This window comes from Kitasatospora sp. NPDC029367 (assembly GCF_055569135.1).
Genome location: NZ_JBVHYH010000029.1, coordinates 1 through 84,043, shown reverse-complemented (window position 1 = coordinate 84,043; position 84,043 = coordinate 1). Strand labels below are relative to the sequence as shown.

Here is an 84,043-nt window from a genome sequence, read left to right as displayed (position 1 = left end):
GGGGGGGATTTGTGGAGGGGAAAAGAAAAAAAAGAAGGGAACGGGTGGGGGAGCCGGGGGGAAAAGAACCCCCGGGGGGAGGGGGGGAAACCACCCCCCCCCCCCGGAACCGCATGCGATTCGCGCGAAAGCCGACCGGACCGTCCACCCCGGGCGTCAGCCCTGAGGACCGGGAAGTGCCGGGTAGGGGACGAAGGTGCTGCTGTGCTCGTCGACGGCCAGCGGGCGGCCGATGGGCGGCGCGGAGCGCTGGGGGCAGGCGGGGCGGTCGCAGACCTTGCAGCCGAGGCCGATCGGGGTGGCGGCGGCCTCGTCGGCCAGGTCCAGTCCCGCCGAGTACACCAGCCGTCCGGCGTGGCGGAGCTCGCAGCCTAGGCCGATGGCGAAGGTCTTGGTGGGGCGGGCCCAGCCGCCGGGTGAGCGGGTGACGGCGCGGGCCGTCCAGAGGTAGCGGCGGCCGTCGGGCATGGCGGCGACCTGGACGTGGACGCGGCCGGGCGTGGCGAAGGCCTCGTAGACGTTCCAGAGCGGGCAGGTGCCGCCGGTGCGGGAGAAGTGGAAGTCGGTGGCGGACTGCCGTTTGGAGACGTTGCCGGCTCGGTCGACCCGGACGAAGGAGAACGGCACGCCGCGCAGCCGGGGCCGCTGGAGGGTGCTGAGGCGGTGGCAGACGGTCTCGTAGCCGACGCCGAAGTGGTCGGCGAGGTGCTCGATGTCGTACCGGGCCGACTCCGCCTCGGCGTGGAACGCGGCGTACGGCAGGACCAGCGCGGCGGCGAAGTAGTTGGCCAGGCCGATCCGGGTGAGCGACCAGGAGGTGGAGGCCTCCGGGCTGTCCTGTGTGGCGAGTTCGGACAGCAGTGGATCGTGTTCCAGGTAGGCCAGCTGGATGGCCATCCGGAACGCCTGCTGGCCCGGGCGCAGCCGGTCCGACAGCCGCAGCACCCCGGTGCTCGGGTCGTACCGATGGAGCTGCTCGCCCCCGGTGGTGATCTGCACCCCGTGCCCGGTGGTCAGCCGCTCGGCGAGCGCCTCCCGCACCCCGCCCCGCCTGAGCCGGATCTCCGCCGCCAACTCCTCGGCTGCGGTGTCGAGTTCGTCGACGTAGTTCCGGCGGCGGTAGAAGAACTCGCGGACCTGCTCGTGCGGGGTGAGGGTGTCGGGCGCCGGGCCGCGGTCGCCGGCGAGGACGGCGAGCTGTTCGGCGACGGCCCGGCGGTCGCGGCCGAGGTCCATGAGCAGGCGCGCCACGGCGGGCAGTCGGGCGGCCACCTCGTCGAGGTCCCCGGTGGTGACCCGTCCGGCGGCGATCTCCTCGCCGAGTGCGTCGCGCAGTTCGGCGGTGAGCCGGGCGCTGTCCGGCGGGGCGAAGTAGCCGGCCTCGACGCCGAAGGCCTCGGTGAGGCGTAGCAGGACGGGCACGGTGAGCGGGCGGGCGTCGTGCTCCAGCTGGTTGAGGTAGCTGGGGGAGAGGTCGATCAGCCGGGCGAGGGCGGCCTGGGTGAGGCCGCGTTCCTCGCGCAGGCGGCGCAGCCTGGCGCCGGCGAAGGCCTTCCCCATGACGTTCTCCCCACTACGCACCTGAGCCGACCGGGTGCGGGCAGCCTAGCCGGAAGATCCACCGTCCGGTCGTCGCAAGCTTCGCGGATTCGCCGGGGATCCTTCGCGGAAGTTGGCAGCGGTCCACCGGTGACGCCGGGTTCGCGAGCTGCCAGAGTCGGTGGTGCGGCCGGGAGGTGCGCAGGACAGCAGCAAGAACTCCAGCCCGGCCGCGGCCCGGAGTGCTGTCCGGGCGTCCACGTCCTGCGGTGTTCCACCGCCGCCCGGCGCCACCCGGCCGCCCACTCGCCCTCGCGGTGAGGTGCGTCACATCCTTCGCAAACATCCTTCGCAAACATCCTTCGCAAACATCCTTCGCAACGAGCACCCCTGGGGAGCAGACCCATGACTCAGCCGGTTCGGCAGCAGCAGGAGCAGCGCGCGGCGGAGCTCGCCGCCCGGTGGGCCTCCGACCCCCGCTGGGCGGGCGTCGAGCGCACGTACACGGCGGCCGACGTCGCCCGGCTGTCCGGTACCGTCCGCGAGGAGCACACGCTGGCCCGGCGCGGCGCCGAGCGGCTCTGGCGGCAGCTGCACGAGCAGGACTACATCCACGCCCTCGGCGCCCTCACCGGTGGGCAGGCCGTGCAGATGGTGAAGGCCGGGCTGCAGGCGATCTACCTGTCCGGCTGGCAGGTCGCGGCCGACGCCAACCAGGCCGGTCAGACCTACCCGGACCAGAGCCTGTACCCCGCCAACTCGGTTCCGCAGGTGGTGCGTCGGATCAACAACGCGCTGCTGCGGGCGGACGGGATCGACGCCGCCGAGGGCAACGACGGCCCGGACTGGCTGGTGCCGATCGTGGCCGACGCCGAGGCGGGCTTCGGCGGCCCGCTGAACGCCTTCGAGCTCACCAAGGGCATGATCGCGGCCGGCGCGGCGGGCATCCACTACGAGGACCAGCTGGCTTCCGAGAAGAAGTGCGGCCACCTCGGCGGCAAGGTGCTCGTCCCCACCGCCCAGCACATCCGCACCCTCAACTCCGCCCGGCTGGCCGCCGACATCGCCGACGTGCCGACGCTCGTCGTGGCCCGCACCGACGCGCTCGCCGCCAACCTGCTGACCAGTGACGTGGACGAGCGCGACGCCCGGTTCTGCACCGGTGAGCGCACCGCCGAGGGCTTCTACCGGGTCGAGCCCGGCATGGCGCCGGTGATCTCCCGCGGCCTCGCCTTCGCCCCGTACGCGGACCTGATCTGGGTGGAGACCGGCACCCCGGACCTCGCCCAGGCCCGGGAGTTCGCCGAGGCACTCAAGGCCGAGTACCCGGACAAGATGCTCGCCTACAACTGCTCGCCGTCCTTCAACTGGAAGGCCGCGCTGGACGATGACCAGATCGCCAAGTTCCAGCGGGAGTTGGGCGCGATGGGCTACCGCTTCCAGTTCATCACGCTGGCCGGCTTCCACGCGCTGAACCACTCGATGTTCCAGCTGGCGCGCGGCTACGCCGAGCACGGCATGACCGCCTACGTCGACCTGCAGGAGGCCGAGTTCGCGGCCGTGCCGGACGGCTACACCGCGGTGAAGCACCAGCGCGAGGTCGGCACCGGCTACTTCGACCTGGTCTCCACCGCGCTCAACCCGAACGCCGAGACCCTCGCGCTGACCGGCTCCACCGAGGCCGAGCAGTTCCACTGAGCCACCGCCAGGCCGGGACCTGAACCACCACCGAGCCACCCCGGCGGTCTCGTTGGGGACGAGCCCGCCTTCCACCCCGCCGCCCGGGGCCTCGTTGAGGGACGAGGCCCCGGGCGCCTTCCACCCGCCTCCTGGAGAACCGGATGAGCCAGCCCAGCCGTATCGAGGTCCTCGGCGAGCACGAGGACCGCTTCGACGAGATCCTCACCCCCGAGGCACTCGCCTTCCTCGCCCGTCTGCACGACCGGTTCGCCGGGCGCCGCGCCGAGCTGCTCGCCGAGCGCGAGCGCCGTACCGCCGTGCTGTCGGCCGGCGGCAGCCTGGACTTCCTCCCGGAGACCCGCGCCGTCCGCGAGGACCCCAGCTGGCGGGTGGCCGGCGCCGGGCCGGGCCTGCACGACCGCCGGGTGGAGATCACCGGCCCGCCCGAGCGCCGGATGACCGTCAACGCCCTCAACTCCGGCGCGAAGGTGTGGCTGGCCGACTTCGAGGACGCCACCTCGCCGACCTGGCACAACCTCGTCTCCGGCCAGCTCAACCTGGTCGACGCGATCGAGCGCCGGATCGACGACACCACCCCGGAGGGCAGGCGGTACCGCATCGGGGACGCCCCGGCCACCATCGTGGTCCGCCCGCGCGGCTGGCACCTCGACGAGCAGCACCTCGCGATCGACGGCCGCCCGGCCGTCGGCGCGCTGGTCGACTTCGGCCTGTACCTCTTCCACTGCGGCCGCCGGCAGATCGCGGCCGGCTCCGGCCCGTACTTCTACCTGCCCAAACTGGAGAACCACCGCGAAGCCCGGCTGTGGAACGAGGTCTTCACCTTCGCCCAGCACGAGTTGGGCATCCCGCACGGGACGATCCGCGCCACCGTCCTGATCGAGACCATCACCGCCGCGTTCGAGATGGACGAAATCCTCTACGAGCTGCGCGAGCACGCGGCCGGCCTCAACGCGGGCCGCTGGGACTACCTGTTCAGCCTGATCAAGAGCTTCGCCCAGCACGGCCCGCGCTTCGTCCTGCCGGACCGCGCCACGCTGACCATGACCCAGCCGTTCATGCGCGCCTACACCGACCTGCTGGTGCGCACCTGCCACCGGCGCGGCGCCCACGCCATCGGCGGCATGGCCGCCGCCATTCCGCAGCGCGACCCGGCGGCCAACGAAGTGGCGCTGACGAGGGTCCGGGCCGACAAGGAGCGCGAGGCCGGCGACGGCTTCGACGGCTCCTGGGTCGCCCACCCCGGCCTGGTCGACACCTGCCGCACCGCCTTCGACGCCGTCCTCGGCGAGCGCCCCAACCAGCTCGACCGCACCCGCGAGGACGTCGAGGTCACCGCCGCCGACCTGCTGGGCGTCCAGCGGCTCACCGCCGGCCTGCCCACCGAGCAGGGCCTGCGCTCCAACGTCGCCATCGCCCTTCGCTACCTCACCGCCTGGCTCGGCGGCTCCGGGGCCGTCGCCGTGTTCGGGCTGATGGAGGACGTCGCCACCGCCGAGATCGCCCGCTGCCAGCTCTGGCAGTGGCAGCACCACTGCACCCGCCTCACCGGCGGCTCGCTCGCCACCCCCGACCTGGTGCACCGGCTGATCGACCGCGAGCGGACCGTGCTGCTCGCCGAGGGATCCGACCCCGCACTGGTCGACCACGCCGTGCGGATCCTCACGGAGACCTCCCTCGGGGAGGACCTTCCCGCCTTCCTCACCACCGAGGCCTACGCCCGTCACCTCGTCCGCGTCCGCACCACGGCCTGAACCGCCCGCCCACCACGGAGGCAGCCAATGAACGCGATCCGACGGGTCGCCGTCGTCGGTGCCGGGCAGATGGGCTCCGGCATCGCCGAGGTCTTCGCCCGCGCCGGCCTGGACACCATCGTCTGCGAGAAGGACCCCGCCGCGCTGCGGGCCGCCCGCGGCCGCATCGACCGTTCCCTGCACCGCGCCGTCGACCGCGGCCGCATCGACCCGACCGACCGTGAGGACATCTGGGCGCACCTGCTGTTCGCCGACGACCTGGAGGCGCTCGCGGACCGCCAGCTCGTGGTCGAGGCCGTCGTCGAGGAGGAGGCGGTGAAGACCGACGTGCTCACGACCCTGGACAAGGTCCTCGTCGCCGAGGACGCCGTCCTGGCCACCAACACCTCCGCCATCCCCGTCACCCGGCTGGGCATCGCCACCACCCGCGCCTCGCACGTCCTCGGCCTGCACTTCTTCAACCCCGCCCCGGTGATGCCGCTGGTGGAGCTGGTCTCCTCGCTGCACACCGACCGGACCGTGCTGGAGCGGGTGGAGGCCTTCACCCGGGACACCCTCGGCAAACGCGTCATCCGCTCCCGCGACCGGGCCGGCTTCGTCGTCAACTCCCTGCTCGTGCCCTACCTGCTCTCCGCGATCCGGATGGCCGAGGCCGGCCACGCCACCCCGGAGGACATCGACGCCGGCATGGTCCACGGCTGCGCCCACCCCATGGGCCCGCTCCAACTCGCCGACCTCATCGGCCTGGACACCGTCGAGGCCATCGCCCGCTCCCTGTACGACGAGTACAAGGAGCCGCTGTACGCCCCGCCACCGCTGCTCTCCCGCATGGTCGAGGCCGGCCTGCTCGGCCGCAAGAGCGGCCGCGGGTTCCACGTCCACCAAGCGGCCTGACGACCCATCCGCCGGGCCGGCGTCACCGGCGAGCACGATGGTGGACCTTTCGGAATCAGGAGGGCGCCGCTCCGGCCGGCCGTGCGGCGTGTGCTCGGGCGGGTGGGGCGGCGGAGTCGTCCGCGGCCTCGAAACGCACCGTGGGCTCGAAGTTGGCGCGCCGGGCCGCGCGGCGGAAGACGGTCAGCACGGCCGGTCCGACGACGAGCACGGCGGTGAAGGTGGTGACGGCGCGGCCGGTGTCCCAGCCGAGCGAGGTGGCGAGGTCGAAGAGCAGGTAGCGGTGCCACTGCTCGGTGAAGGGCAGGCCGGGGAGGTAGGCGATGGAGCTGTTCGGGTCGGTCGAGAACGGCCAGAAGGAGAGGTTGAGCAGGAACCCGAAGAGGTAGCCGGAGAAGGCCCCGTAGGCGGCCAGCATCGGCACCTCCCAGCGGCGCCGGGCCGGCGGGAGCAGCCCGGCGAGCAGGCCGACGAAGGCGCAGCCGAACATCTGGTAGGGCATCCAGGGGCCGACTCCGCCGGTGAGCAGGGCGGAGGCGAAGAGCGAGGTGCACCCGAGGGTGAAGCCGAAGCCGGGGCCGAAGACGCGGCCGGCGAGGACGAGGATGAAGAAGACGGTCTCCACCCCGGCGGTGCCGGCGCCGAGCGGCCGGAGTCCGGCGTTGACCGCCGAGAGGACACCGAGCATGGCGAGGGCCTTGGCGTCGATGCCGCCGGCCGAGATCTCGGCGATGACGACGGCGAGGACCAGGACGAGCAGCGCACCGAAGATCAGGGGCGGGGCGTAGGAGGAGCCGAACGTCCCCGGGACGACGACGAACGGCCAGGTGAAGGCGACCAGGCCGATGAAGGCGGCCAGGGCGAAGACGACGCGGGCCCGGCCGGGGATGCGGACAGCGGTCATCGGGCGGCCTCCGCCGCCGCGAGGGCCTCGGCCACCTGCCGGATCGTCAGGTAGTCCAGTGGGGCGAGGATCTTGGCGGTCTGCGGGGCGAAGGTGGGCGAGGCGACGATGACCTCGGCGGTGGGGCCGTCCGCGACGACCTCGCCCTCGGCCATGACGACCACGCGGTCGGCGGCGGAGGCCACGAACTCGACGTCGTGGGTGGAGACGACGACCGTACGGCCTTCGGCGGCGAGGGCGTCCACGATGCCGGTGAGCGCTTCCTTCGCGTGGTAGTCGAGCCCCCGGGTGGGTTCGTCCAGCAGCACGACCCTTGGCGCGGCGGCCAGTTGGATCGCCAGGACGAGCGCCAGCTGCTGCCCCTCGGAGAGGTCCCGGGGGTGGGTGCCGTCGGGGATCCCGGGGGCGAGGCGGTCGAGGATCTGCCGTGCGGTCGGCCCGGGGGTGTGGCGTGCCTCCAGGTCGCTCTGGGCGAGCTCCTGGGCGACCGTCTCCAGGTACAGCAGGTCGGTGGGGGTCTGCGGGACGAGCCCGACCAGGTGCCGGGCCTGAGCCGCGGACAGGCGCTTGGGGTCCTTGGCCGGGCCGCCGTCGGAGCCGGTGACCTGCACGCTGCCGCCCTGGCGGGGGCCGGAGCCCTGGAGGGCCCACAGCAGCGAGGACTTGCCGGAGCCGTTGCGGCCCATCAGCGCGGTGACCTCGCCCGCCCGCAGCTCCAGCCCGACCTCACGGACGGCGGCCACCTGCCCGTAGCGCACCACGACCCGCTCGGCGGACAGGACGGTCTCCCCGGCCGCCGGTGCGTGACGCGCTGCCGGTGCGTGACGCGGAGCCGGTACGCGACGCGCTGCCGGTGCCGGGTGTGCGGCCAGGCGTTCCCGCAGCGGTGCGGCGGCTCGGCGGGCGTCGCGGACGGACAGCGGCAGGGGCTCCCAGCCGGCCAGGCGGCCGAGGTCGACGACGGGCGGCGCGATAGAGGTGGTCCGGAAGACCTCGGCGGGTTGCCCGTGCACGACGGTGCCGTCGCCGGGCAGGTAGGCGACCCGGTCGGCGTACTGGACGACGCGTTCCAGGCGGTGCTCGGCCAGCAGGACGGTGACGCCGAGGTCGTGGACGAGCCGGGTGATCGCGGCGAGCACCTCCTCGGCGGCGGTCGGGTCGAGCGCGGAGGTCGGCTCGTCCAGGACCAGGACGCGGGGGTGCGCGGTGAGCACCGAACCGATGGCGACGCGCTGCTGCAGGCCGCCGGAGAGCTCGTACAGGGCCCGGTGGCGCAGGTCGGCCAGGCCGAGCAGGTCGAGGGTCTCCTCGACGCGCTTGCGCATGACCTCCGGCGGGATCGCCAACTGCTCCATGACGTAAGCCAGTTCCTCCTCCACCGTGTCGGTGGTGAAGCCGGCCAGCGGGTCCTGGCCCACCACGCCGACCACGTCGGCGAGTTCGCGCGGCGGGTGGTGGGCGGTGTCACGGCCGTCCACGGTGACCCGGCCGCGCAGGGTGCCGCCGGTGAAGTGCGGCACCAGGCCGTTGACGGCGCCGAGCAGGGTGGACTTGCCGACGCCGGTGCGGCCGACCACGAGGCAGAGCTCGCCCTCCGGGATGTGCAGGTCGACGTCGCGCAGGACGGGCGTGGTCTCGCCGTCGTACACCACGCTGACCCGGTCGAATCGGATCACGTGCTCACCTCGGAGGTCGTGCGGTCGGTGCTGACGCCACTGCTGACGCCGGTACTGCTTCGGCGGGCGTCGGTGGCGGTGTCGGTGGCCCGTTCGGGCGTACGGCCGGGCGGCGGGGAGGCGATCCCGGCGGCGCCCGCCAGCAGCAGGGCGAGCACCGGGACGAGCGGCAGCGCCGGCCAGGTCAGCGGGTAGAGCGAGGGGTTGAGGTCGGTGGCGTCGTAGCCCACCGTGGCGAACAGCAGGACGGCGGCGGTCACCCCGCAGCCGGCGACCGCCCATTCGGCGGCCCGCCAGCGGTCCGGCCGGTAGGTGGTGCGCCGCACCCGCCGCCCGCCGAGGACGAGCCCCGCCACGCAGAGGACGGCACCCGCGAGGAAGGCCGGCAGGCCGAGCGCGGCGGGGGCCGTACCGTCCAGCAGCCCGTACACCCCGGCGCACAGGCCGCACATGCCGAGCAGCATCAGTGCGCCGGTGAGCCGGCGGGAACGCCGGGACGCGGTGCCGGAGCGCCCGTAGCCGCGCGAGTCCATCGCGGCGGCCAGGCTGAGCGAGCGTTCCAGCGCGTCCTCCAGGACCGGCACCACGATGCCGCGCAACGCGCGGACGCCCTTGCGCTGCCCGGCGCGCAACCGCCGTGCCCGGGCGACGCGTTGGACGCTCTGCACCAGCTGCGGCGCGACGCTCAGCGACACCGTGACGGCGACGCCGAGCTCGTACAGCGCCCCGGGCAGCACCCGCAGGGCACGCTTGGGGTTGGCCAGGGTGTTCGCCGCGCCGATGCAGCAGATCAGGCACGCCAGCCGCAGCCCGTCGAAGGCCGCCGAGAGCGTGGCCTCCAGCGAGACCGGGCCGCCCAGCTGAATGCCCGCGTACCAGGCCGGGGTGGGGATGTGCGGCAGGGAGAAGAGCAGGTGGTCGTGCGAGGTGATGCCGGTGGCGAAGACGCACCGGAACAGCACCCGGATCGCCACCACGGTCAGGGCCACCCACAGGTAGTAGGTGAACCCGCGCGCCCACGGGGCTTCGCTGCGCCGGGCGGTGACCACGTAGCCGAGCACGGCGAGGACGAGCAGGAGCAGCAGCGGGTTGGTGGTGCGGCTGGCCGCGGTCGCCAGCGCCAGCGCCCACGTCCACCAGGCCAGCGGATGCAGGTTCCGCGGACTGCGCCGGCCCCCCGCACCCAGGCCGGGGACGCGGGGCGGGGAGGCCGTGTCGCGCTTGTCGAGCATGGTCACCGGATCACTCCGCCCGGCGCCGGCGGCGGCGCGCGACGACCACGGTGGCCACACCGAGCAGCACGACGAGGACGGCTCCGAGTACGGCGGGGAGCATCGAGCCGGAGTCCTGCGGTGCGTCCGCCACCGGGTCGGCGTTCACCACTCCGCCCGGTACGGCGGGGGTGGCCGTCGGCGCGGCCGCGGCCTCCGCCGGCTGTGGGGTCGGCTGACCGGTCGGGGTGTCCGTCGGCGCCGCGCTGGGCGGGTCGACCGGCACCGGTGTGCCGGGCACCGGTGTGGGCTCGGCCGCGCCCGGCGGGGTGGCGCCGTCCTGGGGGGTGCCGGCGGTGCCGGCCCCCGGCGGTTTGGCGGGCACCGGGGCCCGCCCAGTTCCGGCGCCACCGCTCGTGCCGCTACCGCCGGTCGTACGCGCCCCTCCCGTACCGCCGGTGCTGCCGTTGGAGCCGCTGCCGCCGGTCGTGCCGGTGGCACCCGTCGAACTGCCGCCGGAGCCTCCCGAGGCACCACCGGTGCCGCCGGAGCCACCGGAGCCTCCTGAGGCGCCGCCGGAGCCGCCCGTGGCGCCCTGGCCGCCGGGGTCGGCCGGCTGCCCACCGGGACTGGAGTTGTGTGCCCGGACGCTGTCCGGCGAGAAGGCCGGGCGCCCCTCGGTGCCCTCGATGTTCGTACCGCCGAAGATCCACAGGTCCACGCTGCCGGGCTTCGGCTGGTACAGCATCGCGCCGAGCTGGCTGAACGACCACGTGTTCTGGCCCGGATCGGCGTGCCAGTACGACCAGTAGGCGGTGGTCGGGGGTGTCTGGACGCACTTCTCCTGGTCCGGCGTCGGGTACTGCTTGCCGCCCTGGAAACCGCTGTAGCCGATCCGGCAGATGAACGCCGGACCGTCGTGCCCGGTGCCGGTGGTCTTCCAGCCGCCCTGGTTGAGCAGGGCGTAGCCAGTGGTCGGGGTGGTGCCGCAGGAGCGCAGCAGCGGGCCGCCCCACTTCCCGAAGTCCACCGCGAGTACGGCCCCGGAGGTCGTGGTGCACTGATCCATCGGCAACGGCGTCGCAGCAGCCGGGGCCGCGCCCACGGCGACGCCGCCGAAGGCGAGCGCGAAGGTCAGCGCCGCCGCCCCGAGCAGCCGGGGGAGCCGCTCACGGAGTCCCCGGCTCACCGGTGACGCCCCGGAGCGGCCGCGTTGCGGCGGCGGGCGAGGATGACGGCCGCGGCGCCCAAGGCGGTCAGCAGACCGGCGCCCGCGGTCAGGGCCAAGGCCGGGGTGCCGGTGCTGGCCAGGCTGCCGGAACCGGTCCGCGCCGCCACGCCCTCGGCGGGGGCACCGCCGCCTCCGGCCGGCGCATCGACGCCGTCGGCGGGCCAGTTGGTCGGCGAGTTGGTCAGCGAGTTGGTCAGCGAGTTGGTCGGGCCGCCGCTGGTGGCGGGAGCGGCGGTGGGCGAAGCGGACTCGGTGGAGGTGGGCGAGCCCGTCGGGCTCGGCGTGCCGGTGGGTGTGCCAGGCGGTGTGCCAGGCGGTGTGCCAGTGGGCGTGCCGGTCGGCGTGCCGGTGGGCGTGCCAGTGGGTGTGCCGGTGGGCGTCCTGGTCGGAGTCCCCGTCGGCGTGCCGGTCGGAGTCGGCGTCGGAGTGGGCGTCGGAGTCGGCGTGCCCCCGAGGTTCCTGGACAGCGTGCCGAAGGAGATCCCGGTGGCACCGCCCACCACCTGGGTGGACGCGCGGACGTTCGAGCCCCGCTGCCCGGCGGACGCGACGTTGAACCCGCCGTCGCCGTTCTGCTGGCCGGCGAGGAAGTCGAGCGCCTTCGCGATCTGCCCGCCGTAGCCGGCCTTGCGCAGCGTCATGCCCTGGACGGCGAGGGCGGCCGAGTTGGTGGAGTCGCCGGCTGCGCCGGGGAAGCCGCCGTCGGGCAACTGCTGGGCGGCGAGCCAGGTGAGCCCCTTGTCGACGGCCTGGGCCGCCTCGTCGCCGGGGACGAGGGCGAGGGCCATGACGGCCATCGCGGTGCTGTCCACGTTGGAGTCGCCGGTGGCGGGGATCAGGCTCGGCCAGGAGCCGTCCGGGTGCTGGAGGCCCCTGAGGTAGGCGATCGCGGGCGCGGCGTTGGTGGCGTCCCCGGCCCGGACCTGGGCGATGACGCCCAGCGACTGGGAGAACACCGAGGCCGCGTAGGTGTAGTTGCCGGGTGCCGCGCAGCCGGTGTTCTGGTCGGCCTTGGCGCAGAGGGCCTGGTCCAGGGCGGCGATCAGGTCGTGGCCGCCGAAGGCCCGCGGGTCGCGGCCGACGATCTCGGCGAGCAGCGCCGCCTTGCCGATCGAGCCGCCGTCCGCGTACTCGGTGCCGACGGCGGTCCAGTCGTTGACGGTCCGCTCGTTGGGGTCCTTGCCCTGCTGGTCCAGGAAGTCGACGATCCTGCGCAGCGCGGCGTCATCGGTACCGGTCGCCGCGAGGGCGTAGGCCCCGTCGATGGTGAGGCCGAAGTCGGCGAAGGTCGGGAAGGCCTCGTAGTAGTGACCGTCGATCAGCTGGGCCGGACCGGTGAGGTAGGCGCTGCCCCTGCCCAGGTCGGGGGTGCGCCCGGCGGCCGGGGCCGGTGCCGTGGTGGCGCCGTCGGGGCGGGTTCCGGCGGCGGCCTGCGGCCGGGTCGGCGACGGGATCGGGTCGGCGGCGGCGGTGCCGGGGTGTCCGAGCAGGACCGTTCCGCAGGCGGCGGCCGCGACGGTTCCGGCGACCACCAGGGAGGCGAGGTCCCGGCTTGTGTGACGTGTGCGACTGCTGCTGACCCTCACGACGACTCCCTCGTCGGTCGACGCAGGAGACCATGGCGCAGCCGACGGCCGCCTTGGGACACGGGCCGTCAAGAGCTGCGTCGTAGTCCGCGACGACGCAAGTGCTGTGTGTACAGGCCCCCGGTCCAGGCATTCCGGCTCACCCACCGAGGTGGGCCTACGGTTGCGGGTCAGCGCCGGAGTCGGACCGGCTTCCCCTGAACGCCGAGGGCTAAAAACCGGTTCATCAGACCACGCCGGTCAACAGGGAGTCAACGGATCGTCAGATAGCTCACACCACCTCGTCGGCCGGTCCTCGCGGTGGTGCACGGGCGGGCGGACGCCCGGAACTCCGGGCAGGGCGGCCGACCCTGAGCACCGGCGCCCGGCCCTTCCGCATGGAGGACGGGCGCCGGTTCGCTCACGTGTCAGGGCGCCGTGATGCCCGGCTGGGCACCGGCACCGAAGGACCAGCCCTCGACGTCGCCGGGGGCCGGGTCGTAGCTGCCCGCGCCCAGGTTGCTGTACGACCAGGGCCCGCCGTGCTGGGCGTGCCAGTACGACCAGTAGGCGCTGCCGGTCGGGTTGGTGCAGGTGGCGGGCAGCGCGTTGATCTTGCAGACGAAGCCCGGGAAGCGCGGGTGGAAGGCGTACGAGAACCCGGCGCCGGTGAGCGCGGCGAGCCCGTTGGCGGGGTCGCCGGGGGCGCAGCCGGTCTCGATGCCGCCGCCGACGGCGGTGAAGTCGACCACGACGGTGACGCCGGTGGTTCCCCTGCAGGCCGCCGCCCGGGCCTGCGGGGCCTGGACGGCGGAGACGCCGAGCAGGCCGGCGGTGAGGGCCGCCGCGGCGGCGATCGACCCGAGCATCCGGCGGACGGGGCGGGCCGGGGTGAGGGTTTCGGTCATCGGAACTCTCCTCGTGGGATCAGGGGTTCGGAGACTCAGCGGGCGGCCGGGGTCGGGCAGGCCAGGGCGGGGGCGTCGGGGCGGGCCCCGGCGGCGGAGAGGGTGGCCAGCGGGGCGCCCGCCAGGCCGAGGACGGCCTGCGCGGTGGCCCGGGCGCCGCTGCCCGCGTTGAAGCCCGTCGCGTCGTAGGCGACCGCGCCGCGCACCGCCGGGTCGGCGGAGCAGCCCTGCTGGAACTTCACCAGCCGGCTCCAGCCCTTGAGGCCCGCGCCGAGGCGCCCACCGGCGAGCAGTGCCTCGGTGGCCAGGCCCGTGGTGTTGGCGTTGGAGGTGGTCGCCCCGGCGGCCGCGAAGCCGCCGTCGGCGTTCTGGTGGGCGGCGAGCCAGGTGAGGCCGGCGTCCGCCTTGGCGGTACGGCCGGTGGCGGCGAGGGCCTGGGCGGCGAGCGCGGTGGCGTCGGGGTCACTGGTGCAGGTGGGCTGGCCGAAGGAGACCGGGTAACCGCCGTCCGCGCACTGGCTGTTCGCCAGGAAGTCGACGGCCGCGGCGGGGGCGCCGCCGGGGGAGCGGTGCAGGGCGATCAGGGCGAGGGACTGGCCGAAGGCGTTGCTGTAGTCGCCCCACTGCGAGCGGTCGGAGAACCGTCCTTCGGCGGTCTGCAGCGAGCGCAGCCGGGCCGGCAGGTCGACGCCGCCGAAGGACGCCGGGTCCGCTCCGCGTACCTCGGCGGCGAGCAGCAGCTTCGCGGTGGCGCCCGCGTAGGCCTCGGTGGTCCCGTCGCCGAGGTAGCCGGAGACGATCTCGGGCTTCGCCAGCCAGGCGGTGGCCTTCGCGGCGGCCTCGTCGGAGCTGTGCGAGGCGGCGAAGGCCAGCACGGCGTCGACGGTCAGGCCCTGGTCGGGGTAGGCGGTGCCGTTGAAGACGGACTCGAAGTGGTCGCCGTCCACGAGCTGGCGGGCCAGCCAGCCGCCCGCGGCGGCGTCGGGACGAACGGTCCGGGAGGACGTGGTGTCGGCGTGGGCGGCGGTGGCCGCCGGGAGCGCGGTGGCGAGCGCCAGGGCGGGTATCGCGAGCAGACCGAGGGTGCGGCGGAGCGCGGGCATGGGTGCCTTTCCGGGCCTGGACGCAGGGGCCCGGGGGACGTCGGCACCACGCCGGGCAGCCCTCGGAGCTCCGGCCCGCAGACCACGACGGGAGGAGGGACGACACATCCCCGCCGACGGGTACTCGGGCTCGCCACCGACATTGCCGTCGGCGGCCTACCGTTGCGGGTCAGCGCCGGATTCGGACCGGACTTCCCCCGTCGACGGAGTCACAACGTGACGGCTCATCATGGCGAAACGGAAAAGACCGGGTCAAGAGATCGTGCGTCACATCACGGCGGCACCAGCGACGGGCGGAGCGCCGCCCCGGGCGGGGGCGGCGCACCGCGAGTGCCGTCAGCGGTGATGGAACTCCGGCGGGCGCTTCTCCGCGAAGGCCGCCATGCCCTCCTTCTGATCAGCCGTCGCGAAGACGGCGTGGAAGAGACGGCGTTCGAAGCGGACGCCCTCGGCGAGGGTGGTCTCGTACGACCGGTTGACGGCCTCCTTGAGCATGATCGCCGCCGGGGTGGACATCGCCGCGACGGTCTCGGCGGTGGTCAGGGCCTCGGCCGGCAGTCGGTCGGCGGGGACGATGCGGGAGACCAGTCCGGCCCGCTCGGCCTCCTCGGCGCCCATCGTCCGGCCGGTCAGGCACAGCTCCATGGCCTTCGCCTTGCCGATCGCACGGGTGAGCCGCTGCGAGCCGCCGATGCCCGGGATGACGCCGAGCTTGATCTCCGGCTGCCCGAACTTCGCGGTGTCCGCCGCCAGCAGGATGTCGCACATCATCGCCAACTCGCAGCCCCCGCCCAGCGCGTAGCCGGCGACGGCGGCCACCACCGGCTTGCGCAGGGCGGCGAAGCGGTCCCAGGCGGCGAACCAGTCGCCGAGGTAGGCGTCGACGAACTCGAGGGGCTGCATCTCCTTGATGTCGGCGCCGGCCGCGAAGGCCTTCTCCGAGCCGGTGACCAGCAGGCAGCCGATGTCCGGGTCCCGGTCGAAGTCCGTTGCGGCCGCGACGACTTCGTTCATCAGGAGCGTGTTGAGCGCGTTGAGCGCCTTCGGCCGGTCGAGCGTGATCAGCCCCACCCGTCCCCTGCGCTCGACCAGGATCGTCTCGTAGGTCTCGGTCACTTGCCGCCCTCCCGCAGAGTGGTGATGATCGCCGAGAAGTCCAGGCCCGCACCCTCGGCCGCCGCGAAGTCCGCGTACAGCTGCGCCGCCCTGCGTCCGAGTTCGGTCGGCAGGCCCGCTGCCTCGGCGGCCCCGGCGGCCAGCCCGAGGTCCTTGGCCATCAGCGCGGCGGCGAACCCGGCCGGGTACCCGCGGTTCGCCGGACTGGCCGGCACCGGCCCGGGGACCGGACAGTTGCTGGTGAGTGCCCAGCACTGGCCGGAGGCCGTCGAGGCGACGTCGAACAGCGCCTGGTGGCTGAGCCCCAGGCTCTCCCCGAGCACGAACGCCTCGCTGACCGCGATCATCGAGATGCCGAGGATCATGTTGTTGCAGATCTTCGCCGCTTGCCCCGCACCGGGGGCGCCGCAGTGCACCACCTTGCGGCCCATCGCCTCCAGCACCGGGCGGGCGCTCTCGAAGTGCTCCTTCTCCGCGCCGACCATGAAGGTGAGGCTCGCGGCCGTCGCACCGACCACTCCGCCGGAGACCGGCGCGTCCACCGCGCGGTGCCCGGCGTTCACCGCGAGCTCGTGCGCCGCCCTGGCGTCCGCGACGTCGATCGTGGAGCAGTCGACGAAGAGTGTTCCCGGGCCGGCGGCGGGCAGCAGCTCCGCGTAGGCGGCCAGGACGTGGCGGCCGGCCGGCAGCATGCTGATGACGACGTCGGCCCCGCGGACGGCCTCGGCCGCGGACCGCGCCGGGCGGACGCCCGCCTCCTCCGCCTGCCGCAGCGCCTCCGGCACCAGGTCGTAGCCGGTCACCCGGTGCCCGGCCCTGACCAGGTTGGCGGCCATCGGGCCGCCCATGTTGCCCAGTCCGATGAATCCGATGTCGTGGGTCACCAGCGCTCCAGGGGGGTGGTGGCGGCGAGGCCGAGTTCGCGCTCGCCGAGCGGGGCGAAGTAGCGGGCCACGGCGGCGGGTTCGACGGCGCTCAGGGTGTCCGGGCTCCACCGCGGCGAACGGTCCTTGTCGATCACCTGGGCCCGGATGCCCTCCGCGAGGTCCCGGGTGGCGAGCGCCGCGCAGGAGGTGCGGTACTCCTGGTCGAGCACGGCCTCCAGGGGGCCCAGCGCCCGGGCCCGGCGCAGCGCCGCCAGCGTCGCCTTCACGGCGGTGGGCGAGTTGGCGGTGATCCGGTCCACGGCCTTCTTCGCCTCGGGTTCACCGCTGTCCCGCAGCCGGTCGAGGATCTCCTCGACGGTGCCGGCCGCGTAGCAGCTGTCGATCCATCCGCGCTGCCCGTCCAGCCGGCCGGGCGGTGCGGGTTCGACGTGCCGTTCGAGGGCGTCGTGCACGGGCAGCTCGGCCAGGTCGTCGAGCAGGGCCGGGAGGCGCTCGGCCGGCACGAAGTGGTCGGCGAGCCCGCAGAGCAGCGCGTCCGCGGCGCCGACCGAACCCGCGGTCAGGGCGAGGTGGGTACCCAGCTCGCCCGGGGCGAGGGCGAGCAGGTAGGTGCCGCCCACGTCGGGCACGAAGCCTATCCCCGTCTCCGGCATGGCCACCCGGGTGGTCTCGGTGACGATCCGGACGCTGCCGTGGGCGGAGACCCCGACCCCGCCGCCCATCACGATGCCGCTCATGACGGCGACGTAGGGCTTGGAGTACCGGGCGATCCGGGCGTTGAGGCGGTACTCGTCGCGCCAGAACTCCTCGACGGCGCCTTGGTCGCCGCCGGTGGCGGCGCGGTGGATGGCGACGATGTCGCCGCCGGCGCAGAAGGCCCGGTCGCCGGCGCCGGTGACGACGACGGTGTCGACCCGCTCGTCCTGCTCCCACGCGTCCAGGGCCGCCGAGACCGTCCGCACCATGCCGTGGGTGAGGGCGTTCAGGGCGGCGGGCCGGTTGAGGACGATCAGCCCGGCCCGGCCCTCCCGCTGGACGAGGACCTCCTCGGTGTCGTTCCCGGTCATCAGGCGGCCCCGGTCAGGCCGCGGGCGACGATGACGCGCATGATCTCGTTGGTCCCTTCCAGGATCTGGTGCACCCGCAGGTCGCGGACGATCTTCTCGATGCCGTACTCGGCGAGGTAGCCGTAGCCACCGTGCAGTTGGAGCGCCTGGTTGGCGACCTCGAAGCCGGTGTCGGTGGCGTGCCGCTTGGCCATCGCGCACAGCTGCGGTGCCCGCCGGTCGCCCCGGTCCAGGGCGGTCGCCGCGCGCCACACCAGCGCCCTCGCCGCCTCCAACTCCGTCGCCATGTCGGCGAGTCGGAACTGCAGCGCCTGGGCGTGCAGCAGTCGGGCCCCGAACGCCTCACGGTCGGCGAGGTAGGCCACCGCACGTTCCAACGCACTCTGGGCGCCGCCCAGCGAGCAGGCCGCGATGCCCAGCCGGCCGCCGTTGAGGCCGGCCATGGCGATGCGGAAACCCTCGCCCTCCGCCCCGAGCAGGCGGTCGGCGGGCAGCCGGACGCCGTCCAGCAGCACCTGCCGGGTCGGCTGGGCGTTCCAGCCCATCTTGTGCTCGTTCGGACCGAAGGACAGCCCCCGGTCGTCCCGGTCCACGAGGAACGCGGAGACGCCGCCCGGCCCCGGGCCGCCGGTGCGCGCCATCACCACGTACACCTGGGACGTGCCCGCCCCGGAGATGAACTGCTTGACGCCGTCCAGCACCCACTGGTCGCCGTCGCGCACGGCCCGGGTGGTGAGCGCGGCGGCGTCGGAGCCGGCGCCGGGCTCGGTGAGGCAGTAACTGCCCAACTGCTCGGCCGTGCAGAGCGCCGGCAGCCAGCGGGCACGCTGCGCCTCGGTCCCGTAGCGGTCCACCATCCAGCCGACCATGTTGTGGATGGACAGGTAGGCGGCGATCGACGGGCAGCCGGTCGCGAGCGCCTCGAAGGCGACCACCCCGTCCAGTCGGGAGAGCTCCGATCCGCCGACGTCCTCGCGCACGTACACACCGGCCAGGCCCACGTCCGCCGCCTTGCGCAGCACGTCGACCGGGAAGTGCTCGTCCCGGTCCCAGGCCACCGCGTGCGGGGCGAGGTGCTCGTCGGCGAAGGCCCGGGTCGCCTCCGCGACGGCGCGCTGGTCGTCCGTCAGGTCACTTGCGTGCACCGTGCTCATCCCATCGTCGGCATGGTGAAGCTCGCGCCCTCCTTGACCCCGGAGGGCCAGCGCGAGGTGACGGTGCGGGTGCGGGTGTAGAAGCGGATCGAGTCCGGGCCGTGCTGGTTGAGGTCGCCGAAGCCGGAGCGCTTCCAGCCGCCGAAGGTGTGGTAGGCGATTGGCACCGGGATCGGCACGTTGACCCCGACCATGCCGGTGTTCACCCGGCGGGCGAAGTCCCGGGCGGTGTCGCCGTCCCGGGTGTAGATGGCCACGCCGTTGCCGAACTCGTGCTCGCTCGGCAGCCGCAGCGCCTCCTCGTAGTCAGCGGCGCGGACCACGGTCAGGACCGGGCCGAAGATCTCCTCCCGATAGATCCGCATGCCGGGGGTGACCCGGTCGAACAGCGAGGCGCCGAGGAAGTAGCCGTCCTCGTGGCCGGGAAGGCGGAAGTCCCGTCCGTCCACGACGAGTTCGGCTCCCTCCCGGACCCCGAGGTCCAGGTAGCCGCGGACCCGCTCCAGGGCGTCGCGGCCGACCAGCGGACCGAAGTCGGCCGCCGGGTCGTCCGAGCGGCCGACCTTCAAGGCGGCGATCCGCTCGACCAGCTTCGCCACCAGCGCGTCCGCGGTCTCCTCCCCGACCGGGACGGCGACCGAGATCGCCATGCAGCGTTCGCCGGCCGAGCCGTAGCCGGCGCCGACGAGGGCGTCGGCGGCCTGGTCGAGATCGGCATCCGGCATCACGATCATGTGGTTCTTCGCGCCGCCGAAGCACTGTGCGCGCTTGCCGTGCGCCGCCGCGGTCGCGTAGACGTACTGGGCGATCGGGGTCGAACCGACGAAGCCGAGCGCCTCGACCCGGGGGTCCTCCAGCAGCGTGTCCACGGCCTCCTTGTCGCCGTTGACGACGTTGAGCACGCCCGGGGGAAGCCCCGCTTCGAGGAAGAGCTCGGCCAGGCGCAGCGGCACCGAAGGGTCGCGCTCGGAGGGCTTGAGGACGAAGGCGTTGCCGCAGGCCAGCGCGGGCGCGGCCTTCCAGAGCGGGATCATCGCCGGGAAGTTGAACGGCGTGATGCCCGCGACCACGCCGAGTGGCTGGCGCATCGAGTAGACGTCGATGCCGGTGCCGGCGTTGTCGCTGAACTCGCCCTTCAACAGGTGCGGGATCCCGGCGGCGAACTCCACCACCTCCAGGCCGCGCTGGATGTCGCCGTGGGCGTCGGCCACGGTCTTGCCGTGCTCGGCGGAGAGCAGCCGGGCCAGGTCCTCCTTCTCCTGCTCGACCAGGTGCAGGAAGCGCAGCAGCACCCGCGCCCGCCGCTGCGGGTTCCAGGCGGCCCACTCGGGCTGGGCCTGCGCGGCGTCGGCGATCACCGCCTCGACCTCGGCCCGGTCGGCCAGCGGCACCCGGGCCTGCACCCGGCCGGTGTTGGGGTCGTACACGTCGCCGAACCGGCCGGACGTCCCGGCGACGCGCTTGCCGCCGACGAAATGGGTCAGTTCACGGACCATCGGTTCCTTCTCTCATCGTGGATGGGGAGAGGAGGAATGGAGAGACCACCGCCACCGTCCGGGCGCACGGTCGTGCGCGCCTACGGCGGTCCGGCGGTTGACGTCAGCGTCGGGGGAGCAGGTGTGCCCCGACGGTCAGCACGGCAGGGCAAGGGGCAGCGGAACGGGAAAGGCAGCCCGGAGTCATGCGTGTCGTCTCCATCCTCGTGGAAAACACGGACCACCCGCGGCCGGTATCCTGACTCCCGGATCCACGCCCGCCCCCAGGCCTTCCCGGCTGGCTGCCAGTGGCCGTCATCCACGAGGACGAACTCCCCGGTCACAGTGGCGGGACCGTGCCGGACTCACACCGGCTTCCCTGACACCGCGGACCTGGCATCGACCATATAGTCGGACGTCCTAGTAAGTCCAGAGGTCCGGGGTCCGAGGCCCGCGGCGCGCCCTGCTGTCGTGACCTCCCCCGCGTCCCCCCCCCGGGTCGTGCGTCAGGCCTGGTCGGAGGCGTCGCCGTAGACGTTGTCGGGGCTGACCACCCGGGTGATGGCCCGGCCGAGCAGGGTGCTGGGGTTCTCGCCGTTCGAGGGGATGTCCGTGTTGAGCAGGATCACCATCGTCGCCTTCTGGGCGGGCAGGTAGACCGTCAGACTCTGGTAGCCGGGCAGGGAGCCCGCGTGGCCGATCCACCCGTGGTTGATGTCGATGCCCAGTCCGTAGGCGTCACCCGGCGCGCCGGTGGGGTGCGCGTCGAGGCGCTCCGCCTGGGTCTTCGGGGACAGCAGGCCGCCGGTCGCGACGTTCTCCGCCCAGGAGCGCATGTCGTCGAGGTCCGAGATCATCGCGCCGGCTGCCCAGCCCCAGCTCGGGTTGAAGTCCGTGGCATCCGCCACCGTGCCGTCCGGCGTCATGTCGGTGTAGCCGTGGGCGTGCGGCAGCGGGAACTCCGCCGCCACCGGCAGGAAGGTGCGGTCCAGGCCGCTCGGCCGCGTGATCAGGTCCCGGATCGCGTCCCGCAAGGGGCGGTGGGTGACCTTCTCGACGACCAGGCCGAGCAGCACGGTGTTGGTGTTGGAGTAGTCGAACTGCGTGCCGGGCGGGAACTGGTTGGGATGCTCGAAAGCGATGTCGAGCAGCTCGTTCGGCGACCACTGGCGATGCGGCTCGGTCGTCAGCAGGTGCTGGAAGCCCGGGTCCTTGCTGTAGGCGAACAGGCCGCTGCGCATGTCCGCGAGCTGACGCAGCGTGATGTGCTCTCCGTCGGGCACCCCGTCGACGTATGCGGAGATCGGGTCGTCCAGGCCGACCTCGCCGCGGTCGACGAGCTGGAGCAGCGCGGTGACGGTGAAGGTCTTGGTCTCGCTGCCGATCCGCATGTTCAGGTCGGTTCGCATCGGGGCGCAGTCGCTCGTGTCCGCGACGCCGAAAGCCCGTACGTAGCGCGGCTGTCCGGGCTTCCAGACGCCCACGATCACGCCGGGGACACCGGCGTCGGCGGCCGTCTGCCGGATCACCCGGTCCAGCTTGGCCGCGGTCGCTTCCCAGGACTGCGACGCGGCGGCCGGTTCCCTGGGGACCGGTACGGCCGCCGCGGGCGCGGCGATCCCGGGCAGGGAGGCTGCCAGGCAGGCAGAGATGGTCGTCACGGTGCGCAGCAGGGCAGATCGGCCCGTTCGGATAGGCATACGCCCCTGGATAGGTCGTTCCAGGCTTCTGCCCGCGGCACCGCACCGGCCCCCCTACGGACATTCATCCGAATGCCTCCGGGATCGCCGCGCATCGGGATCGCGGTGCAGCGGACCCCGACGGCGTCAGCGCGTGATGCGGTCGATCACCAGGCGCTCGAAGAGGTCCTCGGGCAGGTCGTCCTGGTACCGCTCGACCGAGCGATGCGCCGCGGCCGGGTCGCCGTGCCAGCGGCTGATGACGTCCTCGTTGAAGTCGATCAGCCGGCGCACGTCGTCCGGGGTCAGCTCGGGGTGGAACTGGCATCCGAAGACCCGCTCGCCGTAGCTCAGCGCCTGGACGGAGGTGTGCTCGTTGCGGTACTCGATCCGCACGCCGTCCACTTCCTCGATCTGCGGACTGATCGCCTGGTAGTGGAACGACGGCACGACGCCGACGCCCCGGCGGTCGCCGACCCGGTTCACCTCGGTCAGGCCGACCTCGATGCCCGAGGTGTCGATGATCGAGCCCGGACGCAACGCCTCGGCGATCAGCTGCGAGCCCAGGCACACGCCGACCACCGCGGGGCCGGTGTCGCCGTCACGCCCGTTCGCGTCGGCGACGAGTTCCCCCATCAGCTTGATGGTCGCGCGCATCCACGCGGCGTCGGAGTGCACAGACGTCTGGCCTCCGGTGAACACGTACGCCAAGGCCGGCTGTTGCCGTCGCGCGGTCAGCTCGGCCGCCTCGGTCACCAGGTCCAGGCGGCCGCAGCTCAGGCCGGCTCGGGTCAGCCGCTGCTCGATCCGGTCGGCGTAGTCGAGACTGTCGTAGATCAGCCCGTCCGCGACGCAGATCTGCACGTCCACCGGCACGATCCCCACCCCTCTTACTCGAAGAACCTCGACCACAGGTTGAGGGCCGAGTCGACGCACTGGACGAAGCTCAGGATAGCCACGATCGTCACTGCGAGGTTGACCTTCGTCACCCGGCGCAGCTGGTCGTGCTCCAGTTTGCGTTCCACCGCGCGCCGCGCCATGTCGAGCAGGGTGTCGGTGCGCTCGCGCACCTTCTCGGTCTCCCACGCCTCCAGGACACTGTCGCGCAGCTTGAGCACGTGGAAGTCGTAGCTGAACGTGGGCCGCACCAGCGCCTGGTAGTCGGCGCGCAGCCGTCGTTCCAGCGAGATGAGCAGTTCGGGGTCCTCGTTCAGTGCCATTTCGCGGACGATCCGTTCCGCGGCACTGGCGGAGCGTTCGAGTCGGGCGTAGTGCACGTTCAACTGACCGAGAAGGTGTTCGAGTTGGTCGAGCGTCTCGCCGGGGCCGTCCCGGGAGGCCAGCAGGAAGAAGGCGTATCCGGGGTAGAAGAACTCCTGCGGCCACGTCGACTCGGAGGGGATCGGTGCGGCGGAGCGGGGGTAGATCAGGTGCCGCAGCGCATCGGAGAGGGTCGCCCGGCCGGGTGCCGGGTGGGTGGTCCAGCCCGCGTAGGTGAGGTTGAAGTACGGCAGGACCGTGGGACACGGCGGCCCCTGTCGGCACCGGTCGGACATCGCGGTGAGGGCCGGCAGCAGCTCGTCCCTGATGCGCGTGGTCAGGTCGTCGCGGCCCTTCGGCCCGAAGCCGTCGATGAGCTGCTCCCGCTGCCTCCCGGTCCACCCCTCGACGACGCGCATGTGCACGGCCACCGACCCGTAGCCGTCCGGGAACAGGATGCCGGTGACGTGCAGCTCCACCGGTAGCGCCGTCGTCTCCCGCACGATCGCCGTCAGCCGCGCGTCGAACTCCTCCGACCCGGCGAAGTGGGTGAGCAGGTCGACCGGCGGATTGCCGAAGGTGAGCGAGCCGCGCAGGAACTGGTCCAGGGACCGGTGCACCAGCGTGAGGCGCCCCTGCGGATCGAGTCGGCCGTCCGCCGGAACGGCGAAGCCCGGAGAGTCCGCGAGCGAGACCGGCCCGGGGAAGAAGGGCCCGGTCAGCAGGAGCAGGGCGTCGCCGCAGAAGTCGACGCCCGGCTCCGCAGGCGGCGGCGCAGCAGGCTCACGCGGATGCGGTATCAGCACTCCGCCCGGTAGTCCGGCCTTGTCCGGGACAGGTCCAGCGCCGTCCATGCGACCGCCCCCCAACGAATCCGGCATCTCCGGCCTTTGCCGACTTCCGAGCTCCCCGTGACAGGCGTCCGGCGCGCCGTCCTGTTCGGAGCTCCGCTTCCGATTCACCCTGGCAGGCTGCCCCCGACGGCGAACACGCACATCAGTCTGCGCGGGGAGTTCTGACAGCGCATCCGGCTCGACGCAAGAAGGCGCCGGGATTCCGGTTCGCGGGTCGGAACCCCTCCGCGCCGCTCCGGGCGCCCTTCCCCCCGCGAGCGCCCCGGCGCATGCTGATGCCGGGCCGGACAACGGCGTCCCGCCCGCGGAGGGGGGCCGGCATGGACTACGAGGACCTGTTCGCACGCATCAACGAAGCGGTTCGCCCCGTCCTGGCCGAGGGAACCGTCGCCCAGTACATCCCGGCCCTCGCCGCCGTCGACCCCCACCGGTTCGGCCTCGCGATCGCGGACACCCACACCCGCAAACCGCCGCGCGGTACCGGGGACTGGCAGGTCCCGTTCTCCATCCAGTCCATCTCCAAGGTGTTCACCCTCGCCCTGGTCCTGGCCGGCGACGGCGACTCGCTCTGGACCCGGGTGGGGAAGGAACCCTCCGGGTCACCCTTCAACTCCCTTGCCCAGCTTGAGCGGGAGAACGCGATCCCGCGCAACCCGTTCGTCAACGCCGGCGCGCTGGTGACCACCGACCGGCTGCTCACCCTCACCGGGGACTCCCGGGGCACCCTGCGCGAGTTCCTCCGCACCGAGAGCGGCAATCCCCGCATCGACTTCGACGCCCAGGTCGCCTGGAGCGAGAGCCAGCACGGACACCGCAACGCCGCGCTCGCCCACCTGCTGGCCGACCACGGCCGCCTCGACAACCCCGTCCCGGACGTCCTCGACCACTACTTCTGGCAGTGCGCCCTCACCATGAGCTGCCGCGACCTCGCCCTCGCCGCAGGGTTCCTGGCCCGGCACGGCCTCCGGGCCGACGGCACCCGGCTGCTCACCCGCAGCGAGGCCAAGCGCATCAACGCCGTCATGCTGATCGGCGGCACCTACGACGCCGCGGGCGAGTTCGCGCACCGCGTCGGCCTGCCCGCCAAGAGCGGGATCGGCGGCGGCATACTGGCCGTCATCCCGGGGCGCGGAACGCTCTGCACCTGGGGGCCGGCCCTCGACACCCACGGCAACTCGATCGCGGGCATCACCGCGCTCGACGCCCTCACCACCCACACCGGCTGGTCCATCTTCTGACCGGCGGTGCCCGGACCGGCCGGGGGGCCACCGGGCGGTCTCCGGTCCGAGCAGCCTCACGCCTCTTCCGCGGGGAGGGCCTGCCGTGTTGCGTAGCGGCTGCGCATCGCGTCGCTCGCCGCGGGACCTGCGGCGAAGACATACGTGGACGACGGCAACACCTACCAGGGCACCGAGGAGATCGAGGGGTGGCTCGGTCGATCCGCCACCCAGTTCAGCTACACCATCCAGCTCACGGGCGCCGAGCAGACCGACGCGACCCACTACATCGCCACCCACCATCTCGAAGGCGACTTCCCCGGCGGCACCGTCGATCTGCGCTACCGGTTCACCCTCCGCGACGACCTCATCGAACGCCTCGTCATCGAGCCCTGAGTCCGCTCACCTGCTGCCACCGGCCGTGCCGCTCGCTCTCCGTGCCGCTCGCTGTCCGCGCCGCGTCAGACCTGGTTGTTCCACATCCGGAACATCGCGCAGCTGCCCTGGTCGTCGAAGGTCACCGTCCAGAGGTTGGCGAAGGTGCCGAGCTCCTTGTAGACGCCGGTGCCCCTGATCGCGGCCGTGTCCCCGTTGATCAGGAGAATCGACCACTCGAAGTCCCAGCCGCCCCGCTGCCACACCTCCCGGGACTGCCAGCCCTGCACGATCTCCGCGCGGCCGATCCAGTCGGTCTCGTACGGCCACTCGTGGTACTCCGCGTCGGCGCAGAACAGGGCCGCGATGTCCTCGGGCGCATTGCTGCGCCAGGCCCGCACGTACGCCTTGACCCAGTCGTTGACCTGCTGTTCGGTCGGCATCGCCGGCCTCCTTCGATGTCGTCGGTTCACGCCCGGGTCTCAGGCCGAGGCTGAGGCTGCGGGGGAGGGGGCGGTGGCGCGGCGGAGGGTGACGGTCTGGGGCGCGGTGTATTCGAGCAGCCCCTCGGCGCCGCTCTCCGAGCCGAGCCCGGACTGCTTGTGGCCCGCGAAGGTGACGAGCGGGGTGAGGTGCTGGACCTCGTTGATCCACACCGTGCCGGCCCGTAGGCGCCGCCCGACGGCCAGGGCCGCCTCCGGGTCGGACGACCAGACGGAGGCGCCGAGCCCGTACTCGCTCGCGTTCGCCCGGGCGACGGCGTCCTCGACGTCGTCGAAGCGGAGCACCGGCAGGACCGGCCCGAACTGCTCCTCCTGGACGATCCGCGAGGACTCCGGGGGATCGTCCACGAGCGTCGGCGCCACGAAGTAGCCCGGCCCCTCCCCGGCCCGGCCGCCGGTGGCGAAGCGGTGGCCCTGGGCGTGGGAGTCCCGGAGGAGGTCGAGGACCCGCTCGTACTGCGGGCGGTTCTGCACCGGGCCGAGCCGCACGCCCGGCTCGGTGCCGCGGCCGACCCGTACCGTGGCGGCGTAGGCGGCCAGCGCCCGCAGGAGCGGCTGGTGGATGTCGCGGTGGACGTACAGCCGCTTGATCGCCAGGCACACCTGGCCGCTGTTGGCGAAGGCGCCCCAGAACAGCTTCTCCGCCACGGCGGGCACATCGACGTCCGGCAGGACGACGGCCGCATCGTTGCCGCCCAGTTCCAGGGTCACCCGGGTCAGCGTGGGCGCCGCGCCGGCCATCACCTGGCGGCCGGTCCGGGTGGAGCCGGTGTAGCTGATCATGTCGATGCCGGGGTGCGCGGTCATCCACGGCCCCAGCTCGGCGCCGCCCGAGACGACGTTCAGCACACCGGGCGGCAGCACCTCGCGCAGCAGCTCGCCGACCTTCAACGTGACCAGCGGGGTGAACGGGGAAGGCTTCCACACCACGGTGTTGCCCGCCAGCAGCGCCGGGGCGAGCTTGAACCCCGCGTTGCCCAGCGGGTAGTTCCACGGCACGATCGCGCCGACCACCCCCAGCGGCACCCGGCGGGTCACCGAGAGCCGCTCCGCGCTGTCCTCGTTCACCGTCTCCGGCAGCGACAGCGCCGCCGTCCCGCGCAGCCAGTACCCGAACCCGAGGATCTCCGCAGCGGCGTCGTCCAAGGACTTGCCCTGCTCCCGGGTGAGGAGCCGCTTGAGCGGTTCGAGCTGCGCCTCGACGGCGTCGGCGACCGCCAGGACGAGCTTGCGCCGGTCCTCCCACGGTGTCGCCGACCAGCCGGGCAGGGCCGCCCGGGCCGCCGCCACCGCCTGGTCGAGCTGCTCGGGCGAGCAGACCGGCGCCCTGGCCACGACCGTCTCGTCGGCCGGGTCGAGGACCTCGTAGGACGCCGCACCCGCCACCGCCCGGCCGGCGACGGTCATGGTGAAGTCGGTGAAGGAACTGGTGTCCATGGTGGTTCTCCTGGCACGACGATCGGTGGGTGTGTGCCCGCATTCGGGGCGGACGTCCGGCCCGGTGTCCCCATGGCCGCGGACCGGCACACCACCGACTATCGGCACCGGGCCGCCCGCCAGGAAGGCCGGGCCTGCCTAGGAGTGCCACACCCAGGAACAGCCGTCCGAACCACACCACGACCGTGCGAGCCGCCCCCGGCGAACCGGTGGCCTCGGCGACGGGCACCCGCCCGAGGCCATGGGCGCACCCGCCCGAGGCCACTGGCGCACCGGCCGTCGGGCCCCTCGCGCACCACCGCGGACAGCCCGGGCAGCGGCGTACGATGCGAAGCATGAGTGGCCACGAGCTGGGCGCGTTCCTGCGGGCACGCCGCTCCCAGGTGACGCCCGCCGACGTGGGCCTGCCCACCTCCGGCTCCCGCCGGGTCGCGGGCCTGCGACGCGAGGAGGTCGCCGTCCTGGCCGGCGTCAGCGCCGACTACTACGCCCGCCTGGAACAGGGCCGCGAGACCAACCCCTCCGGCCAGGTGATCGACGCCATCGCCGGCGCCCTGCGCCTGGGCACCGACGCCCGCTGGCACGCCTACCGCCTGGCCGGGCTGCTGCCCAAGTCGGCACCCGCCCACCCCCACGACCGGGTGCACCCGGCCCTCCTCCAGCTCATGGACGCCTTCCCCACCGCCGTGGCCTACGTCATCAACCGCCGCCTGGACGTCCTCGCCTCCAACTCCCTTGCCGACGCCCTGCTCTCACCCCTGGCCGACCCCCACCGCATGGTGCGCTCCCTCTTCCACGACCCCGCCGCCCGCGAACTCTTCGCCGACTGGCACAGCGTCGCCCGCGACACCGTCGAAGCACTGCGCCTGGCCGCCGGACACGACCGCCACGACCCCGAACTCGCCGCGACAGTGCGCGAACTGATCGCCGACAGCCCGGAGTTCGCCGCCCTGTGGCGAGACCACAGCGTCAGCGGACTGGGCCGCAAGACCAAGGTCTTCAACCACCCCGACGTCGGCCGCATCACCCTCACCTACCAGGCGTTCGACGTGCAGGCCGCCGACGGCCAGTACCTGCTGGTCGGCACCGCCGAGCCGGGCAGCACCGACGCCGACTCCCTCGCACTCCTCGGGTCCCTCCACGCGGCCGGACGCCGGGACGACGCACGACCCGCCGGCGGCTGACCGTCGAGAACGCAACCGGTGGGTTTCGCCGGTGAAGCAACTGCCGCTGGCCACGCTGGATGGACCGCTTGAGGGCGTACGCCTCGCGGGGCTTGTCGTAGCTGTACTCCCCGTACTGGCGGGCGTGCACTCCCGTGACCAGACGGTGAGTTCGGCCGGCGCCTGGCTGCAATTCCAGCCCTGTGCGGCGGCCTGGTTCACGGGCGACCGCACCCCGACACGCAGTCGTCCCGGATCGTATGGGCGCCGTAGCCTCATCGGCAAGTCGGGGGGCGGAGAGGGCGGTTCGGCGACGGCGGAGCGTGCCGGGAGGCCGGGCCGACGGTGCGTCAGCCGCCGCCACCGGATCGTGTACGGAGCCTCATTGGGGGACAAGTCCGCAAGTGATCGGATTTGATCGGAAAGCTTTCGCACGGCAGGCTCGGTGCGCACAGTGGTGAGTCAGCCACGGTCCGCCACGGAGGGGAGCCGCATGTCCGGGACCGAACACCGCAAACCGACCGCGCACGTCGTCGTGGGGTACACCCCCGAGGAAGGGTTCGTAGCCGTCCAACTCAACCCGCCGCCGGCGGAATACGTGTGGCACGACCGCCAGGCCGAGCACCGGCAGGAGCGGTTCGGCCCGGGGAACGGCTACCAGCAGTGGCTGGCCGTCGACCTCTCCACCGGCGCCGTGTGGTTCGGGGACTCCGACTGGCGGACGCAGGAGGACGGTTCCGCCGCCGAGCTCCCGGGACGTCGCCGGTGCGAGGCCGGAGACGGGGCCCTGCCCTCGCCCGCCGTCCTCGTCCACCCGCTCACCCACAGCGCCACCGACGGGCAGGGCACGTCGACCTGGCGCTTCTTCACCGCCGAGGAGCTCTACGCCCTGGCCGGGCGCCTACTGCCCACGGTCCAGCGGGTGGTCGACTCCCTGCACCGGGTGGGGCCGGCCTCCGACCTCGAATGGTCCGCCGAGGCCGCCACGGCCTGGGCCGATCTCGAACAGGCCTGCCGCTACACGTCCGACGCGACGGGAGCGGTGACCTGGCCCGAACCCCGTACGAGCCGGGTCCGCGCGACGCGGGTCGAGGTGGCGGACTTCCTCGCCCGGAACCCGGAGTTGTGCGATCCGTCCTGGTCCACGGCCACCGACGCGGAGCTGGACGCCTACGCCGCCTACGAACCCGCCTCCGGCTACGGCGGCGTACCGGGGCGGATGTGCGCTCCGGCGAACGTCCGGATCGAGGAGGGCTACACGTTCTACGGCCACCGCGCGGCCCTGTTCGCCTACCGCGCGGCCGCTTGCGGGGACCGTACGCCGGTCGAAGCCGGGACGTGGTTCAGCACCAGCGAGGCCGGCCGGGCCAGTTGGGAGGCGGCCAGGGTCATGGGAGCGAGCCTCGCCGACGCCCCGGACTGCGTGCTGGGCCACCTCGCCGACACCTTCCGCAGCGCGGCGGAGAACGACGGCGTGGTCCTCACCGGGCTGAACGACCACCTGTGGAAACAGCGGGCCGAGGAGCGTGCGGCCGTCGACGAGACGCTCGCCGCCACCGGCGAGGAGTTGGCGCGGCTGGAGGAGATGGTCAAGGAGCTCCGCCGTGCCCGCAACACCGTCCTGACCCGGGTCCTCAACTGGACCGACGGGCGGGACGACGAGGAGATCGCCCGGCTGGCCGCGACCTCCCCGACGGCCGTCGCCCAGTGGCGGGAGCGGCTCACCGCGAACCCGGCCGGCCAGCCGGAGTAGCGGGGCCGCAGCAGCAGCCGGAGGCTCGCGGCAGGCGGCAGGCGGCAGGCGGCAGGCGGCAGGCGGCAGGCGGCACGCGGCCGTGGGGTGGCGACGGGGGAGGGGCGGGAACGGGGGAGGGGCGCGTCCGGTCCGTCGGGTGCGCCTCACGAGAGGGCGGCCAGCGCCTGCTCCGCGAGCATCTGCTCCAGCGCCAGCAGGGCGCGCGGGGCGTGCCGGGTGTCGATGCGGACGGCGTAGATGAACCGCATCAGCTCCGGGTCCGCCAGCGGGCGGGCCACGACCTGGGTGGCACCCCGGGGGAGCGCGAGTTGTGGCATCACGGCGACGCACAGGCCCGCGGCCACGAAGCCCAGCACGGTGTTGAAGTCGTCGCCCTCGTAGGCCAGTCGAGCCTGGAAGCCCGACGTCTTGGCGATCTGGGCGAGCAGTTCCAGGCGCAGCGCCGCCTCCGGGGCCGCGATCCAGGTCTCGGCGGCGAGGCCGGCCAGGTCGATGACGTCCCGGTCGGCGAGGTGGTGGCCGGCCGGGACCACCGCCACGACCGGATCCCGTGCGACCAGCGTCCGGCGCAGCGTCCGGGGCGGCGGCAGGGGTATGAAGTCGTAGTCGTAGCTGAGGGCCAGGTCCATGTCTCCCCGCTTCAGGCGGCCGTAGCCCGCTTCGGGCTCCACCTGGGAGAGGCTGACCTGCACGTCGGGGTAGACCGCGTGCAGCTGCGCCAGCGCCTTCGGGACGATGCCGGCTGCGGCGGAGGCGAAGGCGCCGAGCCGGATCCGTCCGGCCGTGCCGGCGCGCATGGCGTCGAGTTCCACGGCCGCCGCCGCCAGGGCGCTCCGGACTCCCTGCTCGGCGTCGAGCAGGACCTGGCCCGCCGGGGTCGGCCGCACGGGCCGGCGTTCGAGCACCCTGAGACCCGCCCGGCGTTCCAGTTCGGCGATCTGCTGCGAGACGGCGGGCGCGCTGTACCCCAGCTCACGGGCGGCGGCGGTGAAGGAACCGTGGCGGACCACGGCTTCGAGGGTGGCGAGCAGGCGGGGGTCCAGTCTCTGCATGGAGTTAAGGCTCACTTATCTGTCGCGAAGACATCTTTTGTTGTGCTTAAGGATGAACGGCAGCAGGATTCTTGCTTGCGGCCCGGATGCGCAAGCCTCCGCCCCCGCGACGTGGCCGATCGCTCGCCACCGCGGGCGCCTCCGAGCGCCGCCGCGCCGTGCACCCCCTCCTTCGCGGCCCACCCGCCGCACACCTGTGCCGCCGGTGGGCCGCGGAGGAGACGGCCGTCGACGACCGGCCCCAGCCCTGGAAGGAAGTGGTATGCGCAAGCCACTCATCGGACTCACCACCTACCTCGCCGACGCACGGTGGGGCGAGTGGGAGCTGCCCGCCGTGTTGCTGCCCGCGGCGTACACCAGCTGCCTCCGGGCGGCGGGCGGCCGCGCCGTCCTGTTGCCGCCGGACGCGCCGGAGGCCGCGGCCGACGTGGTCGAGAACCTGGACGCGATCATCCTGACCAGTGGCGAGGACCTGGATCCCGCGCTGTACGGAGCGAAGCCGCACACCTGCACCGGGCCGCCGGTCCCCGAACGCGACCGGTGGGAACGGGCCGTGCTGGCCGCCGGACTCGCCCGTGACATGCCGGTGCTCGGGGTCTGCCGGGGGATGCAGCTGATGAACGTGCACGCGGGCGGCACCCTGGTCCAGCACCTGCCCGAGAAGGTGGGGCACCACGGCCACAACCCGTACGGGGGGCACTTCGCCCCCCATCCCGTCACCACGGTGCCCGGGACCCGGCTCGGCGCACTCCTGCCGGGCACCAGCCGGGTCGCCACCCACCACCACCAGGCGGTGGACTCCCTCGGCGCCGGGCTGATGGTCTCCGCCCGTGCGGCGGACGGGACCATCGAGGCGATCGAGAGCACCCGGCACCGCTTCGCCGTGGGCGTTCAGTGGCACCCGGAGGTGGCCTTCGAGCCGGCCGTGGTGCACGCGCTGGTGGCCGCGGCCAGGCCCGGCGGCGCGGCGGTGTCTGCCGCCGGTCAGGAGCCGTGAACGGCGCTTCGGCGGAGCGGAGTTGTCATGCCGACGCCGGGGCCTTGACACCACCGCGGGGGATCCCGGCCAACTGGTGGACGGCGTCGAGCCGTTCGGTGTCATGGGCGAGGTGGGAGCCGACCGGGACCGAACGGCCGCGTCCGCGCAGCGTCTCGGCGATCTCCCGGAATCGCAGGTACATCTCCCCGTCGTCCCGGTCGGCAGCGCTGCAGGACGACGGGTGCCCCGGTCCGTCGCACCAGTCGTCCGCCGGGGATTGGTCGTCGAGGCAGGCTGCGCCAAGATATGCGCCATGACCGATTCAGGGGGACCGGCGGCCGGCGCCGCCACGACAGGCACGCTCATCAACGGCCGCTACCGGCTGCACGAACGCCTCGGCCGCGGCGGGATGGGAACGGTGTGGCGGGCCACCGACGAACGGCTGCGCCGCCAGGTGGCGCTCAAGGAACCCGTGCTCCCCCAGGACATCGACGACCGGGAACGCGACGAGCGGTTCCGGCGGATGGAGCGCGAGGCGCAGGCCGCCGCCGCCCTGCGGCATCAGAACATCGTCCGGGTCCACGACATCGAGACCGTCAGCGGCCGTCCCTGGCTGGTGATGGAGTTGATCGAGGGCGAGAGCCTGGAGGCGGTCCTGGCCGCCGGCACGCTCGGCGTCCTCGAAGCCGCCACGGTCGGCCGCGAGATCGCCGCCGCCCTGGACGCGGTCCACGCCGCCGGCGTGGTGCACCGGGACGTCAAACCGGCCAACATCATGCGCAGTCGGACCGGTGAGACGATCCTGACCGACTTCGGGATCGCGCAGATCGACGGCGGCACCGACCTGACCCGGACGGGTGTGGTGGTCGGCTCCGTTCCCTACCTCTCGCCCGAACGCGCCGCCGGCCAGCGTCCCGGCCCGGCCGCCGACCTGTGGGCCCTCGGCGTGCTCCTGTACGAGGCGGTGGAAGGTGTCCATCCCTACCGTAGGCAGCACCCCCAGAGCACCCTTGCCGCGATCCTCACCGACCCCGTGCCCGAACCGCGCCGCACCGGCGCGCTGACCGCGCCGATCATGTCGCTGCTGGAGCGTGACCCCGCCCGCCGGCCCACGGCCGCCCAGGCTCGACAACTGCTCGCCGCGGCAGCCACCCAGCCCGCACCACCCGCACCGACCGTGCTCGACACGGCGGCACCGACGGCCCTGCTCCCCACCGCGCTGACCCTGCGGCTGCGCGCCGCCACCACGGCCGTCACCGGCACGAAGCGGCGCAAGGCAGTCGCCCTCGGCCTGGCCCTGGCCGTCATCGCCGTAGCCACCACCTGGGCGCTGTGGCCCGCCGGCGCGCCGAGTCCCGCGAACACCCCCGTCGGCTACAAGGCGCAGCAGGCGCCGTCGCTGGGCTTCGCCGTCGCGGTGCCGCAGGACTACACGGCCTCGATCGGCAGTGACGACGCCGCCTGGGCCAGTCCGGACGGGCGCATCCAGATCGACCTGCGCGACGAGGGCAGGAGCACCCAGGACGCCCGGGCCTATGCCCAGAAGCGGCTCGACACCCTGAAGACCAGCCAGGGCAAGCCGCAGAACTGCAACGACGTCCCGGACCCATTCTTCATCACGCCCGTCCACGCCCCCCAGTCGATGCTCCACGGCGGCGGTGTCAACGCCTCGGTCATCGAATACGACTACTCGACCAGGGCCGACGAGCTCTACCCCTGCATCGCCCAGAACCCCAACGACAAGGCCGTCGAGCAGTACATGGTCCACGACGGCCACGTCCTCCACCTCGCTGTCACCATCCGCGGCTACCAGAAGGAGCAGAGCGAGGGCCAGAAGGCCGACTACACGGTCTACGAGAACGTCAACAACTCATTGGCGTTCGGCTGACGTGAGTCGTTGTCAGGGTGTGGGGCTCGGGCCGGGCTGAGGCGGCTTGGTGGGGTGGACATCCTGATCTGCCGGCCAGGACTCAAGGGGAGACGGGCCTGCGGTCAGGATCCTTCGGCGCCCTCGGCCAGGCGGCGATCGTTCAACTGAGCGAGGGAGCCGACGTACTTGAGCATCAGGCGGGCGAACTCCAGGCGGTCGCGCTCGGCCCAGTCGGCGGTGATGTACTCGAACGCCGCGCGCTGGTGGCGCCGGAAGCGCGCCATGAGGTCGGCGCCTTCCGGGCTGAGCAGGAGGACGGTGCGGCGGCCGTCCTGCTGGGAGGCGGCACGGATCAGGTAGCCGGCCTTGATGTTGTCGGTGACCATCCGGCTGGCGACCGAGGGGTCGACGCCGAGGAGTTCGGCCACCGCTCCGACGGTGATCTCCTTGTCGGAGTCCCGGGTGTGCTCCAGGACGATGTTCAGGACCAGGGTGCGGCTCAGGTCCTTGGCCGACATGGGGTTCTCGACCTCCAGCAGCGAGGTGCGGCGCAGCTTGGAGAACGCGGGCCCCACGGCGTTCAGCAGCTCCTCGGCCGTCTGCGGCTCGTTCGTCGTCATGCACCCATCGTAATGTCCGTGAGCAGTCGAAGGCATGTGTTGACGCGAAAATATGTGCATGCAATCATGCATATGTCTACGAGCACGCTTCGACCCCTCCGGGAGTTTCCATGGCCATCCTCATCACCGGCGCCCGCGGCAAGGTCGGTCAGGCCGTCATCAACCGCCTGCACGCCGCCGGCCTGCCCGTCCGCGCCGCCAGCGCCAAGCCCGCCGAGCTGGCCGTCCCGAGCGGCGTCGACGTCGTCGAAGTCGACCTCAGCCGGCCCAAGACCTTCCCGGACGCGCTCGACGGCGTGCGCCAGGTCTTCCTCTATCCCCAGCCCGAGGGCATCGACGCCTTCGTCGAGACCGCACAGGCCGCCGGCGTCGAGCACGTCGTCCTGCTGTCCTCCTCCTCGGTCCTGGCCCCCGACGCCGAGACCGACCCACTTGCCTCGCACAGCCTCCTCGTCGAGCGCGCCCTCAGCACCGCCAACCTGCCCTGCACCTTCCTGCGCCCGGACGCCTTCGCCAGCAACGCCCTCGGCTGGTCCTACTTCATCGGGCACGGCCTGCCGGTCCAGCTCGCCTACCCCGACGCACACATCGCGCCCATCCACCCCGAGGACATCGCCGACATCGCCGTCGAGGCCCTGACCGACACCGCCCTCCGCGGGCGCGCGCTCACCCTCACCGGCGGCCAGTCCCTCACCTTCCGCGAGCAGATCGCCGTCCTGGCCGACGTCCTCGACCGCGACATCCCCGTCGAGACGATCACTCACGAGCAGGCCGAGGAGCAGATGGGCCGTTTCATGCCGGCCCCGATGGTCGGCTCCCTGCTCGCCCTGTGGGCTGCCGCCTGCGCGGGCCCCGCCCCCATCGCCGACACCTGCCAAACCCTGCTCGGCACGCCCGCGCGCACCTTCCGGCAGTGGGCGACCGAGAACGCCGCCGCGTTCACCTCGCGCTGACTGCGGCCGCTCCCGCGCCGTGCTCGGCCCACCCGACTTCACGGAAGGACCATCACCATGAAGCCCATCGGCTACTGGCTCAACCGCACCGACAAGGCCCTCACTCGCTACATGAACGGCATGCTCGACGAGTTCGGCCTCACCCGAACCTCCTGGCAGGTCCTCAGCGTCATCCGCGACACCCCTGACGCCGCCGACACCGACGTCCACACGGCCCTCGCACCCAACGCCGACCTCTCCACCCTGACCGCCGCCGTCGACACCGTTCTCGCCGACGACTGGGCCACCCGCCCCGCACCTGGCCGGCTGGTGCTCACCACGGACGGCCGCCGGCGCCTCGTCGCCGTCGAGGACCGGATCAGCGCCTTCCGCGAACTGTCCATGACCGGCATCACCGCGGAGGAGTACCGCACCGCCGTCAGCGTCCTCGAACGCATGACCCACAACCTCGAAACCCGCTGATCACGGTCGAGGCTTCGAGGTCAGGAGCGAGCTTGTCGCTTCCGTCCGTTGGCACAGAGGTGATTTGCCTGCCGGTCGAGACCGACTCACCGGCTGTGGGGGAGCGTGTGCCGTTGGCGGAAAGGGGTTGATGCGCCCGAACGGGCCTTGAGCGCGGTGTGATGCGGCAACCACAGTGGCCGCCGCCGGGAAGCGCTTCGTTTTGACGCCCCGCGCTTCCTCACTAGGCATCAACCATTTCTCGCCGGCACCGAACCTCGGGAGTATACGTGCAGTGGGCTCCGAACCGTCCTGGCGCAGAGGAGACTTGGGCCTCATGGCAGCTTCCACTCGGCTAGCCGGCCCACCGGCGGACCGCGAGCGACTGGCCGCCTGGGCACTGTCCCGGATCGCGGCGACTGCCGCCGAGGACGCGCACGTGGACGCTGTGATCGACGTCGAGTACGCGGCCCGGGACGCCGAGCCGGACCTCGGCGGCCGGTTCGGCGCCGCCGCCGTGTCGGGCGAGCCCGCGAACCGGCGGCGGGGAGGAACGGAGCGCCTCCGTATCAGGGGAATCTCCCCACTGCGCCTCCGAGAGGAGGACGGCGACGAGCCCTGGGCTGCACTGCTCGACCCGGCGCGCCTGATCAGGGGCATCGGGACGGTGACCGGGGCGCGCCGGGAGGGAGAGTGGGTCGAACTCTCCCTCACCCCGCACCCGTTGTTCGCGGACCCCGCCGACCCATGGCTGCCGCCGGGCGCCCGGCGCCTGACCATCCGGCTCGACCCGGCCACGGGCTTCCTCCGGTCCGCCGCGCTCCACGATGATCAGGGCGTCCTGGCGACCGCACGGGTTGACGACCTGAACGTCCGGGACGCGCGGTCCGAAACCGAAGCGGCAAGGACCCTGGCGCGCATGGCCACCACCCTGCTGGAGCCGGCCCTTCTGACCGCGACGGTCCGCAGGGAGGCCGACCCGCACCACGACCTCTCGCTCGCACCCGCGCCTTCGGCCCGTTCCTGGACGATCACGTGCGACGGGCGGGCACTGACGGTGACCGGTGACTTCGTACCGGACAGGACCAGCCCGGCGGCCGCCCGACTGGCCGAACTGCTCACCCCGGCCCGTATCGTCTCCCACCTGGCACGCGTCAGCGCCACGTCACCGGGAGCCGTCACCGCGACCGTCCGCCCTCTACGTACCTTCCCCCGCAGCGCCTGGGCCCCGGACTCCACCCTGACGTGCCACCTCACCGTGGACCCGGCCACGGGCGTACTGGTCCGAGCCGAAGCGACCGAGGGTCGGCGTACGGTCTTCCGCCACACCGTCACCGCCCTGCGCTCCGACGAGTAGCCGCGTCCAGCGCGTCGTGGCGGCTGCGGGCACCCCATGGCCCATCACTTCACGCAGAGCTCGCGGGAGCCCCAGCATCTCATTGGTCCCCCTTGTCTCCGCATGCGCGCAGAACCTCCGACCTCGCCTGACTCGCCTGACTGTCCCCGGCGTCTTGGGCAGACCAATTCCTCAATAGTCTGTCTAGATATACCTCAAGGTCGGAGTTGAGGTCATGGTCAAGCCCTGGGAGATCCAGGGCGTCTCTCGTCTGATTGATGATCTGTTGTCGATTTTGATATGTAGTATAGCCATTCGGCTCATACTTGGCGAGTGCGCTCTTCATCCAGCCGCAGGCCGAATTGTTCGTCACTTTTGAAAGGCCCCACGAGAACCCCCCGAACAGCACTATGAACCCTATTCCTGCAGCTACTATCTTCCAGACCTCCTTTGCTGGAAGACCGCCCGATTGCCTGGTTGCTTTGCTTTCACCAGCTTGGCCTTCAGGTTCGCTCTGCTCCTGTTCCAGTGTTCTCCGCGTGTTGACAGCGGGGACCCGCCTGACAGGTGATGGTCTATTGAGCAGCATTCTCTCAACCTCTTGTTGCCGCTCGTGCTCTATGGCTGCCCTCAATAAAGCTTGGTGATCCTTCTTCGGTGGTGAGATCTTGGGCTCGGCCTGCGTTCCACCGGGGTTCTGGGAGTGAGGCGGTTCAGCGAGGAGGACCGAAGCTGTGGAAATGCCGAGCCGCTGTTCGGGCTTCTTCTCAAGTAGCAGACGGACGACGGTTTTAAGTGGGTCGCGGGCCTTCACGAGCGGTGGAGGCTCATCCATCAACACCGCGGACATGGATGCCATTGACGTCTCCCTCCGGAACGGGGAGATTCCTTCAATGGCTTGGAAGAGCGTGACTCCGAGGGAGAAGAGGTCACTGACCGGCATGTCGGCCCGTCCCCGGATTCGCTCGGGCGCCATGTACTCCGGGGATCCGATGACTGTCCCCGACACAGTCAGCACCGTGTCGTTCTCGTGCCGGGCGATCCCGAAGTCGGTGAGAAGGATCCTTCCGTCGGAAGCCATCATGACGTTGGCCGGCTTGACGTCGCGGTGCAGGATGCCGGCCCGGTGAGCGGCGTCGAGGGCTTCCAGGAGTGCCCTGGCAACCTTGAGCGCCAGGTCGCGGGGCAACGGGCCATGCCGCCTGACGTATTCGTCCAACGAGCAGCCGTTGACCAGTTGCATCACGATCCACGGGCGGCCGGCATCCACGACGACTTCGTGAACGGTCACGATGTTGGGGTGATCGCGGAGCTTCGCGGCGTTTCGGGCCTCACGTGCGGCACGCTTGAGGCGCTCGTTGTACTCCTCCTCGAACTGCGCAGGCGGGAGCCAGATCTCCTTGATCGCTATATCTACGTCAAGGTGCTCGTCGTGGGCCTTCCAAACCCGTCCGAAGCCGCCTGACCCCAGGCTGGAGATCAGCCGGTACTTCCCACCGACGAGCTGGCCAGGGCTTGCCTCTTGAGCCATCGTCTCCCCCGGGCCCTCGTGACGGCGAGCAGTTGGCTTCGAGCCTACGCAGTGTGCACATAACGGGACCAGACCTCGGCCGAACTCGACAAAGATCAAAATGCAGTCGCCCATGCGATCCTGCGCATTGGGATCGTGGCAGGGACCATCGTGCTGTTGGAGCTGGGCCAGGCCCAGGCAGGTCCGGAGGGCGAAGAGCCGGCCGTGCCCCTGGTGACAACTACCTGCGGCAGCCATCCCGGACATGACAGGATGGGAACGGGCCGCACGATCCCAGGTAAGCGGAACAACTCACCCAACCCATGCGGCGCTTCAGGTCACGGCGCGAGCGGAGCCGCGACGCAGGTATCAGGCCGGAACGGACCGGATCACAACCAACGAGCCGTCATAGAAAGGCTGTTGCCGCAGGGCGCCGAACCGGGCGTCCCATGCTCCGCTGTCCAGGTCGCGCCGCAAATCCGCGGCGAATCGTTCGCGCGACTGCTCGTCGACGAAGCTCCACGCCGAGCACGCCTGTCGAGCACCGGGGTCGAGCAGCATCTCGGGGCGCGCGTAGTACGCCTCGTTGAAGCCGTCGGTGCAGTCGACGGGTATCGGCACCCGGGTCACCGTCGTGTGTCCGCCGAGAGTCTCGGTCAGATCCGCGATCACCGGATAACGGCGCGCCTCCGTGTCCAACACCTCCGGCGCGTACTCGTACAGCCAGAAGTCCCGAACGAGATCAGGGTCGCAGGTCAGCACGACGACGGGGCCGCGCGCCACCCGGCGCATCTCGCGCAGCCCTGCCTTGAAGTCGCTCCACTGGTGCACGCTGAAGGTGGTCATCGCCGCGTCGAACACGTCGTCGCCGAACGGCAGGTTCTCGGCCACGGCATCGACGGCGGCCGACAGGTGTGCGGGGCGCTGGGCACGCATCGACGCCGACGGCTCAACCGCCGTCACCTCCAGCGTCGCCGACTCGTACGACCCCGCCCCGGCCCCGACATTGACCACCGTGCGCGCCCCACCCAGGGCGGCGGTGATCGCCTGCTCGATCCTTGCGTCCGGCTGCCGGTAGTTGGCGTATCCGCCGCCTATCGTTCCGTAGTCCGCGTCCCCTGCGCTGCCGTCCACCCTGCGTTCGCTCATGATCCAAATCTAGCCACGCTGTCAACGCCCTCCACTGATCACCCGTTGGTCCAGTACCAGACGTCCCCGAGTAAGTTCCCCGAAGTCGTCAGGCCACCATCGGCGACCGCGAGGAACGCCCTGGCCACGCCCTCGCCGCCGCCGAGGAGACCCGTATCGGCGGCGTGACCGTCCGCGCCGGCGAACTCGTCACCGTCGACCGCCTCGCGGCCAACCGCGACCCGGACGCCTTTCCGGGCAACCTCTTCGAGGACCTGTTCGCCCCGCTTCCCCGCCCCACCCTCTCCTTCGGCGCCGGACAGCACTACTGCTTGGGCACCTGGCTCGCCCGGACCCTTGCCCAGACCGCCGAGCACCTCCGCCCCTGACTCCGAGAACCCGAAGACATGGCGTCCTCCTTGCGTGTAGGTCACGGAGTCTTCCTACGGGGTGTGGCTGGGCCCGCTCCGGGCAGCGCCCGGCGGCAGCCGCCGACCTGGTCATCGCCTCAACCGCTGGGTCTTCCGGGCCACGCCCCACGCCACCTGATGACGGACGAGCACCCGCCCTGCAGACTCGACATAGGCGGCCCCGAACCCACGCCGAGGAGCGAATCGGAGACAGCCATGAGAGCGGCAGGAGCAGTACCGGCGGACACCGAGGCTTGGGTGGTCGCCCGTCCCGCCCCGGTGGGCGGGATGCGCCCCGGGCCACTGGTGCGGGAGCGACGGCCACTGGACGCACCTGGGCCGCAGGAGATCCTGGTGGAGGTGGAGGCCTGCGGGGTGTGCCGCACCGACCTGCACCTCGCGGAGGGCGACCTCGCCCCCAGGAGGGCCCGGTGCACGCCCGGGCACGAGGTCGTCGGGCAGGTCGTCGCGACCGGCTCGGCGGTCGAGGGGTTCACCGTCGGCGACCGGGCCGGGGTGGCCTGGCTCGCGGGGACCTGCGGCACCTGCACCTACTGCCGCAGTGGTCGCGAGAACCTCTGCCCCGATTCGCGTTACACCGGCTGGGACCGGCACGGCGGCTACGCCGGTCACCTGACCGCGGACGCCCGCTTCGCCTACCCCCTGCCCCAGGGCCCACCCGCCGAGGAACTCGCCCCGCTGCTGTGCGCCGGAATCATCGGCTACCGGGCCCTCGAACGGGCCGAACTGCCGACGGGCGGCTTGCTGGGCATCTACGGCTTCGGCGCATCCGCCCACCTGACCGCGCAACTCGCCCTCGCCCGAGGCGCCCGCGTGGCGGTGTTCACTCGGGCCCCCGCGGCGCGACGACTGGCCCTGGACCTCGGCGCCGCCTTCGCCGGCGACTCCTACGACCCGTCGCCCGAACCACTGGACGCCGCCATCCTCTTCGCCCCCGTCGGCGAGCTGGTACCCACCGCCCTGACGGCCCTGGACCGCGGCGGCACCCTCGCCATCGCCGGCATCCACCTCACCGACATCCCGACGCTCGACTACCAATGCCACCTCTTCCAGGAACGCACGCTGCGCAGCGTCACCGCCAACACCCGGGCCGACGGCCAGGCCTACCTGGCGGAAGCCGCCCGAACCCGCCCGGCCGTCCACGTGACCCGCTACTCCCTGCGACGGGCGGACGAGGCACTTGCGGACCTCGCCGCAGACCGGGTGACCGGCGTCGCCGTACTCCTCCCGGAGTAGGGGGAGCGAGCGGAAGGCCAGGAACAGAGCCGCGTGGGCAGGCCTTCCGGCGTACCGGACGACCTGAGTGCCAGGCGTCGACAGCCCACCGCAACGCGGCGACCGAGCCCCTCGACCAGTCCGCCGACAGGCGTCTCCGCAGGTCAGCGCGCACCCGACCTCAAGCACCGCAAGAAGGGCGACTACCGGGACGTCCCGCTGCCGGCCCGGACCCGGCACAGCCTGCTCTCGTACGCGGACTCGTACGGCACCATCGACGGCTACCTGCTCCGCCGCCCGCTCGACATCGCGAAGCCCTACCCGTCCTACTACCTGCAGAACCAGTGGGACCGGATCAAGCGCGCCAGCGACGTCGACATCCCCGAGGGCATGACGCTCTACGGCCTGCGCCACTTCTTCGCCTCGAACTGCCTCAGCCACGACCTCCCGATCACCGACGTGGCCGAGTGGATGGGGCACAGGAGCATCGACGCGACCGTCAAGATCTACCGCCATCAGATGCCCGGCTCGATCGGCCACGCCGCCCAGGTCCTCGGTCTCGGCCTCGCGGCCTGAGACCCCACGGGGCCCTGTCCCGTACCGGAACGGGGCCCCGACCGTATCGGGCAGGCGCCTTGTGGGCCGGTCGGACCGTCAGGCCGAGAGCAGCTGGTCCATCTGGGAGGTGAAGTCGGGTCCGTAGTGGGTGGTCAGGTCGTCGCGTTGGTCGGTGTAACGGGCTTCGATCCAGCGGATGTTGGGCCTGGCCTGGTTGGTGACGTCGTGGATCTGGATGGCACGTCCAGGCGGACGGCCCGCAACACTTCACGTTTCCCGTAGGACTTCCGGACGTCCACGACGCGCAGATTCATCCGCTCCACGACGTCACCCGGCCCGATGCAGGCGCATGAACAGCCGGTGCGGTGCGAGGACGGCCTGGCGGGCGGTGCGGACGGGGCGTCGGCCGGGGGCCGGATGGAGCTGCCAGAGCGCGGCGACGGTGGCCAGGGTGAGGGTGGCCTGGGTGAGGGCGAAGGTGTCGGCGATGCATTTGCGGGCTCCGCCCCCGAAGGGCACCCAGGTGCCGGGCGGGGGTTTGCCGATGGTGCGCCAGCGGTCGGGGTCGAAGCGGTCGGGGGCCGGGTACAGGTCGGCGCGTCGGTGGAGTTGGTACGGGCTGTAGATCATGGTGGTGCCGGCTGCCAGCCGGTGGCCGCCCAGCACCGTGTCGGTTGTGGTGGTGCGGCTCAGCACGGAGTCCGGTGGGTAGAGGCGCAGGGTCTCGGTGATGATCCGGCCGGTGAGTTCCAGGGCGGGCAGATCGGCTAGGAGCGCAGGGCGCCCGTCGAGTACGGCGGCGACCTCGTCGCGCAGCCGCTGCTGGATGTCGGGGTGGGTACCGATCAGGTGCCAGGCCCAGGAGAGTGTGACGGCGGTGCGTCGCGGTGGAAGAGGGGCTGGATCATCCGGCGCTGACGGCGGTGGGCGGTTGCCGGGCAGGTGCCCAGGCCGTCGCCCGTGATCTCCCGGAGTCTGTCGTAGACGGGACCGCCCTTGTCGAAGGTACGGTCCTCGACCAGGAACCGCTGGACCAGCTCGGGATGGCATACCGCGTACGCCGTCTGCGAGCCCACCTTGATCCGCACCAGATCGCCGTGGTCGGAGAGCCCGGCCAGGAACGCGAGTGGATCGCGGGCGAGCGCCGGCATGTGGCCGAGCAGGGGCCACGCCCCGGGGAGGTCCGCCATCGTGTACGTCGGCGACGCGGTGGCGGTCGCCCGCCGTGCGGCGCCGAAGTACGGGCCGTCGTGGGGGGCGCGTGGCATACGGGCCTGCTTCCGCTGAGAGAGCTGAGAGATTCGAGAGATCTGCCGAGGGGTTGCGGGTGTGCGTGGGGAGCGGGTGGATGAGCGATGGCGTTCGCACCTGACCAACGCGGCGGGATCCCGGCATGTCACGCCCGAGCCTGACGGCGGTGAGCTGCGCCACGTGACCTTTTCGCCGCGCCTGCGGTTAGCGACTGTGCGGGCGGCCCGTCCGCGACGGAGAGACCTTCATGACGATGACCAGGATGGGTTCAGTGACGGCCCCGTGACCACGACAGTCCCCAGCCCGAACCCGGTCGACGGCTGCTTCCTCACCTACGAGAGGGAACAGCCCCGGTTCCGGCCCTATGTCGGCGTGGTCATGCATGCGACCGGCTCGCACCCGAGTCTGAGCCGGGTACGGGAGCAGATCGCCGGCCGCGTCGACCGTATGCCGACCCTTGCCTGCAAGGTCGTCAAGCAGGGGCGCCGGACGGTCTGGGAACTCGACCCCGGCTTCGACCCGCGTCGCCATGTGCACGAGATCCGCACCGAGGACGGCCTCGACTCTCTCGACCGGACCGTGGAGACGCTGTTGAGTAGGCCGATCCCCGCCGACGCCCCGCGCTGGGAGGTCTGGCTCATCCACGGCTACTCCAGTGACACGTACGCGCTCTTCTACCGTGCCCACCACGCCGCCCAGGACGGGCAGGCGGTGTTGGACGCGCTGACGGCTCTCTTCGGGGTGGGTCCGGCCCTCTCTCCCCGGCAGCCTCGCGCCGAGGCACCCGCCGGCCCTCGTACCCGGGCGAACCGGATCCCGCGCACGTGGTCGGAGCGGATTCCGGCGCGGGCGGTGGCCCAGAACGCGGTCGATTCCGTTCGTGGCCTCCGGTCCACCTTGACCTGGTCGCCGCACCGCCCCCTGACCGGCCGAGCGCGGCTGCTGTCGGCGGCCGTGCCGGTGTCCTGGCCGCGCGAGGTCGCGGGAGCCCTGGGGGCCACACCCAACGACGTCTGCCTCGCCGCACTGGCGGAGGCGGTGCGCAGGTGGGTACCCGAGGACTGGCCGGCTCGCCCCGCACCCGGGCGTGAGCTCCACGTGGGCATGCCCATCAGCCTCCGCTACCCGGAGGAACGGTATGCGGTGGGCAACCGGGTCTCGGCCGTCCGCATTCCGCTGTCCTTCTGGGCGGAGTCCCCCGTCGACCGGGTGATCGCTGTGGCGAATGCGACCAGACGCGTGAGGACCGAGGGGATGCGCCGGGTGCTCCGAGCGCAGTTGGAGCTCCTTCCGGAGTGGCTCGTCTATCGCTTCGTCCGGCAGTCCTGCGCCGCGAGCAGCGCGGTGGACAGTTCCGGACTGCTGCGCGTGCCACGCCGCCTGGCGGTAGGAGCGGATCCCATCGAGAAGGTGGTACCCACGCTGTTCCTGCACGGCGAACACCTCTTCGCGGCGTCGTTCGTCTCCTACCGACAACAGGTATTCGTGAGCTTCACCCTCGACAGTGCGCTGGTTGACATCGGTGACCTCGCCGCCTTGTGGGCGGACGCCGTCGAGCGGCTGTGGCGAGAGACGGCGACACCGGTGAAGGGCCACAAGTGAAGGGCGCGGAGGGGTCAACGGCCCTGGTCACCGGTGCAAGTTACGGCATCGGCGCGGACATCGCCCGCGCCCTCGCCGCCCGCGGCCATCATCTCGTCCTGGTCGCCCGCAGCGCCGAACCCCTGGACCGCCTCGCGGCCACCCTGGAAGCCGCCCACGGGATCAGGGCACGTCCGCTGCCCGCCGACCTGACCACGACGGCCGGCCTGGAGCGCGTGGCAGCAGCGGCGCGCGATGCCGACATCCTGGTCAACAACGCCGGTGCGGGCCTGGGCATGTCCTTCGAACGCACGACGTGGGCGGAGGAGCAGCGCATGCTCGACCTCAACGTCGTCGCACCGTCCCGGCTCCTGCACGCCGTGCTCCCCGGAATGCTCCGGCGCGGCCACGGGCGGATCCTGAACGTGTCCTCGGTGGCCGCCACCGGGCCTGTCTGGCAGGGCACTTCGTACGGCGCGTCGAAGGCGTACGGCGTGGCACTGACCGAGTCGCTGGCCTACTCGCGCCGTATCCGCACCTCGCCGGTCGCGCTGACCGCCCTGGTACTGGGGCACACCACCTCGGAGTTCCATGAGCGCGCCGGCATCCCGCCGTCCCCTCCGTCGCTCACCCTTGCGTCGCCGTACGTGGCCGAGCTCGCGGTGCGGGCCATCCTCCGGCGCCGCCCGCCGGTCGTCTGCGTACCGAGCCTCCGCTACAAGCTGGTGGCGGGCCTGCTTCGGCATCTTCCGCACAGGCTTCTGGCCTTGCCCCACCTGGCCGACGACTTCACCGTCACGTCGTACGGAGCCGACCGGCCCTGTTCCGGGCAGCCGGCGTCAGTCGGGGGTGACGGCGAGGACGGCATTCTGCCCGCCGAAGCCCATGGACAAGGACAGTGCCAGTCGTAGGCTCCCCGGGCGGCACTCGGTGGGGATGTCGAGGTCGATCTCCGGATCGGGGTCCTCCAGGTTGGCGGTGGGCGGAATGAGGCCGTGTTCGACGGTGAGGACGGTGAGCACCGCCTCCACCGCCCCCGCCGCGCCCAGCAGATGCCCGGTCACCGGCTTGGTGGACGTCACCGGCGGGCGGTGCGGGAAGAGGCTGGTCAATACGGCGGCTTCCACCCGGTCGCCGACCGGGGTGCCGGTGCCATGGGCGTTGACGTGCGCGACGTCGTGGGCGGTGGCGTCGGCCTGCGCGAGTGCTTCGCGGACGGCTGCCGCGAGGCCGGAGCCGTCCGGGTGGGGCTTCACCACGTGGTGCGCGTCCGAGGACGCTCCGAAGCCCCTGATCCGGGCGCGGGCCCGCGCCCCACGGGCTCGGGCGTCGGCGGTGCGCTCCAGAACGAGCATCCCGGCTCCTTCGCCGATGACGAATCCGTCGCGCTGTCTGTCGAAGGCGCGCAGTGCTCCGGCGGGATCCTCGAAGCGGTGGGACAGGGCGCCGATCCGGTCGAATCCCGTGACGTAGAACGGGGTGATGGTCGCGTCGGCGCCGCCGGCCAGAGCGATGTCGCAGCGGTCCAGGGCCAGCAGGTCCAGCGCCGCGCCGATGGCGGTCGCGCCCGACGCGCAGGCGGTGTTGACCGTGCAGCTGGCTCCCCGGGCCCCGAACTCGATGGTCAGCTGGGCAGCGACGGTGTTACTCAGGGAGGTCGGCACGGCGAACGGCGACATGTTCTGCGGGCCGGCTTCCATCAGCGCGCGGTGCTCGACCTCCAGGGTCTGGGCTCCGCCTGCGCTCGAACCCACGATCACCGCGACGCGCGCGCCGTCCCACCGCGCCGGGTCCAGTCCGGCGTCGGTCAGCGCCTCGCGCGCGGCGAGCAGCGCCAGCTGTGCGCAGCGGTCGGGCTTGCGGGCCCGTGCCCGACCGAGCCGGGCTGGGTCGAAGCCGCCCACGCGGCAGACCAGATGAGTCGGAACCGTCTCCTGTTCGAGCTGCAGTACGGCGGTCGGCAGGCCCTTGCAGACCCGCTCCCAGCCGGAGGCCCGCCCATCGCCGGCCGGGGTCACCAGGCCGACGCCCGTGACGCATGCATCCTGTCGAGCGGTCACGCGGAGGTCACCGGGCTCCGACGAGGGCGGCGACATCCGCGACGGTGCGGGTGGCGCTGATCTCCTCCTCCGTCACCGCCACCCCATTCTCGCGGCGGAGAACCAGAGCCAGCTCGACGACGGCGATGGAATCCAGGCCGACTTCCTCGCGCGTGGCATCCGGGCTGATGTCATCCTCGGAAATCCCGAGAGAAACAAGAACAATTTTCAGTTCATCGTATGACACTTCTTCTCCGTCTCATGGATGGTGCAGAAGACTCCCCAAAGTACCATCCTCAATGGGAACGAACTACCCAAAGAGAACAATGCAACACACGAGCGACCGGAGAAAGTAAAGATGGACATTCTGGAAAAGTGCCGACCGTGGACCGAGGAGCATCTGCGGCGGACCGGGCGAGACTGCTACTTCCGCACGGTCGGCGACACGTTCGACGGCACGGAGGCGGAATTCGAGGGCCGCCGGGTGATCATCGCCGCCTCCCACGACTACCTGGGGCTTTCCGCCGACCCCCGGGTGCGCGAGGCCGCTGTCGCGGCGGTGCGACGCTTCGGCACCTCGCTCGGCGGGTCACGTGCCGGGAGCGGCACGCTGGAACTGCATGAGGAGCTGGAGAGCCGACTGGCGGAGTTCATGGGCCAGGAAGCGGCCGCCGTCCTTCCGTCCGGTTATCAGGCAAATTTGATGCTGGCTCCGCTGCTCACGGACAGCGACGTGGTCTTCAGCGATTTCTTCAACCATGTCTCACTGGGCGAGGCCGTCGCTCTCGGCAGAGCCAAGGAAAGGAAATTTCTGCACGGCAACCTGGATCATCTGGAGGAGCTGCTTCAGGTCACCGACGACACCGGCATTGACGGCGGAAAGATTATCTTCACGGACGGGGTTTTCTCGGCGGAGGGGGACCTCTGCGACCTGCCCGGGCTGATGAAACTGGCGGACTCCTACCGGGCACGGGTCGTCGTCGACAGTTCGCACGACCTGGGGGTGCTCGGCCAGACCGGGGCCGGCGCGGGGGAACACTTCGGGCTCCGCCCCGATCTCGTCACCAGCGCCTTGTCCAAGAGCCTGGCCTCGGTGGGCGGGGTGATCGCCGGGCCCGCCGACGTGATCCGCTACCTGCGGTTCCACGCGCGTACGGCGATGTTCACCGCGGCCGCGTCACCGGCCAACGTCGCCGCCGCGCTGGCCGCGCTGACGATCCTTCAGGCCGAACCCCAGCGACGTATCCGCGTGCTGGATCTCGCCGAGCGGCTGCACAACGGCTTGCGGGCGCTCGGATTTGACACCGGTGCGTCCGTCACACCAGTGGTGCCGGTCCTCGTGACGGGCCGCGAGCGGTGCCTGCGCATGTGGCAGGAGTTGTGCACGGCAGGGGTGTTCACCGCGCCCATGGTCCACCCGATCGTCAGGGCCGGCCGCGAGGTACTGCGAGTCACCCTGACCGCCGCACACACCGATGCGCAACTGGAGCAGGTCCTGATCGCGTTCGAACACGTGGGTAGGAACGCCGGAGTCATCCCCCGCTCCGCACCGGGTTCGCACACCCCGGTACGGATCGCCCACCCAGGCGAGGCTCCACTGTCCGGCCCGGACAACGTTCGACTCGTCCCCTGAGCACCGAGGAGGTCGTGGTGTCGAGGGAATCGGGCGGGCTGCCGGTTCGGCGGCGTGGGGCCTGGCGGCGTGGGTCGGTCGCGGGCGATCCGACCAGGCCCTGCCGCAGACAGTCACACCTGAGATTCGACAAACCCTGAATGCCGCTCCGTCGGGGCACCCCGCCGGGCGGCCGGCATCAGCTCGCGCCGATCCCGGATCACTCCGGACACGTCCACCGCCAGGAAGGCTTCGCAGACCACTGCGAGGGGCATCGCCGCAGGTCAGCGCACCCGACCCCGCGCCTTCAAGGGAATCGACGGCAGCTCCGGGGCCGGGAGTCGGTCGCCGTCGTAGCCGTGCACTTCGCCGAACCGGGAGCCCTTCTCCCAGTCGTTTCGTGCCTGTGCGATCTCCTCGCCGGATCGGGCGATGAAGTTCCACCACATGACGATCTGCTCCTCGAACGGGGTGCCGCCGAGGAGGACGAGGCGGGCCGGGGCGTCGGCGGTGTTGGTGAGGGTCAGGGTGGTGGTGCCGGGGGCGAGGTAGCCGAGGTCGCCCGGGTGGAGGTCGGTGGCGGCGAGGCGGACCTCGCCGTGGTCGACGAGGACGCCGTGCTCGAAGGCCGGGTCGACGGCCAGGGTGACGGTGGCGTGCGGGGCGAGGGTGAGTTCGGCGCCGAGCAGCGGGGTGAAGGTGGGGACGGGGGAGGTACGGCCTGCCAGGGTGCCGAGGAAGACGCGGACCTCGGCGCCGTCCAGGGCGACGGGCTCGGGGACGTGATGGTGGAAGTCCCGTGCGGTGTAGCGGTGTTCGTCCGGCAGCACGACCCAGAGCTGGACGCCGTGCAGCACGGTGGTCGCGGGGGTGGAGACCTCGGAGTGGCAGATGCCGTGGCCGGAGGTCATCAGGTTGAGTTCGCCCGGGCGGACGAAGGCGTGGACGCCGAGACTGTCCCGGTGCTCGATCTCGCCGGAGAAGAGCCAGCTGACGGTCTGCAGGCCGGTGTGGGGGTGCGGGGCGACGTCCATGCCGCCGGTGCGGGCGACGTCGTCGGGTCCGTAGTGGTCGACGAAGCACCAGGCGCCGATCAGCCGGCGGGAGCGGTGCGGCAGGGTGCGGCGGACGGTCATCGCGCGCGGTCCGCCGAGCGGGACGTCGCGGGGGGACAGCACCTCGACGTACGGGTCCTGCTGGTCCTGCGGCGGTACGGCGGCGGGGCGCGGCTCGGTCTCGGCGGTGCTCACGGCGGTGGTCCCTCCCTGGATGGTGTCGGCCGGGTGATGCCGACCTGGCGATGTCGGCCGGGCGGTGTCGGCCGGGCGGTGTCGACTGCTGGGTAGTTCTAGATTCAACTATTATGGCATGGCAGAGTGTCGAACGGCAGCGAGCCAATGATCGCAGTGGGAGTCGAGGAGTCCAGGTGAGTGCTGAAGTGACGGTGGATCCGGCGGAGCGGCGGGTGTTCATCGACAAGCAGAGCCCCAAGGCCTACAAGGCGCTGCTCGCCGCCGCCGAGGCGGCCAAGGAGGTCGCGGCCGAGGCCGGGCTGGACCGGCGGCTGGTGGAACTGGTCAACCTGCGGGTCTCCCAGATCAACGGCTGCGCCTACTGCCTGCACGTGCACACCCGGGCCGCGTTGCGCGAGGGCGAGACCACCCAGCGCCTGGGCGTGCTCCCGGCCTGGCGGGACACCGAGCTGTTCACCGCCCGGGAGCGTGCGGCGCTGGCCCTGGCGGAGGCGACCACGAACCCGGCGGACGCCGCCCTCCAGGCGGCCGCGTACGGGCTGGCGCGGGAGGTGTTCACCGAGGAGGAGCTTTCGGCGGCGATCTGGGTGGCGATCACGATCAACTCCTTCAACCGGGTGTCGATCATGAGCAAGCACCCGGTCCGCCCGATGCCGGGGCTCTGACGTCCGGGGGGCCTGACGCCCGGGGCTCCTGGGATGGGGCGGGGGTCGGTCGGATCCTCCGTTCGGCGCAGCGTCTACGGTGGTGGGAGTACGACCGATTCCTCCCGGTGGAGGATGACGGATCATCACGTCAGGGGCGAGGCTGTGGACTCGGAGGCGGGCGGGGGCCCGCCGTGGACGAGGGGGTCGCATGGTACGTCGTACGGGTTCGGGGCCCGTGATGGTGGTGGCAGCGGCGGTCTGTCTGGCGCTGGCCGGGCCGGTGGTCTCGGCGGGGGCCGTCGAGCCGCCTGCCGCCGTCGTGTCCGAGGATGCCGCGCGGACGGCGGCGCTGAAAGCGGTGACCGACGCCGGGGCGGCCGCGGCCATCGCCGAGGTCCGCGACGAGAACGGGGTCTGGCGCGCGGGCACGGGCGTCGCCGACCTCGCGACCGGCGCCCCGGTGCGCGTGGACGGCCGGTTCCGCGCCGGGAGCATCACCAAGACGTTCACCGCCACCACGGTGCTGCAGCTGGTGGGGGAGGGCCGGCTCGGTCTGGACGACCCGGTGGAGCGCCACCTGCCGGGGATGGTCCCGAACGGCGGGCGGATCACCGTCCGTCAGCTGCTCAACCACAGCTCCGGCCTGTGGGATCCGACCAACGAGCCGGGCGGGCTGTTCCCGCACACCACGGATCCGGGCGAGATCCGGAACTGGCTCGACCAGGGCGGGCTGACCCGCAGCATCACCCCGGCCCAGGTGGTGGCCGCCTCGGTGGCGCACGCGCCCAACTTCCCGCCGGGGGCCAGGTTCAGCTACTCCAACGTCAACTACACCCTGCTCGGCATGATCATCGAAAGGGCGACCGGCCGCACCTACGCCCAGGAGATCACCGCACGCATCCTGCGGCCGCTCGGGATGACCGGAACGTACTTCCCCGGTAGGGCCACCGACATCCGGGGCCCGCACGCCCACGGCTACTGGACGCTTGCCGAGGGCCCGGCCCCGGAGGACCGCAGCGACCGGGACGTCACGGTGGAGAGCGTCACGTGGGCGAACTCCGCGGGCGAGCTGATATCCACCCTGTCCGACCTGAACCGCTTCGAACGGGCCCTGCTGGGCGGGCGGTTGCTGTCGCCCGAGCTGATGCGGCAGATGACGACCACCATCCCGGCGCAGTCCGACGGCGGGCCCGTGAGCCTGTCGTACGGCCTCGGGCTGGCCCGGCTGGAGCTGTCCTGCGGGCCGGTGTACGGGCATGACGGCGGGATGCCCGGGTTCGCCTCCCAGCTGTGGAGCAAGGGGGACCGGCAGGTTGCGATGTCCGTGACGTCCAGGGGTGACCAGGCACAGGCGGTGCAGCAACTCGTCGCGCAGGGCGGCTTCCTGGAGGAGGCCCTCTGCGGCAAGAACCAGGGCGGGGGTGAGGTCCGGCCGAAGCTCGGCTGAGCGGGTCGCGACTGACGCGGTGACCGTCGCGCGCCCTCACCACGGAAGAGGTGCGGGGTCGCCGAAGAGCGCGAAGGGCGCCCACGCGACGGGCTCCGGGAAGCGGCGCCGTACGGCCTGTTGGGCCCGGCGCAGTGCCGCGGTCCTGGAGGCCCCGCGACGCAGCGCGCGGTAGAACTCGCACATCAACTGCACCGTCGGCTCGCTGGGAACGTCCCAGACGCTCACCAGGACGGACCGGGCGCCGGCGATCTCGAAGGTGCGGCGAAGGCCGAACACGCCCTCGCCCGGGTGGTAGGAGCCGAGGCCGGTGACACAGGCGGAGAGCACGACCAACTCGGTGCCGAGCAGGTCGAGGTCGTAGACGTCGGAGGCGGTGAGGACGCCGGTTCCCAGGCTGTCGGCCGGCTTCTGCCCGGCAAGGAAGGTGTTCGCACCCGCCAGGGCCAGACCGGTGCAGAGGAGCGGGTCCACGGCAGGGCCCGGGGTGCGCGCCGCGTCGGGGGTGCCCGCCGGAACGGGAGTGCCCGCCGGAACGGGAGTGCCCGTCGGGTCGGGGGTGCCCGTCAGGTCGGGGGGTGGGCCGCTCGGTGAGTCGGGCCCCGGTCCCGCGCCCGGTCGTCGGGTACCGGCCGGGCGCAGCGGTTCGGCCAGGGCGTAGCCGTGCGTCGCCAGGTGGAGGATCAGCGGACTCCGGGCCGTGCGCAGCCGGGAGGCCGAGGCGTCCGGGCCGGTGTGCAGCTCGGCGCCGATGTGGTCGGCGATCCACCGCCCTTCGGCCCCGGTCTCCGGCAGTGGTGCGAACGGGCCCCCGTCGAGCCCGGTGCCGCCGGATCCGTAGTCGATGTCGGCGAACACGACCGGCGGCGCGGGGCGGGGCCCGTAGCGGCCACGCAGCAGGTCCCGGCCGGTGGTCAGGAAACCGATCTCGAACGTGTCCAGCAGTCGGCTGCCGTCGGGCGAGGGGAGGGCGGCGAAGGGAAGGAGGTTGAGGCTTCCGTCCGGCGAGATGAGCAGCCGGTGGACTCCGGTCAGGGCGGCGTCGATCCGTTGGATCAGCACCCGGTGGAGTTCCAGACCCAGCGCCTGTTCCCCGGTGTCCTGGTCCCGGAGGAGCTCACGCCAGCGTCGGACGCCCTCGTCCAGTGCGCCGGCGGTGTCGTGGGCGAAGAGCCGGGGCGGTGACCCCGGTGTGAACACCAGGCTCAGTACGGCGGCTTCGTCGCCCATCTCCGCCCGGTAGTACTCGACGAGCGCGGTACCGGGCGGGAGGGCGGCGGTCACCGCCTGCCAGGTCGGCAGGGCCGTCCGGGTAACGCCGGGGTCGGGGTCGGAACCGGGGTTGGGGCCAGTGCCGGAGTCGGGCTTGGGGCCGGCGCCGGGGTGAGAGAGCCGGTCGGCGAGCAGCATCTCCAGGCGGCCCTGCCGCGCCCTGAGGTCCTGCACGCGCCGGCCAGCGTTCGGCCGCAGGGAGTCGTCGTCGAGCGTCAGACGCCGCAACTCGTGCCGCACGGCGCGGAGTTCGGTGGCGACGGCCGCGATCCGAGGCTCCGGGCCGTTGGACAGCATCGCGCGGTCGCGGGCCACGGCCTCCGCGACGACGGCCTTGCGCCGCAGTACGGCGTTCGCCAGGAGCTCCAGCAACTCCGCGCCCGGCTCCAAGCCGGTGGTGGCGAACAGGACGACGACGAAGGTGTCCAGTCTGCCGAGGAGGGTCCGTGCGTAGGCCAGCCGTTGCACCTCGGAGGAGGCGGCGAAGACCTCGGCCAGGTGGGCGTCCTCGATGTCGAACTGCTCCCGCAGCAGGGCGGCGGCCTCGCCGGACCTCCCGGTTTCGAGGCAGAGCATCCCGAGGCTGAACAGCGAGTCGGTCATCGCCACCCGGTTGGGGTCCGCCAGTTGGTGCCTGCGGGCGATCACGGCACGGTAGAGCTGTTCCGCCCGTTCCCGTTCGCCCAGGGAGTGGTGCACCAGGGCCAGGAGGTCGAAGGTGGTGAGCTGGTCCTCGGTGGCCGTCTCGGGGGTGAGGTGCGCTGCGGCGGCCCGGGCGTACGCCAACGCCCGGGCGAGGCGTCCTTGCCGGCGACACCGCTGCCCGATGCCGGTCCGCAGCGAACGCAGCAGTTCGGGTGTGGTCTCCGGGTCGTCGGCGGCCGCCGTGAGTGCCGCGTCCAGGTGCTCGTCCGGGACCTCCAGACCGTACCGGGCCGTCGCGACCAGGGCCACCGCCGCCCTGAGAGGTGAGGGGCGGGGGCGGGCCCGGGCCACCTCGGCGGCCTGGAGCGCCAGTTCGAGGGCCCGGGCGGCGTTGCCCAGGCGGTCCTCCTCGGAGGCCTGCTCGATCAGCGTCCGGAACGTCACATCAGGGTCGTCCGGTTCTCCTCCGGCCTGCGGGCGGGCGTCGTGCGCGAGTTCGAAGAGCATCCGCCTGCTCGGGGAGCGGCCGTTCTCCTGCTCCAGGGCCGCGAAGTTGCGCAACATGACGGCGGAGGGCGCCGCCTCCGCCGCCAGTTCCCGGTAGATCGACCGGGCGACGGCGGGGTCGCCGTGGAGCTGGTGGTAGGCGGCGAGGTTGCCGCGCGCCTCGGCGAGGTGCGCGGCGGCCGAGGGGCCGGCCGCCGTGAGGAGTTCGACCGCTTCGGTCAGCACGGCCTCGGCGCGCGGATCGCCGTCGAGGGCCAACAGCTTGCCCAGGTTGGCGAGGGTGATCCCCAGGTCGATGTCCGGCATCCGCGCTTCACACCGTGCCTCTCGACCGCACCCGCTCACGCCCTTCGGCGCCGCAGTTCGACCGCTTCCTCCAACAGCGCCCGGGCCGCCGCGTCGTGCCCTGCCCTGTGCAGGGTGACGGCGATTTGGTTCAGCGTCCTGGAGAGCGCGGCCGGGTCCGAGCCGAGGATCTCCCGGGCGTAGCGTTCCGCGGCCTTCGCGAACTCTCCCACCTGACCGGGGCCTTCCGCTCGGCGCAGTGCCTCGGCGTAGGTGGCGAGCCAGGGCGGCAGCAGGGTGACCGGTCCGTGCTCCTGGACGTGGTGCACGGCCATGCCGGCGACGGCGAGCGCGTCGGGATGGGCGCCCGTCTCCTCGGCGATGCCGTGCATGGTGGCGAGGTGGCGCAGGCAGCCCTCGGCGTCCTGCATCCGGTGGCACAGCTCCTGGGCCGTGCTGGTGTACTGCCAGGCCTGCTGGTGCCGGGACAGCCGGCGGGCCAGTCCGCCCATCCACTCGTAGCAGGTGGCCTGTCCCACCTCGGGCGGCCTGGACAGTACCTGCCCGCTCGACAGGAGCCCGGTCACCAGCGCGAGCGCCTGCTCGTGCCCGCCCTGCCGGGAGAGTTCTTCGCACTGGGCGAGGGTCCGGTTGAGGGTCTCCGAGACGGCGACGCCGGGCAGCGGGACGCCCAGGCGCTCGGCGACCGCGAACGACGCCCCTCCGTACCGCTGCACCGCGGCCGGGTCGTGGCGGAGCTCCGCCGGTACGGTGAACCGGGCGGGGAAGTCGGCGCGCAGCTGGTCCCCGTGGAGCCGGCAGAGCCGGTCCAGCAGCGCCGAGTCCCCGGCGCTGACGGCTGCTTCGAGCTCGTACCAGAGGTGAGCGGTCATCTCATGCTCCGACGTCCTCGTAGGTGAGTTCCGCGAACACATGACTCTCGGCCGTCCTGGTCTCGGCCGCCCTATCTGCCGCCGTCCCGCCGACCGGGCTCCCGACCGGGCTCCCGACCGGGCTCCCGACCGGGTTCCCGCCGACCGGGCTCCCAGGCGTGCTCCCGGGCGTGCCCCCGGCCGGGCCGCGGCCGCCGAACTCCTTGCGGCCGAACAGCCGGGGACGCACGCCGGACACCCGGAACAGGGGTGTGAGGCCTTCCGGGGCGATCACCTTCACGCCGACGCCCTTGGACCCGACGATGCTCAGCCCCGCGGACGCGGAGGCGAGCGGGATCGTCCCCGAGAGCGCCTCCGCGGAGGCGGCGAGGTCGATGCTGGCGCCCTGCTGCTGGGAGACGAGGATCACGGCGGGGCCGGTGGCGACCACTTCGGTGACCACGACCTGGGTGCCCGGCCACCGCCCGGCCGCCGCCAGGTCGAGCACGCGCCGCCCGAGCGCCTCGCGGTCGGCGATCTCGCTGATCCGGCACGACCGCGCCTGGAAGACGATGCCGTGCCGGCGGCTGAACGACACCGCGATGCGGGCGAGCGGCCCGCCCTCGGCATCCGTCGAGACGGCGACCTCGGCGGCCGAGCTGTAGTCCAGGTCCACGCCCCGCTCGCGCTCCCGCACCGCGAATCCGATGCCGAGTTCGGCGAGCGAGGTCAGCCGCTCGAACCGGTCCCGGTGCAGGCGGCCGACGTCGCCGAGTTCGAGGTGGGTGTTGGGCAGCCAGCTGGACAGGTAGTCGAACTCCGCGCGGAGTTCCTCCGAGTACTGTTCATGGATCGCGGGCACGCACCCTCCCCCTGGACGCCGGAAGCGCCGGCAGTCGGCATCGTAGGCCAGCGCCGGGACCGGCGGGGCGCAAACGGGGACTCCCGACTTCGCTGCCTGGCAACCGCCGCTGCACCGGCGGCCGGGCGGGCCGACACAATGGTGTTCCGGGCCGGGGGAGCACGTCAGGTGTCAGGTGAAGGTGCCAGGTGCCGGGTGTCAGGTGTCAGGTTTCAGGGGGAGGGGAGCGCGTGTGAACGTGGCCGGAGGGCTGGTCGACGGCCGGTACCGCCTCGCGGCGCCGCTGGGGCGCGGCGGCATGGGGGAGGTGTGGCTCGCCGAGGACGTCAGGCTCGCCCGGCGGGTGGCGGTGAAGTTCCTGCCCCGGGGCCTCGACCCGGAGGAGGACGGGGAGGCGGTGGCCCGCTTCCACCGCGAGGCCCGGGTGGCCGCGGGGCTCCAGCACCCCGGCCTGGTCCAGGTCTTCGACAACGGCGAGCAGGACGGTCAGCTGTTCCTGGTGATGGAGCTGCTGCACGGCCGGGACCTGCGCACCGTCCTGCGGGAGGACGGACCGCTGCCGGTGCGCCGGGCGGTCGAGCTGGCCGCGCAGACCGCCGAGGCGCTGTCCTGCGCCCACCGGGCCGGCATCGTCCACCGGGACGTCAAACCCGCCAACCTGATGCTGCTCCCGGACGGCCGGGTCAAGGTCTGCGACTTCGGCCTCGCCGGCTACCTCCGCTCGGCCACCGGCCTGACCCGCTCGGGCGTCGTCATGGGCACCCCGGACTACATGTCCCCCGAGCAGTGCCGGGGCCGGCAGGTGGACGAGCGGTCCGACCTGTACGCGCTGGGCTGCGTGCTGCTCGCGCTGCTCACCGGGAAGCCGCCGTTCCCCGGCCGCCGGGACGTCTGGGCGGTGCTGCAGGACCACCTGCGGACCCCGCCGCCACGACTGGCCGAGCGGCGCCCGGACGTGCCGGAGGCGCTGGACGGGCTGGTCACGGAGCTGCTCGCCAAGGACCCGGCGGACCGGCCGCGCTTCGCCGGGGAGGTGGCCGACCGGCTCAGGGCGCTGCTCGCCCCGGGTGCTCCGGTACCGGTCCCGGTCTCGGCCCCGGCCCCCGGCCCGCCCGCAGCTTCCGCCGCACCCGTCGGCCCCGGGTACCGGATCGAGGTGTTCCAGAACGAGTACCAGCCGCCGGACACGACCGAGGTGGACGCGATCCTGACCGTGCACGGCGCCGCGCTCGACCAGGCGCACGCGGTGGTCGCGGCGCCGCAGGCCGTGGTGTTCCTGGTCGGCCTCTCCGAGGGTCTCGCGCCGGCGGACTTCCGCGCCGTGACCGACGCGGTGGCGGCCGCCGTCGACACCCTGGACGACGAGGTCCGGTTCGGCATCGTCGAGGGCTCCGAGTACGCGCGGATGCTCTACCCGGACACCAGGCGCCTGGTCCGCGCCACCCCCGCGACCAAGGCCGAGGCCCGCGCCGCGCTCGGCGGGCTGGCGCGGCTGCGCGCGGCCGCCTTCGGGAGGTGGATCCGGCTGGCCGACCAACTGCTCGCCGGGCACCAGGACGCCGACCGCACCGCCGTGCTCCTGATGGACGGACGGGACGACGCCGAGGAGCCGGCCGAACTCGCGGCCGTGCTCGCCTCCTGCGCGGGCCGCTTCCGCTGCCACGTCCGCGGCATCGGCACGTACTGGGAGGTCGCCCAGGGCCGCGCCGTCTCCGCGGCACTGGCCGGCACCCTCGACCTCGTCCGGCTGCCCGACACGCCCGAGGCGGCCGCCGTGATGCGGCGCGAACTCACCGGGATCGTCCAGGGCAGCCGTCGGGCCCGCGGCCGCGACCTCGCGCTGCGCGTCACGACGCCGGCCGGAGCCGGGGTCGGCTTCCTCAAGCAGCTGGTGCCCGCGCTGGCGGACCTGACCGCCGCCGGGCACCCGGTCGGACCAGGCGCGACGGAGTACCGGGTGGACGTCCCGGACGGCAGCACCTGCGACTACCACCTGCAGGTTCTGCTGCCGCCCGGCCCGGCCACCTCGGACCTCACCGCCGCCACCGTGGAACTCGTCCAGCTCCCGCCGGCCGGCGACGGCCGGACCCTGACCCGCGCCGAAGTGCGGTTCGTGCCCACGCCGGAGTAGCGGAGGCGGACAATGGCAGACGTGACAGACATGACGCTCAACCTCTGGCGGCAGCCGCTCGGCCCGGTGGCCGCCGAGGTGCTCAGCGCGGTGTGGGACCGCAACGACCTGACCGTGCTCATCCTCGCCGAAGGCGCGCTCTCCGAACTCCCGCCCGGCATCAGCCGGTTGATGCGGCTGCGCACCCTCGACCTCGGCCACAACCTGTTCACCGAGGTGCCCGCCGAACTGACCCGGCTCACCTGGCTCCGGGACTTCCTCTACCTGCACGACAACCAGCTGACCGTCCTGCCGGACGACATCGGGAAGCTCACCGAACTCCGCTACCTCAACGTCGGCGAGAACAAGCTCACCGAACTCCCGTTCGCTGTCGGCAAGATGACCGAGCTGGTCGAACTGCGCGCCCAGCACAACCGGCTCACCGCCCTGCCGGAGTCCATCGGCGCCCTCGGCGAGCTGCGCGAACTCTGGCTGCGCGGCAACGAGTTGACCGCCCTCCCGGCCTCCTTCGGACTGCTCTCCGAACTGCGCGAGCTGGAACTGCGGGAGAACGCCCTCGCCGAGCTGCCCGCCGTCCTGGCCGGACTGCCGCGGCTGCGCCGGATCGACCTGCGCAGCAACGGGATCACCGCACTGCCCGACTGGCTGGCCGACCCGGCCGCGCTGCCCGCGTTGGAGAAGCTCGACCTGCGGTGGAACGACGTCCAGGTGACGGAGCGCGTGCGGGAGGCGCTCGCCGAGCGCGGCTGCGCCCTGCTGATGTGAGCTCTCCCATAAAGATCAACACGAACGTCCGGGTGCTGCTACCGTGGAGGGCATGAAGCGCGCTGCACTCGCCACGACGACGCCGGAGAGAGTCCCGGCGCGCTGACTGCTGACCAAGTCCGAAGCCCCGGGGCGAGTGCCCCGGGGCTTCGTCGTTCCCGGTCCCACTCGCCCGCACAACCCGAGTGGAGACCACCCCGATGAACGACCGCCTCGCTCCCGCGAACGACCACCCTGCGAACGACCGCCCTGCGAACGACCGCCCTGCGAACGACCGCCCCGCGCACGACCACCGCAAGCTCGGCCGCGAGCTCGACCTCTTCGACACCGACCCGCTGATGGGCTCCGGCCTGCCGTACTGGCTGCCCGACGGCGCCGCGATCCGGCACACCCTGGAGGAGTTCATCCGCGGCCGCGAGCGCCGGGCCGGCTACCGCCACGTCTACTCGCCGGTGCTCGGCAAGCGCGAGCTGTACGAGATCTCCGGCCACTGGGACCACTACCGCGAGGACATGTTCCCGCCCATGCAACTCGGCTCGGAGGAGATGGTGCTGCGCCCGAGCCTGTGTCCGCACCACGCGCTGATCTTCCGCTCCCGCCCGCACAGCTACCGCGAGCTCCCGCTGCGGATGGCCGAGTTGGGCGGCATGTACCGCTCCGAGCTGTCCGGTGTGCTCGGCGGCCTGACCAGGGTCCGGGCGATCCAGCTGAACGACGCGCACGTCTTCTGCACCCCGGAGCAGGCCGCCGACGAGGCCGTCGCCGCCCTGGAGCTGATCCGCGAGGCGCACCGGGCGCTCGGCATCGTGCCGGTCCGCTACCGGCTGTCGCTGCCCGGCGAGGGCGGCAAGTACGTGGCCGACCCGCAGCTGTGGCGGCGGGCCACCGCGCTGCTGACCGACGTGCTGGAGCGCTCCGGGGTGCCGTTCGAGGCGGCGGAGGGCGAGGCCGCGTTCTACGGGCCCAAGATCGACGTGCAGATCGCCGACGGTGCCGGGCGCGAGTTCACCCTCTCCACCGTCCAGATCGACTTCCACCAGCCCGAGCGCTTCAACCTGCACTACATCGGCGCGGACGGCGCCAAGCACCGCCCGGTGATGGTGCACCGCAGTGTGATCGGCAGCGTCGAACGGGTGGTCGCCCACCTGATCGAGCTGTACGGCGGCGCGTTCCCGGCCTGGCTGGCGCCGGCCCAGGTGGTGCTGCTGCCGATCTCCGAAGCCGAGCTGCCGCAGGCCGAGCGGCTGCGGCAGCGCTGCCTTGACCTCGGGCTGCGGGCCGAGGTCGCCGGACCGGAGCACGGCAGCCTGGGCGCCCGGATCCGGGAGGCGCGGTTGGTGCCCTACCAGGCGGTGATCGGTGCCAGGGAGGCCGCGGACGGCCGGGTCGCGCTGCGGCTGCGGGACGGCCGCCGGCTGGAGCCGATGGCGGCCGAGCAGGCCTGGGCGCGGATCGGCGCGCTGGTGGCGGACTGCAGCGCCGAGCTGTGGCGGGACGCGCCGGCCGGGTGAACCGGGGGCTGCAGGTCTTCCACCGCCCAGCGACCGGTCATCGCCGAGCGACCGGCCACCGCTGAGCGGCCGTGCCACCGCTGACCGCCGGGGGACTCGCGGCCCCCGGCGGTCAGTAGGACTGGAGCTCGATCAAGTGGCCCTCGGGGTCCCGCAGGTGGGCGCTGCGCAGGTCGGGGCCCCACTCGGGCCGGTCGGTGGCCGGGACGGCGAGGACTCCGCCGTGCTGGAGGCAGAGGGCGAGCGCCTCGTCCACGTCGTCGACCCGGAAGACCAGCATCGTGGTGTCCTGGGTGGGGGTGGCCGGGCGGGCGGGCAGTCCGGTGGTGCCCAGCGTGGCGGACATCGCGGCGCGGTCGTAGAGCGACAGGACGGCCTGCTCGTCGACTTCCCAGTTGGCGTACGGGCCCTCGGGTGCGCCCTTGACCAGGGTGGCGCCGGTGAGGGCGGGGAGGACGGCGCGGTAGAAGCCGAAGGTCTCGGCGAAGCGGGTGACGAGCAGGCGGGGGTAGAGGGCGTCCACGGTCGGGCTCCAGACGGGATCTGAATCAGTGGGTCTCCACCCACTATAGGGATCGCCCCTAGAATCTCGCCATGGCCTCCGAGAACCCCGCCCCGCCCGACGCGCTGCCGCCGACACTGCTGGGCCTCAGCACCTTCCTGCTCGCCCGGATCGGCCGCGCCGCGCGGGCGGAGCTCGCCGGGCAACTGGCCGAACGCGGCCTGCGGCTCTGGGACATGGCTGTGTTGGCAGCCCTCGTCGACTTCGGGCCGCAGGTGCAGCGCGACCTGGTCCGGCGGCTGGGCATCGACCCGAGCGACCTCGCCAAGGTCGCCGACCAGCTCGGCGCGGCCGGGTACGTCGAGCGCAGCCGGGACCAGGCGGACCGCCGGCGGGTCTCGGTGTCGGTCACCGCCGAGGGGCGGGCACTGCTCGCCGAACTGGAGGCGCGGGCGCGGGCGGTGCAGGACGAGGTGCTGGCCCCGCTCGACCCGACGGAGCGCCGGGTGCTGCACGAACTGCTGCTGCGCGTGGAGCACGGGTCGCCGGAGTGGCGCGCCCCCGCGTGATCCGCCGGACGAGCTGGGGCGTTTCTCAGCCGGGCAGCACCCCGGGGCGGCGGGCGCCGGCGAACTCGCCTGCCCAGCGCGGGACGTCGAGCACGTGCTCGACCCGGGCGATCAGGGTGCCGGTCCGCTCGGCGTGGATCATCGCGCCGTCGCCGGTGTAGATGCCGACGTGGTGCAGCGGGGCGTCGGGGCGGGAGAAGAAGAGCAGGTCGCCGGGGGCCAGCGCGTCACGTTCGACCGGGGCGCTGCGGTTGAACTGGGCCACGGTGTAGTGCGCGAGCTCGACGGTGCCCTGGCTGGCGCGGTACCAGCAGTACAGGGACAGCCCGCTGCAGTCGAAGCCGACCGTGCTCTCGCCCAGGCACACGCCGTTCAGGTAGCCGTTCTCCCCGTCGCAGAAGCCGAGGCTCGGGCCCAGCCGGTCGCCGCCGCCCCAGGCGTACGGAAGGCCGAGCTGGGCCTCGGCCACCGTGACGACCCGCCGGCCGAGGGTGGCGGCGGGGTCGGCGGCAACGGGGTCGGTGGGCGTGGGGTCAGTGGGAGTGGGATCGGCGGGAGCGGGGTGGGCGGGAGCGGGGTGGGGGTCGGACGGCGGTGCGGCGTGGGCGGGTTGGGACGCGGCGGCGAGGGCCGGGGTGAGGCCGGCGCCGAGGGCGAGGCCGAGCACGCGGCGGCGTCCGACACCGGAAGCCCGGTCGCGGTCGGGGGGTTGGGACTCCATCGGTCGACTCCTCCTGGCGGGGCGTGGCCGGTCGCGGCCGATGGTGGTCGATCGTGGCGCCGGCGTGGGTCGGCACCAGGATCGGGGCCCGAGGGGGTTGTCCGCCATCACCCGCAACGGTGAATCGTGGGCACACGGGCCTTGGTACGGACGGGATCTCGCCCTAAATCGGTTTGACGTCCGTTCGTGCGAGGCCAACGATGAGCGCGAACGTTCGGTCGCGATCCCCTCGGAGGGCCCCATGAACAGCGCGGTCAAGCTGGTCCGCAACACCCGGCTGACCCAGGCCGTCGACTACGCCTATGCGGCGGTGGTGGACGCCCCGGTCCGCTCGCTCTGGCTCGCCGGGGCCTGCCCGTTGGACGAGGAGGGCCGTACGGTCGCGGTCGGCGACTACGAGGGCCAGGCCCACCAGGTGATGCGCAATCTGATAACCGTGCTGGAGGACGCGGGCGCGGGGCTCACGGACATCGCGCGGACCACCGTGTACGTGGCCTCCGGCGACCAGGCGGACTTGGTGAAGGTGTGGAACGTGTACCGGGAGTACCTGGGGGAGCATGACGCCCCCAGCACGCTGCTCGGCGTCTCGGTGCTCGGCTACACGGACCAACTGGTGGAGGTGGAGGCGGTGGCCGTGCTGCCATGACGGACCCGGGCGCTCAGGAGGCGGCGGCGAGCAGGGCGTCCAGCTTCCGGTAGCCCTCGGTCACGCCGCGCTCCATTCCGCTGGCCAGGATCGCGTCCCGGGCCACCAGGCTGTCGACCACCGACAGGACGGTGACCCGGGTGCGGCCCTCGCCGAGGGGCTCGAAGACGGCGGTGTCCAGCGAGACGCCGTCCGGCACGCCCTCGAAGGTGAAGGTCTGAACGAGTCGGGTGGCCGGCCGGACTTCATGGAAGGAACCGTAGAAGGCGGCGACCTCCTGGCCCTCGCGGTGCATGGAGTAGCGGTAGTGACCGCCGGTGCGGGCCTCCCACTCGTCGATCTTGAGGTCGAGGTCCTCGGGGCCGAGCCACTGCGCGACCAGCCCGGGTTCGATCCAGGCCCGGAAGACCCGCTCCTGCGGGGCGTCGAACTCGCGGACGATCCGGATGGTGGGCAGTGCGGGGTCCGCCTCGATGCGGGTCTCGCGGCCGGTGGTGGAGGTCATGACGGGTCTCCTTCGGTGGGTGCGGTGGGTGCGGTGGGTGCGGTGGGTGCGGTGAGGCGGTCGGTGCGGGAGTGGGCGCCGGTGTCCGGGGTCGGATCCGGGGCTGGGGCCGGGGCCGGGGCGGCGTCGTCGGTGGCGGCGGTGTCGCCCATGGCTGCGAGGACGGCGTCCAGGCGGCCGAAGCGGGCCTCGGCCCGGCGGCGGTAGCGCTCGATCCAGCTCGTCATCAAGTCGAACACCTGCGGCTCCAGGTGGCACGGCCGCCGCTGGGCGTCCCGACTGCGGCTGACCAGTCCGGCCTCCTCCAGGACCTTGAGGTGCTTGGAGACGGCCTGCATGGACATCGCGTAGGACTCCGCCAACTCGCCGACGGTCGCGTCCCGGACCGAAAGCCGGGCGACGATGTCGCGCCGGGTCGGATCGGCCAGGGCGACGAACGCCCGAGAGAGCTGGTCGACGGCCACGGTGGCACCTCTGTTCTTCCTCAACCGATTGGTTGAGGACAACGCTACTCCGGCCTGCCTGCGTGTTCAACCGATTGGTTGCGGAAGTCGTGGAGTGGAGTTCCGGCGGGTGTGTTCCGCGGAGGGAGCAGAAGAAACCGTTCATTCGGTTTCTCGGCGGCTGTGGGGGCGGCAGTCGTTCCTCCGGGCCGACCTCCCAGCGGTGTGGCCCCTGATCGCCAAGTCGGGAGTGGCGGACCGTTGACGGCAACTGTCGGGTCAGGCGGGGGAAGAGAGGGTGGGTCGGCTGCTTCGTCGGCATCGCCTTGTCGCCCGAAGGGTGCCCTTAGCTAAGATACGGGGTGTTTGGTTTTGTTTTCCGGAGCTCAGGGCGGGGTGGTTGCGGTGGTACGGCAGGAACGGGCGCTCCGGACGCGTCGGCTGATCCTGGAGGCCGCGGCGTCGGTCTTCGACGAGTTCGGCTACGAGGGCGCGACCATCGGGGAGGTGGTCGCCCGGGCGGGCGTGACGCGCGGTGCGGTGTACTTCCATTTCGCCTCGAAGCGGGACCTCGCGCAGGGAGTCGTCGAGGAGCAGTTCGTCCAGGACGGCGTGCCGGAACGGAGCTGCAAACTCCAGGAGTTCGTGGACACCGGGATGGTGGTGGCGCACCTGATGCCGCGCGATCCGCTGCTCAGCGCCGGCGCCCGGCTCTCGCTCGGCCAGGACGTGCTCGACGACTTCGGTGGCGGTGCGATCCCCGGCTGGATCAGCCGGATGGAGGCGCTGCTGGTCGCCGCCGGCGAACGGGGCGAACTGCTGCCGCACGTCGTCCCGGCCGACACCGCCTGGCTGATCACCGCTGCCTGGACGGGTGTTCAGATCCAGTCGCAGAAGCTGTCCGGCCGGGCCGACCTGGAACTGCGGGTGTCCGGGCTGTTCCAGCACCTGATGCCGAGCGTCGCGGTGCCCGGGGTGCTCGGCTCGTTGCAGATGGGGCCGGACCGCGGGGGGCAGGTGGTCGCCGAGGTCGCGGCGGCCCGGGCGGCGGAGTGCGCTGCTGACGGGTCGTCGGCGGAGGTCGGAGTGCGGGCGGCAGCGGGGCTGTAAGAAACAGCGCGTGCGGTTTTTTATGGACAGACCGTATGTCCTGTTTTTCGCTGATGACGGTTGACCCGGAGGTGTCGACCCGGACCCCAGATCTCCGGGCCGAGCGTTCCTGTCAGTGGCCATGCCTACGGTTCCTCCTATACGTGTTCAACAGCCGTCGCATACGAAGGGCACTCCGATGAGCCAGGCACAAGACGTTCGGGAGGCGTGGGCCCGGGTGACCACATGGCTCGAGCGGAACGACCCCGGGGTCTTCGCCACCCTCGGCGGTCCGGGGAGCCAGGAGGCCATCGACCGGGCCGAAGCGCGCATGGGGCTGGAGCTGCCGGCGCCGGTACGGCAATGGCTCCTGGTGAACGACGTGGATGTCGACGAGCGCCCCGAGTTCCCGGGTTCCCTGGTGCGGCGGGGGTGCGAGGTGCCCGTTCCCGGTGGAACCCTCCTGCTCGGCCTGGAGGACATCCAGCGGGTCTATCTCAGGCAGCTCGCCATGGAGCGGATGGAACCGTCCGAAGACCCCGACCACCCGCTCTGGCGCCAGGAGTGGCTGCCGATCGCCGCCGATCGCGACGGCCTCTACGGGACGTTCCTGGACACGGCCAACGGGACGATCGGAACATGGGCAGACGCGGATCTGCCGGAGGAAGGGGTGCTGGCCTCGCTGTCCGCGCTCTTCCACCGGGCGGCGGACCTGCTGGAAGGAGTCAGCACCGGGGACTGGAGTGGCCCCGGTGCTCCCGCCCGGCCCCTCAGGCGCGACGAACCCCACCCGGAGGGTGAGGCGATACGCCGATGGGCCCACGCCCACGGCATCACCGTGAACGACCGCGGACGGATCCCCTCGCACATCCGCGACGCCTACAAGGAACATGACCAGCCGTAGCCGGTACGACGCCGGTCCGCGCCCGCCCACCCGGGCCGCTCGGCCGATCGGGTAGCCGTGCCCGGGCCCGCCCGCGCCGGACCGGGTCGAATGTCAGTGCGCCTCGCCATGATGGCGGTATGAAGGACGCAGCCACCACGGCCACCCCCGCCATCCCCGCCTCCGCGCAGGCCTACGCCGACGCCGTCGCCACCGCCGTCCGGGCCGCCGCGGCGTACTACGGTGACGGCTCCACCCCGCTCGGGGACGACGAGTACGACGCCCTGGTCCGGGGGATCGAGGCCTACGAGCGGGAGCACCCCGAGCAGGTGCTGCCCGAGTCGCCCACCGGCAAGGTGGCCGGCGGCGCGGTCGTCGGCGACGTCCCGCACAGCACGCCGATGCTCTCGCTCGACAACGTCTTCTCCGCCGAGGAGCTGGAGTCCTGGGCCGCCGGGCTGGAGCGCCGGCTCGGCAGACCGGTCGCGGCCTGGTGCGTCGAGCCCAAGCTGGACGGCCTCGCCGTGGCCGCCCGCTACCGGGCCGGTCGGCTGCACCAGGTGCTCACCCGGGGCGACGGCCTGGCCGGGGAGGACATCACCCACGCCGCCGACGCCGTGCTCGGCCTGCCCGCCCGGCTCAGCGAGCCGCTCGACCTGGAACTGCGCGGCGAGGTGCTGCTCACCCACGAACAGTTCGAACAGGCCAACGCCCAGCGCACCGCCCACGGCGCCATCCCCTTCGCCCACCCGCGCAGCGGCGCCGCCGGCACCCTGCGGGCCAAGGACCGCCCGTACCGGGTCGAGCTCACCTTCTTCGGCTACGACGCCCACGGCCTGCCCGGCCTCGACCACGTCGCGCTGCTCGCCCGCCTCGCCGAGCTCGGCGCCAACACCGCCGCCACGACCGCGGCCGCTCCCCTCCGCTGCGCCACGCTCGCCGAGGCCGAGCAGCGGATCGAGGAGATCGCCGCGCTGCGTGCCGCGCTGCCCTTCGGCATCGACGGCGTCGTGGTCAAGGCGGACGCGGTCGCCGACCAGGAGGAGGCCGGCTCCGGCTCCCGCGCGCCGCGCTGGGCGGTCGCCCGTAAGCTCCAGGCCCAGCACAAGGTCACCCGGCTGCTCGCCGTGGAGTGGAACGTCGGCCGCACCGGGATCATCGCGCCCCGCGCGGTGCTCGAGCCGGTGGTGATCGACGGCGTCACCGTCACCTACGCGACCCTGCACAACCCCGCCGACATCGAGCGGCGCGGGCTGATGCTCGGCGACCAGGTGTTCGTCTACCGCGCCGGTGACGTCATCCCGCGGGTCGAGGCTCCGCTGGTGGACGAGCGCACCGGCGCCGAGCAGCCGATCGCCTTCCCCGAGGTCTGCCCGCGCTGCGGCGACGCCATCGACCGCTCGGAGCAGCGCTGGCGCTGCGTGCGCGGCCGCGGCTGCCAGGCCGTCGCCTCGGTGATCTACGCGGCCGGGCGCGACCAGCTCGACATCGAGGGCCTCGGTGGCACCCGGGCCGTCCAGCTGGTCGAATCCGGGCTGGTCGCCGACCTCGCCGACCTCTTCACCCTGACCAAGGAACAACTGCTCACGCTGGAGCGGATGGGCGACACCAGTGCGGACAAGCTGCTCGCCGCCATCGAGACCGCCCGCACCCGTCCGCTGAACCGGGTGTTCTGCGCCCTCGGCATCCGGGGCACCGGGCGGACGATGTCGCGCCGGATCGCCGCGCACTTCGGCAGCATGGCCGCGATCCGGGCCGCCGACGCGGAGGCGCTGGCGGGCGTGGACGGTATCGGGGTCGAGAAGGCGGCCGTGATCGTCGCCGAACTCGCCGACGTGGCAGTGCTGTTGGACCGACTGGCGGAGCAGGGGGTGGGGACGGCGGTCACCGAGCCGCTGGTCGCGGTCGCGGCCGCAGCCGCTCCCGGCACTGGGGCCGAGGGCGGGGCGGGCGAAGGCGCTGCGGGCGAGGGCGCGGCGGTGGCCGGTCCGTTGGCCGGGCAGAGCGTCGTGGTGACCGGGAGCATGACCGGCGTCCTGGCCGAGCTCTCTCGCAACGCGATGAACGAGCTGATCGAGCGGGCGGGCGGCAAGGCCTCCTCGTCGGTGTCCAAGCGCACCACCCTGTTGGTCGCGGGCGAGAAGGCGGGCTCCAAGCGGGCCAAGGCGGAGGAGCTCGGGGTGCCGGTCACCACCCCGGAGGAGTTCGCCGTCCTGGTCGCCGACTTCCTCGGCTGACCGGGAGCCTGGCCGCACCGCCGCTCGCGCGGCTCAGTGGCCGGTCGGCGGGCCCGGTCGGTGCGGTAGGGTGGCCGACGCTGTACACGACGAACACGACCGCGAGCCAGGGAGGTGAGACCCATTACCGGTATGTCCGAGCGGGTGCTCCCGGAGCGCGACCGTGCGGGCGCATCGCGCGCGTAGCGCGGGCGCACCGACGCGGCGTCGGCCCTGGCGGGAGCCCTGACGGAGTCCTCCGTTCTCCTCCCATCCTGCCCTAGGGGTCCCTTTGTCGGTCTTCTCCTCCGCCGCTCTCCGTTCCTCCGTCGTCTCCCGACTGCGCGCCGCCGGCTGCGTGTTCGCCGAGGACGAGGCCCGGATCCTGCTCACCGCTGCCGCCTCACCCGCCGAACTGGCCGCCATGGTCCGGGCCCGTGCCCAGGGCCGACCGCTCGAACACGTCGTTGGCTGGGCCGAGTTCGCGGGTCTGCGGATCGCCGTCGACCCCGGCGTGTTCGTCCCGCGCCGACGCAGCGAGTTCCTGGTCGCCGAGGCTGCCCGACTCGCCGGCCCCGGCGCCGTGGTGGTCGACCTGTGCTGCGGCAGCGGTGCCCTCGGCGCCGCCGTGGCGGCACAGGTCGACCACCCGGTCGAGCTGTACGCCGCCGACCTCGACCCCGCCGCCGTCCGCTGCGCCCGGCGCAACCTGGCCGGGACGGGCGCGCGAGTCTATGAGGGCGACCTCTTCGCGCCCCTGCCCGAGGCGCTGCGCGGGCGGGTGGAGGTGCTGATCGCCAACGTCCCGTACGTACCGACCGCAGACGTCGAGCTGTTGCCGCCCGAGGCGCGACTGCACGAGGCCCGGCCAGCGCTGGACGGCGGTGCGGACGGACTGGACGTGCTGCGCCGGGTGGCCGTGGCGGCGCCCGGGTGGCTGGCGGTGGGCGGGGCGCTGCTGTTCGAGACCAGCGAGCGGCAGGCGGCCGGTGCGCTGGAGGTGGCCCGGGCGGCGGGGCTGGCGGCGCAGGTGAGCCGCGAGGAGGAGCTGGACGCCACGGTCGTCACGGCGACCCGGGACTGACCCGTCGTCCGTGGGTGGTCGTCCGCTTGCGGTCAACGGCCCGGCCACCGTTCCCCCGTGACGGTGGCCGGGCCGGGCCGGCGATTGGTCGGTCGGTCGGTTGCCGGTCGCCCGGTCAGATCCGGGCGCCGTACACGTGGTCGACCGGGATCGTGAGCAGCACCCGCCTGTCGGCGACCATGACCTCGCGGTAGTCCGCCCAGTCGGGGTGTTCGCCGGCCGCCCGGCGGTAGTAGTCGACCAGGGCCTCGACCTCGGGACCGTCGGGGTCGAGGCCCGGTCCGGTGAGGGTGGCGGTGCCCTCGGCGGTGGCCCAGGAGCGTCCGTCCGGCGCGGTCACCTCCAGGCTGACCCGCGGGTCCCGGCGCAGGTTCGCGGTCTTCGCGAGCCCCTCCCGGGTGGAGATCAGGATGACGTTCGCCTCGCGGTCGTAGTACGGCAGCACCGGCGAGAGCTGGGGCCGGCCGTCGGCCTTGATGGTGGCGAGGATGCCGAGGCGGCTCTGTGCGAGGAGGTCGTAGGGGTCGTACGGGTGGCGGGTGGTGGCGGTCATGGCAGCATCATCGGGCTTCACACCGGTGTGAAGGTCAAGCCCGGCAGGCGTGTTGTGCCGCTGGCGCCTGGTTGGCCCCGAAAGATGAGGATCTGCGGAATCGCCGGTCGCCGCCGCCGTACCGGGGCTAGGGTCATGAGCCGACGCTGCGTGACGATCCGTCACCGAGTGCTGATCCGAACCGAGGGAGCACGTGCGATGGCTGCCGACTACCGGCCCAGGGAAGTGCTGGAGTTCTCCGACGACCTGCACCACCAGGACGTCACCCCGTTGCAGGCCTTCCTGTCCGCCCGTCTCGGCGAGGTGGTCGAGGCCCAGCCCGAGGGCAGCACCGCCCGCTTCGCGGCCGAGCGCCTCGCCTACGTCACCCTCCACGACTGCATCCACCTCGGCGACCTCCTCGTCGCCTGGCGCGAGGTGGTGCTCGCGGACCGGATGGATGTGCCCGGGGAGACCCAACGGCTGCGCCAGGACGTGATGTTGTGGTGGGAACGGCTGTGCGGGACGGCCGACGGTTTCCGCGACCACCCCGACCACAACCCCCGGTGGCGGGCGCTGCGGTTCCTGAACCTCGCCCATGCCGAGCTGATGGCCGGCCTGACGGACCTGTCGCGGGGCGGGTACGGGGACGGGGCGCATCCGTGAGTGCCTGAACGCCGGAGCCACCCGAGCCGCCGGAGCCGCCGGAACGCCGGAACCGCCCGAACTCCGGCCGGCGTACGGGCGCTGGCCGGGGTCGGGATGCTCAGGCGTCGGCCACACCGTTCGAGCCGGCCGCGATGACCACGGCCGTCGCGGTGGAGAGCGCGGCGGCCGTCCGTCGCACGTCCGCCTCCGTGGTGCGCCAGTTGCTGAACGCCGCGCGCAGGGCGGGCAGGCCGGCGTAGCGGGTCGGGGTGAGGAAGGCCTCCGCGGAGAGCTCGGCGGCGAGGGCGGCGAGGCGCTCCGGGGTGGGGTCCTCGGCGAGGGTGAAGCAGACGACGTTGAGGCGGACCGGCGCGAGCAGTCGCAGGCCGTCGATGGCCTCGACCGCCGCGCCGAGCGCACGGGCCCCGGCGACGTTGCGCTCCACGATCTCGCGGTGGCCGGCCCGACCGTAGGCGCGCAGGGTGAACCAGGCTGCCAGGGCGCGCAGGCGGTGCGAGTTCTCCGGGGTCAGATGCACCAGGTCGGGGTGGTCGCCGACCGGGCCGAGGTAGGCGGCGGCGTTCTGGAAGACCCGGGCCTGGAGGTCGCGGCGGCGGGTGAACTGCACGGCGCTGTCGTACGGCACGTTGAGCCACTTGTGCAGGTCCACGCAGACCGAGTCGGCGAGGTCGAGCCCGGCGACCAGCTCGGCGTGCTGGGGGGAGAGTGCGGCGAAGGCGCCGAAGGCGGCGTCCACGTGCAGCCAGAACCCGTACCGCTCGCGGAGGGCGGCGATCGCCTGCAGGTCGTCGAAGTCGACGGTGTTCACGGTGCCCGCGTTGGCGACCACGACGCACGGGCCGTCGGCCTCGGCGAGGGCCCGCTCCAGGGCGACCACGTCCACGGCCTCCCGGCCGGCCAGGGTGGGGACGGTGGTCAGCGCGGTGCGGCCGAGTCCCAGGACGGACAGCGCCTTGGCCACGCTGGAGTGCGCGCTGCCCGACAGCACCCGGACCCGGCCCAGCGCGGCGACCCCGTCCTCGGCCACGTCGACCCCGAGGCGTTCGCCCAGCCACTCGCGGGCGATCGCCAGGCCGACGGTGTTGGACTGGGTGGCGCCGCTGACGAAGGTGCCGCTGTGCGCGGGGGAGAGCCCGAACAGCTCGCGCAGCCAGCCGACGGTCTCCCGCTCCAGGTCCTGACCGGCCGGGTCGAGCGAGGAGTTGGAGTTCTGGTCGGCGGTGGCGGTCAGCCAGTCGCCCACCAGCGCGGCCGGGGTTGCCCCGCCCGTCACGAACCCGAAGTAGCGCGGCCCGGCGCCGGCCGACAGCCGTGGTTCCCAGCGCTCGCCGAACTCGGCCAGGGCCGCCCGCAGTCCGTCGGCGTCCTCGCGCAGCGGCATCGACGGCGTCGGTCGGCCGGCCTCCTTCGGGATGACCGGCCGGTCGTCGAGCCCGCCGAGGAAGTCGACGGCCCGCTGCCGGGCCTCCTCCAGCAGGGCGGGCAACTGGTCGAGGTCGGCGGCGAGTTCGCGGTGCATGGGTTCTCCGTTGATCGGTGGCCAGGCCGACGCTAGCGGAGGACGGAGCGGGCGTCGCGGGCCAATTCACTGCCGGTGGCCCTGGCGGTCGCGGTGTGGAACTGCCGGGCCGGTCGTGGGGCGGAACTACCCGGGCGGTCGCGGGGCAACCCGGGGCGGCTGAAAGCCCAGCGGAGCGGCACTGAATGCGGTCGGGTGCGTCACCGGGTCTCGGCGGGGGGAAACTCCGCTTCAAGTACCTTGAAGAAGGCGGCGAGCGGGTTGACCCAGTCGCCGTTCACGTTGCAGACGACCAGGTGCTTGCCGTCGCGGGTGCCCATCACGTACGTCCAGGAGCCGTTGAGTGCGCCGCCGCCGCCGAAGACGGTGACGCCGTTGGGCAGGGTCTGCTCGAAGGTGCCCATGCCGTACCGGGTGTTGGGGATCCAGCCCGACCCTTCGGTCGAGACGGTGGCCCACATCTCGGCCTGCAGGGCGGGCGAGAAGAGTTCCCCGCCGAGCAGGGCGCCGAAGAAGCGGCCGAGGTCGCCGGTGGTGGAGACGATGCCGCCGGCGGCCCAGCCCAGCGACGTGTCCCATTCGGTCACGTCGTACACCTTGGCGTCGGGGTCGCCGACCGGCAGCTTCGTGTACATCCGGGGGTGCGGCCCGCTGATGGTCGTCTCGGTGCCGGGGAGGTAGGTGCCCGTCAAGCCGAGCGGGTGGAGGATCAGCCGGGAGAGTTCCTCGGCGAAGCTGCGGCCGCTGGCCCGCTCGATGATCAGGCCGAGGAGCATGTAGTTGGCGTTGGAGTATCGGAAGGCGGTGCCCGGCGCGAAGTAGGGCGGGTACTTCATGGCGAGCTGGATGAGCTGTTCGGGGGTCCACTTGTCGAAGCGGTGGGTGAGGTACCCGGTGGTGATGTAGCGGTTCATCATGTCCGGGTCGTCGAAGGCGTAGTTGACGAGGCCGCTGGTCTGGTGCAGCAGGTGCCTCACGGTGATGGCGCTGCCGTCGTTTCCGTTTCCCTGGACCAGGCCGGGCAGCCACTGTTCCACGGTGTCGTCCAGGCGCAGCCGGTGTTCGTCCACGAGCTTGAAGGCCACGGTGGCGGTGAACGCCTTGGTGAGGCTGCCGATGTAGAACTGCTCGCCCCGGGTGCGTGCGCGCCCGGTCTCGATGTCGGCCACCCCGGCGGTGCCGAACCAGCTTCGGTCGCCGTCGCGGACCTCGGCAACGATGCCGGGCAGGCCCTCGGCGACGGCCTGCTCAAGAGCGTCCTGGATCTTGTTCATGACGTCGTTCCTCTCGGTTTGCGGGGCGGTGTCGGCCGCGCCGCGATCGGGTTTCGGTACGCGTCAAAAGCTATGGTGCGTTCGATATTCGGTCAATCAAAACATCGATCAGATTCCACATTTGTGCAGGTGGAGAGCGTGCAATTGGTGCAATGGTCTTGATGTCGAATGCACCGAGCCCTCTCGCTTGTTGCAATGAGATGGGGATGAACGCACACTGATCGGCGACGTGACCGAGAGGGACCGAGACGGGGAGAACGCCGATGCCAGGAGGCAGGCTCAGCCACCAGGAACGCCGGACCATCGCGGAGGGACTGGCCGAAGGGCTCGCCTACGGCGAGATCGCCAGAGGCCTGGACCGGCCGACCTCGACCGTCACCAGGGAGATCAACCGCAACGGCGGACCCGCCGGCTACCGGGCGGACCAGGCACACCGGGCCACCGAGCGGCGCGCCCGCCGCCGCAGAACCGCCCCGGCACAGACGCCGCCGGTCGAAACCGACGCCCACGGACGCGACCAGGAGACGGTGCACGACTTCGAGGAACAGTTCACCGCACTGCTCGTCCAGACGGGACTGCCGAAGACGGCGGCCAGAGTGCTGGGTTGCCTGTACGCCGCTGACACCGGCAGCCGCACCGCGGCAGAACTGGTACAGCGTCTCCAGGTCAGCCCTGCAACGATCTCCCTGGCCGTGCACTACCTGGAGGAGCAGGAACTCATCCGGCGCGAACGCGACCCAGGAAAGCGCCACCAGCGCTACGTCATCGACGACGACGTCTGGTTCCGGGCCATGCTCGCCAGCGCCAACGCCAACGCGCTGCTCGCCGAGGCCGCCCACCAGGGCGCCCGGACACTCGGCGCCACCACACCCGCCGGTATGAGACTCGCCGAGATGGGCCGGTTCCTCACCCATGTCGGCCAGGACCTGGTCACATCGGCCGAGCACTGGCGAGAGGCGTTCTCGGCCGGGCCGGCCTCTGGAGCCGCAGACCATCTGCGGTGAGCAGCCCCACCGCCTGGCCTGGGCACCCCGAGTTCCGCATGGTCAACTGACCTACGGTGAAGGTGAGTTGCGGGTCAGGGGCGGAGCCGGGGCCGGGGTTGGTGAGGGCGGGCCCGCAGGGGCGGTTCACCGCGACAAACCAGTGGTGCTCGCACCGGGCCGGAGGCATGCTGGGCGGGCACGTCGACGAACGGGGAACGGACATGGGCGGGCCGGCGGCCGGGTTGTGGCTGACGGAGCGGCGCAGCGCCGTCGAGGCGGTGCCCTGGCTGGCCGAGTTCTGCGAGATCCGTGCGGAGGGGGACGACTCGGTCGAGTTCGCCCTCCGGGACCCAGCGGTGCTCGGACTCCCCGGCCTCGACGTCTCCTCGCTCTGCCCCTTCCAGCTCGGCCCGGAACCCCTGGACGACGACGAGTACTTCGGATTCCCTGGGCTCGACCACCCGCCGGTGACCGCGCTGTACGTGGTCGCCTACTGCTCGGGGCGGGAGAACCACCTGGCCCTCGGGTACCTGGTGCGGTTCCTGGCCGAACGCTTCGACGCGTTGATCGACTTCAACGGCCTGCTCGGCTACTGCCGGCCCTTCACCGGGCTCTCCGCCGAGGAGGAGGAGGCGGCCGGCCTGGCCGAGGCCCGCGCCTTCGTGTCCACGCTGCCGGGCCGGATCTGGCAGCTGCCGTACGCGACCTCCGACGGCGGCCGCTGGCACGGCCATATCGGCGACGTCGAGTTCCTGACCGCCTGGCTCGCGCACCCCGAGTTCCGCATGGTCAAGTGACCACTGGCCGGGCCCAGTTGACGGCCACGGGGCAAACCGTGGTGCCGGGCGCTACCGGCGGGGCAGTTCGGCCTGGCGGACGGGGCGGGAGGTGAGGGCGTGGAGTGCGCCCAGGGAGGAGAGGGTGCCGCAGGCGAGGAAGACCGGGGCTGCGCCCCAGGTGCCGATGGCGGCGCCGACCAGGGGGTAGCTGAGCGGGGCGAGGCCGACCATGGTGAGCATGACGACGGAGGTGACCCGGCCGAGGTAGGCGGGGTCGGCGGTGGTCTGGACGAGGGCACCGTCCAGGGTGCCGAAGACGCCCGCGTTCAGGCCGACCAGCGCGGCGAGCACCGCGGCGGACCACAGGGTGGGGGCCAGGCCCATGGCGGCTGCTCCGATGCTGCCCAGCAGCAGGGTGACGGCCATGGTGAGCCCGGCGCGGGGCAGTCGGCCGACGACGGCGAGCAGGGTGGCGCCGACGGTGGCGCCCGCGCCGAAGCAGGCGACGATCAGGCCGTAGCCGGACGGGCCCCAGCCGCGTTCGGCGTTGAGGAGGACCATGCCGACGTTCAGGGTGCCGGTCAGGCCGAGCTCGCAGACGGCCCCGACGAGGACCAGCGGGCCGAGCAGGCGGTGGCGGCGGATGTAGCGCAGCCCGTCGGCGAGGTCCGCGCGGGCGGAGGTGCGGTCGGTCGAGCTGGTGGGGGTGGTGTCGCCCGGGGACGGGTCGAGGGGGCGGATGCGGACCGAGAGCAGGAGGGGCAGTGAGAGGGCGAACAGGGTGCCCGCGACGGTGAAGGCGGTCGCCGGGCCGCCGAGGCCCATGGCCAGGCCGCCGATCGGCGGGCCGGCGATCTGGCCCAGGCGCATCGCGAGCGAACGCAGTCCGGTGACCCGGGCCAGCTGGTCCGGGCCGGTGATCCGGGGCGGCAGGGCGCCGACGGCGGGTACGAACAGGGCGTCCACGGCGCCGAACACCAGCGCCACCGCGACCAGCAGCCAGAGGGCGGGCGTGGTCAGGGCGATGGCGGCCGCGACCGAGAGGATGAGCAGGCAGCGCAGGGCGTCGCTGCCGAGAATCACCCGGCGGGGATCGAACCGGTCGGCGACCACTCCGCCGCCGAGCATCAGCACCGCCCGGGGCAGCGCCCCCGCGGCCATCACCAGGCCGACCTCGGCGGGCCCGGCGGCCCGTTGGGCGGACCAGCCGAGGGCGAGGAAGTAGACGCTGTCGCCCACCAGGGAGGCGGTGTAGGCGGTGAGCCAGCGCAGGACGTTGGGGTCCCGGTGGGCGGGCGCGTTGCCGGGGGCGGCGGCGGGGCGTATCGGAGGGGTCGTCTCCAGCGTGGCCATGGCGGGGCTCCGAGGGGTCGGGGCGGGCGTGGGTGGCGGTGTCAGGGGCGGAACGGGAAGCCGTACACGTGGACGGACACGTGTTCGCGCCCCTCGGTGGCGCCGGCCGCGCGTGCGGCCTTGCCGCGCTCCCGCCAGCGCCGGTTGAGCTCCTGCAACTCGCCGCCCAGCTCGGCGAGTTCGGCGGCCGTGAGGTCGAGCAGCCACTCGGCGGTGAACGCGGCGTCCGTCCACTCCGAGCCCCAGGCGGAGCTCTGGTCCAGGTAGTTGCGGTACTGGGCGGCCCGGCTGTCGACCAGGCTGCGGCTGACGGCGCCGACGGCGGCCGCGCCCTCGGGGGTGCCGGAGAGGTCCGACTCGCGGAAGCTCCAGCCCTCCTCGGAGGAGACCTGCCACCAGCGCTCGCGCCCGTCGCCGCTCTGCGTGGCCGCCTCGGTGACGAAGCCGTGCTCGGCGAGTTTGCGCAGGTGGTAGCTGACCAGGGATGGCGCCTGGTCGACCTGTTCGCCGAGCTGGGAGGCGGTGGCGGTGCCGGCGAGGTAGAGCAGGCGGTAGAGCTGCATGCGCAGTGGGTTGGTGAACGCCTTGAGGCGGGAGAGGTCGGTGATCCACTCGGACGGGGGTTGCTGCTGTGGCTTCTGAGGGTGCTGTGGCTGCTGGGGTTCGGTCGGCTCGGGCATGCCTTCACCGTAGATCCGAAAGGAATGTTGCGCAATGAAAACTGCGCAACGAATATTTCCGATCTTTCCGGAGCGGAGCCTTCTAGGATCTTGGTCATGGCGACGAGACTCGTGCAGATCAACATGAAGGCCCGGGACGATGCGGCGCTCGGCCGGTTCTGGGCGGAGGCGCTCGGCTGGGGCATCGACCACGAGGCGCCCGGGGTGACCAACCTCGAACCCGTGGGCTTCGCCTATCCCGACCCGGCGGCGGTCTGCATCGACCTGGTCGTCAGCGAGGAGCCCAAGACTGTGAAGAACCGGGTCCACCTCGACCTGGCCACCACCTCGGCCGCCCACCAGGCGGAGCTGGTGGCGCGCCTGACGGACCTCGGCGCCACGCTCGCCGACGTGGGGCAGGGTGACGTCCCCTGGACGGTCATGGCCGACCCTGAGGGTAACGAGTTCTGCGTCCTGGAACCCCGTGAGGTGTACCGGGACACCGGGCCGATCGCCGCGGTGGTGGTCGACTGCGCCGACCCGCGAGGAATGGCCGGGTTCTGGGGTGAGGCGATGGACTGGACGGTGCACGAGGTCACCGACGGTTTCGCGTCGATGCGCTCCGCCCGGGGCGTCGGCCCCTACCTGGAGTTCATCCGGACGTCCGATGCCAAGAGCGGGTGGAACCGCGTCCACCTCGACGTCAGCCCCTACCGCGGTGACGACCCGGCGGCGGAGGAGGCCCGGCTGCGCGCCCTGGGCGCCACCGACCCCGGGATCGACCAGTCCGCGATCTCCTGGACGATCCTGGTCGACCCGGAAGGCAACGAGTTCTGCCTGCTCAGTCCGCGCTGAGACGGGGCGGGGGAGCCGGTCCTGCTCGGGTCGGCGACCGGTGCGGCGTCGCCGGATGACGGGGCCGGGCGGTGGATGGTTCACTCGCGATTGGGTTGACGCGAACATGCCGTGCGTCGTTGTCGGGCCCGGATCCGCAGTGCCAGGATCGGCGCACTGTCCGTACGAACCAATGGGAGAACCCATGAGGATGCGTACCGCTCTGCCCGTCGGCCTGCTCACCGCGGTCGGCCTGTTCGCCGGCGTCAACACCGCCACGGCGGCGGGCGGCGGCTACCCCGGCTTCCAGTGCTTCAAGACCGCCGACCGCGACGTGTACTGCAGCGACGCCAAGGTCAAGAACCACGCCACGGGCGCCGCCTGGATCGCGTCCTGCCCGGCCGAGGTCGTCGCGCACATCAGCGGCAAGCCGTACATCGCGGCCTCGCGCCCCGCCTCGGCGCACAGCTGTTGATCGTCCGAGGCTGCTGACGGGCCCGCCCGGCGGACATCCGCCGGGCGGGTTCGGTGGTTCCCGGGTTCGGTGGTTCCCGTGGTCGCCGGGGTCCGGGCCCCCGGGTCAGCGGGTGAGGGTCGGGACGGCGCCGCACTCGACGTGCTCGACCCGGACGCCGGACAGCCCGCGGGACCAGGCCGCGGCCACCGCGGCGAGCTCGGCGCGGGGGAGCGGTGCGGGGCCGAGGCCGATCGGGAAGTGGGTGCGGCCGTCGCGGCTCCGGTAGGGCTGGGGCCAGGCGTGGAGCCGGGTGGCGCCGGCCTCCTCCAGGGCGGTGAGGAGGCTGCGGAGGCGGCCGCGCGCGGGGCCGGCGGACTCCTCGTCGGCGGACACCACGGCCCAGGCGGCGTGGCGACGGTGCAGCGGGGGCGGGGTGAGCAGGGCGGGCCAGGGGTCGGGATCGCTGGTGGTGAGCTCCCAGGCGCGGTAGAGCTCCTCGGTGAGCTGGTCCCGGGTGTCCGGTCCGACCTGGGTGGTGCAGCTGCGGACGGGGGCGGAGGGGGTGAGGACGGTCAGCGGGCCCAGCGGGCCCAGCAGACCCCGGGCCGGTTCGGAGCCGGACTTCCCGGTGGTGGCTTCCGCGGCGGCGGACTCCCCGGTGAGGGCGACGGGTTGGCGCCAGTCCCAGGAGGCCCAGGTTTCGGTGAAGCGCTGGAACAGGTCGTCCTCGGGAGTGTCCGGCAGGTCGAGGACGGTCCGCGCGGCGAGCACCGACCAGGCCAGCGAAGGCAGTTGACCGAACGGCGCGCCGTCCAGGCCGCGAGCCCGTGCCCAGGACTTGACCTGCCGCGCCAGCCGGACGAACCGCGGCCGTTGCCCGCCGAGCGCGGAGAGGATCGCCTCGGCGTCGGTGACCGCGCTCAGCGCGACGGCCGCCGCCTCGCCCAGCTCGGCGCGCCGGGCGACCGCCTCGGCGGGGTCGAGGGTGCCGGTGAACACCACGACGAGGTCGACGGTCAGCCTGTCCGCCTCCAGTCGCAGCCCCGGCACCCGGGCGCCGCGCACCTCGCGGAGCCGACGGGCCTGCGGCAGGGCGGCCGCCACCTGGGCCATCACCCGGGCCAGCACTCCGGGCAGGTCGGCCGGGCCGGGCAGCGCCGCCACCAGGTCCAGGTCGCCGCCGTCCAGCTGACAGCCGAGCCGCCGCGAGCCGACCTGGTGGACCACCCCCTCGGGCAGCGCGGCGGCCAGTCGGCGGGTCAACTCGTCCGCGACGGCGGTGCGTTGCGGGGACTCGGGGTGGAGCGACACCGTCGGCTCCGCCGGCAGCACCCGTACCTCGCCCGTCCCCAGCGAGACCACCGCGCGCGGGCGCATCGGCTCCTCTCCCCGGCGGGACAGCACGACCAGCTCGCCCACCCGGGCGTCCGTCCCGCGCAACCGGGCTGCGCAGTCGGCGGCCACCCGCTGGGGGTCGTCGCTGCGCCCGAGGCTCAGGTGCGGGGTGTAACCCTCGGCGCGGCCCCGGCAGCGGGGGAAGCGGCGTTGCAGGGCGTGCCGCAGCGCTGCCCAGGGTTCGGCCGCAGTGGCGGCCGGGTCCAGCCAGATCGTCGCGTCCTCGCGGTGGCCGAAGGTGTGCACGCCCTCCAGCCGGGCGGCGAACGGGGCCACCTCGGCGGCGGCCGCGCCGAGCAGCGGCAGCGCGCGGTCGAACTCGGACTCCGGTACGAAGCCGAACAGCAGGTTGACGTGCGGGGGCCAGCGGCGCAGCTGCGGGTCGTACGCGGCGCGCAGCTCCTGGATGGGTGGCCACAGCTCCTCGGGTGGCAGCCAGGCGACGGCCGTCCGGACGGTGGGCGCGGCGTCGAGGGAGTCCGGGGAGGCGGCACCGCCGGGGGAGTCCGGGGAGGCGGCACCGTCGAGGGCGAGGTCGACGGCCACGCCGTAGTGGTCGGAGGGGTGGAGACCGTCGGCGGTGGGCCGGTCGCCGAGCAGGGTGGCGGCGGTGGCGCGGGCCCGGTCGGCGCGGTACAGGACGCGGTCGATCCGGCCCGGGTGGCCGGTGAGGGAGGAGACGGCGGCGAGCGGGTTGACCGTCGGGTCGAAGGTGGGGGTGTCGTCGCCCGGGCCGTGCACCTGGGCCCAGGCGTCCCGGAGGCCGAGTGCGGCGGCCGGGCCGGCCGGGCCGGAGCGGGCGTCGTTGAAGTCGCCGAGCAGCAGCAGTTCGCCCTCGACACCGGCCAGGCCCTCGGCCAGCCGGGCGAGTTCGGCCTGGCGGCGGGCGGGGCCGTCCGTCGAGTGGTCACTGCTGAGGTGGACGGCGGCGACGGTCAGCGGCGCGTCGGCGGTGCGGACGGTGACGGCCGTGACGGCCTTGTGCGAGCCCAGCGCGTGCCGGCCGGCCTCCAGGACGGGGAGACGGCTGAGCACCAGCAGGCCGTACTCGGGCACGTCGCGACCGGACGGATCGGAGCCGAGGACGTAGCGCTCGCGGACCCAGGGCTCGGCCAGCAGCTGGACGACCAGGGCGGGCTCGACCTCCTGGAGCGCGATGACGTCGGCGTCGGTGGCGGCCAGTTCGGCGAGCAGCAGCGGTCGGCGGCGGGCGGTGGCGATCCGGTCAGCGTCGTAGCGGTCCCACAGGGTGTTCCAGGTGACCACGCGCAGGGTGCGGGTGGTGGAGGTGATGCCGGCGGTGGAGGTGGTGGCGGTGGTGGCGGTGCCGGCTCCGCCCGGGGTGCCCGCTGCGGTGTGGTGGGGCTGCCAGCCGCCGTCCGGCCGCCAGGCGTACGGGGTGGTGGCGGTGAAGAAGGGCGCGGGCAGGTGGCGCGGTTCGGCGCGGTGGCCGGCCTCGGTGGTGTCGAGGACGTCCACGCCGGTGGCGCGGTCCCACACCACGACGCCGTCGGCCTCGACCTGGTGCACCCGGTGCCAGGGGATCTCGCCAGAGGCCAGGAAGGCCTCCAGCGGGACGCGCTCGGTGCGGTCGTCGCGCTGGCGCACGCCCAGGGTGAACCGGGCCGGGTCGAAGCGGGAGTCCCAGCGGATCCGCTGGCAGACCTGTTCGATGGGGCGCATCAGTCCTCCTCGGAGTCGAGCGTGCCCGCCGTGTCCTCCACGGTGCCACCGGGACCTAGGTACCACGTGCGGTGCGCCTGCCCGGGGTAGGGCGGGTTGAAGCGGTGCAGTTGGGCGGAGAGCACCTCGGGCGGCACCGGGTGCGGGCGTACGGCGTTGCGGCGCAGCAGCTCCTGCTCGCCGACCAGCAGCACCACCTGGGTGAGCAGGGCGTCGCGGCGCCGGGCGGTGCCGTGGACGTGGGAGCGCTGCTCGCGGTTGAGCGAGGTGGCATCCCAGACCACGGTGGCGGCCCGGTCGGCCAGGGCGGAGTCCAACCGTGCCAGCGCGGTGCGCAGCACCTCGGGGTTGTTGCGCTGGTCGGCCCGCGAGCTGCGGGCGGCGCGCAGGTCGTCCAGGCTGATCCGGGCCGAGACGCCGGGCAGGGCGGCCGCGAAGGTGCTCTTTCCGCTGCCGGACGGGCCGCTCAGGTGGACCAGCCGGGGGAAGCGGCCGTCGCGCCAGCGCCAGGTGGCGGCCACCGCCTCCTCGACGGTGCTGATCCGGCCGAGCGCGTAGGCCTCGCGGGCCTGCGCCCAGCAGCGGTCGGCGGCGTCGCGGCCGCCCGGGCCGTCGGGACCATCGGCGGCGAGGTCGGCGAGGGCCTCGCGCAGGCCGGTGCGCAGCCAGGCCAGCGGGTCGGGGTCGAGCAGTCCGGCGTCCTCGGCGTGCAGGGCCGACCAGGCGACCTGCTCGCGCTCGGCGGGCCCGGGGGCGGCGGCCGCGGCCACCGCGTGCAGCACGCCGAGGTCGGCGGCGCTCGCGAGTCGGACCAGCCCGGCGCGGCGTTCGGCGTCCGGATACGGCTGTTGGAGGCCGGGGTGCAGCCCGACCAGGTCGGCGACCCGGCGGGCCAGGCGCAGGCCGAGGCGGTCGGCGAGCCGGGGCGCGAGCGACTCCCGGCGGGCGGAGCGCAGCGCGGTGGCCAGCACGCCGGCCAGTCGGGCGTCGCCGGTGCGGCCGAGCTCGTCGAGGCGGACGGAGACGTCGGCCAGCTCCTCCGACCGGTGGTCGGGGCCGGGCGGGGTGCCGGGGGCGGCCGGGGCTCCGGGTGCGGGCGCAGCGGTGAGTTCGGGCGCAGCGTTGAGGTTGGGCAGGTCCAAGGCCTCGGCCAGCAGCGGGAGTTCGGGCAGTCGGCCGGACCGGATGTCCCAGAACGGGGCGTCGGGGCCGAGGCCGTTCTCCACCACGGCGGCGTGCATCCAGTGGGTGTCGGTCCGTACGTGCTGCGGTCGGACCCACTTGGCGACCCGCGCGCCGAACTCGCCCCGGGGGAAGCCCCGGACGGTCCGGACCACGTAGCCCTCCTGGCGGTCGAGGTCCAGCCGCAGGGTGCGTAGGGCCCGTTCGTCGAAGCGGCCGCGCCAGAGCACCCGGGGGGTGGGGATGCCGAGGCGGCGCAGGAAGCGCACGGTGGCGTCCCAGTCGAGGCACTCGTCCCGGTCCGTCCAGACCGAGAAGCCGTAGAACCAGCTGTCCAGGTCGGTGTACGGGATGGAGTGCCGGGCGAACAGGTTCTCGCCGCAGATCCGCCAGCCGTCCGGGATGCGGGCGCCGACCCGGTTCTGCAGGCCCTTGACCCAGGCACGGGAGGGGTGGTGGGCGGAGTCCAGCGAGCGGGCGTGCAGGCCGTCGGGGTAGAGGGTGGTGTTCTCGCCGTCCAGCTTCTCGGTGACCACGATCTCCGCCCCGGCCAGGCCGGAGAGGTCCCCGGTCCGTACGTCGTCCGCCGCAGCCCCCGGTGACCAGGGGAGATGCGGCGTCCGGGGGTAGTGCACACGCATGCTGGGCTCCCTGAACGTCCTTGATCCGGCGGCAACTGTAGGAGCCGCCGGGACGGGCGGGCCACCGATTAACACCACTGGTGGGGGCTCTGACGGGGCTGCCGCTGGGGGGGGGGGGGGGGGGGGGGGGGGGGGGGGGGGGGGGGGGGGTGGGTCGGGGGTGGTTGGGGGGTCGGCGATTTGTTTCCCCCCTCAGGGGGGCGTCCAGTCGGCAGACTTCCCC

The 84,043-nt window shown here is 72.7% G+C and carries 76 protein-coding genes and 2 riboswitches; of the genes, 34 read left to right on the top strand and 42 right to left on the bottom strand.

Annotation, left to right across the window (positions count from 1 at the left end; translation table 11 throughout):
• Positions 1-156 precede the first annotated feature (156 nt).
• Positions 157-1,560, bottom strand: coding sequence for a short-chain fatty acyl-CoA regulator family protein (locus ACZ4W5_RS18325; RefSeq protein ID WP_465655506.1), 1,404 nt, complete (start codon positions 1,558-1,560; stop codon positions 157-159).
• Positions 1,561-1,944: 384 nt separating this feature from the next.
• Between ACZ4W5_RS18325 and aceA the strand changes: the two genes are divergently transcribed.
• From aceA to ACZ4W5_RS18310, 3 genes are all read left to right on the top strand, one after another.
• Positions 1,945-3,237, top strand: a complete 1,293-nt coding sequence (aceA, locus tag ACZ4W5_RS18320) for an isocitrate lyase (protein ID WP_465655504.1) — start codon at positions 1,945-1,947, stop codon at positions 3,235-3,237.
• 143 nt (positions 3,238-3,380) lie between these two features.
• Positions 3,381-4,991 carry a malate synthase A gene (gene aceB, locus ACZ4W5_RS18315; protein WP_465655502.1) on the top strand — a complete coding sequence of 537 codons (1,611 nt, stop codon included), beginning with the start codon at positions 3,381-3,383 and terminating at the stop codon, positions 4,989-4,991.
• A gap of 27 nt (positions 4,992-5,018) precedes the next feature.
• Positions 5,019-5,885, top strand: a complete 867-nt coding sequence (locus tag ACZ4W5_RS18310) for a 3-hydroxybutyryl-CoA dehydrogenase (protein WP_465655500.1) — start codon at positions 5,019-5,021, stop codon at positions 5,883-5,885.
• A gap of 55 nt (positions 5,886-5,940) precedes the next feature.
• Here ACZ4W5_RS18310 and ACZ4W5_RS18305 read toward each other — a convergent pair whose 3' ends face one another.
• The 15 genes from ACZ4W5_RS18305 to ACZ4W5_RS18235 all read right to left on the bottom strand — a co-directional run bounded on the left by ACZ4W5_RS18305 (position 5,941) and on the right by ACZ4W5_RS18235 (position 23,927).
• A complete protein-coding gene (locus tag ACZ4W5_RS18305) occupies positions 5,941-6,789 on the bottom strand; it encodes an ECF transporter S component (protein WP_465655498.1) in 849 nt (282 codons plus the stop codon).
• Positions 6,786-8,465 (bottom strand): ABC transporter ATP-binding protein, encoded by a 1,680-nt coding sequence (locus ACZ4W5_RS18300; protein ID WP_465655496.1) that lies wholly within the window; start codon positions 8,463-8,465, stop codon positions 6,786-6,788. Before ACZ4W5_RS18300 ends, ACZ4W5_RS18305 begins: the two co-directional genes overlap by 4 nt.
• On the bottom strand, positions 8,462-9,697 hold the full coding sequence (locus ACZ4W5_RS18295; protein ID WP_465655521.1) for a CbiQ family ECF transporter T component: 1,236 nt from the start codon (positions 9,695-9,697) through the stop codon (positions 8,462-8,464). The genes ACZ4W5_RS18300 and ACZ4W5_RS18295 overlap by 4 nt, the downstream gene beginning before the upstream one ends.
• Before the next feature lie 10 nt (positions 9,698-9,707).
• Positions 9,708-10,865, bottom strand: coding sequence for a hypothetical protein (locus ACZ4W5_RS18290; protein ID WP_465655494.1), 1,158 nt, complete (start codon positions 10,863-10,865; stop codon positions 9,708-9,710).
• Entirely contained in the window at positions 10,862-12,493 is a 1,632-nt protein-coding gene (locus ACZ4W5_RS18285) for a prenyltransferase/squalene oxidase repeat-containing protein (RefSeq protein WP_465655493.1), read from the bottom strand. Before ACZ4W5_RS18285 ends, ACZ4W5_RS18290 begins: the two co-directional genes overlap by 4 nt.
• Before the next feature lie 407 nt (positions 12,494-12,900).
• Positions 12,901-13,380: a flagellar hook-length control protein FliK gene (locus tag ACZ4W5_RS18280; protein WP_465655491.1), complete on the bottom strand. Its 480-nt coding sequence runs from the start codon at positions 13,378-13,380 to the stop codon at positions 12,901-12,903.
• 35 nt (positions 13,381-13,415) lie between these two features.
• The gene (locus ACZ4W5_RS18275) at positions 13,416-14,483 is read right to left on the bottom strand and encodes a peptidase (protein ID WP_465655490.1); all 1,068 of its coding nucleotides are present in this window, start codon (positions 14,481-14,483) and stop codon (positions 13,416-13,418) included.
• Between the two features lie 98 nt (positions 14,484-14,581).
• Positions 14,582-14,740: riboswitch (cobalamin riboswitch) on the bottom strand.
• A 79-nt stretch (positions 14,741-14,819) separates the two neighbouring features.
• Positions 14,820-15,599 carry an enoyl-CoA hydratase gene (locus tag ACZ4W5_RS18270; protein WP_465655488.1) on the bottom strand — a complete coding sequence of 260 codons (780 nt, stop codon included), beginning with the start codon at positions 15,597-15,599 and terminating at the stop codon, positions 14,820-14,822.
• Positions 15,596-16,447 carry a 3-hydroxyisobutyrate dehydrogenase gene (gene mmsB / locus ACZ4W5_RS18265; RefSeq protein ID WP_465655519.1) on the bottom strand — a complete coding sequence of 284 codons (852 nt, stop codon included), beginning with the start codon at positions 16,445-16,447 and terminating at the stop codon, positions 15,596-15,598. The genes ACZ4W5_RS18270 and mmsB overlap by 4 nt, the downstream gene beginning before the upstream one ends.
• Before the next feature lie 32 nt (positions 16,448-16,479).
• Positions 16,480-17,553: an enoyl-CoA hydratase/isomerase family protein gene (locus tag ACZ4W5_RS18260; RefSeq protein ID WP_360232727.1), complete on the bottom strand. Its 1,074-nt coding sequence runs from the start codon at positions 17,551-17,553 to the stop codon at positions 16,480-16,482.
• Positions 17,553-18,707: an acyl-CoA dehydrogenase family protein gene (locus tag ACZ4W5_RS18255; protein ID WP_465655486.1), complete on the bottom strand. Its 1,155-nt coding sequence runs from the start codon at positions 18,705-18,707 to the stop codon at positions 17,553-17,555. Before ACZ4W5_RS18255 ends, ACZ4W5_RS18260 begins: the two co-directional genes overlap by 1 nt.
• Positions 18,704-20,203: a CoA-acylating methylmalonate-semialdehyde dehydrogenase gene (locus ACZ4W5_RS18250; protein ID WP_465655484.1), complete on the bottom strand. Its 1,500-nt coding sequence runs from the start codon at positions 20,201-20,203 to the stop codon at positions 18,704-18,706. Before ACZ4W5_RS18250 ends, ACZ4W5_RS18255 begins: the two co-directional genes overlap by 4 nt.
• Positions 20,204-20,414: 211 nt before the next feature.
• Positions 20,415-20,594: riboswitch (cobalamin riboswitch) on the bottom strand.
• Positions 20,595-20,688: 94 nt separating this feature from the next.
• Positions 20,689-21,882 carry a serine hydrolase domain-containing protein gene (locus ACZ4W5_RS18245; protein WP_465655482.1) on the bottom strand — a complete coding sequence of 398 codons (1,194 nt, stop codon included), beginning with the start codon at positions 21,880-21,882 and terminating at the stop codon, positions 20,689-20,691.
• A gap of 126 nt (positions 21,883-22,008) precedes the next feature.
• The gene (locus ACZ4W5_RS18240; RefSeq protein WP_465655480.1) at positions 22,009-22,746 is read right to left on the bottom strand and encodes a type 1 glutamine amidotransferase; all 738 of its coding nucleotides are present in this window, start codon (positions 22,744-22,746) and stop codon (positions 22,009-22,011) included.
• Between the two features lie 5 nt (positions 22,747-22,751).
• Complete coding sequence (locus tag ACZ4W5_RS18235) at positions 22,752-23,927, bottom strand: hypothetical protein (protein ID WP_465655478.1); 1,176 nt, start codon at positions 23,925-23,927, stop codon at positions 22,752-22,754.
• Positions 23,928-24,295: 368 nt separating this feature from the next.
• On the opposite strand from ACZ4W5_RS18235, the gene ACZ4W5_RS18230 reads away from it, so the two are divergent.
• Together ACZ4W5_RS18230 and ACZ4W5_RS18225 are read left to right on the top strand one after the other, a co-directional pair.
• On the top strand, positions 24,296-25,213 hold the full coding sequence (locus ACZ4W5_RS18230) for a glutaminase (protein WP_465655476.1): 918 nt from the start codon (positions 24,296-24,298) through the stop codon (positions 25,211-25,213).
• Between the two features lie 144 nt (positions 25,214-25,357).
• Complete coding sequence (locus ACZ4W5_RS18225) at positions 25,358-25,588, top strand: hypothetical protein (protein WP_465655474.1); 231 nt, start codon at positions 25,358-25,360, stop codon at positions 25,586-25,588.
• 65 nt (positions 25,589-25,653) lie between these two features.
• Here ACZ4W5_RS18225 and ACZ4W5_RS18220 read toward each other — a convergent pair whose 3' ends face one another.
• A complete protein-coding gene (locus ACZ4W5_RS18220) occupies positions 25,654-26,010 on the bottom strand; it encodes a nuclear transport factor 2 family protein (RefSeq protein ID WP_465655473.1) in 357 nt (118 codons plus the stop codon).
• A gap of 39 nt (positions 26,011-26,049) precedes the next feature.
• Positions 26,050-27,507, bottom strand: a complete 1,458-nt coding sequence (locus tag ACZ4W5_RS18215) for an aldehyde dehydrogenase family protein (protein ID WP_465655471.1) — start codon at positions 27,505-27,507, stop codon at positions 26,050-26,052.
• Positions 27,508-27,842: 335 nt separating this feature from the next.
• Between ACZ4W5_RS18215 and ACZ4W5_RS18210 the strand changes: the two genes are divergently transcribed.
• Together ACZ4W5_RS18210 and ACZ4W5_RS18205 are read left to right on the top strand one after the other, a co-directional pair.
• Complete coding sequence (locus tag ACZ4W5_RS18210) at positions 27,843-28,691, top strand: helix-turn-helix domain-containing protein (protein WP_465655469.1); 849 nt, start codon at positions 27,843-27,845, stop codon at positions 28,689-28,691.
• 472 nt (positions 28,692-29,163) lie between these two features.
• Complete coding sequence (locus ACZ4W5_RS18205; protein WP_465655467.1) at positions 29,164-30,423, top strand: hypothetical protein; 1,260 nt, start codon at positions 29,164-29,166, stop codon at positions 30,421-30,423.
• A gap of 146 nt (positions 30,424-30,569) precedes the next feature.
• Here the strand turns inward: ACZ4W5_RS18205 and ACZ4W5_RS18200 are convergent, their stop codons facing one another.
• The gene (locus ACZ4W5_RS18200; protein ID WP_360232695.1) at positions 30,570-31,478 is read right to left on the bottom strand and encodes a LysR family transcriptional regulator; all 909 of its coding nucleotides are present in this window, start codon (positions 31,476-31,478) and stop codon (positions 30,570-30,572) included.
• 262 nt (positions 31,479-31,740) lie between these two features.
• Here ACZ4W5_RS18200 and ACZ4W5_RS18195 point away from each other — a divergent pair, with 262 nt between their 5' ends.
• Positions 31,741-32,475 (top strand): gamma-glutamyl-gamma-aminobutyrate hydrolase family protein, encoded by a 735-nt coding sequence (locus tag ACZ4W5_RS18195; protein WP_465655464.1) that lies wholly within the window; start codon positions 31,741-31,743, stop codon positions 32,473-32,475.
• Between the two features lie 25 nt (positions 32,476-32,500).
• Here ACZ4W5_RS18195 and ACZ4W5_RS18190 read toward each other — a convergent pair whose 3' ends face one another.
• Positions 32,501-32,659, bottom strand: a complete 159-nt coding sequence (locus tag ACZ4W5_RS18190; RefSeq protein ID WP_360232689.1) for a hypothetical protein — start codon at positions 32,657-32,659, stop codon at positions 32,501-32,503.
• 111 nt (positions 32,660-32,770) lie between these two features.
• On the opposite strand from ACZ4W5_RS18190, the gene ACZ4W5_RS18185 reads away from it, so the two are divergent.
• Positions 32,771-34,345 carry a serine/threonine-protein kinase gene (locus ACZ4W5_RS18185; RefSeq protein ID WP_465655462.1) on the top strand — a complete coding sequence of 525 codons (1,575 nt, stop codon included), beginning with the start codon at positions 32,771-32,773 and terminating at the stop codon, positions 34,343-34,345.
• Between the two features lie 104 nt (positions 34,346-34,449).
• On the opposite strand, the gene ACZ4W5_RS18180 is transcribed toward ACZ4W5_RS18185, so the two are convergent.
• On the bottom strand, positions 34,450-34,947 hold the full coding sequence (locus ACZ4W5_RS18180; protein ID WP_465655460.1) for a MarR family winged helix-turn-helix transcriptional regulator: 498 nt from the start codon (positions 34,945-34,947) through the stop codon (positions 34,450-34,452).
• A gap of 110 nt (positions 34,948-35,057) precedes the next feature.
• Between ACZ4W5_RS18180 and ACZ4W5_RS18175 the strand changes: the two genes are divergently transcribed.
• The 3 genes from ACZ4W5_RS18175 to ACZ4W5_RS18165 all read left to right on the top strand — a co-directional run bounded on the left by ACZ4W5_RS18175 (position 35,058) and on the right by ACZ4W5_RS18165 (position 37,698).
• On the top strand, positions 35,058-35,900 hold the full coding sequence (locus tag ACZ4W5_RS18175) for an SDR family oxidoreductase (protein WP_465655458.1): 843 nt from the start codon (positions 35,058-35,060) through the stop codon (positions 35,898-35,900).
• A gap of 57 nt (positions 35,901-35,957) precedes the next feature.
• On the top strand, positions 35,958-36,362 hold the full coding sequence (locus tag ACZ4W5_RS18170) for a MarR family winged helix-turn-helix transcriptional regulator (RefSeq protein ID WP_360232677.1): 405 nt from the start codon (positions 35,958-35,960) through the stop codon (positions 36,360-36,362).
• 316 nt (positions 36,363-36,678) lie between these two features.
• Complete coding sequence (locus ACZ4W5_RS18165; RefSeq protein ID WP_465655456.1) at positions 36,679-37,698, top strand: hypothetical protein; 1,020 nt, start codon at positions 36,679-36,681, stop codon at positions 37,696-37,698.
• Between the two features lie 79 nt (positions 37,699-37,777).
• Here the strand turns inward: ACZ4W5_RS18165 and ACZ4W5_RS18160 are convergent, their stop codons facing one another.
• Both ACZ4W5_RS18160 and ACZ4W5_RS18155 read right to left on the bottom strand, forming a co-directional pair.
• Entirely contained in the window at positions 37,778-39,208 is a 1,431-nt protein-coding gene (locus ACZ4W5_RS18160; protein ID WP_465655454.1) for a serine/threonine-protein kinase, read from the bottom strand.
• A gap of 348 nt (positions 39,209-39,556) precedes the next feature.
• On the bottom strand, positions 39,557-40,336 hold the full coding sequence (locus tag ACZ4W5_RS18155) for a class I SAM-dependent methyltransferase (RefSeq protein ID WP_465655452.1): 780 nt from the start codon (positions 40,334-40,336) through the stop codon (positions 39,557-39,559).
• A gap of 164 nt (positions 40,337-40,500) precedes the next feature.
• Here ACZ4W5_RS18155 and ACZ4W5_RS18150 point away from each other — a divergent pair, with 164 nt between their 5' ends.
• The 3 genes from ACZ4W5_RS18150 (at position 40,501) to ACZ4W5_RS18140 (ending at position 42,537) form a co-directional block, all read left to right on the top strand.
• A complete protein-coding gene (locus ACZ4W5_RS18150) occupies positions 40,501-40,704 on the top strand; it encodes a hypothetical protein (protein ID WP_465655450.1) in 204 nt (67 codons plus the stop codon).
• A 237-nt stretch (positions 40,705-40,941) separates the two neighbouring features.
• Positions 40,942-41,982, top strand: coding sequence for a zinc-dependent alcohol dehydrogenase family protein (locus ACZ4W5_RS18145; protein ID WP_465655448.1), 1,041 nt, complete (start codon positions 40,942-40,944; stop codon positions 41,980-41,982).
• Positions 41,983-42,015: 33 nt separating this feature from the next.
• On the top strand, positions 42,016-42,537 hold the full coding sequence (locus tag ACZ4W5_RS18140) for a tyrosine-type recombinase/integrase (RefSeq protein WP_465655447.1): 522 nt from the start codon (positions 42,016-42,018) through the stop codon (positions 42,535-42,537).
• A gap of 309 nt (positions 42,538-42,846) precedes the next feature.
• Here the strand turns inward: ACZ4W5_RS18140 and ACZ4W5_RS18135 are convergent, their stop codons facing one another.
• Positions 42,847-43,347: a cytochrome P450 gene (locus ACZ4W5_RS18135; protein ID WP_465655517.1), complete on the bottom strand. Its 501-nt coding sequence runs from the start codon at positions 43,345-43,347 to the stop codon at positions 42,847-42,849.
• A gap of 17 nt (positions 43,348-43,364) precedes the next feature.
• Complete coding sequence (locus ACZ4W5_RS18130) at positions 43,365-43,787, bottom strand: cytochrome P450 (RefSeq protein ID WP_465655523.1); 423 nt, start codon at positions 43,785-43,787, stop codon at positions 43,365-43,367.
• 265 nt (positions 43,788-44,052) lie between these two features.
• Between ACZ4W5_RS18130 and ACZ4W5_RS18125 the strand changes: the two genes are divergently transcribed.
• Positions 44,053-45,372 carry a wax ester/triacylglycerol synthase domain-containing protein gene (locus tag ACZ4W5_RS18125; protein WP_465655445.1) on the top strand — a complete coding sequence of 440 codons (1,320 nt, stop codon included), beginning with the start codon at positions 44,053-44,055 and terminating at the stop codon, positions 45,370-45,372.
• On the top strand, positions 45,369-46,262 hold the full coding sequence (locus tag ACZ4W5_RS18120) for an SDR family NAD(P)-dependent oxidoreductase (RefSeq protein ID WP_465655443.1): 894 nt from the start codon (positions 45,369-45,371) through the stop codon (positions 46,260-46,262). The genes ACZ4W5_RS18125 and ACZ4W5_RS18120 overlap by 4 nt, the downstream gene beginning before the upstream one ends.
• Here ACZ4W5_RS18120 and ACZ4W5_RS18115 read toward each other — a convergent pair.
• Together ACZ4W5_RS18115 and ACZ4W5_RS18110 are read right to left on the bottom strand one after the other, a co-directional pair.
• Positions 46,191-47,411 carry a beta-ketoacyl-[acyl-carrier-protein] synthase family protein gene (locus ACZ4W5_RS18115; protein ID WP_465655441.1) on the bottom strand — a complete coding sequence of 407 codons (1,221 nt, stop codon included), beginning with the start codon at positions 47,409-47,411 and terminating at the stop codon, positions 46,191-46,193. The genes ACZ4W5_RS18120 and ACZ4W5_RS18115 overlap by 72 nt on opposite strands.
• A gap of 7 nt (positions 47,412-47,418) precedes the next feature.
• Positions 47,419-47,637 (bottom strand): acyl carrier protein, encoded by a 219-nt coding sequence (locus ACZ4W5_RS18110; RefSeq protein ID WP_360232650.1) that lies wholly within the window; start codon positions 47,635-47,637, stop codon positions 47,419-47,421.
• 111 nt (positions 47,638-47,748) lie between these two features.
• Between ACZ4W5_RS18110 and ACZ4W5_RS18105 the strand changes: the two genes are divergently transcribed.
• The gene (locus ACZ4W5_RS18105; protein ID WP_465655439.1) at positions 47,749-49,023 is read left to right on the top strand and encodes an aminotransferase class I/II-fold pyridoxal phosphate-dependent enzyme; all 1,275 of its coding nucleotides are present in this window, start codon (positions 47,749-47,751) and stop codon (positions 49,021-49,023) included.
• A gap of 263 nt (positions 49,024-49,286) precedes the next feature.
• On the opposite strand, the gene ACZ4W5_RS18100 is transcribed toward ACZ4W5_RS18105, so the two are convergent.
• The gene (locus ACZ4W5_RS18100) at positions 49,287-50,252 is read right to left on the bottom strand and encodes a pirin family protein (protein WP_465655437.1); all 966 of its coding nucleotides are present in this window, start codon (positions 50,250-50,252) and stop codon (positions 49,287-49,289) included.
• A 176-nt stretch (positions 50,253-50,428) separates the two neighbouring features.
• Here ACZ4W5_RS18100 and ACZ4W5_RS18095 point away from each other — a divergent pair, with 176 nt between their 5' ends.
• Together ACZ4W5_RS18095 and ACZ4W5_RS18090 are read left to right on the top strand one after the other, a co-directional pair.
• The gene (locus ACZ4W5_RS18095; protein WP_465655435.1) at positions 50,429-50,920 is read left to right on the top strand and encodes a carboxymuconolactone decarboxylase family protein; all 492 of its coding nucleotides are present in this window, start codon (positions 50,429-50,431) and stop codon (positions 50,918-50,920) included.
• A gap of 190 nt (positions 50,921-51,110) precedes the next feature.
• The gene (locus ACZ4W5_RS18090) at positions 51,111-52,349 is read left to right on the top strand and encodes a serine hydrolase domain-containing protein (RefSeq protein ID WP_465655433.1); all 1,239 of its coding nucleotides are present in this window, start codon (positions 51,111-51,113) and stop codon (positions 52,347-52,349) included.
• A 36-nt stretch (positions 52,350-52,385) separates the two neighbouring features.
• On the opposite strand, the gene ACZ4W5_RS18085 is transcribed toward ACZ4W5_RS18090, so the two are convergent.
• From ACZ4W5_RS18085 to ACZ4W5_RS18075, 3 genes are read right to left on the bottom strand one after another with little or no spacing between them, the layout of a single operon-like run.
• Entirely contained in the window at positions 52,386-55,079 is a 2,694-nt protein-coding gene (locus tag ACZ4W5_RS18085) for a CHAT domain-containing protein (RefSeq protein WP_465655431.1), read from the bottom strand.
• Positions 55,080-55,114: 35 nt separating this feature from the next.
• On the bottom strand, positions 55,115-55,951 hold the full coding sequence (locus ACZ4W5_RS18080) for a hypothetical protein (RefSeq protein ID WP_465655430.1): 837 nt from the start codon (positions 55,949-55,951) through the stop codon (positions 55,115-55,117).
• Between the two features lies 1 nt (position 55,952).
• Complete coding sequence (locus ACZ4W5_RS18075; RefSeq protein WP_465655428.1) at positions 55,953-56,792, bottom strand: hypothetical protein; 840 nt, start codon at positions 56,790-56,792, stop codon at positions 55,953-55,955.
• A 232-nt stretch (positions 56,793-57,024) separates the two neighbouring features.
• Between ACZ4W5_RS18075 and ACZ4W5_RS18070 the strand changes: the two genes are divergently transcribed.
• The 3 genes from ACZ4W5_RS18070 (at position 57,025) to thrS (ending at position 61,199) form a co-directional block, all read left to right on the top strand.
• Positions 57,025-58,923 carry a serine/threonine-protein kinase gene (locus ACZ4W5_RS18070; protein WP_465655426.1) on the top strand — a complete coding sequence of 633 codons (1,899 nt, stop codon included), beginning with the start codon at positions 57,025-57,027 and terminating at the stop codon, positions 58,921-58,923.
• A gap of 30 nt (positions 58,924-58,953) precedes the next feature.
• Positions 58,954-59,688 (top strand): leucine-rich repeat domain-containing protein, encoded by a 735-nt coding sequence (locus ACZ4W5_RS18065; RefSeq protein ID WP_360232878.1) that lies wholly within the window; start codon positions 58,954-58,956, stop codon positions 59,686-59,688.
• A gap of 200 nt (positions 59,689-59,888) precedes the next feature.
• On the top strand, positions 59,889-61,199 hold the full coding sequence (gene thrS, locus ACZ4W5_RS18060; RefSeq protein ID WP_465655424.1) for a threonine--tRNA ligase: 1,311 nt from the start codon (positions 59,889-59,891) through the stop codon (positions 61,197-61,199).
• Between the two features lie 112 nt (positions 61,200-61,311).
• On the opposite strand, the gene ACZ4W5_RS18055 is transcribed toward thrS, so the two are convergent.
• Entirely contained in the window at positions 61,312-61,722 is a 411-nt protein-coding gene (locus ACZ4W5_RS18055; RefSeq protein WP_465655423.1) for a VOC family protein, read from the bottom strand.
• Positions 61,723-61,793: 71 nt separating this feature from the next.
• Here ACZ4W5_RS18055 and ACZ4W5_RS18050 point away from each other — a divergent pair, with 71 nt between their 5' ends.
• Entirely contained in the window at positions 61,794-62,270 is a 477-nt protein-coding gene (locus ACZ4W5_RS18050; RefSeq protein WP_465655421.1) for a MarR family winged helix-turn-helix transcriptional regulator, read from the top strand.
• Between the two features lie 25 nt (positions 62,271-62,295).
• Here ACZ4W5_RS18050 and ACZ4W5_RS18045 read toward each other — a convergent pair whose 3' ends face one another.
• Complete coding sequence (locus ACZ4W5_RS18045) at positions 62,296-62,991, bottom strand: C40 family peptidase (protein WP_360232617.1); 696 nt, start codon at positions 62,989-62,991, stop codon at positions 62,296-62,298.
• Positions 62,992-63,232: 241 nt separating this feature from the next.
• Here ACZ4W5_RS18045 and ACZ4W5_RS18040 point away from each other — a divergent pair, with 241 nt between their 5' ends.
• Positions 63,233-63,637, top strand: coding sequence for a RidA family protein (locus tag ACZ4W5_RS18040; protein ID WP_465655419.1), 405 nt, complete (start codon positions 63,233-63,235; stop codon positions 63,635-63,637).
• A 13-nt stretch (positions 63,638-63,650) separates the two neighbouring features.
• Here the strand turns inward: ACZ4W5_RS18040 and ACZ4W5_RS18035 are convergent, their stop codons facing one another.
• Entirely contained in the window at positions 63,651-64,142 is a 492-nt protein-coding gene (locus ACZ4W5_RS18035) for an SRPBCC family protein (RefSeq protein WP_465655417.1), read from the bottom strand.
• On the bottom strand, positions 64,139-64,606 hold the full coding sequence (locus ACZ4W5_RS18030; RefSeq protein WP_465655415.1) for an ArsR/SmtB family transcription factor: 468 nt from the start codon (positions 64,604-64,606) through the stop codon (positions 64,139-64,141). The genes ACZ4W5_RS18035 and ACZ4W5_RS18030 overlap by 4 nt, the downstream gene beginning before the upstream one ends.
• Before the next feature lie 384 nt (positions 64,607-64,990).
• Between ACZ4W5_RS18030 and ACZ4W5_RS18025 the strand changes: the two genes are divergently transcribed.
• The 4 genes from ACZ4W5_RS18025 (at position 64,991) to ACZ4W5_RS18010 (ending at position 69,857) form a co-directional block, all read left to right on the top strand.
• Positions 64,991-65,695, top strand: a complete 705-nt coding sequence (locus ACZ4W5_RS18025) for a ScbR family autoregulator-binding transcription factor (RefSeq protein WP_465655414.1) — start codon at positions 64,991-64,993, stop codon at positions 65,693-65,695.
• Between the two features lie 178 nt (positions 65,696-65,873).
• On the top strand, positions 65,874-66,578 hold the full coding sequence (locus ACZ4W5_RS18020) for an Lsr2 family DNA-binding protein (RefSeq protein ID WP_465655412.1): 705 nt from the start codon (positions 65,874-65,876) through the stop codon (positions 66,576-66,578).
• 119 nt (positions 66,579-66,697) lie between these two features.
• Complete coding sequence (ligA, locus tag ACZ4W5_RS18015; RefSeq protein WP_465655411.1) at positions 66,698-68,794, top strand: NAD-dependent DNA ligase LigA; 2,097 nt, start codon at positions 66,698-66,700, stop codon at positions 68,792-68,794.
• A 271-nt stretch (positions 68,795-69,065) separates the two neighbouring features.
• Positions 69,066-69,857, top strand: a complete 792-nt coding sequence (locus ACZ4W5_RS18010) for a putative protein N(5)-glutamine methyltransferase (RefSeq protein ID WP_465655409.1) — start codon at positions 69,066-69,068, stop codon at positions 69,855-69,857.
• Positions 69,858-69,972: 115 nt separating this feature from the next.
• Here the strand turns inward: ACZ4W5_RS18010 and ACZ4W5_RS18005 are convergent, their stop codons facing one another.
• A complete protein-coding gene (locus tag ACZ4W5_RS18005) occupies positions 69,973-70,410 on the bottom strand; it encodes a PPOX class F420-dependent oxidoreductase (protein ID WP_360232594.1) in 438 nt (145 codons plus the stop codon).
• A 198-nt stretch (positions 70,411-70,608) separates the two neighbouring features.
• On the opposite strand from ACZ4W5_RS18005, the gene ACZ4W5_RS18000 reads away from it, so the two are divergent.
• Positions 70,609-71,055, top strand: a complete 447-nt coding sequence (locus ACZ4W5_RS18000) for a hypothetical protein (protein WP_360232591.1) — start codon at positions 70,609-70,611, stop codon at positions 71,053-71,055.
• Between the two features lie 100 nt (positions 71,056-71,155).
• On the opposite strand, the gene ACZ4W5_RS17995 is transcribed toward ACZ4W5_RS18000, so the two are convergent.
• Entirely contained in the window at positions 71,156-72,577 is a 1,422-nt protein-coding gene (locus tag ACZ4W5_RS17995) for a pyridoxal phosphate-dependent decarboxylase family protein (RefSeq protein ID WP_360232588.1), read from the bottom strand.
• A gap of 200 nt (positions 72,578-72,777) precedes the next feature.
• Complete coding sequence (locus ACZ4W5_RS17990) at positions 72,778-73,851, bottom strand: serine hydrolase domain-containing protein (protein WP_465655406.1); 1,074 nt, start codon at positions 73,849-73,851, stop codon at positions 72,778-72,780.
• Between the two features lie 263 nt (positions 73,852-74,114).
• On the opposite strand from ACZ4W5_RS17990, the gene ACZ4W5_RS17985 reads away from it, so the two are divergent.
• Both ACZ4W5_RS17985 and ACZ4W5_RS17980 read left to right on the top strand, forming a co-directional pair.
• Complete coding sequence (locus ACZ4W5_RS17985) at positions 74,115-74,855, top strand: GbsR/MarR family transcriptional regulator (RefSeq protein ID WP_465655404.1); 741 nt, start codon at positions 74,115-74,117, stop codon at positions 74,853-74,855.
• Between the two features lie 167 nt (positions 74,856-75,022).
• Entirely contained in the window at positions 75,023-75,634 is a 612-nt protein-coding gene (locus ACZ4W5_RS17980) for a DUF6368 family protein (RefSeq protein ID WP_465655402.1), read from the top strand.
• A 51-nt stretch (positions 75,635-75,685) separates the two neighbouring features.
• Here the strand turns inward: ACZ4W5_RS17980 and ACZ4W5_RS17975 are convergent, their stop codons facing one another.
• Together ACZ4W5_RS17975 and ACZ4W5_RS17970 are read right to left on the bottom strand one after the other, a co-directional pair.
• Positions 75,686-76,969, bottom strand: a complete 1,284-nt coding sequence (locus tag ACZ4W5_RS17975) for an MFS transporter (protein ID WP_465655400.1) — start codon at positions 76,967-76,969, stop codon at positions 75,686-75,688.
• Positions 76,970-77,010: 41 nt separating this feature from the next.
• Positions 77,011-77,649, bottom strand: a complete 639-nt coding sequence (locus ACZ4W5_RS17970) for a helix-turn-helix domain-containing protein (RefSeq protein WP_465655398.1) — start codon at positions 77,647-77,649, stop codon at positions 77,011-77,013.
• A gap of 96 nt (positions 77,650-77,745) precedes the next feature.
• On the opposite strand from ACZ4W5_RS17970, the gene ACZ4W5_RS17965 reads away from it, so the two are divergent.
• Both ACZ4W5_RS17965 and ACZ4W5_RS17960 read left to right on the top strand, forming a co-directional pair.
• Positions 77,746-78,483 (top strand): VOC family protein, encoded by a 738-nt coding sequence (locus ACZ4W5_RS17965; protein ID WP_360232570.1) that lies wholly within the window; start codon positions 77,746-77,748, stop codon positions 78,481-78,483.
• A 184-nt stretch (positions 78,484-78,667) separates the two neighbouring features.
• Complete coding sequence (locus ACZ4W5_RS17960) at positions 78,668-78,937, top strand: hypothetical protein (RefSeq protein WP_465655396.1); 270 nt, start codon at positions 78,668-78,670, stop codon at positions 78,935-78,937.
• 105 nt (positions 78,938-79,042) lie between these two features.
• On the opposite strand, the gene ACZ4W5_RS17955 is transcribed toward ACZ4W5_RS17960, so the two are convergent.
• Both ACZ4W5_RS17955 and ACZ4W5_RS17950 read right to left on the bottom strand, forming a co-directional pair.
• On the bottom strand, positions 79,043-81,997 hold the full coding sequence (locus ACZ4W5_RS17955; RefSeq protein ID WP_465655394.1) for a poly(A) polymerase: 2,955 nt from the start codon (positions 81,995-81,997) through the stop codon (positions 79,043-79,045).
• The gene (locus ACZ4W5_RS17950) at positions 81,997-83,820 is read right to left on the bottom strand and encodes an RNA ligase family protein (protein WP_465655392.1); all 1,824 of its coding nucleotides are present in this window, start codon (positions 83,818-83,820) and stop codon (positions 81,997-81,999) included. The genes ACZ4W5_RS17955 and ACZ4W5_RS17950 overlap by 1 nt, the downstream gene beginning before the upstream one ends.
• Positions 83,821-84,043: the final 223 nt, after the last annotated feature.

Bases quoted from the DNA above. Each gene is read 5' to 3' on its own strand.
- ACZ4W5_RS18325 (WP_465655506.1), bottom strand. From the start codon at position 1,560: ATGGGGAAGGCCTTCGCCGGCGCCAGGCTGCGCCGCCTGCGCGAGGAA.
- ACZ4W5_RS18090 (WP_465655433.1), top strand. From the start codon at position 51,111: ATGGTACGTCGTACGGGTTCGGGGCCCGTGATGGTGGTGGCAGCGGCG.
- ACZ4W5_RS17990 (WP_465655406.1), bottom strand. From the start codon at position 73,851: ATGAACAAGATCCAGGACGCTCTTGAGCAGGCCGTCGCCGAGGGCCTG.
- ACZ4W5_RS18305 (WP_465655498.1), bottom strand. From the start codon at position 6,789: ATGACCGCTGTCCGCATCCCCGGCCGGGCCCGCGTCGTCTTCGCCCTG.
- ACZ4W5_RS18275 (WP_465655490.1), bottom strand. From the start codon at position 14,483: ATGCCCGCGCTCCGCCGCACCCTCGGTCTGCTCGCGATACCCGCCCTG.
- ACZ4W5_RS18130 (WP_465655523.1), bottom strand. From the start codon at position 43,787: ATGCCACGCGCCCCCCACGACGGCCCGTACTTCGGCGCCGCACGGCGG.
- ACZ4W5_RS17965 (WP_360232570.1), top strand. From the start codon at position 77,746: ATGGCGACGAGACTCGTGCAGATCAACATGAAGGCCCGGGACGATGCG.
- ACZ4W5_RS18160 (WP_465655454.1), bottom strand. From the start codon at position 39,208: ATGGCTCAAGAGGCAAGCCCTGGCCAGCTCGTCGGTGGGAAGTACCGG.
- ACZ4W5_RS18040 (WP_465655419.1), top strand. From the start codon at position 63,233: ATGAACAGCGCGGTCAAGCTGGTCCGCAACACCCGGCTGACCCAGGCC.
- mmsB (WP_465655519.1), bottom strand. From the start codon at position 16,447: ATGGGCGGCCCGATGGCCGCCAACCTGGTCAGGGCCGGGCACCGGGTG.
- ACZ4W5_RS18045 (WP_360232617.1), bottom strand. From the start codon at position 62,991: ATGGAGTCCCAACCCCCCGACCGCGACCGGGCTTCCGGTGTCGGACGC.
- ACZ4W5_RS18035 (WP_465655417.1), bottom strand. From the start codon at position 64,142: ATGACCTCCACCACCGGCCGCGAGACCCGCATCGAGGCGGACCCCGCA.
- ACZ4W5_RS18000 (WP_360232591.1), top strand. From the start codon at position 70,609: ATGGCTGCCGACTACCGGCCCAGGGAAGTGCTGGAGTTCTCCGACGAC.
- ACZ4W5_RS18065 (WP_360232878.1), top strand. From the start codon at position 58,954: ATGACGCTCAACCTCTGGCGGCAGCCGCTCGGCCCGGTGGCCGCCGAG.
- ACZ4W5_RS17970 (WP_465655398.1), bottom strand. From the start codon at position 77,649: ATGCCCGAGCCGACCGAACCCCAGCAGCCACAGCACCCTCAGAAGCCA.
- ACZ4W5_RS18260 (WP_360232727.1), bottom strand. From the start codon at position 17,553: ATGACCGGGAACGACACCGAGGAGGTCCTCGTCCAGCGGGAGGGCCGG.
- ACZ4W5_RS18210 (WP_465655469.1), top strand. From the start codon at position 27,843: ATGAGTGGCCACGAGCTGGGCGCGTTCCTGCGGGCACGCCGCTCCCAG.
- ACZ4W5_RS18145 (WP_465655448.1), top strand. From the start codon at position 40,942: ATGAGAGCGGCAGGAGCAGTACCGGCGGACACCGAGGCTTGGGTGGTC.
- ACZ4W5_RS18080 (WP_465655430.1), bottom strand. From the start codon at position 55,951: ATGACCGCTCACCTCTGGTACGAGCTCGAAGCAGCCGTCAGCGCCGGG.
- ACZ4W5_RS18155 (WP_465655452.1), bottom strand. From the start codon at position 40,336: ATGAGCGAACGCAGGGTGGACGGCAGCGCAGGGGACGCGGACTACGGA.
- ACZ4W5_RS18295 (WP_465655521.1), bottom strand. From the start codon at position 9,697: ATGCTCGACAAGCGCGACACGGCCTCCCCGCCCCGCGTCCCCGGCCTG.
- ACZ4W5_RS18050 (WP_465655421.1), top strand. From the start codon at position 61,794: ATGGCCTCCGAGAACCCCGCCCCGCCCGACGCGCTGCCGCCGACACTG.
- ACZ4W5_RS18310 (WP_465655500.1), top strand. From the start codon at position 5,019: ATGAACGCGATCCGACGGGTCGCCGTCGTCGGTGCCGGGCAGATGGGC.
- ligA (WP_465655411.1), top strand. From the start codon at position 66,698: ATGAAGGACGCAGCCACCACGGCCACCCCCGCCATCCCCGCCTCCGCG.
- aceB (WP_465655502.1), top strand. From the start codon at position 3,381: ATGAGCCAGCCCAGCCGTATCGAGGTCCTCGGCGAGCACGAGGACCGC.
- ACZ4W5_RS18200 (WP_360232695.1), bottom strand. From the start codon at position 31,478: ATGCAGAGACTGGACCCCCGCCTGCTCGCCACCCTCGAAGCCGTGGTC.
- ACZ4W5_RS17980 (WP_465655402.1), top strand. From the start codon at position 75,023: ATGCTGGGCGGGCACGTCGACGAACGGGGAACGGACATGGGCGGGCCG.
- ACZ4W5_RS18180 (WP_465655460.1), bottom strand. From the start codon at position 34,947: ATGACGACGAACGAGCCGCAGACGGCCGAGGAGCTGCTGAACGCCGTG.
- ACZ4W5_RS18020 (WP_465655412.1), top strand. From the start codon at position 65,874: ATGAGCCAGGCACAAGACGTTCGGGAGGCGTGGGCCCGGGTGACCACA.
- ACZ4W5_RS18220 (WP_465655473.1), bottom strand. From the start codon at position 26,010: ATGCCGACCGAACAGCAGGTCAACGACTGGGTCAAGGCGTACGTGCGG.
- ACZ4W5_RS18250 (WP_465655484.1), bottom strand. From the start codon at position 20,203: ATGGTCCGTGAACTGACCCATTTCGTCGGCGGCAAGCGCGTCGCCGGG.
- ACZ4W5_RS18195 (WP_465655464.1), top strand. From the start codon at position 31,741: ATGCGCAAGCCACTCATCGGACTCACCACCTACCTCGCCGACGCACGG.
- ACZ4W5_RS18170 (WP_360232677.1), top strand. From the start codon at position 35,958: ATGAAGCCCATCGGCTACTGGCTCAACCGCACCGACAAGGCCCTCACT.
- ACZ4W5_RS18245 (WP_465655482.1), bottom strand. From the start codon at position 21,882: ATGCCTATCCGAACGGGCCGATCTGCCCTGCTGCGCACCGTGACGACC.
- ACZ4W5_RS17955 (WP_465655394.1), bottom strand. From the start codon at position 81,997: ATGCGCCCCATCGAACAGGTCTGCCAGCGGATCCGCTGGGACTCCCGC.
- ACZ4W5_RS18190 (WP_360232689.1), bottom strand. From the start codon at position 32,659: ATGTACCTGCGATTCCGGGAGATCGCCGAGACGCTGCGCGGACGCGGC.
- ACZ4W5_RS17985 (WP_465655404.1), top strand. From the start codon at position 74,115: ATGCCAGGAGGCAGGCTCAGCCACCAGGAACGCCGGACCATCGCGGAG.
- ACZ4W5_RS18205 (WP_465655467.1), top strand. From the start codon at position 29,164: ATGTCCGGGACCGAACACCGCAAACCGACCGCGCACGTCGTCGTGGGG.
- ACZ4W5_RS18175 (WP_465655458.1), top strand. From the start codon at position 35,058: ATGGCCATCCTCATCACCGGCGCCCGCGGCAAGGTCGGTCAGGCCGTC.
- ACZ4W5_RS18185 (WP_465655462.1), top strand. From the start codon at position 32,771: ATGACCGATTCAGGGGGACCGGCGGCCGGCGCCGCCACGACAGGCACG.
- ACZ4W5_RS18085 (WP_465655431.1), bottom strand. From the start codon at position 55,079: ATGCCGGACATCGACCTGGGGATCACCCTCGCCAACCTGGGCAAGCTG.
- ACZ4W5_RS17975 (WP_465655400.1), bottom strand. From the start codon at position 76,969: ATGGCCACGCTGGAGACGACCCCTCCGATACGCCCCGCCGCCGCCCCC.
- ACZ4W5_RS18105 (WP_465655439.1), top strand. From the start codon at position 47,749: ATGGACATTCTGGAAAAGTGCCGACCGTGGACCGAGGAGCATCTGCGG.
- ACZ4W5_RS17950 (WP_465655392.1), bottom strand. From the start codon at position 83,820: ATGCGTGTGCACTACCCCCGGACGCCGCATCTCCCCTGGTCACCGGGG.
- aceA (WP_465655504.1), top strand. From the start codon at position 1,945: ATGACTCAGCCGGTTCGGCAGCAGCAGGAGCAGCGCGCGGCGGAGCTC.
- ACZ4W5_RS17995 (WP_360232588.1), bottom strand. From the start codon at position 72,577: ATGCACCGCGAACTCGCCGCCGACCTCGACCAGTTGCCCGCCCTGCTG.
- ACZ4W5_RS17960 (WP_465655396.1), top strand. From the start codon at position 78,668: ATGAGGATGCGTACCGCTCTGCCCGTCGGCCTGCTCACCGCGGTCGGC.
- ACZ4W5_RS18280 (WP_465655491.1), bottom strand. From the start codon at position 13,380: ATGACCGAAACCCTCACCCCGGCCCGCCCCGTCCGCCGGATGCTCGGG.
- ACZ4W5_RS18230 (WP_465655476.1), top strand. From the start codon at position 24,296: ATGGACTACGAGGACCTGTTCGCACGCATCAACGAAGCGGTTCGCCCC.
- thrS (WP_465655424.1), top strand. From the start codon at position 59,889: ATGAACGACCGCCTCGCTCCCGCGAACGACCACCCTGCGAACGACCGC.
- ACZ4W5_RS18005 (WP_360232594.1), bottom strand. From the start codon at position 70,410: ATGACCGCCACCACCCGCCACCCGTACGACCCCTACGACCTCCTCGCA.
- ACZ4W5_RS18215 (WP_465655471.1), bottom strand. From the start codon at position 27,507: ATGGACACCAGTTCCTTCACCGACTTCACCATGACCGTCGCCGGCCGG.
- ACZ4W5_RS18255 (WP_465655486.1), bottom strand. From the start codon at position 18,707: ATGAGCACGGTGCACGCAAGTGACCTGACGGACGACCAGCGCGCCGTC.
- ACZ4W5_RS18165 (WP_465655456.1), top strand. From the start codon at position 36,679: ATGGCAGCTTCCACTCGGCTAGCCGGCCCACCGGCGGACCGCGAGCGA.